The organism is Cupriavidus sp. 05L310 (genome assembly GCF_056398185.1).
Genome location: NZ_JBFTOX010000008.1, coordinates 56584 through 163988 on the forward strand (window position 1 = coordinate 56584; position 107405 = coordinate 163988).

A 107405-nucleotide genomic window follows, 5' to 3' on the forward strand; every position below is an offset into this window, starting at 1 on the left:
CCATCACCGCCACCGGATTGCCCGGCAGGCCGAACAGCAACGCCTCGCGGCCATGGGAGACGATGCGGCCGAAGGCCATCGGCCGGCCTGGGCGCATGGCGATCTTCCAGAAGGTCACATCACCCAGCTGGGCCATGATCTGCTTGGTGTAGTCGGCTTCGCCCACCGACACGCCGCCGGACGTAATGACCGCATCGGCGTTTTCGCAAGCGGAGCGAAACGCCGCCTCGAGGGCTTCGGGGTCGTCCCGTACCACGCCCATGTCGATCAGGTCCACGTTGAGCCGCCGCAGCATGCCATGCAGCGTATAGCGGTTGGAGTCGTAGACGCAGCCGGCGTCGAGCGGCTCGCCGATCGAGCGCAACTCGTCTCCGGTGGAGAAGAAGGCCACGCGCAGGCGGCGGCACACCTTGACCTCGGCAACGCCCAGCGAAGCCAGCAGCCCGAGGTCCGCCGGTTGCAGGATGCGTCCGGCGGCCAGCGCCGGCTGGCCGATGGCGAGGTCTTCGCCTCGCAGGCGGCGGTTGTCGCCGGCACGCACCGCGCGGGCGTCAAAGCGAACCTGTTCGCCATGCGCCTCGACGAATTCCTGGGGAATCACGGTATCGCAGCCGGCCGGCATGATGGCGCCCGTCATGATGCGTACCGCCTGCCCGCGCGCGACCGGCTGCTCGCATGCTGTGCCGGCGAAGGCGCTGCCGACCACCGTCAGCGTGATATCGCCGCCGGCGGCAAGATCGCCGCTGGCAAACGCATAACCGTCCATGGCGGAGTTATCGTGCGCCGGGACGTCCAGCGTGGAGATGATGTCCTCGGCGAGCACGCGGTCGAGCGCCGAGCGGATGGCGAGCTGCTCGGTCCCACGTACGGGCTCGACCACCTCGCCGATGATCTGGTTGGCCTGCGCCACCGGCAACGCGCCGGGATCGTAGTCGGACAGGCAGGAAATGACGGAATGTAGTGATGGCATGGACCGTTCCCGGGGCAGCGGCCTGGCTTGGTTGTTCAGCGCGCTTCCAGCGTGCGCAACTCGTCCAGGGTATTGATATTGGCGAAGGCGCCGGCGTCGTCGAACAGGACTTCGGCCAGGCGATGAGAGGCGGCCCAGGTTTCGATCTTGCGGCCGCCGCCGTTGAGGAAAGCCAGCAGGCTATCGTGCGCGGTGACCGGCATCAGGCAAAACACCGGCTGGGCTTGCCGGCGGCCGTCCGCGTCGATGGTAACCGGGATGGCCATCTCCGCGCCTTGCTCGTCGATCGCGCTCGCCAGGCGCGCAGCCAGGTCGCTCGGCAGGAAAGGCGAATCGCAGGGGGCGCTCAGCATCCAGCCCGTCTGGCATTGCTCCAGCCCGGCCAGCATGCCGGCCAGGGGACCGGCGAAGTCCGGCACCGAATCGGTGACCACGGGCACGCCGAAGGACTCATACGCGGCCAGATTGCGGTTAGCGTTGATCAGCATGCCGCCCGTCTGCGGCGACAGGCGCATCAGCGTATGCATCGCCATGGGCGCGCCGCGGAAGGGCTGCAGGCCCTTGTCGGTGCCGGCCATGCGGCTGCCCCTGCCGCCGGCCAGGATCAGGCCGGTAATGTCGTCGCGTGAAATCATCGGAATACGGAATAGGTTGGTGGTTTGGCCGGCGCGGCTGCGGGGCGGTTGTGGTCAACCGCCGATATAAGACATTTCGATCTTGTTCTCGGCACGTGCCTGCCGCACCGCGGGATCGCTGCGCAGCTCGGAGTAACGATCGGTGCGCGCCTGCCAGACCCCGGCGATGGCATTGGAGATTTCCAGGTCGCTGTGGCCGCCGCGCAGCAGCGCGCGCAGGTCGTAGCCTTCGGTGGCGAACAGGCACAGGTAGAGCCGGCCTTCGGTCGACAGGCGGATACGGCTGCAGTCCCCGCAGAAGGCGTGGGTCACGCTGGAGATCACGCCGATCTCGCCGGCGCCGTCGCGGTAACGCCAGCGCTCGGCAGTCTCGCCGCTGTAGTTGGCGGGGATGGCTTCGAGTGCGAAGGCTTCATCGATGCGGCGCACCACCTCGGCGGAGGGCAGCACCTCATTCATCTGCCAATGGTTGCTGGCACCCACGTCCATGAATTCGATAAAGCGCACGATGATGCCGCTGCCGCGGAAATGCGCGGCCATCGGCACGATCTCGGCGTCGTTGGTGCCGCGCTTGACTACCATATTGACCTTGAGCGGCGCCAGGCCGACAGCCTGGGCGGTCTCGATGCCGTCCAGCACGTCGCGTACCGCGAAGTCGACATCGTTCATGCGGCGGAAGGTGGCGTCGTCGATGGCGTCCAGGCTCACGCTCACGCGCGACAGGCCCGCGTCGCGCAACGAGCGCGCCTTGCGGGCAAGCAGCGAAGCATTGGTGGTGAGGGTGAGGTCGAGCGGCTTGCCCGAAACCGTCTCGATGCGCGCGAGCATCTCCACCAGCTTCTCGATGTTCTTGCGCAACAGCGGCTCTCCGCCCGTCAGGCGGATCTTCTCCACGCCGTGCGCAACGAACAGGCGGGCGGCTCGCTCGATCTCCTCGAAGCTCAGCAACTCGGAATGCGGCAGGAAGGTGTAGTCCTTGTCGAACACTTCCTTGGGCATGCAATACACGCAACGGAAATTGCAGCGGTCCGTGACCGAGATGCGCAAATCGTGCAGCGGCCTGCCGCGGGTGTCGGCAACCAGTCCGGACGGGGCGGCGAGCTCGTCCGGGATGCTGGGCGTCATCGAACGGTAGCGATGGTCGCGCAGATCGAAAATGGGAATGACGGATTCGGTCATGGCCTGGGACGTGGCAATGCGGTGACGGGCGGCTTTGGCGCGGTCGCGTGGGGGCAAGCAGCGCCCGTTCGGGGCACCATCGTGGCGGTGCCATCTAATTGTCATTCTAGCCGAGCCGGGCATGGTAGCGCCGGCGTCACCATGCGCAGGACCTGGAAATACGCGGGCGAGCCTCGCCGATCCGGCGCGGACACGAAAAAAGGGACGGCTGCGCCGTCCCTTTCCCTGGTACCCGCGAGGGTGCCGTTTACTTCTGTTGCGTCGCAGCCGCGTTATCGCCGGCGGTCTCGACCAGAATCATCGGACCTTCCGGCAGCGGCGGCAGGGGCTTGCGCTCCCGCACGACGCGCGGTGCCGGGGGGATGCTGGCGGCCGCTTCCTGCGCGGCGCGCAGCTTGCTGACGTCGGTGTTGACCCACTCGAGACCGGCCGAAGCCAGCATCGGTTGCAGGCTTTCCACGGCCACCGGCGCGGCGGCTGCCGCTACGACGGGGGCTGCAGCCGGTACCGGGGCCGGAGCTGCGGCGGGTGCGACCACCGGCACTTCGACAGCGGGTGCCACGACAGCAGGCGCCGGTGCGGCGGGTTCCGCCACGGCGGGTGCGGGTTCGTAGGCGACCGGGCTGGCAACAGCCGCTTCGACCACCGGTTCAGGTACCGTTTCGATGACCGGTTCAGCGACCGGCGCCGATACAGGTGTTGCAACAGGCGCGACCGGCTCCGGCATCACCACCGCAGCCTCGACAGGCTGGTAGGCCGGGACGCTGGGAGCGGATTCGGCGACCACCACGGTGGTGGCTTCCACCACGACAGCTTCAGCGACAACGGCCGGTGCGGCGATTTCACGGACTTCGCCCGAGTCTTCGCTTTCACCGCTTTCGTTGGCCTGGGCGCTATCGTCACGCTCGCGGCGGTAGCGATTGCGGCCACGGCGATTGCGGCGGCGGCGTTCTTCGCCTTCGCCATTCTCGCTGCCTTCAGTAGCATCCTGCAGGTCGGTGCGAACGTTTTCGGCGTCGTCGTGCGAGGCAACCGGCGCCGCTACGGCGGGGGCTGCCACGGCGGCGGCTACCGCTGCGGTGCCAAGGGCTTCGGCCGCCAGGCTTTCGCTGGCTTCGCCTTCGCGCGGTGCGTCGCCGCGCTCACGCTGGCGGTCGCGCTGGCGCTCGCGGCGTTCCTGGTTACGGTCACGGCGGCCTTCGCCACGGCCTTCCGTACGCTCGGCAGGTGTGCCCTCGGGCTGGCGGGCCGGCTGGACTTCCAGTGCAGCCTGGCGCGGGGCGCGGCTACTACGTTCACCGCGTTCACCGCGTTCGCCTCGCTCGCCACGTTCACCTCGCGCCTCGGCGCGTTCGCCCCGTTCGGTGCGCTGTTCACCACGTTCCGCGCCGCGTTCGGCGCGCTCACCACGTTCCTGGGGTGCGCGCTGGCCGCGGCCTTGGCGCTCGCCGCGTTCGCCACCGCGTTCGCCGCGCTGGCCACGCTCGCCGCGGCCTTCGCCGCGTTCACCACGCTGGCCGCGCTCGCGACGGCTCTCCGCGCTGCGTTGTTCCGCGTCCACCGGCTTGGCCGGTTCGGCGGCGGGCGCTGCCGGCTTGGCGCCGAACAGGCTCTTGAGCCAGCCCATGAAGCCGCCGCCGACCACCGGCTGGGTGGCCGGTGCCGGACGTGCGGGAGCGGCTTCCGGGCGCGGCGCGCGCTCGGCGCGCGGTACCGAAACCGGCGCTGGCTGTTCTGGGGTAATGCCCTTGACCGCAGCTTCCTGGCGCGGCTTGGCATCTTCCTTCTTGCGGCTGCTGTAGCTGGTGTCGGCTTCCAGTTCCTTGGCGGCAGCCTCGGCCATCTTGTAGCTGGCGGTGCTGTCTTCCAGGCGCGGGTCGTCGTGACGCAGGCGCTCCAGCTTGTAGTGCGGGGTCTCGAGGTGCTTGTTGGGGATCAGCAGCACATTGACCTTGAACCGCATTTCGATCAGGTTGATGTCCTGGCGCTTCTCGTTGAGCAGGAACGCTGCCACTTCCACCGGTACCTGGCAGTGGATGGCGGCGGTGTTTTCCTTCATCCCTTCTTCCTGGATGATGCGCAGGACCTGCAGGGCGGAAGATTCGGTATCGCGGATATGGCCGGTGCCGTTGCAGCGCGGGCAAGTGATGTGCGAGCCTTCCGACAGCGACGGGCGCAGGCGCTGGCGCGACAGTTCCATCAGGCCGAAGCGGCTGATCTTGCCCATCTGCACGCGGGCGCGGTCATGGCGCAGGGCATCCTTCAGGCGCGTTTCCACGTCCTTCTGCGCCTTGCTGGCTTCCATGTCGATAAAGTCGATCACGATCAGGCCGCCCAGGTCGCGCAGGCGCAACTGGCGAGCGATTTCGTCGGCGGCTTCGAGGTTGGTGCGCAGCGCGGTTTCCTCGATGTCGGCGCCCTTGGTGGCGCGGGCCGAGTTCACGTCCACCGATACCAATGCCTCGGTATGGTCGATCACGATGGCGCCGCCCGAGGGCAACATCACCATGCGCGAGTACGCCGATTCGATCTGGTGCTCGATCTGGAAACGCGAGAAGAGGGGGACATCGTCCCGGTACTTCTTCACGCGGTTCATATTGTCGGGCATGACCACGCTCATGAAGGCGCGGGCCTGCTCGTAGATTTCGTCGGTGTCGATCAGGATCTCGCCGATATCCGGCTGGAAGTAATCGCGGATGGCGCGGATCACCAGGCTGGATTCGAGATAGATCAGCAGCGGGGCCTTGTTGTCGCCGGCGGCGCCGTCGATGGCCTTCCACAGTTGCAGCAGGTAGTTCAGGTCCCACTGGAGCTCTTCGGCCGAGCGGCCGATGCCGGCGGTGCGGGCAATGATGCTCATGCCCTCGGGCACGGTCAGCTGGCCCATGGTCTCGCGCAGTTCCTGGCGGTCCTCGCCCTCGATGCGGCGCGATACACCACCGCCGCGCGGGTTGTTGGGCATCAGTACCAGGTAGCGGCCGGCCAGCGAGATAAAGGTGGTCAGCGCCGCGCCCTTGTTGCCGCGCTCTTCCTTTTCCACCTGGACGATCAGTTCCTGACCTTCGTGCAGCGCGTCCTGGATGCGTGCGTTGCGCACGTCCACGCCTTCCTTGAAGAAGGCGCGGGCCACTTCCTTGAAGGGCAGGAAGCCATGGCGTTCTTCGCCGTAGTTGACGAAGCAGGCCTCCAGCGACGGTTCGATACGGGTGATGACACCCTTGTAGATGTTGCCCTTGCGCTGTTCGCGCCCGGCAGCTTCGATGTCGATATCGATCAGTTTCTGACCGTCGACGATGGCGACGCGCAATTCTTCCTGCTGCGTCGCGTTAAAAAGCATGCGTTTCATCGCATTACCTCACTCAATGCCGAGGATTGCACCGGCATGCGGTGCCCGCGGCGTTCCGTGGAGCACGCGAGGGAGCGAGTGAGGGCGCGAGAATTGCCGAAAGCGCCGGCGCGCAAATGGGCGCGGCCGGCTGGGCGCGGGTGAAAGAGAGGTAACGACGTCGAAAGCGCCGTCCGCATGGTCGGAGAGAACGCCGGCAAGCTGCTCTTCGCAGCGATCCGGCGGGTTTCCGGCTGGCATGGCGGCAACGCGGGCGCAAAGGGGCGCCGTCGCATCGCGGCCGGCCGCGGAAGGCCTAGACGCGTCAAAGAGCAAGTTTGTCGTCACGGCAATGCTGCTTCGCTACCTGACATCTCCTGGCGGGCGCACCTACTACTTCTTGGAGTTCTGCGACCGGGCGCCGGTATAACTAGTCAGGCGGCGTTGGAAGCATGCCGGCGGCACCGTTTCCCGGTGCGGGCGGGACTTCTCTCACCAGAGTGGATGCCGGGAGGGCATCCACTATCAAATTCTGTTCTACCTGAACACTACATTCCCACGTGACCGCCGTCAGCGCCGAAGTTGCCTTTGGGCGACTTCCTGCGCGGGCGATACCGTGCGTGCTGCGTTTTTGCTGCCATTCACCAGCCCGGGGCTCGCGTTGTACGCAAAGAAGCCGGAGGCTGGCAGGGCTGGCGGCAACCCGAAGTGTAAAATACGACGAATCGCCTACACCTGACTTGCGCTGCCGGTCTTTGGCCGGAACAGCGAGGAAATTATATTGAAAATGAATGAGTTACGCCATCAAATTGAAAAAGAGGTGCGGCCCGCCGCGGCCGGGCCCCAGGTGGCGTACGTAACAATCGGCGACGAGGCCGATGGCCAGCGGATCGACAACTTCCTGCTGAAGCTCTCGAAAGGGGTGCCGAAGAGTCATGTCTACCGCATCCTGAGGTCGGGGGAAGTGCGGGTCAACAAGGGGCGGGTCGATGCGACTTATCGCCTGCAGCTTGGCGATGTCGTGCGGATTCCGCCCATGCGGGTCGCGACTCCGGCACCTGATGGCGGCAAATTCGTGCCGCCGGCCAGTTTCCCGGTTGTCTTCGAGGATGATTACCTGCTGGTGATCAACAAGCCTGCCGGCGTGGCCGTGCACGGCGGGTCCGGCGTGGCGTTTGGCGTGATCGAGCAGTTGCGGCGGGCGCGCCCGCAGGCCAAGTTCCTTGAACTCGTGCACCGCCTCGATCGCGAGACCTCCGGCCTGCTGGTGCTGGCGAAGAAGCGCTCGGCGCTGGTCAACCTCCATGAACAGATGCGCGGCAGCGCGCTGGACAAGCGATACTTCGCGTGCGTGGCAGGGCACTTCGAGAATGCCCGGCAGCACGTGAAGCTGCCACTATTTAAATACACCACCGCCGAGGGAGAGCGCCGGGTACGCGTGCAGGACGACGGGATTGCCTCGCATACCGTGTTCAACCGGCTTGAAGTCATGCCGGGCTTCACCCTGCTCGAGGCCGAGCTGAAGACGGGGCGGACGCACCAGATCCGGGTCCACCTGGCGCATTCCGGCTTCCCTATCCTCGGCGACGAAAAATACGGCGATTTCGCCCTGAACAAGGCGCTGGCCCGCAGCGGTGCCAATCCCGGGCTCAAGCGCATGTTCCTGCACGCGCATAGCCTGACCTTTACACATCCGGTAAGTGGTGAAATCATCACTGTCGTTGCACCCATGCCGCCGGAGTGCGAAACCTTCCTGCAGCAAGCACGTAACCAGCGCGCCCGCGACTAAGGCGCCCATGAGGAAATCAATGGCCAGGCAACGCTTCGACCTGATCGTGTTCGACTGGGATGGAACCCTGATGGATTCCACCCCGACCATCGCCAAGTGCATCCAGCTAGCCAGCCGCGACCTTGGCCTGCCGGTACCCGACGACAGCGCGGCCAGCCATGTGATCGGGCTGGGGCTCAAGGATGCGCTGTCCTATGCGGTGCCCACGCTCGATCCCGCTGACTATCCCAAGCTGGCAGAGCGCTATCGCTTCCACTTCCTGACCCGCGACGCGGAACTGGTGCTGTTCGATGGGGTTCGCGAGATGCTGGAGGCATTGCACGCAGAGCACTATTTTCTTGGCGTGGCAACGGGCAAGACCCGCGTTGGCCTGCAGCGCGCCCTGGAGGCTACCGGCCTGGTCCGTCTGTTCGACGGTACGCGCTGCGCGGACGAAACCTTTTCCAAGCCTCACCCGGCCATGCTGCAAGAGCTGGCCAGGGAACTGGGGCAGGATATGGAGCGCACGGTCATGATTGGCGATACTACCCATGACCTGCAGATGGCGGCCAATGCCGGCGCGGCAGGGATCGGTGTCGGCTATGGTGCCCACCCGGCGGACGCCTTGCGTGCAATGGCGCCGCTGCATTGCGCATCCTCGATCGCCGATCTGCAAGACTGGCTGTTGACACATGCCTGACGCGGCGGTTGCCGGCATGTCCGGGCAGCGCCGCTTATGCGCAACTGAAGACCTGGCTGAAGGCGGCGCCGGGGTGCGCTTCATGGTCGAAATGGGTGGCCGTCCTGTTGGCGCGTTTGTCGTGCGCTTCGGGGGCGGTGTCCATGGCTACCTGAACCAGTGCGCCCACGTGCCGATGGAGCTCGATTGGCAGGAGGGACAGTTTTTCGAGTCCTCGGGCCTATACTTGATGTGCGCGACACATGGCGCGATTTATGCGCCGGACAGTGGCTTGTGCCTGGGTGGGCCTTGCCGGGGCGCTTCGTTGTCGAAGCTGCGCGTCGAGGAACATGACGGCAATGTGTACTGGTTCCCGGAAAGCCCATACGAAGTCCCCGCTGGCTAGCCGGCAAGCAGACGCCGACCTATTCCTAATCAAGAGCCAACTGCATGACTGAACAGCAAAAACCGCCTCAGGACGAGTCTGGCAAGACGCCGGATCCGGCTGCTCCTACCAGCGCCGGGGCGGAGGATCGGCTGGAGACCGCTTCCCAGGCTGATTTTCCGTTGGAGCAAGACTTGCGCGCCGGGGATGCGGCCACACAAAAAGAAGCCAGCCAGCGCAAGGAGCGCCTGGCCGGCCGCGAAGTCGGGCCAGTCCCGACTGGCACGGGCTGGGAGCGGGATGTGCTGGAAAAGGTGCTGATGGCGACCTTGCGCGAGCAGCGTGCCGCGCGTCGGTGGCGGATCTTTTTCCGTTTTGTCGGGTTAGCCCTGCTGGCGCTGCTCTTCTTCACCATTTTCGACTTCAAGGGCGACGGCGGCATCGCCACTAGTGGCCGCCATACGGCAATGGTGTCGCTCGACGGCGAGATCGCCGCCGGTACGCCAGCCAGCGCTGAATCGATCAACGCCGCCTTGCAGGCTGCATTCGCCGACACCAATGCCGCGGGCATCATCCTGAAGATCAATTCTCCGGGCGGCTCACCGGTACAGGCCGGCATGATCAACGATGAAATCCGCCGCCTGCGGACCCTCTATCCGTCCAAGCCGTTTTACGTAGTGGTGGAGGAAATCTGCGCCTCGGGCGGTTACTACGTGGCGGCGGCGGCGGACAAGATTTATGTCGACAAGGCCAGCATCGTGGGTTCGATCGGCGTGCTGATGGATGGTTTCGGCTTCACCGGCCTGATGGACAAGCTTGGCGTGGAACGCCGGCTTTACACCTCCGGCGCCAACAAGGGCATGCTCGATCCCTTCTCGCCGCAAGTGCCGAGGCAGAAACAATTTGCCGAGACCATGCTCAAGCAGATCCATCAGCAGTTCATCGATGTGGTCAAGGAAGGTCGTGGCGATCGCCTGAAGGAGGACCCGGATCTTTTCTCCGGCTTGTTCTGGTCCGGCGAGCGCAGTGTCGAGTTGGGCCTGGCCGACGGGCTGGGCAACGCCGACTACGTGGCGCGGGATCTGTTCAAGGCCGAGGACATTGTGGACTACACCGTCAAGGAGAACATCGCGGAGCGGGTAGCCAAGCGCTTCGGCGCGGCGATGGGTACGGCGGCGATGAAGACCATGTTGTTTGGCTCGCACGTGCAAGCCATTCGCTAATCGGACCTACCGCAAGAAATGTGGGGCGCTTGCGCCCCACATTTCGTTTCTCCGCCTTGTCTTCAGGCCGCCAGCAGCGAGAAGATGGCCGGCCGTCTGTTCAGTTCCAGCCGCTCAGGACGCCAATCGGAAATCGGCAGGGTTACGATCGTTTCGCTCGGCAAGGTCAGGTCCACCGCGATCGACAGCAGGCTGGTGCCGGCGCAATGCTGGCGCATGGCTTCAAGCAGGGGGCCATTGCGGTAGGGTGTCTCGATCCAGACCTGGGTCTGGTGTGCCTTGCGTGAAAGCTGCTCCAGTTCGCGCAGCCGCCTGGCGCGTTCGCCAGCGTCCACCGGCAGGTAGCCGTTGAAGGCAAAGCTCTGGCCGTTCAGGCCGGACGCCATCACGGCCAGCAGGATCGAGCTCGGCCCAACCAGCGGCCGTACGCGCACACCTTTGGCATGGGCCAGCCGCACCAGGTTGGCGCCGGGATCGGCCACCGCCGGCACGCCGGCTTCGGATAGCAGGCCACCGTCGCGGCCCGCGCGGATCGGGGCCAGCAGGTCGGCCAGGGCGCCGTCGCGCGTGTTGACGTTGAGTTCGCGAATCTCGATCTGCTGGATCGGCCTGGCCAGCGGGCAGGTCTCGCCCAGCTTCTTCAGAAAAGCGCGAGCTGTCTTGGCGTTTTCCGCCACCAGGTAATCCAGCCCCGCGGCGATTTGCTGAACGCCCGCCGGAATCACGTCCGGCAGGGGATCCGTCTCGTCGCGCTTTCCCAGGGTGTTGGGGATCAAATATAGGATGCCGCTCATGCTTGGGTTCTCGTGTTTCGTCTGTGTTGTCGGCGCGCGCCGGCTGAGAGCTTAGTCCAGGAAAAAGGGGTAGCCGGCCTGGCGCAGCATGGTCGTCAGTGCAATTAGCGGCAAGCCTACCAGCGCGGTGGGATCGTCCGATTCCATGTGCGAGAGCAGGGCGATGCCCAGGCCTTCGGATTTTGCGCTGCCCGCCACGTCGTAGGGGCGCTCGATGCGTAGGTAGGCGTCCAGTTCGTGGTCGGGAAGCTCACGGAAGGTGGCGCGGGTCTGGACATCCGCTAGCTGGGCTTCACCGTTGCGGCCGTCAAGCAGGCACAGTGCGGAATGGAAAGTGACGGTACGGCCTCGCATCAACTGCAATTGTGCCAGTGCCTGCGCGTGCGAACCGGGTTTGCCGATTTGCCTGCCATCCAGCGTGGCCACTTGATCGGAGCCAATGACCAGCGCGCCTGGATGCCGTTCGGCAATGGCCTGGGCCTTGCCGCGAGAGAGCCGCAGGGCCGTGGCTTCCGGGCTTTCGCCGGTCAGCGGGCTTTCGTCGATGTCCGGCGTCGCTACCTCGAAAGGGATGCGCAGGCGCTGCAGCAATTCGCGCCGATACGGCGAACTGGAGCCTAGGATCAGGGTGGGGCGGGAGGATTGCGACATAAGTAGTTGAGCGAAAAGGGAAAGCGGCGTATGGCCGTCTTCCAAAATTTTGACCGCGGCAGAAAAATCGACGTATAATCTCGCGTTTAGCCAAGCAAGTCCGGCGCAAATCCGTGTGTATACCGGTTTTGTGCGGCGCCCGGGTCACGTTTCGATGGTGTATGCGTCGAAACAGCGGTCGAAACCGCGATGCCCGGGATGCCCCGGCAAGACGGCACGATAAGACATGACCCAGCCGATTGACCCGCGCGCGCTCGATCTCTTCGCATTTTGCCGCGCTGGTGGCGAAGCCACCGGCGAAGTCGCGGCGCGCGATTTGCCGCGCATCATAGCCGAGACCGCCGCGCATGCGCCAGTGTCGGCGCCGGACGAGGTCTTCAGCTACTCGCTCACCGGCTTTGTCGAGGAAGAAGCGAGCGAACCCGGTACGCCGGCAACGCAGCACCTTTACGTCGACCTGACCGTGAATGGCCAGGTGTGGCTGGATTGCCAGCGTTGCCTGGGGATCTATGCCCAGGCGATCGCCACGGACATGTGCTTCGAGGTGGTCGCCAGCGAGGAAGATGCCGACGCGGCACCCATGGACGACGACGAGATTGATGTGATCGTCGGTTCCCGGCGCTTCGACCTGCTGACGCTGATTGAAGATGAAGTGCTGCTGGCCTTGCCGGTAGCTCCCAAGCATGACGTTTGCCCCACGGTTCACGAAAGCCTTGTGACCGGGGTGGACGGACAGGCGGAACCTGAAGCCGAGGTCCCGCTGGAAGAAGAAAAACGGCCTTCGCCCTTTGCGGCGCTGGCCGGCCTGAAAACGAAGCACTGAAGCCGGTTCGCCGGCATCGGGCAGCGAGTTCAAGGCACCAGGATCAGCATCCGGCCGGGCCCGGCTACGCCTCGTGCGGGATGCGTGTGTTACCATTGAAAAATTCTCGAAGGAGTCATCATGGCAGTTCAACAGAACAAGAAGTCGCCCTCCAAGCGCGGCATGCATCGCTCGCACGACCATCTGACGGCGGCAGCGCTGGCAGTGGAGCCGACCACGGGCGAGACCCACCTGCGTCACCACGTGAGCCCGAACGGCTACTATCGTGGCCGCAAGGTCATCAAGACCAAGAACGACTGACAGATCGTTCGGCGTGACTTTGCGTCTCGTACGCGCACGTTGGTAGGTCAAAAACAAAAAAGCGGCAAAATCGTTGCCGCTTTTTTGTTGCGCGCTCGCAGCGCAAGCCGTAGCGCAGGCTTCCACCAGGCCGACTTGCGCCGCTTGCTCAAGCCGAGTGCCTGGCCGAGGCCATGTACGGCGGCCGGAGGGGCGTCAGATCTCGCCCGCCGTCGAGCGCTCCGGGAGGCGGTCGGGTTGCCGCCGGCCGGTCAGGGCGATGCCTCCGGCCAGGGAGCCAGGTCTTAACGTCACGCCGACAAGCGCTTCTGCACCAGGAAACAATGACGATCAAACTAGCTATCGACTGCATGGGTGGCGATCACGGTGTCTCTGTGACGGTACCAGCGGCGATCAGTTTTCTCTCCAGCCATAGCGACGCCGAAGTGGTGCTGGTCGGCTTGCGGGAAAGCATCGAGCCTCAGCTAAAGAAGTTGCACGCGCTTGATCACCCCCGTGTGCGCATCGTGACCGCGACTGAGGTCATCACCATGGATGACCCGGTCGAGGTGGCGCTGCGCAGGAAGAAAGACTCTTCCATGCGCGTGGCCGTGACCCAGGTGAAAGAGGGCCTGGCGGGCGCCTGCATCTCGGCGGGCAATACCGGAGCGCTGATGGCGGTGTCGCGCTATGTGCTCAAGACGCTCGAGGGCATCGAGCGTCCGGCGATTGCCACCACCATTCCCAATGAGCAGGGCTGGGGCACCACGGTGCTCGATCTCGGTGCCAACGCCGATTGCGAGCCCGAGCACCTGCTGCAATTCGCGCGCATGGCAGAGGCCATGGTTGCCGTGGTGGATCATAAGGAACGTCCCAGCGTCGGCCTGCTGAACATTGGCGAGGAAGTGATCAAGGGCAACGATGTGGTGAAGCGTGCCGGCGAACTGCTGCGCGCTTCGGAACTCAACTTCTACGGCAACGTGGAAGGCAACGACATCTTCAAGGGCACCACCGATATCGTCGTGTGCGATGGCTTCGTCGGCAACGTCGCGCTGAAGAGCAGCGAAGGGCTGGCCAAGATGATCGCCAACATGATCAAGGAAGAATTCACGCGTTCGTGGTTCACCAAGCTGCTGGCGGTCCTGGCTTTGCCGGTGCTCAAGCGGTTGTCCCGGCGCCTGGACCCGGCGCGCTACAACGGCGCTTCCCTGCTCGGTCTGCGCGGGCTGGTCATCAAAAGTCATGGTTCCGCCGACGCGCACGCTTTTGAGTGGGCTATCAAACGCGGGTATGATGCGGCCAGGAATGGTGTGATCGAACGCACCATTCAGGCTTTCGCCAACAAGTCAGGTAACAGCACTCCGGCTACCGGCCCGCAGTCAGGCGCCGAGGATTCCAGTCCAAGCCCGCACGCCGCCTGAGGTCTTGATGTAGATGCCGCGGGCGACGACCCGCGGCCAGACGATCGATCCGACATTACATGACAAGCTACGCAAAAATCATCGGGACCGGGAGCTATTTGCCTCCGCGGCGCGTCACTAACCAAGATATCGCGGCGCAACTGGCTGAGAAGGGCATCGAGACCAGCGACGAATGGATCTTTTCGCGCAGTGGCATCTCGGCCCGCCATTGGGCCGAGCCGGATGTCACCAGCAGCGACCTCGCCGTCAAGGCGGCGGAGCGTGCGCTGGAAGCTGCCGGCATCGATCGCCAGAGCATCGACCTGATCATCGTTGCCACTTCCACACCCGATTTCGTCTTCCCCAGCACCGCCTGCCTGGTGCAGCAGAAGCTTGGCATCACCAACAACTGCGCGGCGTTCGACCTGCAGGCGGTGTGCTCCGGTTTTGTCTATGCGCTGGCCACCGCCGAAAAATTCATCCGTAGCGGTTCGCACCGCAATGCGCTGGTGATTGGCTCGGAAGTGTTCTCGCGCATTCTAGACTTTAACGACCGCACCACCTGCGTGCTGTTCGGCGACGGCGCCGGCGCGGTCGTGCTGTCGGCTTCCGAGGAGCCCGGCATCCTGTCTTCGGCAATGCACTCCGACGGTAGCCACGTGGACATCCTCTGCGTGCCGGGCAATGTCTCGGGCGGCAATATCACCGGCAACCCGTTCCTGCATATGGACGGCCAGGCAGTGTTCAAGCTCGCGGTCACGGTGCTCGACAAGGTGGCGCGCGAAGCGCTCGCCGGCGCGCAGTTCCCGGCCGAAAAAGTAGACTGGCTGATCCCGCACCAGGCCAATATCCGCATCATGCAAAGCACCGCCAGGAAGCTTGGCCTGCCGGCCGAGCGCATGGTGGCGACGGTGCACGAGCACGGCAATACGTCGGCCGCCTCGATCCCCCTGGCACTCGATGTGGCGGTGCGCGATGGCCGCATCGGCGCGGGACACCACGTGCTGATGGAAGGCGTGGGCGGGGGCTTCACCTGGGGCGCGGTACTGCTGCGCATGTAAAATCCGGGCCGGCGCCGCGATGTTGCTTCGTCGCGCCGGTCCTGCGGTATCCATCTTTACGATTCGATTGCGATGAAATTCTCCTTTGTATTCCCAGGGCAGGGCTCGCAGGCAGTCGGGATGCTCAATGCATTCGCCGACAATGCGGTAGTCCGAGCCACTCTGGACGAGGCGTCCGCGGCACTCGGCCAGGACCTGGGCCACCTGATCGCCGAGGGCCCGGCCGAGGAACTTAACCTCACGACCAACACGCAGCCGGTCATGTTGACCGCCGCGGTGGCCATTTACCGTGCCTGGCTCGACGCTGGCGGTGCAGCGCCTGCCCTGGTCGCCGGCCATAGCCTGGGTGAATACTCCGCACTGGTGGCTGCCGGGGTGATTTCCTTTGCCGATGCGGTGCCGTTGGTGCGTTTTCGCGCGCAGGCCATGCAGGAAGCCGTGCCGGTGGGCGAGGGCGGCATGGCAGCCATCCTTGGTCTGTCCGACGACGACGTGCGCGCGGCCTGCGCCGAGGCGTCGGCTGCAGGAGCCGGCGTGGTCGAGGCGGTGAACTTCAACGCGCCTTCGCAGGTGGTGATCGCCGGCAACAAGGCCGCTGTGGAAAAGGCCTGTGAAATGGCCAAGGCGCGCGGCGCCAAGCGTGCGCTGCCGCTGCCGGTTTCGGCGCCGTTCCATTCTTCGCTGCTCAAGCCTGCTTCGGACCGCCTGCGTGAGCGCATGGCGGGCATGACGTTCGCCGCACCGTCCATTCCGCTGGTCAACAACGTTGACGTGGCCATCGTCAATGATCCGGAAGCCATCAAGGACGCGCTGGTTCGCCAGGCGGCAGCTCCGGTGCGCTGGGTCGAATGCGTGCAGAAGATTGCAGCCGAGGGCGTGACCCACGTGATCGAGTGCGGTCCGGGCAAAGTGCTGGCGGGCATGACCAAGCGCATCGACGGCAACCTGGTGGGCGGGGCGATCTTCGATCCGGCCTCCCTGCAGGACACGCTGGCGCTGCTGAAGTAAATAAGGACCAAGGCAATGACGAAATTTCTGGAAAACCAGGTCGCGCTGGTGACCGGCGCATCGCGCGGAATCGGCCGCGCCATCGCGCTGGAGCTGGCCGCCCAGGGCGCCACGGTGGTCGGTACCGCCACCAGCGAGGCGGGGGCCGCCGCGATCAGCGAATACCTGGCGGCAGCCGGCGGCAAGGGCCGCGGAGCCGTGCTCAACGTCAATGATGCGGCGGCTTCCGAAGCGCTGATCGACGAACTCGTCAAGACGCATGGCAGCCTCGGTATTCTGGTGAACAACGCCGGTATTACCCAGGACCAACTCGCCATGCGCATGAAAGACGACGACTGGAGCGCGGTTGTCGAGACCAACATGACGGCGGTGTTCCGCTTGTCGCGCGCCGTGCTGCGCCCGATGATGAAGGCGCGCGGCGGCCGTATCATCAATATCACCTCGGTGGTCGGCTCGACAGGCAACCCCGGGCAAATGAACTATGCGGCCGCCAAGGCCGGCGTCGAAGGCATGAGCCGCGCACTGGCGCGCGAAATCGGCAGCCGGAACGTGACTGTGAACTGCGTGGCGCCTGGCTTTATCGACACCGACATGACCAAGGTCCTGTCGGATGAGCAGCATGCGGCACTGAAGACCCAGATTCCCCTGGGCCGTCTCGGGCAGCCGGAAGATATCGCGCATGCGGTCGCCTTCCTGGCGGGCCCTCAAGCGGCCTACATTACAGGTACGACGCTCCATGTGAATGGTGGCATGTACATGAATTGATCGCCTTGCGTGGTGTCGGGTTCGAAGGAGAAGCCGACAAAAGCCGCGCGAAGTGGTTATTTTTAAAACTGATCGGGCGCTGTTCTTGCAATAGACGGCAGGGGGCATTTTTGTGGCCCAAACCTGCTAAAATGCGCCCACTTTTTGTCGAACTTCCCTGGAGGGTTACATGGACAATATCGAACAACGCGTCAAGAAAATCGTGGCAGAACAACTCGGCGTCGCCGAGGCAGACATCAAGAACGAATCCTCGTTCGTGAACGACCTGGGCGCGGATTCGCTCGACACGGTTGAACTCGTGATGGCGTTGGAAGATGAATTCGGCATGGAAATTCCCGATGAGGAAGCCGAAAAGATCACGACCGTGCAACAGGCAATCGATTACGCCACCGCACACGTCAAGGCCTGAGCCTGTCGTATCTGAATTCCGAGCCACAGAAGGCAGGCGCGAGGCCCATGGGCTCACCGCGCTGTTTTCTGTGGCTTTCGTTTGTTCGAAGAAGCACAATTGGTACGGCTACGCCGGCATCGGCGTAGCCCGGCGCCGGCCGTTGGCCAGTTCCGATTCATTTTCCAGTTCTGCTTCACGTACCCGTAGGAAATCATAGTGAGCCGTCGTCGCGTCGTCGTCACTGGGCTTGGCCTTGTGTCTCCGGTCGGAAACACGGTTGCCGAAGGCTGGGCCAACCTGGTTGCCGGCAAGTCTGGCATCGCCACCGTTACCAAATTCGATCATTCCGCGCTTGCCGTGCATTTTGCCGGCGAAGTGAAGGGCTTCAATGCCGAGGATTACATCCCGGCCAAGGAAGCCCGCCATATGGATACGTTCATCCACTATGGCATCGCAGCGGGCTCGCAGGCGCTGAAGGATAGCGGCTACGAAGTGACCGAAGCCAATGCAGAGCGCATCGGCGTGCTCGTTGGCTCGGGCATCGGCGGCCTGCCGATGATCGAGGACACCCACGCCGAGCTGACCAATCGTGGTCCGCGCCGGATCTCCCCGTTCTTCGTGCCAGGCTCGATCATCAACATGATCTCGGGCCACCTGTCCATCATCCATGGACTGAAGGGCCCCAACCTGGCCGCGGTAACGGCTTGCACCACCGGCCTGCACAGCATCGGCCTGGCGGCCCGGCTGATCCAGGCGGGCGATGCGGACGTCATGCTGGCCGGCGGCGCGGAATCCACGGTGTCGCCGCTCGGCATCGGCGGTTTCGCCGCGGCACGCGCGCTGTCGACCCGCAACGACGACCCCGCTGCCGCGTCCCGCCCGTGGGACAAGGATCGCGATGGCTTCGTGCTGGGCGAGGGTGCCGGTGTGGTCATGCTCGAAGAGTATGAGTCGGCCAAGGCACGTGGCGCCAAGATCTATGCCGAGCTGATTGGCTTCGGCATGAGTGGCGACGCTTACCACATGACGGCACCCAATATGGATGGCCCGCGCCGCTGCATGGTCAACGCCCTCAAGGACGCTGGCGTCAATGCGGACGAAGTCGGTTATCTGAATGCGCACGGTACCTCGACTCCGTTGGGCGACAAGAACGAGAGCGAAGCCATCAAGCTTGCCCTTGGCGATCACGCTTACAAGGTGGCGGTCAATTCAACGAAGTCGATGACCGGCCACCTGTTGGGCGGCGCCGGCGGCCTCGAGTCGGTGTTCACCGTACTGGCGCTGCACCACCAGGTGTCGCCGCCGACCATCAATATCTTCAACCAGGATCCCGAGTGCGACCTGGATTACGTGGCTAACACGGCACGCGACCTGAAGATCGATGTGGCGGTGAAGAATAACTTCGGCTTCGGCGGCACCAACGGCACGCTTGTCTTCCGGCGCGCCTGAACCCGGCGTGCGCCGGGTGGCGACACCATGGAGTTCAGTCAAGGCCCATCCTTTGCGGTGGGTTTTGGCGCTGTTTCTTGCCTGCGAGCTCACAACGTTCGCGTTGCTTGCCCGGCAAGGGATGCACGAACTGGGGCGGTCTGCGCAAGGCTGGAGTTTGCCGCAATGGCTGGCGCTGCTCGGCATCGCTGCGTTGTGCGGTTGGCTCACATGGCACTGGCACGCACTTTGGTGCGGCGCCGCGTGTACCTACGACGGCCTGGCGCAAGGACGGGATCGCACGGGCCGGCCAGGCATCCTTGTTGGCTTGCCGGATGGCCGCCGCGCGGTGGCGCGTGTCGAGTCCAGTTGGGAATTGGGCGAGTTGGCCCTGGTGCTCGCCCTGGAACCGGTGACCGGACATCCCCCTCGGGTGCTGGTGGTCAGCCGTGTGCTCGTGGACACCGGCGCCTTGCGGGCGCTCAGACGTACTCTCCGCGTTGCGCAGCGTGACTGCCAGGCGACAGGCGAGGCCAGTTGATGCGCGGCTGTTTCGAGCATCCATCACAATATGCGTTGCACCGCACTGACCGTGCGCCGAGCTACGTAGGTAAAATACAACGTTTGTCGTGAAGACGATACCAAGAGATACACTGCAGGTGAAATATTCGTGAGCGAACGCGAAGCCGATCAGCTCCTCGTTGAGCGCGTCCAGCAAGGCGATAAGCGGGCCTTTGAATTGTTGGTGGTGAAATACCACCGCAAGATCATCAGGCTCATTTCGCGTTTGGTGCGGGATTCGGCCGAAGTGGAGGATGTGGCACAGGACGCCTTTATCAAGGCGTATCGTGCCTTGCCCCAGTTTCGCGGCGAGTCGGCGTTCTACACCTGGTTGTACCGGATTGCGGTGAACACCGCGAAGAACTATCTGGCGACCCAGGGGCGCCGGCCGGAGGCCTCCAGTGATATCGATGCCGAAGAGGCTGAAACTTTTGCGGACGGTGAGCAACTAAGAGATATCAATACGCCGGAGTCGATGCTCCATACCCGCCAGGTGGCCGAGACGGTCAACCGCGCGATGGAAGCACTGCCCGAGGAATTGCGCACCGCCATCACCCTTCGCGAGATCGAAGGCCTCAGCTACGAGGAGATCGCGGAAGCCATGGGGTGCCCGATCGGCACCGTCCGGTCGCGCATCTTCCGGGCGCGCGAGGCGATTGCCGAGAAATTGCGTCCGCTGCTGGGAACGGCAGAGGGCAAACGATGGTAGTAGTCAGCCGTCGTCAGTGGTAAAGAAAATGTCGTGCGGCCAGCGTTGCAGCCTATTCCTGCATCGATAAACGACAAGGCAGTAGACGGGATTGTCGGTGTTCAATGGTTTTTCTAGGGGTGGGAAATGGGTCAGGCTCACAAGCAGTCGGTTCATGTAGTGGAAGCGGCGGAGCAGATTTCCGTGCTGATGGATGGCGAGCTGGCGCCGCACGAAGTAAGCGCTGTGTTGGATCTCGTGAAGAGCGGGGCGGGCATGGCGAGCTGGACCTCCTATCAACTGATTGGCGATGCCCTGCGTTCGGAAGAACTGACGCATGCCGGCTCGACCGATGATTTTCTCTCCCGGTTTTCCGCCCGTCTCGACAGCGAACCGCATGTGCTGGTGCCCGCGGTCGCGAAGGCGTCGGGAGCACATCGCATGCTCTTCAAGCCGTCGTGGGTGCGCCGCGTGATGCCGGGTACGGCCATCGCTGCCGCGGTGGCGGCCGTCAGCTGGGTGGTGGTGCCGCAGATGCGCGGTTCCGCCGACCTCGGTACGCCGGATGCCGTGGTGGCACGCGTAGAGCAACCCGCCGTGCCCAAGGCCGGCGGCATCGTGACCGTGTCCGCGGACAGCGCGCAAATGATCCGCGATCCGCGTCTGGACGAATATCTGCGTGCCCACCGCGTATCGGTTGCAACTGATGCGGTAGTGCCCACGATGCGCACCGTTGCCAACAGCGCAAACTTCTCTCAGGACAATTCGCAGGAATAATGCCGGACATGCATAAAGGATGGTCGCCCGCCAACGTAGCGGGCGCACACAGAATTAGGGCCCTTCGCAGGTCCTTTTTTCTGGCCTTGTGTCTGACTGCGGCTGCAGCAACTGCGCAGCCGCCGGACAATACGCTGGCCCGTCGCGACGCAACGGCCTGGCTCAACAAGATCCACCGCGCGGCCCAGCGCGAGAATTATGTTGGCACGCTGATCTATCAGCGCGGCAGCGTGATGCATGCGTCGCGCATTCAGCACTATAGCGATCTCGTCAACAACGAGTACGAACGGCTTGAGACACTCGACGGCAAGCCGCGCGAGGTGCTGCGCCAGAACGATATCGTGCACAGCCTGATTCCCGAGGCCAAACTGGTGGTGGTGGAAAAGCAGGAAGCCAAGGATCGTTTTCCGGCGCTCCTGGCCACCAACAAGAGCGATGTGCTGGATATCTACGATATGCGCAAGCTTCCCGGCGAGCGCGTGGCCGGCGTTGAGTGCGAAGTGTTCTCGCTAGAGCCGCATGACGCCGCGCGCTATGCCGTGCGTCTTTGGGCCGAGAAGAATTCCGGCCTGCTGATGCGCGCCCAGACCCTGGGCGAGGGCGGCAAGGTGCTGGAGCAGGTGGCTTTCTCGCAAGTCGAGATCGGAGTGCCTTCCGAAAAGCAGCGCATCCTCACTGCCATCAAGAATTCCGGCGCCTGGAACCACTATGAGGTGACCAACCAGCCTGCCAATATTGCCGACGAGGGCTGGAGCATCGGGATCCCGGTCAAAGGGTTCATGAAGATCCGCGAGGTTCGCCGGCCACTTGGGGAGTTGCGCGCACCACAGGCCAACCCGCGCGGGAACGTCTTCGAAGTGCTCCAGATCGTCTACAGCGATGGCTTGACCGGTTTGTCCGTATTTATCGAGCCGGTTTCCGAGCAGCGCGTGCGCCGCGAAGGCGTGGCTTCACTTGGTGCTACCCAGGTCGTGGTGCGCCGTGTGGCCGATTTCTGGATCACAGTAGTGGGCGAAGTCCCGCCGGCCACAGTGAGGCTGTTTGCCTCGGCGGTAGAATACAAACCACCGAAGGGCCACTAAGCCGGATTGCTGCGTGGAGGGGCGGCGTGAACGCTGCCCTGCATCCGCCGCCAGTCCGCTGCGCACGCTGCCCAAGCTTTTTTCCTCGTTTCGCTGATCTCCCGGGAGTCGACGATGTCACCAAGATCTCCAGCCTTGGCTCGGACCGTGCTCATGGCTGCCATTCTCGCTTTTGCGCCATTTGTCGCCGAGCTGAGCCATGCGCAGGCGGCCGCGCCGTCCTATAACCTGCCCGATTTCACCGATCTGGTGGAAAAAGCCGGCCCGGCCGTCGTGAATATCCGCACCACCGAGCGCGTTCGCGCGCGCGGTACTCCCGGCAGCGAAGACGACGAGATGGCAGAGTTCTTCCGCCGTTTCTTTGGTGTGCCCATGCCGGGCGCGCCCACGCCTCCGGGCACCCCGCGCCGCGGCCAGCCGCCGCAAGGGCCGCAGGGGCCGCAGGGCGAGGAGCAGAGCCGTGGCGTGGGGTCCGGGTTTGTCATCAGCCAGGATGGCTATGTGATGACAAATGCTCATGTTGTGGCGGATGCGGAAACCATCTATGTCACGCTGCCCGACAAGCGGGAGTTCAAGGCGAAGCTGATCGGCTCGGACAAGCGTACCGACGTAGCGTTGCTCAAGGTCGACGCGACCGGCTTGCCCAAGCTCACGCTCGGCGATTCGGACAAGGTCCGCGCCGGCGAATGGGTGCTGGCGATCGGCTCGCCATTTGGCCTCGACAACACCGTGACGGCCGGCATTGTGTCGGCCAAGGGGCGCGATACCGGAGACTACCTGCCGTTCATCCAGACCGATGTGGCGGTAAATCCAGGTAACTCGGGTGGCCCGCTGATCAACCTGCGCGGCGAGGTCATCGGCATCAATTCCCAGATCTATAGCCGCAGCGGGGGCTATATGGGCATCTCCTTCGCCATCCCGATCGACGAGGCCATGCGTGTCACCGAGCAGCTCAAGGCGACCGGCAAGGTGACGCGCGGGCGTATCGCGGTTGCGATCGGCGATGTCACCAAGGAAGTCGCCGACTCGCTCGGCCTGGGCCGAGCCCGGGGCGCGCTGGTGGGTAGCGTCGAACCCGGAGGCCCTGCCGAGAAGGCGGGGATCGAAGCCGGTGACATCATCCTCAAGTTCAACGGCCGTGACATCGAGAAGGCGTCCGACCTGCCGCGCATGGTCGGCGATATCAAGCCGGGCACGCGCGTACCGCTGCAGCTGTGGCGCAAGGGCGCGACGCGGGAAGTTTCGATCACCGTGGCCGAACTCGACGCCGATGCCAAGGTGCGCACCCGTGGCGGCAATACACCGCGCGACGACGGCGCCGCGCCGGCGGCCAAGCCCAATGCACTCGGCCTGATCGTCAACGAAATTCCCGATGCAAAGCTGAAGGAACTCAAGATCAAGTCGGGCGTGGAGGTCGAGCAGTCCGACGGGCCGGCGATGCGTGCCGGCATTCGCCCGGGCGACATCATCCTGCGGCTGGGCGATAACGACGTGACCAGCCCGCGCCAGTTCAATGAACTGGTCAAGGGGCTGGACAAGGCGAAGATTGCCGCTGTGTTCGTCCGCCGCGGCGATGCCACCCAGGTGCTGACCTTGCGTCCGGGCGCAACGTCCTCGCGCTGATCGGCTCGCCATGGCCGATCTCACACTGTATGGCAGGGGGTATTGCCATCTGTGCGAAGACATGAAAATCGCGCTGGAACCGCTCCGGCGCGATTTTTCCTTTGTCCTGCACGAGGTGGACGTGGATACCGATCCCGCGACCGAAGCGCGCTTCGGCGAACTTGTGCCTGTGCTGATGGTTGGGGCCCCGGCTACCCCTGGCGAGGAACTGTGCCACTACTTTCTCGACGAAAGTCGGGTGAAAGCGTGGTTCGCCGCACATGCGGCCCCGCGAGTGGACGAACGGCCGGTCGAAGGCGCGCAAGTGCGCCCTGCGGGGCATGGCGTGGTGTGATGGCTTGATCCGCCGCCCATTTCGCAATACGGAAGTCCTTGAAAATACGGTAAAATTGCAGTTTGGCGCAAAGTCCGCGTCACCAACCTGCGACCGGAGCGGGGCCCGCCCGACAAGGCGCCAGTTCCAGGTCGTTCATAATTGCTGCGCCGCCAGGCGTGCCCATGCGGGCACCTCCTGGCCCGAACTGGCGCACCCCTGAACATCAGATGGACCATATCCGCAACTTCTCGATCATCGCCCACATCGACCACGGTAAATCGACCCTGGCCGACCGCATCATTCAACTCTGCGGAGGCCTGTCCGATCGCGAGATGGAGGCGCAGGTGCTCGACTCGATGGACATCGAGAAGGAGCGCGGCATCACCATCAAGGCCCAGACCGCGGCGCTCAGCTACAAGGCGCGCGACGGCAAGATCTACAACCTCAACCTGATCGACACGCCGGGGCACGTCGACTTCAGCTATGAAGTGAGCCGCTCGCTGTCCGCCTGCGAAGGCGCGCTGCTGGTGGTCGATGCTTCCCAGGGCGTGGAGGCGCAGACTGTCGCCAACTGTTACACCGCGATCGAACTCGGCGTGGAAGTGGTGCCGGTGCTCAACAAGATCGACCTGCCGTCGGCCGACCCGGAAAACGCGATCCGCGAGATCGAGGAAGTGATCGGGATCGACGCCCAGGATGCCACGCCGTGCTCGGCCAAGACCGGCCTGGGCGTGCAGGACGTGATCGAGGCGATGATCGCCCGCGTGCCGCCGCCCAAGGGCGACGCGGGCGCACCCTTGCAGGCCCTGATCATCGACTCGTGGTTCGACAACTACGTTGGCGTGGTGATGCTGGTGCGCGTGGTCAACGGCACCCTCAAGCCCAAGGACAAGGTACTGCTGATGGCCACCGGCTCGCAGCACCTGGTCGAGCAGGTCGGCGTGTTCTCGCCCAAGTCGCTGCCGCGCGAGTCGCTGTCGGCAGGGCAGGTGGGTTTCGTGATCGCGGGCATCAAGGAACTGAAGGCGGCCAAGGTGGGTGACACCATCACCACCGTGGCGCGCAAGGCGGCCGAGCCGCTGCCGGGCTTCAAGGAGGTCAAGCCGCAGGTGTTCGCGGGCCTGTATCCGGTGGAATCCAACCAGTACGAAGCACTGCGCGAATCCCTGGAAAAGCTCAAGCTCAACGACGCATCGTTGCAGTACGAGCCTGAAGTGTCTCAGGCACTCGGCTTCGGCTTCCGCTGCGGCTTCCTGGGCCTGTTGCACATGGAAATCGTGCAGGAGCGCCTGGAACGCGAGTTCGACATGGACCTCATCACCACCGCGCCGACGGTGGTGTACCAGGTGCAGATGCGTGACGGCACCATGCTGACGGTGGAAAACCCCGCCAAGATGCCGGATCCGAGCCGTATCGAGAATATCCTCGAGCCCATCGTCACCGTCAACCTGTACATGCCGCAGGACTACGTCGGCTCCGTGATCACGCTGTGCACGCAAAAGCGCGGCACGCAGATCAACATGAGCTACCACGGCAAGCAGGTGCAGCTCACGTATGAGATTCCGATGGCGGAAATCGTCATGGATTTCTTCGACCGCCTGAAATCGGTGTCGCGCGGCTATGCCTCGATGGATTACGAGTTCAAGGAATATCGCGCCGCCGACGTGGTCAAGGTGGACATCCTGATCAACGGTGACAAGGTCGACGCGCTGTCGGTGATCGTCCACCGCAGCAATTCGCAGTACCGTGGCCGCGAAGTGGTATCGAAGATGCGCGAGATCATCCCGCGCCAGATGTATGACGTAGCCATCCAGGCCACGATCGGCGCCAACATTATCGCGCGCGAGAACGTCAAGGCGCTGCGCAAGAACGTGCTCGCCAAGTGCTACGGCGGCGATATCTCGCGCAAGAAGAAGCTGCTCGAGAAGCAAAAAGCAGGTAAGAAGCGCATGAAGCAGGTGGGTACGGTCGAGATCCCCCAGGAGGCTTTCCTGGCGATCCTGCAGGTAGGCGACAAGTAAGCTGGCGGAGGCCGGCTCTCGCCGGCTGGCGAAGCGGACTCTAACAAAACAACACGAAGATCTAGCCGTCATGAATTTTGCACTGATCCTTTTTGTGCTGGTGGTTATCACGGGCGTTGCCTGGGTGGCCGACAAACTGGTGTTCGAGAAGCAACGGCGGCTTTCCGCACAGTCCGCGCTGGCGGAGTTCGATGCGCGCCGTACCGATCTGCAGGGGCGCTATGGCGCTGGCGAGGTCGATACCTCGCGTAGCCGCCTGGCGGAGGAAAAGCTGCGCCAGCCATGGTGGCTGGAATATTCGGCAAGTTTCTTCCCGGTGATCCTGGCCGTGTTCGTGCTGCGCTCCTTCGTGGTCGAGCCGTTCAAGATCCCGTCTGGCTCGATGATCCCGACGCTGCTGATCGGCGACTTCATCCTGGTCAACAAGTACGACTACGGCATCCGCCTGCCGGTGGTGAACAAGAAGATCATCTCGGTCGGCGACCCCCAGCGCGGCGACGTGATGGTGTTCCGCTACCCGAAGGACCAGTCGCTCGATTACATCAAGCGTGTGATCGGAGTGCCGGGCGATGTGGTGAGCTACCAGAACAAGCGCCTGACCATCAATGGCAAGCCAGCGGAGTACAGCCCGCTGCCTGACTACCTGGACGAAGAACGGCTTTCGTATTCGAAGCACTTCCGCGAGAAGCTGCCCGACGGCCCGGAGCACGGTGTCCTCAATGATGCCGACAGGCCAGCCTATATTTCCGGCATGGATCCGGATTTCCCGTTCCACGAAAACTGCACTTACAATCAGCAAGGCGTAACGTGCAAAGTGCCGCAAGGCCACTATTTTGTGATGGGCGATAACCGGGATAACAGCCTGGATTCACGTTACTGGGGCTTCGTGCCCGATCAGAATATTGTCGGCAGGGCATTCCTGATCTGGATGAACCTCGGCAATATCGGACGCGTGGGGGCGTTCAAGTAAGCCTCCCGCGATGCGTATAAATCACTCCAGTCAAGCGAGGGAAAGCGCAACATGGGTCAATCGGGTCGAGTGGTTGGGGCAGCCAGGGGGCGGGCACGTTTGTCGGGACGCAGCAAGCCGCGTGGATTCTCCCTCGGCAGCTTGCTGATCGTCATACTGGTCGTGGGGGGTATCGTAATCCCGGCGGTCAGGGCGATCCCAAGCCTGCTGGAGTATTTCTCGGTCAAGCGCGCCATCAGTTATGCCAAGCAACAGGCATCCAGCAAGCGCGAAGTGGCCGATTATTTCAACAAGCAGGCGCAGATCGACCGTATCACCGCTGTGCGCAGCGACGATCTGGATATCAATGAAGATGACAATGGCGGGATCCGGTCGGTGGGGTTTTCCTACCGTAACGAAGTGCCGTTATACGGTCCTCTGAGCCTTTTGATTACCTATTCGGGAACGCAGTACTGACATGAACCTCGACGCCTTGCAGCAACGCCTCGGCTACCGCTTCAGCAAGCCAGAATTGCTGCAGCAGGCGCTGACGCACCGCAGCCACAGTGCCTTGCACAACGAACGCCTGGAATTCCTCGGCGATTCGGTGCTGAACTGTGCCGTGGCCGACATGCTGTACGGCATGTTCAGCAAGCTCGACGAAGGCGACCTGTCCCGCGTGCGCGCCAACCTGGTCAAGCAGCAGGCGCTGTATGAAATTGCGCAGATGCTGCAATTGTCCGAGGCGCTGCGCCTGGGCGAGGGGGAACTGAAGAGCGGCGGTTTCCGCCGCCCGTCGATCCTGGCCGATGCGCTGGAAGCGATCGTCGGCGCCGTCTTCCTCGATGCCGGCTTCGAGGGGGCGCGCACGCTGATCCGCAAGCTTTATATCCCCATCCTCGAGCAGGTCGATCCGCGCACGCTGGGCAAGGATGCCAAAACGCTGCTGCAGGAGTACCTGCAAGGCCACAAGATAGCCCTGCCGCAATATAACGTGATCGCCACACATGGCGCCGCGCATAACCAGCAGTTTGAAGTCGAGTGCACCGTGCCTAAACTGGAAGTGCGGGTGTTCGGTACCGGCGCGTCGCGCCGTGCCGCCGAACAGGCCGCCGCCAAGCTGGCGCTCGACGAGGTGCAGAAGCTCGTGCCCCAGTTGCTCAAGCGCAGCCGGGCCGAGCGCACCGGCAAGACGCGCAAGCAACCGGTGCCACCCGATCCCCAGTTGTCTCTCAGGTTGAAGGAATGACCGAATCTACCGATCCGCGGCAAGCCGCCGCGGGTACCCCATCCGCGGCGTTCCGCTGCGGCACCGTGGCCATTGTCGGGCGTCCCAACGTCGGCAAGTCCACCCTGATGAATGCGCTGGTTGGTCAGAAGATCAGCATCACCTCGCGCAAGGCACAGACCACGCGCCATCGCATTGTCGGCATTCAGACTACCGAGGATGCCCAGTATGTGTTCGTCGATACGCCGGGCTTCCAGACGCGCCATGCCAGCGCGCTGAACCGCTCGCTGAACCGCGCGGTCACCTCGACGCTGTCGTCGGTGGACCTGGTGCTGTTCGTCGTGGAAGCCGGCTACTACGGCGCCGACGACGAGAAGGTGCTTTCGCTGTTGCCGAAGAAGGTGCCGGTGCTGCTGGTCACCAACAAACTCGATCGCCTTGGCGCGGACCGGGCCGAGGTGATGATGCCCTTCCTGGAAAAGATGGGCCACCAGTTCCAGTTCGCGGAAGTGGTGCCGATGTCGGCCAAGACGCAAGACCACATCGAGCGTCTGCTGGCGATCATCCGGCCGTACCTGCCGGAAGGCGAGCCGATGTATGACGCCGACTCCATGACCGATCGCAGCGAGCGCTTCATGGCCTCCGAGATCATCCGCGAGAAGGTGTTCCGCTGGACCGGCGATGAATTGCCGTACACCAGCACGGTCATCATCGAAAAGTTCGAGACGGAAGGCAGGCTGCGGCGCATCTTCGCCACCATCCTCGTCGAGCGCGACGGGCACAAGGCCATGATCATCGGCAACAAGGGTGCCAAGCTCAAGACCATTTCCACCGAAGCCCGCATCGACATGGAGAAGCTGTTCGACGGCAAGGTTTACCTGGAAATGTTTATCAAGGTAAAGAGCGGCTGGGCCGACAACGAAGCTGGATTGCGCGCCTACGGCTATGAGTGACAGAGCTGGCGGGCCTGCCTTGAAGGCCCGCCGCACAGACCCGGTGGTGGAAGAAGCGGCCGAACTGCTGGACAGCCATGCCGTGCCCGGCATGGAAGTGGCCGAGCAGCGCGCGATGATGGATCGCGCGCTGCGCATCGTGCCGGCGCGCACCGAACTGCGCGTGGCCAACCAGCCCGGCTTCGTGCTGCACGCCTGGCCCTACCGCGAGACCAGCCTGATCCTCGACGTGTTCACGCGCGATTACGGCCGCGTGGCCATGGTGGCCAAGGGCGCCAAGCGGCCGCATTCGGCGCTGCGCCCGGTGCTTCAGCATTTTCAGCCGATCTCGCTGTCCTGGAGCGGCCGTGGCGAAGTCAAGACACTGACGCGCGCGGAGTGGGTCGGCGGCATGCTGCCGCTGGCCAGCGACGCCTTGCTCTCGGGGTTCTATCTCAACGAACTGCTGCTGCGTTTCTGCGCCCGCGAAGATGCGCACGTTGCCCTGTTCCGCCAGTACATGGCCACGCTGACCCGGCTTTCGCATGGCGAGCAGGCCGGCCTGGTGCTGCGCGGCTTCGAGCGCGTGCTGCTGCAGGAAACCGGCTTTGCGGTGGCCTTCGATGAATGCGCCAATTCGGGCGAGACGGTCGAGCCGGGGCAGGACTATGTCTACCAGCCAGAGCGTGGCGTACGCCGCGCGCAGGCCAGCGATCCGTCCTCGTGGCCGGTGGTTTCCGGGCAGACGCTGCTCGACATGTCGCAGGACGACTATCGACGGACACAAACTGTCACGCAAAGTCGTGCGCTGATGCGCTTCCTGCTGCATTATTATCTGCAAGGCGCGCCGTTGAAGACGCGCCAGATCCTGATCGATTTGCACTATCTCTGAGAATATCTCCGAGCCTTTCGAGCCCTCCCGCATGATTTTCCACGCGCATCCCGGCGTCATCGACCTTGGCGTCAATATCGACCACGTGGCCACGCTGCGCAATGCGCGCGGCACGGTCTATCCCGATCCGATCCAGGCAGCACTGCAGGCCGAGCAGGCCGGGGCCGACCTGATCACCCTGCACTTGCGCGAAGACCGCCGCCATATCCGCGACGCCGACGTGCATGCGCTGCGGCCGCTGCTGGCCACGCGCATGAACCTGGAGTGCGCGATCACCCAGGAAATGCTCGACATCGCCTGCACGATCCGTCCGCAGGATGTCTGCCTGGTGCCCGAGCGGCGCGAGGAAGTCACCACCGAGGGCGGGTTGGACGTAGCCGGGCGTTTCGAGCAGGTCAAGGCTGCCTGCCGCCAGCTTGCCGATGCGGGCATCCGCGTTTCGCTCTTCATCGATGCGCAGGCTGACCAGATCGAAGCGGCCGCCGCGTGTGGCGCGCCGGTGGTGGAACTGCACACCGGCCGCTATGCCGACGCGCATTCCGCCGGGGAGCAGGCCGCCGAGCTTCGCCGCGTCGCCGAAGGCGTCGACGCGGGCGTGCGGCTCGGGCTGGTGGTCAATGCCGGCCACGGCCTGCACTACACGAATGTGCAGCCGGTCGCGGCACTGCACGGCATCAAGGAGTTGAATATTGGCCACGCCATCGTTGCCCACGCGGTCTTTGTCGGCTGGCAGAACGCTGTGCGCGAGATGAAAGCCATCATGGTGGCGGCGCGCCTGGGCACCACCTATCCCCGTCCGGACGCCGCGGCGTGATCTACGGCCTCGGTACCGACATCATCCAGATCGACCGCGTGCAGGGCGTGATGGAGCGCACGCGCGGACGTTTTGCGGAAAAGGTGCTCGGGCCGCAGGAACTCCAGAAGTACCATGCACGCAAGGCGCGCTCCGAAAAGCGCGGGCTCGCGTTCCTGGCGACGCGCTTTGCCGCCAAGGAGGCCTTCTCCAAGGCCATCGGCCTGGGCATGCGCTGGCCGATGACCTGGCGTGCCATGGAACTGCTGAACCTGCCTTCCGGCGAGCCCTATGCGCATTGCCATGGCGAGCTCGACACCTGGTTGCGGGAACGCGGCCTCGTGGTCCGGGTCAGCGTCAGCGACGAACACGATTATGCGGTCGCCTTTGCGATCGCCGAGCCCGGCGGTGCCGACGTCCGCGCCGGCCTGCCGCTCGCCCCCAAGCCTAGCGAAGATTTCAAATGATCAAGAAGATTTCCGGCAGACGGCCGGGCCCGGTTGTACTCGATGTCAAAGGCAAGCACCTCGATGCGGACGATATCCGCCGCATTTCCCACCCGCTGACCGGTGGCGTGATCCTGTTTGCGCGCAACTTCGAGTCGCGCTCGCAATTGCAGGCGCTGACGCGCGAGATCCGTGGCGTGCGCGATGACGTGCTGATCTGCATCGATCATGAGGGCGGCCGGGTGCAGCGCTGCAAGACCGACGGCTTCACGCATCTGCCCGCGATGGCCCGGCTGGGCGCGCTGTGGGACCGCGACGTGCTCGCGGCAACCAAGGCTGCCGTCAGCTGCGGCTACGTGCTGGCAGCAGAGTTGCGGGCTTGCGATATCGACCTGAGCTTCACCCCGGTGCTTGACCTGGACTACGGGCTCAGCGCTGTGATCGGCGACCGCGCCTTCCACGCCGACCCGCGCGTGGTGACGATGCTCGCCAACCACCTGACCCATGGCCTGCTGCTGGCCGGCATGGCCAATTGCGGCAAGCACTTCCCCGGCCACGGCTTTGTTGCCGCCGATTCGCATGTGGCGGTGCCGGTGGACGAGCGCGGTCTCGACGAGATCCTCGGGCAGGATGCGCGTCCTTACGAGTGGATGGGGATGGCGCTGTCCTCTGTGATGCCGGCGCATGTGATCTATCCCAAGGTGGATCCGCATCCTGCCGGTTTTTCGCGCTACTGGCTGCAGGACGTGCTACGCACCCAGCTTGGCTTCGAGGGCGTGATCTTCAGCGACGACCTGAGCATGGAAGGCGCAAGCGTCGCGGGCACGGTGACCGAAGCCGCGCGCGCGGCCCTTGGCGCCGGCTGCGACATGGTGCTGATCTGCAACCATCCTGAGCGTGCGGACCAGTTGCTCGGCGAGCTCGATGTACGCATCGGCAAGGATTCGCAACGACGCATCCGCCGCTTGTTCGGACGCCGCAAGCCGCTGGACTGGAACAAGCTGATGCAGGAGCCGGAGTACGCCGCGGCACTGCGCGTGCTCAAGTCGCACGACCTGATCGCCTGATCCGCAAAAGGGGCAAAAGAATAAAAAAAGGGCAGCCTGGGCTGCCCTTTTTCGTTGCCATCCGCGTGGGGATGGCGGCGAACAAGCTGCGCTTAGTTGGCGCGGCTGCGGTATTCGCCGGTACGGGTGTCGATTTCGATCTTGTCGCCGATATTGCAGAACAGCGGCACTTGCAGTTCGAAGCCGGTATTGATCTTGGCACCCTTGAGCACCTTGCCCGACGAGGTATCGCCCTTGACGGCCGGTTCCGTGTAGATGATTTCGCGCACCAGCGTGGTGGGCATGTCCACCGAGATGGCCTTGTCGTTGTAGAACACCACTTCGACGTTCATGCCGTCTTCGAGGTAGTTCAGCGCGTCGCCCATGCTGTCCTGCTCGACTTCATACTGGTTGAAGTCGGTATCCATGAACACGTACATCGGGTCGGCGAAGTACGAGTAGGTGCATTCGCGGCGCTCGAGCATCACGACTTCGAACTTGTCGTCGGCCTTGAAGACGGCTTCGCCCGGGGCTTCCGTCAACAGGTTCTTGTACTTCATCTTGACCACGGCGGAGTTGCGGCCCGACTTGTTGTACTCAGCCTTCTGCACGACCATCGGGTCGGTGCCGATCATGAATACGTTGCCGACGCGGAGTTCTTGTGCGGTTTTCATCTGAACTAATTTCCTGAAAAAGAATGTCTCGGAATTCGGTATGGCGAAGGCGCGCTGCCGACGCACGGCGCTAGCGGTGTCCGTGCGCGCGACCCGTGCCCTTTACGCTAAGGCCCCGCGCCGCTCTTACCGTGGCGCATGCCAGGGCCGATCGCTTGCACAGGACGCATCCGTCTTCCGGCCCGGTCGCCATTAAATCAACCCGCTATTTTACCCGATTTTCGCAAAACGCCACCAGATTTGCCGCCAGGTCGCCAAGGTGCAGCAGGCTGCGCTGCCATTGCTCGGCGGCACGGGCGAGCAATGGCAGATGCGCGTGCAGTCCGGGCCAGTCGGGTGATTCATCGTCCTTATTCCAGCTGTGCCAGAAGTTCGCAAGTGCAGCGGCCGCCTCCGGTTGGCCACTGCGTTCCATCCGTTGCACGATTAGCGTGAGGAAGGCATCGAGCTTGACCATATGCGCCGCGTCGGATTGCGGGTAGATCTGCCAGACAAAAGGCCGGCCAGCCCATTGCGCGCGCACGAATGAGTCCTCGCCTCGCACGAAGTTAAGGTCGCATAGCCACAGGAGTTCGTCGTAGTGCTCCTGGCGCAGGAAGGGCACGACTTGCACGGTCAGGCGGCCACTCCTGAAAACGGTGCCAGGCGCGCAATCGGCCTCGCCGAACCATTCGCTGGCCTGCCGCGCGGCCAGGCCCGCCGGCACCAGGCACTGGACCGGCTCCGAGCCATCGCGCCATTGGGTCAGCAGTGCGGGCAGGGCGGCATTGCGGTAGGCGAACAGGCTGACCTTCAGGGCGCCTTCGATGGGCTCGAAGCCAAGGCGGTGCCATAGCGAAGCCTGTGCGGCGGGGCTGGCGCGAAAGTGTTCCCGCTGCATGCCCAGCATGGTTTCGCGCAGCACTCCACCCGTGCCGGGCTCGAAGCCCGGGAAGAAGAAGTGCTTGACCAGCGGCAGGCGTGGATGCGGCGAGGCCATGCCGTGGTGTTCTCTCACCCAGGGCTCGGCGCTGAGGTATTCGAGGTTGAGCCATGCCGGCTTAGGCGCGCGCGCGGCCATGGCGGCAAGGAATGGCTCGGGCAGGTCGCATGCGAAGGCTTCGATGACCGCATCGTGCGGCGTGACGCCCGCAAAGCGGGCCGTGCTCTCCTGCGCGCTTTCCTGGTCCGGTCGCCGCCAGGGAAGGATCGTCACGCCGGCAAGCTCCTGCCGGGGCGCGCCTGTATCGAGGCCGGGGGCAAGGCGTGCAAAGCTGGCGAGATCATCCACCCAAAGGCGTACGGCGTGGCCATGCTCCTGTGCCAGTTGGCGCGCCAGCCGCCAGCAGACGCCGATATCGCCGAAATTGTCGATAACGGTACAGAAGATGTCCCAGGAACGGATGGCACGGTCGGGTTGGACAGGCATGGCGGCGTGAGTTGGCAAGGATTTGCTCTAAACTTGCGATTTTAGAGCCTGTTGCGCATGGCCCCGCTGGCCACGTGCGAAACGGGCCCCTCACGGCCAACTCCCTCCCGATGTCGCAGCAGGAACCCGAAACTCACGATCAAGGCGCGCCCGCCGCCGGTCAGCCCGAAGGACTGCCCGCGGCGCCGGGCGAAGCGACGCCCGAACCCGCACCCGAGGCGCTGGCGGAGGCGCCGTTCGATGCCAAGGCGGTGATCGCGCAATTGCCTGGCTTGCCAGGCGTCTATCGCTACTTCGACGCGAACGGCAATGTCCTTTACGTAGGCAAGGCACGCGACCTGAAGAAGCGTGTCGCCAGCTATTTCAACAAGACGCTGTTGTCGCCGCGCATCGCCATGATGGTGGCCAGGATCGTGCGCATCGAGACCACGGTAGTGCGCACCGAGGCCGAGGCGCTGCTGCTGGAAAACAACCTCATCAAGGCGCTGGCGCCGCGCTATAACATCCTGTTCCGCGACGACAAGTCGTATCCGTTCGTCAAGCTGACCAGCCATCGCTTCCCGCGCATGGCCTATTACCGCGGCGCCACCGACCGCAAGCACCAATACTTCGGACCATTCCCGAGCGCCCATGCGGTACGGGAGAGCATGCAGATCCTGCAGCGGGTGTTCCAGTTGCGCACCTGCGAGGATACGGTCTTCACCAACCGCACGCGGCCGTGCCTGCTGCACCAGATTCATCGCTGCACCGGCCCATGCGTGGGCGCCATCAGCGAGGCGGATTACGCCCGCGACGTCAGCAACGCGGCGCGCTTCCTGCAGGGGCGGCAGAACGAGGTGCTCGAGGGCTTGCAGGCGAAAATGGAAGAGCATGCAGGGCGCCTGGAATTCGAGCAGGCGGCTGCGGTGCGGGACCAGATCGGTGCATTGTCCACCGTGCTCAAGCGGCAGGCGGTGGAGGAGGTCGGGCAGGCCAGCGACATCGACGTGCTTGCGGTAGCGGTGGAGGGCGGCCGCGCCTGCGTCAACCTGGCGATGATCCGCGGGGGGCGGCACCTGGGTGACAAGGCTTACTTCCCGGCGCACGTCGAGGAAGGCGCGATGATCGTCGAGGATGAGGACGAAGCCGCCGCGGGCGCAGCGGCCGAGGCTGGCGAAGAAAACGCGCCGGCGGCGGCCGGTCCCGCCGGTATTCCGGTCGAGCGCATTGCCGCCGAGGTGTTGTCCGCCTTCATGGCGCAGCACTATCTGGACCAGGCCGTGCCGCCGATCCTGGTGGTCAGTCACCTGCCGCCGGGCAAGGCACTGCTGGAGGCGCTGTCGATGCAGGCCGGGCGCAAGGTCACACTGGTCCGCCAGCCGCAGGGGCAGCGCCGGGCCTGGCTGGAGATGGCCCAGAAAGGTGCGGAACTGGCGCTATCCCGCCGCCTGGCGGAGCAGGGCAGCCAGCAAGCCCGTACGCGCGCGCTGGCGGACACGATCGGCATCGACATGGAGGACCTGGCGCTGCTGCGCGTTGAGTGTTTCGACATCAGCCATACCGCGGGCGAGGCGACGCAGGCTTCTTGCGTGGTCTTCCACCATCACGAGATGCAGAACGCCGAATACCGCCGCTATAACATCCAGGACATCACGCCCGGAGACGACTACGCCGCCATGCGCCAGGTGCTGACGCGGCGCTACCAGAAGCTGGTGGAGCTGATGGAGCAGGCGCAGCAGGGCGTCCCCGAAGGTCGGCAGGGCGACATGCCCGACGCGGCGGGCACGCCTGCCGCGTCGACGCTGATGCCCACTGTGGTCCTGATCGATGGCGGCAAGGGCCAGGTGGAGGTCGCGCGCCAGGTATTCGAAGAACTCGGCCTGGATATCGGCCTGCTGGTGGGCGTGGCCAAGGGCGAAGGCCGCAAGGTCGGACTGGAGACGCTGATATTTGCCGACGGCCGTCCGTCGCTGGAACTGGGGCAGGGGAGCGCTGCCCTGATGCTGGTGGCGCAGATCCGCGACGAGGCGCACCGCTTTGCCATCACCGGCATGCGTGCGCGCCGCGCCAAGGTGCGCACCACCTCGCGGCTGGAGGAGATCGAAGGCGTCGGCGCCCGCCGCAGGCAAAAGCTGCTCACCCGCTTCGGCGGCCTGCGAGGCGTCATTGCGGCTAGCATCGACGAACTGGCCAGCGTCGACGGCATTTCACATGCGCTAGCCGAGGAAATCTATCGGCAGCTGCATTGATTCGGTCAAATCCGAGGGCCGTGTGGCAGGAAATGCTCGGTTCCCGTTGAAATAGGCGACAATCTCAGGGTTGCCCATTGCCGTTGTCTCGTTTCGAGCCCCCATGCCGCTGAATATACCGATCCTGCTGACCTGGCTCCGTGTTGCCATGATTCCCCTCGTGGTGGGTGTCTACTACCTGCCCGAGGCATGGCTGCCAATGCATGCCAAGAACATGACGGCAGCAGGTTTCTTCATCATTGCAGCGGTCACCGACTGGCTGGACGGCTTCCTGGCAAGGCGCTGGAACCAGACATCGTCCTTTGGCGCTTTCCTGGATCCGGTCGCCGACAAGCTGATGGTGGCCGCGGCATTGCTGTCCCTGCTTGCACTGGGCCGGGTCGCCGACCTGATCGCGCTGGTGATCATCGGCCGCGAGATCACCATCTCGGCGCTGCGCGAATGGATGGCGCAGATCGGGGCCTCCAAGAGCGTCGCGGTGAATTTTCTCGGTAAGCTCAAGACCACTTTCCAGATGATCGCGATACCGCTGCTGCTCTTCAACGACAGCCTGCTGGGTATCGTCGATGCCTCGGTGCTGGGCGCGTGGATGATCTATGTGGCGGCTGTGCTGACCCTGTGGTCGATGTTTTATTACATGAAGCTGGCGTGGCCGCAGATTCGCGAGCGCAGTGGCCTGAGTGGAGAAGCCACCGCACAAAAATGAAGATCCGGTGAAAAATATGCTTGACGAATGCTGCGGCGATTTGCAATAATCCTGTTCTCGCTTCTGACGAAACAAACCGAACGAAGCGAAAAGCAGCAAGAACGCAGCGTGAAGTGAGTAGAATCGGCGCAGAAGTTGCGTTTAATGTAAGAAGTCAGCAGGATCCTGCGGGAGTAGCTCAGTTGGTAGAGCGCAACCTTGCCAAGGTTGAGGTCGCGAGTTCGAGCCTCGTCTCCCGCTCCAGGTTTCCGTTGCATCTGGAAATCGCGGTGCATACCGTAGGGTTCCAGATTGGCACGCAGAGTAGTAAATGCGGGAGTAGCTCAGTTGGTAGAGCGCAACCTTGCCAAGGTTGAGGTCGCGAGTTCGAGCCTCGTCTCCCGCTCCAATCCCAAAGGGAAGCAGCGCTTCCCTTTTTGTTTGCGATGGTGGTGCGCAGGCGCGGCCCGGCAGGGTCAGGCGAATGCGGCTACAATCCCAGCAGCCGTCACCCGGCGGGGTGGCAGAGTGGTCATGCAGCGGCCTGCAAAGCCGTGTACGCCGGTTCGATTCCGACCCCCGCCTCCATACTAAAGCCCTGATTTATCAGGGCTTTTTCTTTTTCGACCTACCTTTTTGTTTGCTCGAAAACAGTCTGAAATCCCCTCAAAACACCCTGTGCCACCCAAAAAAGGTGGCAATGCCACCCTGAATCGGCTAGGTTTGGGCGTGTACGCGAGATGTTGGTCGTGTACGCGAGTTCACCAAAACCGATCGAAGGGATAGCAAATGGCCATGGTTCGCGCCCGCGGCGCCAAGTTCGAATTGAGGGTGAAGCAGCGACTTCTGCCGAAGCCATACACGGCCACATTCGAGACAGAGGCCGAGGCGCGCGAGTATGGCAACCGTCTAGAGTCGATGCTTGCCCAGGGGGTGGTGCCCCGCGAGGCCGTGGCGCTGCCAAAGCGGCCCGGGACTGTGACCATTGGACGCTTGATCCGGGAGTATCTCGATGCGGTCTCCGTGAGCGCTATGGACCGCGACCTTCTCGACCTGCTGACCATGTGGATAGGGGCAAAGCGTCTCGATGACGTCCTGCAGTACAAATGGGCCGAAGAGTGGGTGCGCTCCCTGAAGATTGAGCGGAATCTCGCGCCAGGCACCATCCGCAAGCGCGTGGGTTGCCTGGCCCGGATGCTCGACTGGCACCTGAAGCGGGAGGCTGAGCATGGTGGTCAACCGCTGGCAAATCCCTTCCGCTTACTTCCCAAGAACTACTCGACCTACAACGAGCGCGAGCGCCAGTTGTTGCATGGCGACAAGAAGAAGGTGGTGAAAACGGATGTGGAGCGTGATCGACGTCTCCTCGACGGTGAGGAGGCCCAGATTCTGGCCGCCATGCGTGGCGTGAAGCGAGAGGGGCGGGAGAGACCACTGCTGATGCCGGAGCGGGAGGCGATGATCGACCTCTTTCAACTGATTCTGAGCACTGGGCTTCGGCTACGGGAGGCGTATCGCCTGCGAGAGAGCCATGTGCGCCTGGACCTGCGCACCATCCACGTAGCTCAGAGCAAGACGGGTGCAGCCCGCGATGTGCCTATCGTTCCCGAGATCTACGACATGCTGGAGCGGCGACGCAAGGCGGCCCGCCTTCAGGGGCCCGCCACGCTCCTGTTTCCGTGGTGGTCTGGGCTGGACGACAGTGACGCGGAACTGAACCAGGTCACGAGCCGGCTAAGCCGCGCCTTTGGCCGGATCTTCAAGTATGCGGGTTGTGAAAACTTGACCGAGCACGACATGCGGCACGAGGCTACCTGCCGATGGGTGCTGATGCGAGATGGTGCCGGCGGGTGGATGTTCCGCGGCGAAGAGGTGATGCGTATCACGGGTCACAAGGACCCGCGAGTGTTCATGCGCTATGTGAGCCTGCGGGGCTCAGACCTTGCCGACCGGCTGTGGCTTAGTCCACAACCCGCACAGTCTGCGTGAGATCCATTGGCGGCTTTCGCCGGCCGCGGCCCTTCTGGGCGGGCTTCGTTGTCGGGATGTCCTCGTACGACTTGGGTGCAACGTTCTGCATTGCGCGTTGAGCGAGATACTCCCTCAGCGCGGAGACCGGGAAGCGCCATGAGCGGCCGTATTTGACGCCAGGTAGCTTGCCTGCAGCTGCCAGATCATTGACGTGCTGAGGCTCGCACCCGAGTGCCTCGGCCACCTGGTCGGCGGTTAGCGCCTCGATGAAGTCGATGCATGCAGTCATGGGCAGCCTCTCTGGCCCATCGCGCGGATCAGCGCCGCGCAGTGTGCTGGATAGTTCTTGTTGTTGACCACGGCATCCGAATCCCACTCGACAGCCTGTTCGTCGCACAGACGCGCGGCAGTCTCGATGGCCTCGGCCGTAATGGGGACGTCGTCGAAGACCATTGGCATCCCTCCGGCCCGCACGTGGACGGGGCCACTGCTTTTACCTGCCGTGCCGGTGATCTCGTCGAAGAGGCTTGGACGCTGGGCAGCGTTGATCGCGGCATGCCCGTCGTGATCGCTGCCGACCACGGCGGCGAGCTCGGCATAGGTGGGCAGGCCGCGAGTGCCGGCGCGGTACTCTTCCAGCATGGTACCCAGTGTTTGCTGTTGGGTTTGACGGTTCACTTTGCACCTCCACGCAGGTACGCCTTGATCGCGGTTTCGAGGCGGCGCTTGGCGTTGTGGGCGCCTCTCTTGGTGTGACCGACGGCCGCAAACTCGTTCTTAGTCGCGGCCATCGTTGCATCCCACGCTGGCGAGTCTCGCTCGATGCCAAAACCATTTTCCCGCTTATGCGTGAGGTATGCCTCGTCGAGCGTGCGCTTAGCCTCGCGGACGTCATTCTCGAAGCCGTGCAGTTCGATTGCTTTGTCGGCGATAAGCAGAAGCGCTGAGATCTGGGCAGGGGTAATCATGCTGTCCTCCGATTCGGGAAGTCGATAACGGTGCTGGCTGCGCGCGGGCGTGCGAGTAGATCGATGCGGCCGACGACCAGGTCGAGCGCCTCCAGGGCGATGCGCGGATCCTCCGCATACCTGCCGACTAGGCGCACGCTATGCGTGCCGTCAGCATTCAAGGTGATGGTGATGCGATCGGGCTCCGTGCTGCCGGCTTCAGCCTCCGGCCAGGGCAGGGCGATGATCTTTGCTGTTTTCATGTCAGGCCCCAAGGAAGCGCCAGAAGGCGGCCACCAGGCGGCGCGCGGCTGCGCGGCGGCGGTTGTAATAGCGGGAGGCCACGAAGCCGCCCAAGGCGCTGCGGCGGATGTGCGGACGGATCATGGCTTGGCTCCGGCAAGAACGTTGGAGGCCTCGATGGCGGCCGAGTAGGCGTTGTCTGCCAGTTCGTCCAGTAGAGCGATCAACTCGGTCTGGATGCGATCGTCGAGGGCCTGGAAGTCACCCAGAAACATCAGGTTCGCCATACCAGTGACCCGTGCAACGCGGGCGCGAAGCCGGGCCGCCAGCTGCTCCTGCGCAATGGGTTTGCGCTCTTCTTCGCGGGGCAGAATGTAATTGGCAGTCATCGCGCACCTCCGGACTTCGGCTTGGTTGTGGGGTCGGGGCTGCTGCCTTCGCTCGATTGGGCCAGCAGATAACCCGCCTCTGAGCCAACGAAGACCATCGCGGCTGCATTCCGTGTGAGATTGGCGGCCGAGAACAGAAGACTGCTCACTGTGTCATCGTCGATGCCATGCGCGCCGCAGAGTCCCACGCGCGCGCCGGCGTCTGACAACAGGTCAGCGAAGCTGCGCAGCTCCACCTCGGCCTTCTCGCTCAGTCCGGTGAGCCATTGGAGATCTTCCTGACACAAACGCTTGCCTGAGACCATCCAGAGGTGGGTCAGCGCTTCCGAGCAATCAACCGCTTTGCGAGGCGTGCTCATTGCTTGCCACCCTTCCTTGCGTCGGACCCGAGGGTCATCAGTTCGAGCGCCAGCGGTTCCGTCAGGCTCAGGACGTGCGAGAGAAGGCAGCGAGTTGGTAGCTCGGCTTCATCCGCATCGTCGGGCAAAGCCACATGCAGAGTGGCGAGGATGTTATGGATTGCCCAGGCCTGCTCGGCTAGGTCGATAGTGGGTTTGCATTCAGCCATGGCAGACATCCCCGTCAAGATCAAAAAGGCCGGGGCAGGTCTCGCCCAAATTCTTGGCTGCCATATCCGGCGTGACACCCATGCGCGGAGCGACATGGAGGAAGGTGAGGGGATGGGTCGACGCTTGGCTGACTGCTTTTGCCTCTGTGCTATTCTTCATTGCGAGTGTTCCTTCTCAGGGGTTCACTTATTCGTCCGACGCCTCAACGGTTGCCGCCGTTGAGGCGTTTCCTTGTTTTGCTTACGGCTCGCGTGGCTCACTTGGCGCAAGCATTTGCCGCCTCTTGGAGGCTGATGCCTTCCTCGATCAAGCTGCATAGGACGCTGCCAATAGCAGCAACGTCACGCTCTTCGATACTCTGCATTTCTTTGACCTGAGCCATGAACTGCGTGATGCTGCGTGCGTGGCTGAACCGTGCGGCTGCTTCGTCGCTCAGGCGCTGGAAGCCTGCATCAGTGTTTATGCAAACCGCTGGACTTTGGTTGAGGGGAATGGCGGTTTGTGCTGCCATGTGTTTCGCTCCGAAGTGGTGAGGTCGACGCGCTCAGTATAAACAAGAGTTTATTTGTGTCAACTATTGTTTATGTTTGTTTGTGTGTTGCCCTCGAAGGTCAGTAGGATTTCGGCAGTAAAAAGTGGAAGCTGCCGCGGCTGGGAGGGCAATCTGGTACCGCGCGCTTCCAGACGCCGGAGATCGTCCCGCGTGAGCGCGCCTTTCAGCGCGTGCTGGACGAACTCGACGCCAACGCGAACCGAGCTCTTCTTTGTCTTGGCGAAGCTCGGGCTACCGGTTGCGGCGTTAATGAATGCATAAGCCCGGGGAGGTGACATGCGGCACGTCACCATCAACTCGATCGCGCCGTGGTAGAGCGGACGACGATCGGCGACCGTGGAGAGGGCCTCATTATCGGTCGGCATGGCCGACTCGCGCGGGACGAAGTAGGCATCCTCCAGGCGCTCGAACACGTGCCAAGCCTGATCCGTCTCCAGCATCTTGGCGTGGCGAGCCGCGCCGCGCTCGGTCCAGAGGATTAGCTGTCGCGTATGCTTCGGAACTAGCCCGTTTATTTCGGGGTAGTTCTTGAACTTGCGCAGATCTTCGCCCTCAAGCCTGAAGAAATGCTTCCCCGCTCCAAAGCGCTCGGCGTTGTTCTGGTAGTTATCGTTGATCTGTTTCGGCGTCGCCCCATACAGCTTCGCCAGCAGTTCCGTCGTGATGACGCGTTGCCGCTCCCACACGATGGGGGCCAGAGTTTCCGGCGTGACAGCCGTGGTGGGGGTGGTCACGCTGCTTCCTCTGCAGCCTTGGCCTTGTATCCGGCCGGGTCTGCGAGGAACGCGTCAATGTCGCCGCGGCGCCAGCCCACTGCACGCGGGCCGAGCTGGACGGCCGGCGGGAAGGTCTTCAGCTTGATGCGCAGGTAGATCGTGCTGCGGCTCAGCCCGGTTTCTTGTTCCACCTGCTTGCGGCGCAGGATGGCGAGTGCTGCTTGGATTTGTTTGGCCATGTTTCACCCTCATTGAGGCGTCCGGGCCTATCCCGGAACATGGCCAAGCCTAAGAATGGCAACAAAGCGCAAGCAACGCGCAACCCGTATTCCCAATGCTGGTGCGGGTTAGCGGGCTATTGCCGCAAGTTGCGCGAGATGTTGCGGCAAGTTTCGGCAACTCATGGGTGCCAAGTAGAGGAGGGCTTCTTCCTTGCGCGCTTCGCTTTGTTTAGCAATCGTCCGACGTTCTGCCGTGTACAACCTAGCTCAGCGGCCAAGGCCTCGTGAGTCGCGCCAGACTCGACTCTGGCAAGCAGTACAAGCAGATCTTTGTCTGACCAGGATCTCTTGCCTCGTGTCCCCAATGCAACGTTCGGGGTGGTGGTGCCTTCCCCACTTGCTTGGATGCTAATTTGGCCTTTGGGAGGCTGGGCGGCAAGCATCCCGCTTCGTGCAATTGCCAGTTGCTCTTCAAGCCTTTCTTGCGCCCCTGCCGCCAGTGTGGCGTTGCGAACAATGGCGCGCTCGAGTCTAGCGATCTCCTGGTTTTTCCCGACAAGGCGTGAGGAAAGTCGCGTGAACTCCTGATTCGCTTCATCCAACTGCTTTTTGTGCGAATCAGCCTGCTCCAGCCACCGAACAAGCCTGTTGCTGGCCTCGATGGCGCGTTGCGTGAGTTCGTGTCTTAAAGCATCTCGCTCGGCTTTGATGTCGCGCAGCGCGTCTCTCTCGGCTTCTGCTTCACGCAGCCTAGTTAGGAGTTCTGAATTGCTAGCAGGCGTCGATGTGGGGGCAGGTATTGGCCAATGGTAGCCATGCCTTTTGCACCAGGTCCGAATATCACATTGGAACAGGTCTAGCTTCTCTTCCTCGAGTACTCGGTGCCAGGGCCGTACGGTACTTACCCACGCTTCATCGCAAATTGCGTCTTTGCTTCGAATGGAGCCGATTGTTTGACCGTACACATACCGTCGAATCGATCGGCGGAGGATGTTGCGTCGCTGATTGATGGGAACGCGCTCATCGCCGCCCCAGCGATAGGTGTCGGCGGGGGAAAAGCCCGCCAATATTGCTGCCGCATCGCCTAGCGAAATCCATTCCCGCTCGATATATGACGCCGCCCATTCCGGTGTACTGGCTTCTGCCGCCGCCGGTAAAGTTGATGCGCTCCGTTCTTCCGTTACGTCATTCTTGGCTTCGGGCACTGCCAAGCCATCCAGGCTGGGGAGATGCGCAGCCTCAAGAGCGACACAAAAACGGTCACGCATCCATCCGCACATATCGGACAAGCCGTCACCATCGCCGCTAGCGGTAGGCTCAACTTGTCCGGTCTCAATAGTCTTATTGAGTAGTATTTCCAGCAAATCGGAACAATCGACGGCGTGCACTCGGCGTTCAACACCCCTAAGGTGAGCTGTATCGTTCTTGTGAATGCGGTGCAGTTTCAGGACTGTTGCTACGTCAGCCAACGCATCACCAGAGATGGATGCAAGCTTCGTCACTGCCTCCCGATAGCTGATGAACTCTGCGCGCATCACGCTCGCAATAGCGGCAAACGATTGGCGATTAGTATCGCCCATAGCACACCCTTACGTGCAGTCCCTTGTGTGGAAGCCGCGCCAGCGAGTAAGGAAACGAACCCATTCTTAAGCGGTCCCCTTTTCCTTTGCTACGAGGTACTCGGCGAAACGCAGAAGCTCCAGTTGTCCGGGAGGACTCAAGGCTTCAAAAGCTGAGGTCAGCTGCCCTAGTTCTGCGTTTGCGCTCACGTGCTCCGTGACCAGCGGGCTATTCACTCCGGCACCGATCTCTTCTGCGGAGAGCGATGTGAGATCGTCGCCAAGCAAGGACTCAAGACTGACTTGGAAGAGCTTGGCGAGCGCTGGAGCCAAGTTGGACCGCTTGCTGTCCCTCTTCTCCAGTGCGTAGATCGGCTGATCGTCCTCTAGGCCGATAGCGCGCGCGACGGCGCCCCTGCTCATCGAGCGAAGGTTGCGGAGGTGTTCGACGTTCTTTCCGAGTGCCATGGGGGTCCACTGTATAAACATTTGTGTTCCAACACTATAAACAATGGTTTGATTTGGTGAAAACTATTGTTTATGATTGGCGTATGGAACCGAACCAAGACACCTCGCTGCAAACGCTCCTGCTCGCCATCAGCCTGAGCGCCACTAAGGCCGAATTCGCCCGAAAGATTGAGCGGCGTCCCCAGGAAGTATGGAACTGGGTGAATCGTGACAAGCGAGCGCCCGTTGACGCTTGCCCGTTCATCGTCGCAGTGTGCCGTCACCCAGAAGTGACGCTTGATCTTCTGCGCCCCGACTACAAGGGTTGGGCTTTGCTGGCGAGCGCGTCGTTATGACCACCGCCACGTGCCTCGCTACGACCTTCGGCGTCGGTCCTGACTTGTTGTCATGGCTCGCTCTATTTGCCATCTGCGGGTTTGTGCTCTCACTCCTCGCTGTCCTAATCCTCTTGGCCTGGCTGCGCTGGCGTTCCCCGAGCGGCACGACCATTGTCTTGCCACTCCGCCGGCGCCTGCGCGCGCAAGACCTCCGCGCCGATCCCCGCTACGACCCCAAGCAGTTCAGGAGTAAGCGATGAAATCCGCCCTGAAGCGCCTGATCATGTGCGCCTACTGCCACGGCCTGATCTCTCAGGCCACCGTCCTGCGTCTCTTTTCCCGCTTTGATCTGTGGAACGCCTGATGCGTGAGATCCGCCTGCACCCACTTTGCACGCTGTTCCCGCGCATGTCCGGTGCGGACTTCGATGCGCTGAAGGCCGACATCGCGCAGCATGGCGTGCGCCAGCCCATCGTGATGCACGATGGGCTGATCCTTGACGGCGGCAACCGGTACCGCGCCTGTATGGAGCTGGGCATGGAGCCCCGCTTCGAGGAATTCGAGGGCGATGGCATCGTGGCGTTCGTCCTCTCCGCCAATCTGCACCGCCGGCACATGACGCCTGGCCAGCAGGCGGCGATTGTGGCCAGTGCGCAGGATTGGGCCCAGGCCCACGTTCCGGGCGGTGACGGCCGCAATCAGCACGAGGGTGCGGCAACGTTGCCGGGGCCTCCGCTGGTAAGCGTCGCAGACCGCGCCGCCCAATCCGGCGCGAGCGAACGCACCCAGCGTATGGCCGACAAGGTCGCCAGAGAGGCGCCCGAGCTCGCAAAGAAGGTCGCGCAAGGTGAGGTGAGTCTGCCCGCCGCAGTGAAGCAACTCGCCCAGACGACGGCCGCCGCGGAGGCTAGCGATCCCGCGCCGTCGGTAGCACCGAAGCCAGCCGCCAAGACGGCGACGAAGCCGCCGGCACGCACGCCGGAGCTTGCCGCTAACGACGCCCAGCCCGATCCGAATGCCAACCGCTTGCAGCAGTTGGAAGAGCTGCTGGCGGAAACCATGTCCGAGAACGCGAAGTTGCTTTCTGAGGTGGTAACGCTGCGCGCGGTGATCGCAGCCGACGACAGGGTAGCGGCATCGCTGGCCGAGCTGCAGGCGGCGCGCGCGGAGGCGGCCGCGAGCATCGAGCAGAAGGAAGCCGAGATTACCGCGCTGCGGGAGCGCAACAACGGGCTGATGAACGAGAAGAACGAGGCGGTGCGCATCGCAAAAGCCCTCCAACGCAAGCAAGGGAGGGCGGCGGCATGAACCACGGCCTGTTCGAAGACACCCCGACCTATTCCAACGCCAAGTTTCCGGAGGCGCGGGCCTTTCAGACCGTGGCCCATGAGCGGCTTCGCGAGGGCCGGCGCGCCGGGCACAAGAATCAGCTGATCATGGCGCCCACCGGCGCCGGCAATACCTATCTCGGCCTGCGCATCGCGCACGAGGCGCTGATCAAGGGCAAGCGCGCGATCTTTGTATGTGATCGGACCACCCTGATCAACCAGACGAGTGAGGCGGCGGACCGCTACGGCCTCAGCGCGCATGGCGTGATCCAGGCCGCGCACTGGCGCTACGCACCGGACATGCCCTTTCAGATTGCCAGTGCTCAGACCCTGGCGCGGCGTGAGTGGCCGGATGCCGATGTGATCATCGTCGACGAAGCGCATACCCAGCTGAAGGCATGGACGGAGCATATCCCGACCTGCCGCGCGTCGGTTATCGGCCTCTCGGCTACGCCGTTCTCCAAGGGGTTGGCGAAGCTGTTCTCCAACCTGGTCAACGCCACCACGATGCATCAACTGACCGAGTCGGGCGTGCTGGTGCCCATGCGCGTGTTCAGCTGCAAAAAGGCGAACATGGCTGGCGCGGCCACGGTGGGCGGCGAGTGGACCGATGCCGCGGCTGAACAGCGCGGCATGGAGATTGTGGGTGACGTCGTCACTGAGTGGGTGAAGTTTGGGCAAGGCCGCAAGACGATCGTCTTCGGCGCGACGATCAATCACTGCGAGGAGATCTGCCGCCAGTTCATCGACGCCGGCGTAATGGCCGCGGTCTTCACGTCGGACACGACGCCGGCCGAGCGCCAGATGCTGCTGGCCGAATACCAGAAGCCGGATTCCTCGCTGCGCGTGCTGATTAGCGTGGAGGCGCTCGCTAAGGGGTTTGACGTGCCGGACGTGGGCTGTGTCGTCGACTGCCGGCCGCTGCGCAAATCGTTGAGCACCGCAATCCAGATGTGGGGGCGCGGCCTGCGCTCGTCGCCGGAGACCGGCAAGGAAGACTGCCTGCTGCTGGACCACAGCGGCAACATCCAGCGCTTTCTGGACGACTACACCGACATTTTCTACAACGGCCTGGACGCACTGGATGCTGGCGAGAAGCTGGATAAGGCAGTCAGGGACGAGCGCGAAGAGAAGGAAATCGTGGCCTGCCCGTCGTGCGGATACAAGCCATTTGGGCGTCGATGCATGGCGTGCGGGTTTGAGCCGAAGTCTGCTTCGCTGATCGAAGCGCTGCCCGGGGCGATGGAGGAGGTCGTACTGGGCAAGAAAAAACTGGCGGATAACAAGCAGCACCTGTACGCGCAGTTGGTCACGTACGCGCGCTCGCACAGCCTGCCGGAAAAGCAAAAGGGGCGGGCGGCGAACCTCTTCAAGGACATCACTGGCGAGTGGCCGCCGAGCAACTTCAACTTCGATCGGACCGTCAACGTGCCCATCGAACGGAACACGGCCAACAAGATCGCGTCCCTGAAGCTGGCATTCATCAAGGGCCGGGCCAAGGGGCACGCCCATGCTTAGATTCAGTGACTTCGCAGAGGCGCACGGCGTGCTGGTCGGCGACCTGTACGCCAGCGACCGGATCCGGCGTTGCGCGACCGAGCTGCATCCGCGCAAGAAGAACGGCGCCTATTTCTGGGACGGCCACCGCGGCTGGGTGCAGGCATGGGACGGCGATGGCGTAGTGCGCTGGTTCAACGATCCCGATGCCAAGCCCTGGACCGATGCCGAGAAACGCGCCTGGGCGGAGAAGCGTGAAGCCGAGCGCGCGCGCCTGGTGCGCCGCCAGCAGGAAGCCGCCCGGCGTGCCGCCGAGATGGTTGCCAGTGCGACGCCAGGCCGGCATGGCTACCTCGATCTCAAAGGGCTGCACGCGTGCACGGGACTGGTGCTTCCAGATGAATCCCTGATCGTGCCGATGCGCAATCTCGCGACGAACGCGCTGCAGGGCGCACAAATCATCCGATGGCTGGCCGAGGAGCGCGCATGGGAAAAGAAGATGCTGCCGGGCACTGTGGCTAAGGGCGCGGTGCTGCGGCTCGGCCCGGCGCGAGCCCTGGAGACGATTCTCTGCGAGGGGTACGCCACAGGCCTATCGATCGACGCGGCGGCGCGCCAGATGCGCCTCAATGCCACCGTGCTGGTGTGCTTTTCCGATTCGAACATGGTTCACGTCGCGCCGTCGGTGAAGGGCCGCAAGGTCACGTTCGCCGACAACGACGCTTCTGGTGCTGGCGAGCTCGCAGCGAAGGCGATCGCGGTGCCGTACTGCATGAGCGACCGCGTAGGTGAGGATGCCAATGACCTGCATGCTCGTGCTGGCCTGATGGCCGTCTGCAGGCTTCTGATGGCCGTGCGCCGGGAGGCTCCGCCGGCATAGCGCGCCAGGCAGTTCAGCACCTCGCTGGTCGGAGTTGGCTTAACGGCAGCGGCGAGGGAAGACCCCCTACTGTGGGAACAGACAAGGAAGCAGGGGTAAGGGTGGCGAAGCTAGCGCCCGATTGTCGAACGGCTGGCGGGTCATGTTACGCCGATGGAGCAGCGACATGTGAAGGCCGGGCCAGGAAGGGCTAGGTCTGTCCACCTCAAGAGCAGGTAGTAGGTAGTGGTGTTGTTCTACTGAGTATCTAGAGGGTACGCGAGGCTCCGGCGGCCGGGAGGAAGGGGATGAATGCGACAACGGCGCGGCCAGCGCCATCAGACGGGCAATTCAAGGTGCCGCGGCAGTTCGCGGCCGACTTCGCATATCTGGCGGAGCGGTACCGCTGGGATGCGGACGAGATCGCAGAGATCAAAGACCACGTGCGGCGCCACGGCGCGCCAATGCTGCGCTACTGGACCGTGCTGGCGGCGGCGCACCGGGCCGGATACGAGGTAACGACTCCTGGCGGGTTTGAAACCCTTGAGCATTTCTGCCTGCGCACCGGGCGGCCTGGCCCGGCGCTGCCGACCGTGACGGTCGAGGTGGCCCATGTCTGAGCCGCAACAGTTCAGGCTCGTGCACGACGCGGCGCGCGCGGGCGCTCGGAGTGCGGTTGATGCGGCGCCGGCCGGCTTCGTGGTCACGGTCAGCCCGCCGAAGCGCTCCGCTGAGCAGAACGCCAAGTTCCATGCCATTTGCTCGGACGTTGCCCGGCAAGCGCGTTTCATGGGCCGCAAGCTGACCCCGCTGCAGTGGAAGACGCTGTTTGTCTCCGGGCACACGATCGCCACCGAGGGCCACGCGGACATGGTGCCGGGCCTGGAAGGCGAGTTCGTCAACATCCGGGAGAGCACGAGCGAGATGACGGTGCCCCGCAAGGCCAGCCTGATCGAATACACGATGGCTTGGTGCGCCGGCAATGGCATCCAGCTGCGCGAAGTTGCTGCGCGGGGCTACGAGGAGCTGGCGCCGGTGGCGAGGGGCCAGAAATGACCTTTGGCCGCAAGACACCCATGAAGCGCGGCGCACCGCTGCAGCGCCGCTCGTCTTTGCGCTCGAGCGGCTGGCTGAAGCAGACCGCCGGGCTGGTGCCGAGCACATTCAAGCGCAAGACGCCCGCCCGTCGGCCGCTGGCCCAGCGACGGCTCGCGCTGGCCTGCAAGGGCGAACCCTGCTACCTGCTGCTGCCCGGCGCGCCGCGCCACGATCCGGCGACGGTGGTGCCGGCTCACTCGAACCAGCAGGCGCACGGGAAGGGCATGGGCATCAAGGCTGACGAGAATTTCACGGTTCCGGGCTGTGCCTGGTGCCATAGCGAGCTGGACAGCGGCACGTCGCTCACGAAGGGGCAGCGGCGGGCGTACTGGGATGACGCCTATCGCCGCTGGCTGCCGGTGCGCACGCTGAAGCTGGCCGGCGGCGAGCAGCAAAACACAGAAGAAGGAGAAGGGCAGTGACGGAACACCACATCGAGGCCGAGCAGGCCATGTTCATGGATGCTGGCCAGGCCATCCAGTTTGCCTTCCTGATGGAAGAATACGAGAGCTCGCCCGAGTGCATGACCTGGCAGGCGATCCGCAAGGTGCTGCAGATGCTCGGCCTGCGGAAGCGTCTGGAGGAGATGACGGGCCGCACTGGCACCGTCAACTTCAAGGGCCTGCAGCCCCTGGAGATCCGTGGGCAGTGCCAGATGATCCGCTCGAGCATCGCGCATCGACTCCATCCCGCCGAGGCTGCTGTGCTGATCGCGCGGCACACGCATAACGCGCTGGCGAAGGCCAAGGCGATCACGTACCTAAGCGATTACGTGTTCCCCGCGGCGGCGGGCACAAACGGCGGCCAGCGGCTGGCGTTCGATTTCTTCGTGCTGCGCTGCTTTCCCACGCGCAACATGGAGGCGGGGGAGCGCGCCGACATTGCCGAGCGCCTGGGCCTGAAGCCGAAATCCGCCGCCGCCTATGTGCGCACGGCGCGCCGCCGCATCAAGGAGCTGGGCGAGCGCGCCGATCAGCGTATGCAGGCAATCTTCGTCGAGGAGGGCCTGGTCGATGCGCAAGCCTAAGATCGCCGCCGGTGGGCTCCTGTGGCGCGTGGATCCTTCCCGGCGGGAGGCCGGCCCGGCAGACACCGCCAACGAGTCGGACGCGGCGTTTCTCGTGGGGCGGATGGTGGAGAAGGGCGTTGCCAAGCGGGCGCCGTTGAAGCGCCGGCGCGTCGCGCAGTACGCCAGCAAGCGGGCCGAGCGCGATCGGCAGGAAGCCGAAGAGGCAGCGCGCAACGTCATGCGGCACCGAGTGGCTGCCAACGAGAAGCGCTACCCCGAAATCATGGCCCAGGTGCGCACCGCCGAGTTCCTGGCCTGGTACGAGCGCGCGGCAGGCGAGCGGTGGGATCCGAACTTCGAGGCGGATGTGGAAGAGATCCGTTTCCGCGTGCTGTTGGCTCAGCAACGGGAATCATCGCAACGGGTTTGACACAGCGAAGAAATTTGTGCAATATTGATTCCGTCCGAAAGTCCGTTAAGCGACTTCCGAAGAGGGCCCGCTCGGTGCAAGCCGCGCGGGCTTTTGTTTTTGTATGAGCGAACGATGGCAGGCTGATAGAATCAGTGTGTCTCTACATATCAGCGCAAACCGCGCATTTTGCGATGGCCGGCTTTTACCCACCCGAGTTCTCACCTAATAGAGTACGAAACGCGGGAAAAAGCATCGCCGCAAATACTGCCACGGTTGACGACTGGTACGTCATGCTGAACTGGCGGAACAGTCACGCCTATGTTCTAAACACGTTTCAGAACAATCTGCGCCGGCACATCGGTACGCGTCCTGTTACGCTCGCTCAGCGTTTGAAGCGAAAGAACACGATCATCGACAAGCTTCGCACGGGCCGCGCGCGAGATCTGTCCACCATGCATGACTTAGCGGGGTGTCGTCTGATCTTTGATTCAGTCGACGCACTCAACGATTTCCGGCGAGTGGTGCATGGCTCGCGTTCTCAGCACAAGTACGTCAGCGAAGGACGGTACGATTATTTGGATGCACCGAAAGCGACCGGCTATCGAGGTCGTCATGATGTCTTCTCATACCAAGTGGAGTCGGAAAAGGGGAGGATCTACAACGGGTTGCGCGTTGAGGTTCAGTATCGAACTAAGGTGCAACACGCTTGGGCAACTGCAGTAGAGATCAGTGACTTCATTGAAAACGCTAGAGTTAAGTTCGACCAAGGCGTCGACGTGGAGCGGGAGCGGTTCTTTGTCCTGGCCAGCGAGATTCTGGCTCGCCAGTATGAAAATATGCGCGGTCCTTGCCCAGATCTAACCGACAACGAACTGCGCGAAGAGCTCCTTGCGATTGAAGACAATACACGCCTGCTGCACCGACTTGCCGTAGTGGATATGGAGAAGGTGGCGATCCCAGGTGGGAAGAATGTTGTGTTGCATTTCGCTCATGACCGTCTCGTCGCCGAGTCATTCCGGTCGACGATGCAGGCGCTGAATCGTCGCGATGAGATCGAGGCAGATCATCCCGACGATGACGTGGTCTACGTTCGCGCATCGACCACCTGGGAAGTCTCTACGGCCTTCAAGAACTATTTTAAGGACACGAAGGAATTTGTTGACTTGATGGTAGGTGCTGGCATCGTGGCGTGATTTTCCGGCGTGTTATTGAGGTAGGGGAGGCCCCGCCATGCGCGGGCCTTTTATTTTCAGCTTGCCTTACGCATAAAGTTAGAATGGATCTCCTACATTTGAGGGGAGGTCGTTTTGAACATCTATGAAACGGTATGCCAGGGATTGGCAACCTCGGTGAATGCCGCGGAGACAACTGCTGAGCAGTTGCGCAGACGTGCATTGGAGCTTCACGATGGAGTTATCCAGGCACTTGAGTGCGACCCCGAATGCGTCTGGTTAGCTAATGGCATGGATAGCGGCCGCTACGAGCCTGTTGAGCAGCCAGTCGGACTGGACGGATTTTCCGGTGAAGGAAGACTCAAGTTTGGACTGCTTGTTCGTATGCAGACTGGGTCTGGCTTGTTGGATGTCGTCGTTAGATGCACGGTCACGGCCGAGCGCGGCAATTACTCCGGCGAGGCGGGCGGAGCCGAATATATCGTACCGAGCCAAAAAGAGCACCTCGCCGCTCACATTGCGCGGGTCATCGGCCATAAGCTCCGTACCTGGCGCCCATCCCTGGGCGAGGTCGTTAGCGGCGAATTCAAGCAGGTTCTGCTGTAGCACGGCTTCTGGCTGCTCCGCCAGGGAAGCTGTATCGACCCCGCCTCGGCGGGGTTTTTTGTTGCGGCAGGCTTATCGGCGTATCCGAAGCGCGGCCTTCCACGTCTCCTCGGCCTTCCGGCCGATTCGCCCGCCATGCGTGGGCTCTTCTTTTTCAGGGATCTCCATGGCTAACGTGATGACAGTGCCGGGCCCGTTTGCGCTCGCCTTGATGAAGGCGTTGGGTTTGCCCGCCCGCACCAGGTCGTTCGAACTGCGCTGTGCCGTCAACGAAGTGGTGACGGTCAAGTGCGAGTACCACCCGGATGAAAGCACTGCCGCCGGGTTTGACCCGCAGCCGCTCTTGGCCGAGTACCGTCTTGTCTCCAAGGCCGATGGCGCTTGCGAGGCTGTGGGCCAGTCTGCTGGCGTAGCGGTCCCTAACGTCACGAAGATGGATCTCGCCCCTGGTGACACGGTGGTGCTGAAGGTGAAGGACCACCTCAGCATCGAGCAGAAGCAGCGGGTGCACCAATACGTTGCATCATGCCTGCCGGTTCCGGTGAGTGTGGTGGTCATTGATGGCGGCGCGGACATCACCGTCCTGTCGCCGCAATCGCTATGAACGCGGGAAAGAGGCGCATCCCAATGCTGGGTGCGCGGGTGCCCATGGCTAAGGCCAGGGCTACCACGATGGCGCCGACCCTCAGTGAAGCCCGGATGGCAGGCCGTGCGCTACAGGCGCGCCGGCTGCGCATCTGGACGAAGAGCCCGACCTGTGCGGTGTGCGGCCGGCTGACCAGCTATCCCTCGGGCTTCGAGCTGGACCACCGGGTGCCGTTGCATCAGGGTGGGCCGGACGCGGACGAGAACTGCCAGGTGCTGTGCAGTGGGGATGACGGCTGCCACCGCAAGAAGACAGCGCAGGACTTGGGGCACCGACCGAAGCGAGGAGCGTGACATGCCGAAGGCAAACAGCACCGCTGCCAACCTCGTGACATTCGAGGTAGCTGTGAGCATCTGGGGTGACCCAGACGTGAGCCTGGCCAACGACACCACGCGTGCCTGCTTCTTCGCCGTGTGGGCCATGGCAATCGCCGAGATGGACGAGGCGTTGGACCACGAGAGGGCAAGTCGGGCCAAGGACAGGCGCGCCGGGCTGGTGCGTCGCGTGCTCAGCCGGCTGCGTGGTGGGCAGAAGCGATAGGAGGGCCGTGGCTGCGTCCACCCGGTCGAGGTCATCAGTGCCCCGCGCGCAGCGAGATCGTGGCGTGGCGGCCCGCTGGCACCGGGGGGGAGGGTGAATCTTCGGGGGTCGACCGGCCGGAAACCACACGTTCCCTCACGCGCAGAATTTTTCCCCATTTCGGAGGTTTGTTAATGGCTTTAACAGGCAAGAAGCGGTTGTTTGCCGACGCCGTTATTGCCGGCAAATCCAACAGGGACGCGGCAATCGCAGCGGGGTACAGCGCAAAGACGGCATCGGCGGCAGGGTCTCGCCTTGTTAAAGACCCCAAGGTGGTCGAGTACCTGAAGGATCGCCGGAAAGATGGGCGGAAAGGGCCGCTTGCCGCTGCATCGCCGGCACCGAAGCCGCCGCCTTCGTTTGACCTGGGCGCCGCCCTTGCGCATAGCGACCCCAAGACATTTCTCATGGCGGCAATGAATGACCTGGAGCTCGATCCGCGCCAGCGCATCGACGCCGCCAAGGCGCTGATGCCGTTCGTGCACCAGAAGTTGGGCGAGGGCGGCAAGAAGGATCAGCAGAACGAGGCGGCAAAGAAAGTGGCGAGCCGGTTTTCGCCGGCTGCGCCTCCGAGATTGGCGGCGGCTGGTGGTAGGAAGGTATGACCATGGCATGGACGACATCCTGCATCGACTGGGAAAGTCGGCTGGTGGAAGGACGGTCGATCATCCCGCCGCCGATCTTCCCAGACCAGGCAGAACAGGCCGTCGCCATCTTCAAGGAGTTGCGCGTTGTCGACCTGCCGGGCAAGCCGACGTTCGGCGAGTGCAGTGAGCAGTGGGTGTTCGACTTCGTGGCCGCCATCTTCGGGGCCTATGACGCAGAGACCGGCAAGCAGCTCATCCGCGAGTACTTCCTGCTGATCAGCAAGAAGAACACGAAGTCGACGATTGCTGCAGGCATCATGCTGACCGCGGTGATCCTGTGCTGGCGCGAGGAAGAGGAGCATCTGATCCTGGCGCCGACGAAGGAAGTGGCAGACAACAGCTTCAAGCCGGCGGCCGGGATGATTCGGGCGGACGAGGAGCTGGCGGCTCTGTTCCATATCCAGGACCACATTCGGACGATCACGCACCGGGTTACGCGCGCCTCGCTGAAGGTGGTGGCCGCCGACACGGACACCGTATCCGGTAAGAAGTCGGGCCGCATCCTCGTGGACGAGCACTGGTTATTCGGTAGCCGGGCCAACGCCGAAGGCATGTTCATGGAAGCCACCGGCGGCCAGGTATCGCGGGATGAGGGATGGGTGATCTACCTCACCACGCAGAGCGATGAGCCGCCGGCCGGGGTTTTCAAGGAGAAGCTGAGCTATTACCGAGACGTTCGCGACGGGAAGATCGAGGACCGCAAGTCCCTCGGGGTGATCTACGAACTCCCGCCAGCCATGATCGAATCCAAGGCCTACCTGGATCCGGCGAATTTCTACATCACGAACCCGAACATCGGGCGCTCGGTAAGCGCTGAATGGCTAGAGGACCAGCTCCGGAAGAATCGGACCAAGACAGACGGCGCGTTCCAGCAATTCCTGGCGAAGCACCTGAACGTCGAGATCGGCCTAAATCTCCGGTCTGATCGCTGGGCCGGCGCCGACTTTTGGTTGGCACGGGGGAATCGGTGTCTGACGCTGGAGGAACTCCTAGCCCGGTGCGAGGTGGTCGACATCGGTATCGACGGAGGCGGGCTGGACGACTGGCTTGGCTCTGCCGTAGTGGGGCGCGAGCGCGGCACTGGCCGCTGGTTGCACTGGGGCCGTGCGTGGGCCCATCCGTCGGTGCTGGAGCGCCGGAAGTCCGAAGCGCCGCGGTTCCTCGACTTCGCAAAGGACGGCGACCTGGTCATCGTCGAGAACATCGGCGACGACGTAGAGCAACTGACCGCAATCGTGGTGCAGGTCTACGCCTCCGGCCTGCTGGACAAGATCGGTGTCGATCCAAGCGGGGTCAATTTTGACGACGATCTGGTCACGGCTGGCATTCCCGAGGACATGATCCTCGGCGTTTCGCAGGGCTGGAAGCTGGGCGGCACCATCAAGACGGTGGAACGCAAGCTGGCGGAGGGTACCTTTGAACACGGTGACCGGCCAATGATGGCCTGGTGCATCGGCAACGCCAGGGTGGAACAACGCGCCAACAGCATCCTGATTACCAAGCAGGCCAGCGGAACGGCCAAGATCGACCCGCTCATGGCTTTGCTCAATGCGGCCCACCTGATGAGCCTGAACCCTGGGCCCAGGGGGCGCTCTTTCTGGGATGAACCCGAATGAACCGACTCACCGAATTTCTGAAAGCGGCAGTAGCTCGGGTTGCTACGCGCGCCCCCGCCTTGAAGGCGGCTGCCGCGCTGATCGCTTCGTGGCTTCCCGACTCGCTGATGGCGTTCGGCGCATGGTCGATCGCGCACGGGGCCTGGATGATTTATGCGCCGGCCGGGCACATCGTTGGCGGCACGCTGGCGATTGCCGGTGGCGTGCTGCTGGCTCGAGGAGCGCGGTAATGGGGATCCTTTCCAGGGGTCTCGAGCGGCGCGCAACGGAGCTGACCTACGACCAGGTCGCTGATTTCATTGATGGCGTGAGTGGCGGGAAAGTCGCGGGCGTGTCGGTGAACGAGAAGACAGCGCTGCAGGTGGCGACCGTCCTCGGATGCGTCAAGGCGATCGCGGACGGCTGCGCCACGCCGAATCTGCACGTCTACCGCGAGACCGAGGACGGCGGCCGGAAGAAGGCCACCAACATCCCGGAATACCGGCTGCTGGCGCGCAGGCCCAATGAGTGGCAGACCTCGTTCGAGTGGCGCCGGCAGATGACCATCCACGCCGCGCTTACTGGCGCGGCACTGTCGATCAAGGTGCGGGGGAACAATCGCCGCGTGCAGGAGCTGATCCCGATCCAGCCGGGCCAGTGGGACGTCCGCCGGGTGTCGCGGTACGAGGTTATGTACCGCTGCTGGGACGAGTTTGGGATGATCGGCGAGTTCGGGCCTGATGACGTCTTCGTCCTCAACGGCCTGCAGTGGGACTGGGTCAAGAGCATGAACGCCGTGATGCTGGCGCGCTCGGCGATTGGCCTTGCCATCGCCACCGAGAAGAGCCAGGCGGCGATGCACGCAAACGGTCTGCGCCCCAGCGGCACGTACACGGTGGAAGGCACGTTGGACCCGGATCAGCACGCGCGGCTGACCGCTTGGATCAAGAAGCAGGGCGGTCCGGAGAACGTTGGCAATCCGATGATCCTCGATCGCGACGCCAAGTGGTACAGCACGGCCATCTCTGGCGTGGACGCGCAGCACGTCGAGACGCGCCGGCTGCAAGTGGAAGAGATCTGCCGCGGCTATGGCGTTTTTCCGATCATCGTTGGCCACGCGGACAAGACCGCGACCTTCGCCAGCTCCGAGGCGTTCTTCGCTGCGCACGTCAAACACACGCTGGCGCCCTGGCACCGAGCCTGGACGCAGCGCATGGACGAGATGCTGCTCGATGGCTCGGGCCCGCTGTATGCGGAGTTCGATACGCGCTACCTGATGGCTGGATCGATGAAGGACCGTGCCGTGTGGGCGCGGACCATGGCCGAGATGGGCATTTACACGCGCAACGAGATTCGCGACGAAGACGGCAAGGAGCCGCTGCCGGGCCTCGATAAGCCGCTCACGCCGATGAACATGAACAGCGGCACCCAGCAAGGAAAAACCAATGAAGACACGGGCAACGCTTGAACGCCGCAGCGCGGCCGGTGGGCGCCAGGTCCGTTCCTATGCCTTCGAGATCAAGGCTGTCAGCGACGACGGCACGATCGAGGGCTACGGTTCGGTCTTTGGCGTGCGCGACAACTATGACGATGTCGTCGCGGCTGGCGCATTTGCAGCGTCACTCAAGGCTCACAAGTCCGCCAGCACCATGCCGGCCATGTTGTGGCAGCACGACGCCAACGAGCCAATCGGCGTCTGGACCGAGATGGTCGAGGATGCGACGGGCTTGCGCATCAAGGGCCAGCTGGCCCTCGACACCACCCGCGGCAAAGAGGCACATGCCCTGCTGAAGCTGCGCGCCCTGAACGGGCTGTCCATCGGCTTCATCTCCAAGCAGTGGGCGTACGACCGGGAAACCGACGTCCGCACGCTGACAGAAATCGACCTGTGGGAAGTTTCCCTGGTCACCTTCCCCGCCAACGAGAAGGCGCGGGTAACTGATGTCAAGGCCGACGCCGACGATCTGGCGGCCCCCAAAGATGCTGAGCGAATCCTGCGTGATGCCGGATTCAGCAAGGCCGACGCAACGGCATTCGTGTCGCGCGTCATGCGGATGGGAGAAGAACGGAGTGATTCCGTGGATTCGACCGCGCAGGCACTGAAGGCAGCCGATCGGCTGCTGTCCTCCCTGAACTCCTGACCACAGGTAAAACATGAACCAAATGCACCGCGATTTCAGCGCCTTCCGCGCCAAGCTGCTCGCCATGGCCGCAATCGGCCTGGTAGGCGCCCTCGAGCTCCGCGAGGATCCCTCGATCAAGTCGGTGGCCGAGGCCATTGACAAGATCGCCACGGCCTTCGACGAGTACAAGAAGACCAACGACCAGCGCATCGAGGCCATCAAGAAGGGCCAGTCGACCGAAGCCCTGGACGCCAAGCTCGCCAAGATGGACGAGCACATGAACGGCCTGTCCGAGCAGAAGAGCCGCCTCGAGAAGATCGAACTGAAACTGGCCCGCCCCGGCGCCATGAGTGGCGGAGGGCGCCAGGATCAAGATGAGACGGCCGAAGTGGCCGAGTACCGCCAGGCACTGGGGGACTGGATTCGCAAGTCGAATGACTTCGATCGCGAGGGAAAACTGAAGGACGCGGCCGGCTCGATCGTCGCCAAGTCGAATGCCGGCCCGCGCGAGCGCCGCGCGGCCCAGGTCATCACCTCGACGGGATCCGCCGGCGGCTTCGCGCTGCCCGAGATCATCGAGCGCCAGATCACGCGCCTGACGATTGACATTTCGCCGATCCGCCAGCTCGCCACCGTTCGCACGGTGGGCAGCCCGGACTACAAGGAGCTGATCGACATCGGCGGCGCCGCGTTCGAATGGCTGGGCGAAGGCGACACCCGGAACCAGACCAACACGCCCGACCTCTACGAGGTTGCGCCGACCTTCGGTATGGCGTCGGCCAAGCCGCAGGCCTCCGAGGAATCCCTCGACGACCTGTTCTTCGATGTCGAGGGCTGGCTGGTCGACTCTGCCAGCGAAGCTATCGGCGGCGGGGAGGGCGCGGCCTTCATCAACGGCAACGGCGTGAAGAAGCCTACCGGTATCCTGGCTGGTCCGGCGCCGCTGGCGACCGCGGACGCTTCGCGCGCATTCGGCACGCTGCAATACGTGGCATCGGGTCAGGCGGCAGCCATGCCGACCAGCGCCGACCTGTTCTACGACCTGGTGTATTCGCTGCGCGCGCGGTACCGCGCCAACGCGAACTGGCTGACCAGCAAGCTAGTACTGGCCGCCATGCGCAAGTACAAGGACTCGACCGGCCAGTACCTGTGGCAGCCGTCTGTTGCCGCCGGGCAACCGTCGCTCTTCATGGGCTACGGTGTGACCGAGGCCGAAGACATGCCGGCCGTTGCCGCGAATGCCTTCCCTTGCGCCTTCGGCGACTTCAAGGAGGGTTACCTGATCGTCGATCGCGTGGGCATGCGCATCACCCGTGACGAGATCACCACGCCCGGCTTCGTGAAGTTCTACGTGCGCAAGCGCGTGGGCGGCAAGCTGCGCAACACCCAGGCGATCAAGCTGCTGAAGATCGCGGCTTCCTGATCCGGCGTAACCCTACAGACGGCGGCTCTCTGGGCCGCCGTCTTGCATTGGAGATGACATGCTACTAATCGTACTGATTGCGTTTTCCTGGGCTCATCGCGGGTGCATTGTTGAGGCGTTCGAGGTGGGTCAGGTAATCAAAACCGAGGACGAGGACCTGATTCGCGTTTCGCTCGCCGAGGGCTGGACCGAAGACGGCAACGCCAAGGCGCGCGCCGAAGCGGAGGCTCACGAGCGCGCCGCAGCGGAAGAGCAGGCCCGGCAGGATGCGGAAGTCGCCGCTGCAGCTGAGGCGCAGGCCAAGGCGGATGCGGATGCGGAGGCCCGCACCGCTGCCGAGGCCGCGGCCAACGAGGCCGCGAAGACCGAAGAGCAGAAGGCCGCGAAGACCGCCGAGAACAAGGCCAGAAAGGCCGCGCCGGAAAACAAGTAAGCCATGGGCCTGCGACGCACCACACAACCAGCGGGCGAGCCGGTCTCGCTGGAAGAGGCAAAGCTGCACTTGCGCGTCGACACCACCGATGAGGACGATCTGATCACCGGGTTGATTGGCACTGCGCGGATGGATGCGGAGAAACGCATGCGTCGCACGCTGATGCAATCCGGCTGGACGTTCACGCTCGACGGCTTCGCGGGGCTATACGAGTTGCCCATGGCCCCGCTGATTGCCGTCGGAAGCATCGCGTACGTGGACACAGACGGCGCGAGCCAAGTGCTCTCACCCGCGGCTTACAAGGTCGACGCGACGGGCGAGCCTGGCCGCGTGATTCCGGTGGGTGGCTGGCCGGCGACTGCGGTGCAGCCGGCGGCCGTGACGGTCGTTTTCACTGCAGGCTACGCGACCGCCGCCGACGTCCCGCGGCCGATCCGGAATTGGATGCTGCTCATGATCGGCGAGATGTACAAGGACCGAGAGACGTCGCCGGATGTGCCAACTGGTCTCCTGGATCCGTACAAGGTATGGGGGTGACGATGGAAGCCGGAACATTGAATAGGCGGGTGCAGATCCTGCGCGCCTCGAAGCAGCGAGAACCCGGCGGTCAGGAGGTCAAATCCTGGGTGCCGCTGGTTAGCCTCTGGGCTTCGATTCGCCACAAGGGCGGCCTCGAGACCATCCGGGCTGAAGCGGAAGCATCCATCGTCCAAGCCAGCATCCGGATCCGATACCGTGAGGACATCGACGCGACCATGCGCGTCCAGCATGGCGCCAAGGTCTATGAGATCCGCGCGGTGCTGCCGGACGAGGTGCGCCGCGAGTACGTTGACCTAGTGTGTGAGCTGGGGGCTAGCCGTGGCTAAGGTCCAGATCCGTGGCATCCGGGCAGCGCAGGAGCGTCTGAAGACATTGCCCGACGATGTGGCTGAGCATGCATTGCGGTCATCGGCGTACGCAGGTGCAGACCTGCTGAAGGACGAGGTGGTTGCGCGGGCGCCACGCAAGTCCGGGCGCCTGAAGCGCTCGATCTACACGAAGCACCTGGACGAGCACTCCGGCCGCGACAAGCAGGCTTACCGGGTGGGTGTTCGGCGCGGGCGCAAGCGCAAATCCGACAAGGACGATGGCCCGGACGATACGGCCTTCTATGCGGCCTGGGTTGAGTACGGGCATTGGCGCATTCCTCCGAAGCCGGACGGCGTCTCTTGGAAAGAGCATAGAAAACAGCATATCGGCAAAAAATGGGTGCCGGCGCGGCAGTTTATCCGACCTGCCTTCGAGGCGAAGCGGGCGGAGGCGGTGCGCGCCATGAAGGAGCGGCTGAAGCTGCGCCTGAACGAGATCCTCTCGGGTAAAAAATGATCAATGCTGACATCGACAATGCGCTATCGCCGCTGGTGGGCGGGCGCGTCTTCCCCGACACAGCGGACCTTGGCACGCCGTTCCCGTACATCACTTATCAGCAGGGAGGCGGCCGGGATGCCAGCACGCTGGACGGCCCCGCCGAACTGAAGAACGGCCGCTTCCAGATCAATGTCTGGGCGGCCACCCGCAACGAGGCCGACGACCTGATGAACCAGGTTATCGATGCGCTCGCGGCGGCCCCTCTGCTCGGCGTGCCGATCGGCGCACCGGTCAGCGACTACGAGTCCAGCCTGGACCTGCGCGGTTCCATGCTCGATTTTTCCATCTGGTACAAGCCATAACAGGAGCACCATATGTCTACCGCAATCAGCGCCCAGGGCTCGAAGCTGGAGATCTCCAGCACGGCGGGCGCAGCCAAGACCATCACGGCCATCGCACTCGGCTTCCCGACCATCCTGACCATGGCCGCACATGGCATGTCCAACGGCGATGTCGTGACGCTGGCCGGCCTGACTGGTGCTGACGCCGCACTACTGAACGGCCAGACGGCCGTAGTCAAGAACAAGACAACCAACACCATCGCCGTCGACATCGATACCACCGGTAAGACTGTCACCGCAGCCGGTAATGCTACGCCGCTGACGTGGGTCAAGATCAAGAATCTGATCAGCTTCAGCGGCTTCGATGGCCAGGCCGGCGAGTTGGACGTCACCGACATGGACAGCACGGCAAAGGAATTCCTGCTTGGCCTGCAGGACTTCGGCACGTTCAGCTTCGACGTGAACAAGGACTTCACCGATGCCGGCCAAGTCGCTCTGGACGCAGCGAAGCAGGCGAGCAGCGTCAAGTCGTTCAAGCTGACGCTGCCCAATGGCCGCACGGCGACGTTCAGCGCGTACCCGAAGAATAGCCCGCTGTCCGGCGGCGTCGACGCGGTCCTGAAATCCAGCGGCATCCAGCTGCGCATCACTGGAGGCGTGACCTTCGCATGAGCCTGCTCACCAAAGACGCGATCTTCGGCGCGTCAGACATCGTTTCCGAAGACGTGCCGGTGCCGGAGTGGGGCGGTTCGGTGCGCGTTTGTGTCATGTCGGGCCTTGCGCGGGACGTATTTGTCAGCGGCGGGGGCAAGTCGGATGCTGGGTTCAGCGATTTCCAGGCGCGCTTGCTGGTGGCCACGGCGGTGGACGCCGCCGGCGACCGGATCTTCGAGCCGGCCGACGTGGAGCGGCTGCAGGCCAAGTCCCGCACGGTGCTGGACCGTTTGACCGCCGCTGCCATGCGCCTGAATGGCATCGGCCACCAGGCGCAGGAAGACATCGCAAAAAACTCCGACGCCGCCCTGAGCGGCGACACTGGCTCCGCCTCTCCCTCGATCTCGGAATCCCCGTCCGGCGACTCCAGCAAGAGCTGACCAGCTACGAGTTCGCCGAGTATGTGGCGATCTACGAGTTGGACCGCCGCGGCGGGCATTACGACGACCTACGCGCCGGTGCGATCGTGTCAATGATCGGGAATGTGAATCGGGACGCCAAGGCCCATCCCGAGCCGTTCGGACCACTGGACTTCATCCCATGGAACGAACACCACGGCTCCATCGCCGAACCGGTCTTGCTCGAGGACGCCGAGGAGCAGTCGGCGCTGATCGTGCGCACCATGTTCCCCGGCATGGTAGGTACAGACTGCGGCTCGCAATAGGGCGGGCGACGCATGGTGCAAGGCAACCTCCGGGCTGCCTTTTTCTTGGGCGGAAGAAATGAGCGAAGTACTGAACGCGGACCGGATCTCCCTGGTGGTGGAGGCAGATTCCGAGAAATTCCGCGCCGATATGGGAAAAGCCGCGCAGGCGGTCCAGCAGTTCGGCACCCAAGCAGCGACGGCGGCAGGTAAGGCGGAGAAGGACCTGACGTCGATGGGCGACGCCGCGACACGAACGTCGGCCGCCAACGAAGCCGCCGCGGCACGCTTCCTGGCTTCGCTCGAGCGTCAGGCGGCCACCATTGGCCGCTCTAAGTCCGAGATCGCGGCGTGGCGCGCAGAGCAGCTCAACGTGGCCCAGGCGGCGGCCCCGTGGATCGACCGCATGAAGCAAGCTGAGTCTGCTTTGAATGGTGTCGGCGTGTCATCGCGCCAGACGGCCGCAGCGATGCGCCAGGTTCCGGCCCAAATGACCGACATCGTGACCCAGCTCGCTGGCGGCCAGAATCCGCTCCTGATCCTCACGCAACAGGGCGGTCAGCTGAAGGATATGTTCGGTGGCATCGGGCCGGCCGCAAAAGCGATGGGCACCTACGTCCTTGGCCTAGTCAATCCGTTCACGATTGCGGCCGCTGCCGCGGGCGTGATGGCCCTGGCCTTCTATCAGGGATCGGAAGAGGCATCCGAGCTGAACAAGAGCTTGGTGCTCACCGGCAACTATGCCGGCCTGACCGCGAACCTGTTCGACAACACCGCGCGCGCCATTGCGGATGCGACGGGGCGAGGCATCGGGCCGGCGCGCGAGGCGCTGCAGGCGCTGGCTGCTTCCGGCCGGCTGAGTGGCGAGGCGCTGTCGGTTCTTGGCGAGGACATGCTGAAGATGGCGGCGCTGTCTGGCAAGTCGCTCGACGACATCGCAGCGGACTACGCCAGGATGCCAGACGGTGTTGCCAAGTGGGCCGAAGAGCACAACAAGAGCATGCATTACATGACTCTTGCACAGTACGAGAATATCAAGGCGCTCGAGGACGCCGGCAGGACGCAGGAAGCGGTGCTGGAGAACGCGAAGCTCCTGCATGCCCACCTTCAGACGAAGGGCGTGGAGAGCCTGGGTTATCTCGAGCGCGCGTGGCGTGGCGTTAAGAACTCGATCAGCGAGGCCTGGGATGCCATGAAGGCGTTCGGCCGCGAGTCCACCGCTGGCGGCCAGGCCGATGAGCTGAACAAGAACATGGCGTTCGTTCAGCAGCAGATCGACTCCCGCAAAGCCAAGGGTCTGAACACGGACCGGCTTGATGCGGCCATGGCGCGGATGCGTGGCGAGGCAGAGTCTCTGCAGCGCATGCAAATCGAGCAGAATCGGCTTGCGGAAGCCGGTGCGCGGTTCCAGCGCGAGCAGACCGCCGCCATCGAGGCATCCGGAAAGCTCGACAAGATCGACGAGCAGACCGACAAGCGAAAGGCGCTGAACAAGGCGCTGGAGGAAAACAAGCGCCTGGAAGCGGACATCCGCAAGGCCAACCCAAACGATGAGCGCGTTAGCGCGGCCGCGATCGCCGCGCGCGAGGCTGCGACCCGGAAGAAGCACCAAGAGAAGGGCGGTGGCAATGCCGCGCAGAATGGGCTGGGCGGGGATCTGGAGATGCTTCGCGGACTCGCCAAAGAGCGCGAACTGATGCAGAAGCAGGAGCAGTCGACGCTGGAGAAGCTCCGCGCGATGGATTTCTTCTCGCAGGAGGAATACATCCATCGCAGCTATGAGGCGAAGCGTGCGGGCCTGGAGGACCAGCTGAAGCTGGCTGAGAAGGAGGCGGATGCCGCCGGCGGGCGGAAGTCGCTTGCGGAGCGTCAGCGCTACGCGAACCAAGTGAGGGAGTTGCAGCAGCAGATCAGCAACACCTTCGCCGAGGAGGCGGCCGACGTCGAGAAGTACCAGGAGAAGATCCGTGGCGCCGTATCGTCCACCGAGCTGAAGATCAAGAACTACAGCGCTACCAGGGAGTTGCAGACCCAGCGCCAGTTCAGCGTGGTTGGGATGGGCGACAACGCGCGCCAGTTGGTCGACCAGCTCAACCAGGTGCAGGACCAATTCCGGCGCATGCAGGACGAGTTCACCGAAAGCGTGAAGAAGGCCGGTGGCGCCAACGCGCTGGACTCGGACGCCTATCGAGCAGAGATCAACCGTATCAATGGCCTGATGAACACCCAGATGGAGCAGGAGCGTGCGTGGCAGGCCGAGAGGTTGACCATGCAGGGCGACTGGACCAACGGCGCGAATCGTGCCCTGCAGAACTATCGCGATAGTGCGGCCAACGTGGCGGACCAGACGGCGGGCATGTTCTCCGGCGCCTTCAAGGGTATGGAGGATGGGATCACCAATTTCGCGATGACAGGCCAGATTCGCTTCGGGGATATGGCTAAGTCAATTATTGCGGACCTGATCCGCATTCAGGTGCGCGCGCAGCTTTCCGGGTTGTTCCAAATGGGGATGAGTGCCTTGAGGGGGGCCGTAGGGGGTGGGGCTATGCAGTCTTCATTCGGAGGAATCCAAGGCAGCACAGATATGGCGGGTATCCCTGTCGACATGAGCAACCCGGTAGGTATCACGATGCACGCCAATGGCGGCGCCGCTTACTCCGGGACTCCATACATCGTCGGTGAGCGCGGGCCAGAGTTGTTTGTGCCAAGTGGATCCGGAACTGTAGTGCCGAACAATGCCTTGAGGCCGGCGAGCGCTGGTTCATTCGAGGTCAGTATCCCGCAGACGATCCATATCGACAGCCGCTCGGACCAAGCTTCGATCATGCAGGCCATGGCGGCGGCGAAGAATGCGGCGATTGCGGAGATCAAGGCCAACCTGATGCGCGGTGGCGATATGACTAAGCTGGTGGGGAGGTAGTAATGGCAATACTCGACTGGCCCATTGATGTTGTGCCTGCCAAGGCGACATGGGGACTCCAGTCCAACACGGAGACCTTTACGTCGCCATTGAATCGCGCAGTGCAGACTGTGGAGCGCCCTGGCGCCAGGTGGAGGGTCACGCTGGAATTCCCACCAATGAACGAAGTGAACCGTGGACGCCTGGAAGGGTTTCTAGCCGCTCTGGGAGGTATGGCCGGGCGCTTCACATTGTGGCCGCATCAGCGCCCTGCAGCAGCCATCCTGGCTATGCCGAGGGATGCATCACTGGTTTTGGACTTTTTGGCTCAGTCGTATCAGGTCGACGGCCTGCCGGTGGTGAATGGCGCCTTGTCGAACTTCAAGCTCCTGCCGACGAAGTTCTGGCCGGCAAACACACTAGTGCTGCGCGCGGGGGAATTTCTGTCCGCAGGTGGGGAGTTGAAGATGGTGACAACCGACGTTACCAGCGACGCTGCTGGTCTTGCCTCGGTGCCGGTGGCTCCAGCCTTCCGCAATGCTCCGGCGGATGGGTCTGCTATCACGCTTGACAAGCCAAAGACGACCATGATGCTGTCAAGCGACGAGTACTCGGTGTCGGTGATGCCCGGCCGGATTTCGGAGGTGGTTGTCATCAGTGCTGTGGAGATGTTCTAGATGGCGCGCAATCTTGACGGGGGCACTGTAGCGGCGGTTACTGCCGGGCATGTCCCTTACCTATTTTTTGTGCAGCTCGACTTTTCCCAACCACTGCGCGTATGCAGCGCCGGGTACAGCATTGATTGGAACGGGGCGACGTGGCTTGGGATTGGGACGCTGGGCAACATCGAGCCGATTCAGGAGCAGGCGAGCCTGGAAGCGACAGGAGTACGCCTGACCCTCTCTGGCGTGCCGTCCGATCTGGTTGCCATCTCTCTTGCAGAGCAGTACCAGGGGCGCCCATGCCAGATTTGGTTTGCGCCACTGCGCGAGGATCTGCAACTCGCGGTTCAGCCAATCCGCCTCTTCTCCGGGCGTATGGACACCATGGCAACGGAGGTCGGTGACACGGCGACGATCACTGTATCCGCAGAATCCCGCATGGTTACCTGGGATCGCGCAAAGGTGCGTCGCTACAACAACGAGGACCAGCAGAGCCGATACCAGGGCGACCGGGGTTTCGAGTTCGTGCCGCAGATGGTCGAGCGAAATTTACAGTGGGGGCGCTGATGCAGCGTTTGGAAGATTGGCCGACTCGCCTTGCCGAGTTCATCGAAGCCCGCCACGAGCGGGTTTTTTCATGGGGAGATTCAGATTGCTCGCTGTTTGTCTGCGACGCTATCGAAGCCATGACGGGCGCCGACCCGGGGGCGCGCTGGCGCGGTCTCTATTCGAGCGAGAAGGGTGCACGGCGTGTGCTGCGCGACAACGGAGGTGTCTCTGGAATCGCGTCGCTTGTACTGGGCTCGCCGGTGCCGGTAGCGCTGGCTGGACGGGGCGATGTGGTGCTAGTCGACACCCCGCACGGCGAGGCATTGGCGCTGTGCTTGGGTGGCCTTATCGCTGCGCAGGGGCAGGAAGGGATCGAGTTTCACCCCATGACGGCGGCGAAAGCCGCATGGAAGGTATAGGAGAGCGATATGCCAGCAATACCAGCAGCGGCATTAGCTTCAGCAGCCTTCGCAGCCGCAGGCGGCGTAGCAGCCGGCACCGCAGCTGTCGTTGCGGCCACGATCGCATACGGTGTCGCGTACGCAGTCGTTTCCTTGGCAGTCTCGTTCGCCATCGGTTCCTTGATGGGCGCTGTCTTCAAGCCGCGCACCCAGAACGGGTTCGCCGCCGAAGCCCAAGGCCGCACGCAGATCGTCCGCTCCAACGTCCAGCCGCGCAACATGATCTACGGGCGGGCGATGACGTCTGGCCCGCTCGTGTTCGCGGCCAGCACCAACGGAAGCGACAAGGCCAACCAGTTCATGCACCTGGTGATCGCGCTGGCCGACCACGAGTGCGATGCCATCGAGGAGGTGTATCTCGGCGAGGACGCTGTTGGCGTTCTGGACGGGTTCGGCTACGCAATAGGCGGCAAGTTCAGTAAGTCTTGGGGGGAATCGAGAACCAAGGGCTTCCCAGTTGATCCTCATGCGACATCGATGACGGTGTCAGTCGGGGAGGCAGTCCGCAGCATATCGTCCGTCGTGGTTGGGGTCTCGAATGGGGAGTTTGAGAACCGGTACACGGTCAGTGACGTGTCGTGGAGCCAGGGCAGCGACGTCGTGACCGTGCGCGGGCTACCGGACGGCGCAACGGGTATCTCGATCACCTTCGAGGCGCTGCGATCGAGGGCTTATGTCCGGATCAAGAAGCATCTCGGTGCGACCAATCAGGATGCCGATAGCGACCTGGTGAACGAGGTGCCCGGTTGGACCTATCACCACCGCCTTCTCGGGGTCTGCTACCTCTATGTGCGGCTGGAGTATGACGCCGACATGTTCCCCAATGGTTTGCCGAACATTAAGGCCGTAGTGCGCGGCAAGCGCGTGCTGGACCCGCGGGATGGCACGGTGTCCTGGTCGAATAACTGGGCGTTATGCGTCTACGACTACTTGCGGGATGAGCGTGGCTTTGGCTGCACGGACGCGGACATCGATGTGGCATCGGTGATCAACGCAGTTGGTGTCAGCAACGAGAGCGTGGCGGTCGCCGGCGGGTACCAGTTACGGTACCGCTGCGATGGCATTGTGATGAGCGACAAGTCTCCGCGCGACAACCTGACCGAGATGACGACGGCGGGCGCTGGCGCGGTGGTGATTTCCGGCGGGGTGTTCCGTGTGTTCGCTGGCGCATACGACATCCCGACGGTCACGCTGACGGAATCGGACCTGCGCGGCTCGATCAAGGTGCAGCCGCGCATCTCGCGCAAGGACCTCTTCAATCGGGTCAAGGGAACCTTCGTGGACCCGTCGAAATACTGGCAGCCGGGCGACTTCCCGGCTGTGGGCAATTCATTGTATTCGGCGCAAGACGGCGAGGTGATCGATCGCGACATCGAGCTGCCATACACCACCGACAGCGTCGCGGCCCAGCGGCTGGCGAAGATCATCCTGGAGCGATCTCGTCAGGGCATCGTGGTCGAGTTCCCGGCCAAGCTGACAGCCTTCCAGCTCACGGCCTACAGCACCGTCAAGCTCACGCTCGCGAAGTTCGGCTGGGCCAACAAGGTCTTCCGGGTGATGTCCTGGAAGATGAGCGCCGACGGCGGCATCGACCTGGTGCTGAACGAGGAAGCCGCGGCAGTCTATGACTGGAACATGGGTAACGCCACGACGGTCGACCCAGCGCCGGATACCAACCTGCCGAACCCGTTTCTCGTGGAGAACCTCGGTCAGATCCGCATGGATTCGGGCGAGGAACAGTTGATCGTCAGCCAGAGCGGTGTGGTGACGTCGCGCATCCTGGTGTCGTGGCCGGCTGTGCAGGAAGCGTCGCTGGCGCAGTCCGGCCGCATCGAGTTGCAGTACAAGCGCGCAGACCAAGCCGACTGGATGATGCTGGCCCCGCTGACGGCGGATACCACCAGTACTTACCTTTCGCCGGTCGAGGACGGCATGCCATACCAGGTGCGAGGCCGGCTGGTCTCGGCGATCGGCGTACGCAGCAGGGAATGGGCCTACTCGCCAGTGCATACGGTGGTAGGCAAGCTGGCACCGCCGGCGGATCTGACCGGCCTGTCGCTGACTGTGCTGAACGGTTTCGCCAATCTGACGTGGGACGTGGCGCCCAACCTGGATGTGCGCAACGGGGGGCAAGCGCGGATCCGACACACCACGGACCTGGTGCAGGCGAGCTGGGGCAGTGCGATCGATATTGGCGGCTACATCTCCGGCGCGGCGAACTCTGCGCAGTTGCCTTTGCTGGAAGGGGTCTATCTCGCCAAGTGGATCGATTCCACCGGGCATGAGTCGCCGACAGCCGCTGCTGTTATCACCACCGCGCCCTCTCTGCTTGACCTGAACGTGGTGGCCACGATCATGGAGCACCCGGCGTTCTCTGGGGCGAAGAGCGGGGTGGTATTCGACCCGGCGGCAAACGGCATCAAGTTGGTCGGGCTCGGGCTCATTGACGATCAGGGGCTGATCGATGCCGGCGGGCAGTGGGACACGCAACCCGCGATTGATGGGCTCGGCCTGATCGATGACGTAGTCGGAAATGGTGGGTGGGGGCTGATCGACTCGCTGGGGGGTATCGCGAACAGCGGCACCTATGCGTTCGCGGGATCGCTGGATCTCGGCGTCGTCGAGAAATCCAGGCTGACGGCCACCATCGATTCGGTGTCCTTCGATACAGATGACCAGATCGACTCGCGGCTGAATCTGATCGACACGTGGGGGTCAGTAGACGGGGATCGCATCAACGATACCGCAGTGTCGCTGTATGTGCGGACCACGTCGGATGACCCTGGCGCGTCGCCGATCTGGTCCGAGTGGCAGCGCTTCTCGATGGGAGACTACGAGGCCCGGGCGTTCCAGTGGAAGGTGATTCTGGAAAGCCAGTCGTCGACGCACAACGTGGCTGTCACAAGCCTGACGGTTGGGGTCGATATGCCAGATCGCATCGAACATGGCCATGACGTCATTTCAGCGGCAGGGCCGCAGGCGATCGTGTTCAGCAAGCCGTTCCGGATCGTGCCGTCCATTGGCATAACGGCACAGAACGGTGTGCAGGGTGACTACTTCAACATCACCAGCAAGTCCGAAGCGGGCTTCACCGTCAACTTCTTCACCAGCGCGGGCACGCCAGTCTCCAGGCGGTTCGACTGGGATGCCAAAGCCTACTAACTCCGAGAGGTAAGCATGTCTCAACACGACCTGGTTCTCGACAACCAGACGGGGGCGCTTTTTCGCGCGGACCTGAACGCCGCACTGAAGGCGATTGCAGAAAACCAGGGCGGCTCCGTTGCGCCGACCACGACCTATGCGTATCAGTTCTGGGCTGACGCGGGGGCGGGCCTGCTCCGAATGCGGAACGCTGCCAATACCGCATGGGTCACTATCGGGCTGTTGGGTGTGCCGAATTTCGGCCACATCCTGCCAGGCGCCGTCTTTTACCACGGCAAGAGTGCAGCGCCATCGGGCTACCTGAAGTGCAATGGCGCGGCAGTATCGCGTACGACCTATGCAGACTTGTACGCGGAGATCGGCACCACCTTCGGCGCGGGTGATGGCTCGACGACGTTCAACCTTCCCGAGCTGCGCGGCGAGTTCCCGCGCGGCTGGGACGACAGCCGTGGCGTCGACGCTAGCCGGGTCTTCGGTAGCGCACAGGCGCAGGGCGAGCGCGCTCACTACCACACGATCCAATACAACGTGTATGGGCTTGGTGGCGGCGGCTCGAATATCACCATCGTGAACACGAACACGGACGGCGCCACGATTACCGGCGGAGAAACGCGACCTCGCAACGTCGCGCTGCTGGCCGTGATCAAATACTGAGGACCGATATGAACATCCACAACTATCACCCGATCACTGGCGAGTTCCTTGGCGCCGGCCTGGCCGACGAAAACCCGCTCAAGCCGGAGGATCCGATCGTGCCGGGTTATGCCACGCCGCATGCACCGCCGGCCGCCGGCGCGCGCCGCGTCGCGCTGTACCTGGGCGCGGACCTGCGGCCACCGCAGAACTGGCCGGACGGTGCCTGGACACTTGCGCCCGACTACCGGGACGAGCCGCTATTCCGCACGGCCGACGGCTCGCCGTTCGTGCTCGGGGCCGAGTACTCCGGCCTGGGCGACCTGCCGGCATTCCTGACCGACGAGCCGCGCCCGTCGCCCGCGCACAAGTGGGCCGACGAGGAATGGACGTTGGACGTGGCGCTGGAGACCGAGCAGCTCGCTGCTTCTGTGCGTGCGAGACGTGACGCGTTGCTGGCCGAGGCAGACCGGCTGATCGCGCCCCTGATGGACGGCTTCGTGCTGGGCGAGCTGGATCCGGCTGACGAGGTTCTGCTGAAGGCTATGAGCCAGTACCGCAAGGCCCTGCGCGCGGTCACGAGCCAGGCAGGATTCCCGCGCACCATCGACTGGCCGGTCAAGCCGGCGTAAAGCCGCACCAACATCGCATAGAGCCGCCTCCGGGCGGCTTCATTGTTTCTGGAGATCTCCATGCCGCCGAACGACAAGTTTGCGAGCAGCGCCAAGGCCATTACCGGGCCGTCCGAAACCTATTTCGCGATCACCCCAAGCGACACAGTCGACTTTGCCGAGATCGCCAACAGCATCCGCGTCGGCACCGGTGGCGACGTCGTCGCAGTGCGCCCGGACGGGACTTCGGTCACTTTCAAGAATTGCGCGGCCGGTGAGGTCCTGCCGATCCGGGCACGGCGCGTCAATGCGAGCGGCACCACCGCACTCGACCTGGTGGGGCTATGAGACTCGGGCTCGGCCTCGCACTCACAGGCAATCGGCGCGGCAAATATGACGCTGACGACCTGTCAAAGGGAACGCTGCAGCTCGACTTCATTTCGGTCAATGAGCCGACGATGCAGTTCGACTTCGTGGTCAACGTGTACCGCGCATGGATCGATGACCCGACGTGGCCGTACGGAATCGTCGGCGTCTTCAAAGGGAAAGCATAACTATGCTGGTGAGCAAGAATCTTGGTGACATTGTCACCGTTGCCCGCGCGTCGGGGGCATGGGGTTACAGTTCGGGCGGCTTGGTGGTCCCGTTTTCGGCCAATGCCCCGCGTCTTGACTATGACCCGCTAACGCTGGCCGCTCGGGGGCTGCTGGTTGAGGGGGCGCAGACAAACCTGTTGTGGCCGAGTATGTATGGCACCGCTAGCGCGCCCACCTACTACACGATCACGAATGCCGCTTCCCTGGTGTCGGGGCAGCAGGCAATTCGCTTCGTTATGAAGGGCGTGGGCGGTCCTAATTCGCCGACGACGGGCGGCACTCAGTTCACCGCTACCGGCGCAATGTGCCAATGGTCGATTGTTGAGGCTGACCTAGCCTCGGTGGCTGGCGCTGTCACGAGGCTGGTGTTCTACAAGACGTCTGGAACCCCTGGCATTTGGGGTGGGGTCAACCTGGATCTCACGACTGGTGTAGCGACACTCGCCAGCGGGACTGGAACGGTCACGTACGGCGTCACCAAAATGTCGAACGCGGGCCCAAACGGTGGGGCTCTCTACCTGCTTTGGACTGCCACCACCAATGCCGGAGGGGAGACGCTGAATGCGTACCCGTACACGATTACCGACGGCTCTGCCTCTGGAACAGGGAAGTCTGTAATCGTGCATCACTTCCAGATGGAGGCGGGAAGTCTACCGTCATCTCCGATCGTGACGACGACGGCGCAAGTCACTCGTGCTGCCGACAGCGCGGTCGTCACCGACCTGAGCAAGATTGGCTTCAACCCGAGCGAGGGCACCGTCGTCCTTCAGCTGCTGGTTCCTCCCACTCCAAGTTCGACGAGATCGCTGCTTGAGATTGGGGATGGCACGCTCAACAACCGCTTCTATCTTGGAGCGAGTTCGGGAAATGGTGTGCTTACCACGTCCTCTGTTGGTGGTGTGGTTGGTGCGACGGCATCCGATACATGGAGGGGATCGGCCGTAGGCGCGGTAGCAAAGATCGCTCTGGCATATAGCACCGCTGGCCTCACCATGAGCGTGAACGGTGCGGCAGCGGTCACGGCTGCACTGCCAGTTGTTCCAACAGTCACCAAGCTGGGCATTGGGTGCACGGCGGGCGGCGTCAATCCCCCGAACACCTGGATTCAAGGGGTACGGTACTTGCCTCGTCGCGCAGCCGCCGCCGAACTCCAAACTCTTTCCGCTTGAGGTGACCATGTTCCACGACTACTACCTTCGCGGCCCCGACCGCGACACCACGCGCGCTGCGCTGCTGGCCGCCGGCCTGACGGTCGAATACACCGAGGACGGCGAGATGCAGCGCGTGCCCGCCGAGGGCGTCAACCTCTCGACCATCGGCACGATCTACGAGGGCGGCGAGTGGGATGCCGACGGCAACGTGATCATGCCGCCGACGGCTGTGCCTGGGTGGCATGTGAACCTGCGGCTGGAGCGCGAGCTGACCGCCGGCGAGGCGGCGGCGCTGGGGAGCATCGTCGTCGCACCGGAGCCAGGCACACCGTATCGTGTGTGGGCATGAAGGAGAGAGCTATGGACGATCAAGACTTGTCACACGCTCAGCGCCTGCTACTGCAACTGTGGATCCCTGTATCGGAGCGCCTGCCGGAAGAGGGGCAGGCCGTGCTCGCCGTGGGGCCGGTCCATGACACGTATAGCGACTATGGCGGTTGGGGGCAGGTGGAGGTGATGCCGGTCAGGTACAAGACCGATAAGCGAGACGGCCAGGCTCGCTTCTTCTTTCTGTATCGTCGCGATTATGTCTGGGACGTATGCGATGCAACCCACTGGATGCCGCTTGCGGTGCCGACTGAGGACGCCGCCGAAAGCATCAAAAAGGCGTTGGCGTAGCCATAGGAGGTAGCACAGTGAGTCTGCAAAAAAAGACCGGCTGAGACGGGAAATCGTTGCCGGTCTTGCACAGAAGTCAATGCACAAAAGGAGCGCAGCAGGCGCCGCGCGGCACGAATTAGATCAAAATAGTATTTGATATACAACATTTAATTTGTAAGAGTTGCGTGACTAAGTGTCCCTAAATGCAGTCAATGCCCGCCGCGTGCGGGCTTTTCCTTTTCTGGAGTCCGCATGGACCAACAAGCTTTCCAGGCCGCCGCGGGCCTGTCGCCGGCGCTCGCCGCGCGCTGGTGGCCACACATCGAGCCGGCGCTCTTCGAGTTCGGGATCCTGTCGCCGGCGCGTGTGGCCGCGTGGATCGCGCAGACCGGCCACGAGTCACTGGGCTTCTCGCTCACGCGCGAGCTCTGGGGCCCGACGCCGGCGCAGATGCGCTACGAGCGCGACCTGTCGGCGCCGTGGCCGCCGGCGGATCGGGCCAGCCGCAACCAGAAGCCGTTCGAGCTGGGCAACAGCCAACCGGGCGACGGCAAGCGTTTCATGGGCCGGGGCCTTATCCAGATCACCGGGCGCGCGAACTACCGCACGTGCGGCGCTGCGCTCGGCTTCGACCTGCAGGCCACACCAGCCATGCTCGAGGGCGATGCGCTGGCCGCGCGCTCGGCGTGCTGGTTCTGGCATTCGAGGGGACTGAACGCGCTGGCGGATGCAGGGGCGTTCGAAACCCTGACCCGACGGATCAATGGTGGCATCAACGGGCTTGCCGACCGCCAAGAGCGCTGGGCGCGCGCAAAGCAATTCACCAAGGGATAACGGGGAGGGTTAAATGCAAGAGCACGAAAAGAGCCTGGCAATGCTGGTCGTTTTGGGCGCGATGATCGCCCTGGGGAAGCTGCTCGTGAGCGATGAACACCTGACATTCCGGCTGATCATCGGCCGTGCGGTGCTGGGCGCGGCCACGTCGATGATTGCCGGCGTGGGCCTGATTCAGTTTCCGGAACTGCCGCCGCTGGCGCTCTATGGCATCGGCAGTGGCTTGGGCATTGTCGGCTCGCAGTACATCGAGGTATGGCTCAAGCGCAGGCTGCGCCGGGGGGCAGGGAAGTGAGCGCGCTATCGAAAGTCCTGCGGCGGCCCGCAGCCGGCTGCCTGGCCTTCTGGTGCCCGGGCTGCGGCATGTCCCACACGATTCAGCACGGCGCTGGGCCCGGCCCGCGCTGGGGTTGGAACGGTGATGTCGAGCGGCCGATCTTCACGCCCAGCGTGCTCGTGACCGGCACGGATTTCACCGAGGCAGGCGAGGCCGAGTACGAGCAATGGATGGCCGCAGGGTGTCCGCCGCTCGACGGGCACCGGTTCGACAGTCGCGCGATCGTCTGCCATTCGTTCGTTGGCTGCAACGGAGCGCAGCCCGGCGAGATCGTCTTCCTGGGCGACTGCACGCACGCGCTGGCGGGCCAGGCCGTGCCACTGGCCAAGTTTCCGGAGGGGTGGGGATGCTGATGCTGGCGATTCCATGGCGCTCCTGTGGCGTGGCTGCCCTGCTTGGTGCCGTGGTGGCGGTGGTGCTGGCCTACCTGCTGTATTTCGAGCCGCGGGCAGAGGCCGCCAGCCAGGCGCTGCAGGCGGCCGCGGAACGCGCGGGCCGCGTGCTGGACGCCAACGAGCGGTGCGCCGCCGACGTGGATAAGGCTAACGGCGCCGTCGCGGCGCTGAAGGCTGCGGCGGCCGAGCGTGCGAGCCAGGCAGCCGCGGCGCTGGCCCAGGCCGAGAGCCGCGCCGCCGCGGCGGAGGGTAAGGGCACCGAACTGGCGCGCCGGCCGCCGGGCAAGCCGGCCGACCTGTGCGGCTCGCTCGACGAGCTGCTGACCGAGGCGATCAAGGAACGGAGGGCCGGGCGATGAAGAGCATTCTGGTGCTGGGCACGCTGCTGGCCGGCTGCGCTGGCGCGCCGCAGGTGATCACGCAGACGAAGACGGTGGAGGTGCCGGTGGCGGTGCCGTGCAAGGTTCCGCAGGTCGCACGGCCGGCCTGGGCACTCGATCAGGTGGACCCGGATGCCGACGTGTTCACGAAGGGGCGGGCGGCACTGGTGGAGGTGCGGCAGCGGGCGGCCTATGAGGTGAGGCTGGAGGCGGCGGTGGCTGCCTGCCAGTGACGTAGTCGCAGACCTGCGCGCTACTCTGGTTTTTCACGGGTGGCGAGTATGGTGCGAATGTCCTGCTCATACCTACCTGCGACGCGGGCACTCAACCAACGAAGGGCAAAGAAAGTGGCAACGGTTAGGGCAAATGCAAGCCCAAGCCCGGTTGATTGTGCTACGGGCAGAGGGACCGACGCAGTCCATGGAATGAGCGAAGTGTATTGCACCGAAAAAGCAACCACGATAAGGCAGCCCCCAAATACGTAGTCTGCCTTTTGTGCAGCTAGAGCCTTGGTCATATGGGGGTTCCAACCCCAGTAGGTGCCAGATAGTTCTGCCATGTTGGCTGGGCTCTGCTTGACAACGCCCACGGCGAAAAATATAGAACCAAGTATGCCGATGCATGCGGACAGAATTTGTAGCGCAAAAGAGAGCGTCATATGGGCTATGGTCCTATTTTTCCGTCGTGGTACGTGATGCCCTCGGAGCTGGCGCGCCATCCATCAACTCTGCGGGATATGGTCGCATGAAGCTGCGCGCCCGCTCCTGATCCCGGCAGGTCAGCCAGTCGTCCCATTCCGCCGTGGGCACGATCACGATCATGCGCTTTTCCTTGCCCGGAGCGTGGAAGCGGTTCATCAGCGGGTGCTTGTCCGAATTCATGGTCAGCATGGTGAGATCAGGGCAACCTCGGCTTCCCTGCACAGGACCAAACCACGCAGCACGCGCCCGCCGCCCCTGACGCACTTTCTGAACTCCACAGGCGCATCGTCCCACCGCCCCACGTTGACCCGCTTGCGCAGCGTGCGCATGCTGCCGGCGCCGAGGTACCCGGCCTAGCGTTGTGGGGTGGGGGAGGAAATCGAAGCTGGTAAAATCTGATGTGAATGCGCCTTAATGCGCATGCCAGGATTCGTCATGGGCACTGACAAGATTTGTCACGATGCGCCTGATACATCGAGTTACAACTGACACACTTTGTCATAATGATGCGGTTTTCGACCAGATTTGGCCTGGCACGAGGGTTGCGTATAAGGTTTGCGCAGCAAATTGCTGCCTACAAATAATTGGGGGTCAATCTTATGAAAAAAGCACGGATGGGAATCAAGCGGGTACAAAAGGGCTTCACGCTGATCGAACTGATGATCGTGGTCGCGATCATTGGTATCTTGGCGGCGATCGCGATTCCGCAGTATCAGGACTACGTGACGAAGTCTAAATGGCAGAACAACATTGCCGATCTGGCCGCTCTCAAGACTGCAGTTTCCCAATGCCTTCAGGTCAATGCTGGTGATGGATCGTTGTGTGATACTGCTGCGGAGCTGAATATTAATTCTCTGCCGACGCCCAAGTACGCGACCGGCGCTGTTGCTCTGACTGGCACGGCAGCCACTGCCGGCCCTCCCGCAGTTCCGGGTAAGGTGAATGTTAAATTCACCGGAAAATCTGAGGTAGGCAGCTATATCTACGAGGCAGATTGGGCTCCGGACGCAACCGGAACCCAAGTTTCGTTCAGTAAGATCGGTACTGACAGCATTCCTACGAATATTATGCCGGCTACCAACCGCTAATCACACCTGAGTATTGGCTTGTGAGCGCCTTCGGGCGCTTTTTTCATTTCCGGAGAAGTATGTTGTCCTTGCCCACTACGACTGAGATGATCGCGTCGCTCGATGCAGAACTGGTGGATTTCCTTGGCGAGCGCATGAGGCTCGCTGCAACGCTGGCGGCTGCGCGCACGCCGGACGAGATTGAGCAAGAAGTGCAACGGATGCGTACCCTGGCCACGATCTACGGTGCGCCCCTCGGCCTTGTGGAGCAGGTTGCTCGCTTGCTCTTCGCGGCAGAGGCGCCAGCGGACAAGGGCTGAATGTAAAAAGGCCCGCTATTGCTTCATGAACCATTGGGGGTCGTGTTCCGCGGCGCGCCTGCCGACGAATTGGCACTGAAGTATCTTAAAACAAGGGAAAGCGAGCAAGACACAAAAGGTCGATTGTGGCGTGGCGCACACAGCCAGCTCACGCGGGGCGCGCTACGGGGCGCATTGCGGTAAATCATTGATTTATAAAACGACGGGCGGCCTGCAAAGCCGTGTTCGCCAGTTCAACTCTGATCGCCGCTTAGATCGTTAAGCACTTAGCGCTGCCCTAATCGGTGGCGCTTTTGCTTTTTAGCGAACCAAGTGGCGGCACTCGCTGGTAAATAGGGCGAAGTCTCCCCGGGGTTCCTGTGCTCCTAAAGGGACAAGCTTGTCTGGCCGCGTGAACTCGTCCTCCTGCTCCCTCTTTTCGCCCCATCGACTGTCTGGCAAATTCCGTCTTGCTCGTTCCTGTTCCCCCTCCCCGCGCTGCTCGTCCCGCATGCCAGCACCGTTGCCTGGGCTCTAGCGGCACCTCCTGGCGCTGTCAGTTCATTGCTTCCTTTTGTCGCCTATCATTCGCTATTTTTAGGACTTATCCTATTATCGTCGTTTATTTTCTGTTTTCTGGCATTTTTGCTTCAGCAAATGCCACCGGATGCCGTAAAGACGGAGGTAAGACCCGTTCAAAAGACGGTTCGCCGGATCTGAAGTCTTCGCAAGCGCGCTTCGAAAGTAGATTTGTCTGGGCTTGTGGGTGGTTTGGCGCGGCAGGAGCCGTGCACGCGACCCGTGGGCGTCATTTCAATATCCTCCTTTCCAGGAATCGGTGCCCGCCCTGTGGCGGGCGCCGGCTATGCGTAATGAATATCACTCAACGCCTGCTGGCCACCTTGTCGCTGGCCTTGTTCGCCATACTTGCCCTCGGTGTCGGCGGCATCTGGCAACTCCGCGCATCGCAGGAGCGCTTTTCCTACTTCAACGACAACACGCTGGTCAGCGTACGCACGCTGGATGACCTCTGGGCCAATGTCAACGGCATGCGCGTATCGCTCTACGCCTATGCCCTGTCGGACGAGGCGAGCGGGCGCGCGGAAGCCGTGGCGGCTTTAGCGAAGGCTGACCAGGCTTTCGATACGATTGTTGCCACCTACGAACGCAACGACATCTCGGATGAGAAGGACCGGGCGCTGCTGGAAGCCGACCGGGCCGCGGTGAAGCGGTACCGGGTGGAGCGGGAGCGTTTCCTGGAGAAGTCTGCGGAGGGCGATGCCGAGGCGGCGCGGGGCATGTTGCTGGGTGGCTCGCTCTTCAAGGCCGCGACGGCGCTGGGCACGGCCATCAACGAACACGTTGCCTACAACGCCGCCTTGGGCAAGCAGGTGGCCGAGAACAACCGCAAGGCGTACGAACTGGCGCTGACGGTGTTCTGCGCGATTATCGGGGCCGCCTTCGTGATCACCGGCGCGATGGGTTTTTCGCTCTATCGCCGAATCCACGGCAGCCTGGCGGAGATCGAGCAGACCTTGCACTACGTCAGCGAGTCGCTTGACCTTGGGCGGCGCGCATCGGTGCGGCACAACGATGAGATCGGGCGGACGGCGATTGCCTTCAACGAATTGATCGAGCACGTCGCCTCGGCGCTGTCGGAGGTGCGCATGTCGACCGATTCGGTGAGCACGGCGGCCCATCAGATCGCCGCCGGCAATGCGGACCTTTCCTCGCGCACGGAACAGCAGGCGGCAGCGCTGGAGCAGTCCGCGGCGAGCATGGAGGAGCTGGCGGTGACCGTGCGGCAGAATGCCGAAAACGCGCGCCAGGCCAGCGGCCTGGCGGACAATGCCGCCGACGTGGCGGTGCGCGGCAGCACGGCGGTGCAGCAGATGGTGGATACCATGGGTGTGATCAGCACGAGTTCCACCCGCATCGCCGAAATTACCTCGCTGATCGAAGGCATTGCCTTCCAGACCAATATCCTGGCGCTCAATGCTGCCGTGGAAGCGGCGCGTGCCGGCGAACAGGGGCGCGGTTTCGCGGTGGTGGCGGGCGAGGTGCGGAGCCTGGCGCAGCGCTCATCCAGCGCGGCCAGGGAGATCAAGGACCTGATCGATACGGCGGTCAACACGGTAAGCACCGGCTCGGCGCAGGCGGAAGATGCCGGGCGAACCATGAATGAGATCCGCGTGGCCGTGAAAAGAGTGTCGGACATCATCGGCGAGATTGCCGCGGCTTCCAGCGAACAGAGCACCGGGATCGAGCAGGTCAACCAGGCTGTCGGGCAGATGGACCAGGTGACGCAGCAGAACGCCGCCCTGGTGGAGCAGGCGGCCGCGGCTGCGCAGTCGCTGGATGAGCAGGCCCACAAGCTGCGCGATACGGTGGCGACGTTCCGGCTGGCTGCTAACTAGCAAAGGGAGGGCCAGGCCCGGTAGTGCCGGACGCTATGTCCGGCCGGTTTCCGGGCCTGGCACGCGGTCCCGCTGACTTCCTTCCGGGTGGTGACCACAGCGGACCGCTCCTTCGACACGAGTCCATTCGGTGCCGTGTGCATAAGCCGGAACATTAAAGGGCCACATCCGGCCCGATTCCCCGCTTTGCCGCAGTGATGATCGTGTTACATTCCATATCGTAGTCTTCGCGGGGCGTTCGGGGGATATCTGGCCTGAACTGTGCGCCATTGTCCGGATGGACCACTGCCACGCGATTGCCCCCGGGCCCTGTAAGACTCCCGTTCCCGTTTTCCCTCAATCAGCGCGGTACCTCCTGGCCACTGCGCGGCGCTCGACGCCGCAAGGAAGGCAAGGGGTTGCTTTGTGGTCCCCGCCGGGCTCTTGCCGGGGAGGGCGGGCGAGGTCATCCAGTCAACGCCGTCATGGCCACCTACGAGGAACCCAGAACGCATGCATCACGCTACCCCGCTCATCAGCACCATCGTCGGCGGCCTCGTCCTGGCGTTTATTCTTGGCGCGCTGGCCAACCGGCTCAAGCTGCCACCGCTGATCGGCTACCTGTGCGCGGGGATAGTGGTTGGACCGCATACGCCGGGCTATACCGCTGACCAGGCGCTGGCTCCCCAGCTGGCGGAGCTAGGGGTGATCCTGCTGATGTTCGGCGTTGGGCTGCATTTTTCGCTCAAGGACCTGATGGCGGTGAAGAAGATCGCCATTCCTGGCGCTGTGGTGCAGATCGCCATCGCCACCATGCTTGGCATGTGCGCGGCCTGGGGCTTTGGGTGGGAGTGGGGGCCTGGCCTGGTCTTTGGGCTGGCGCTTTCAGTGGCGAGCACCGTGGTGCTGCTCAAGGCGCTGCAGGAGCGCGAACTGGTTGAGTCGCCGCAGGGCCGGATTGCGGTCGGGTGGCTGATCGTGGAAGACCTGGCCATGGTGCTGACGCTGGTTCTGCTGCCGGCACTTGCAGGATTGCTGATGCCGTCTGGCGATGTGGCGGGCCAGGATGCCGCCGTGCCAGGCTCGGGCGAGATCTTGTTCACCGTGCTTGCCACCCTGGGCAAGGTGGCCGCCTTCGTCGCCGTCATGCTGGTGATCGGCCGACGCTTTATTCCGTGGATGCTGGAACGCATCGTCTGGACCGGCAGCCGTGAACTGTTCCGGCTCGCGGTGCTGGCTACCGCGCTTGGCGTGGCCTTCGGCGCCTATTCACTGTTTGGCGTGTCGTTCGCGCTTGGCGCGTTCTTTGCCGGCATGGTGCTGGCGGAGTCCGAGTTCAGCCATCGCGCGGCCGAGGAGTCGCTGCCGCTGCGCGATGCGTTCTCGGTGCTGTTCTTCGTTTCGGTCGGCATGTTGTTCAACCCCATGGTGCTGATCACCGATCCCTGGGGCGTACTGGCCACGCTGTTTATCATCGTGGTGGGTAAATCGCTCGCCGCGCTTTGCATCGTGCGGGTGTTCGGGCATTCCACCCACACCGGCATGACCATCGCGGTCAGCCTGGCTCAGATCGGCGAGTTCTCCTTTATCCTTGCCGGCCTTGGCGTCTACCTGAAGATCCTGCCCGAGCGCGGGCAGGCGCTCATCCTGGCTGGCGCGCTGCTGTCCATCGTGCTCAATCCATTGTTGTTCCACCTGCTCGACCGCTACAACGCCAGGCAAGCGGGCGAGGGTGATCCGCAGGCGGCCTGAGCGCGGGAGCGCGGCCGTTCAGTGGCCGCCGGCAGCGTCGCGGCGGAGATACTCGGTGAAGGCCAGCAGGCCCTGCGTCGGGTATTTGTCCTGGTGGACCACCAGATGCAACGGTCTCACTACCTCGGGCAAGCCTTCGCGCAGCGCTACCAGGGTACCCCGCTGCAATTCGTCCTCCACGACTTGCAGTGACAGGCAGCTCACACCGTAGCCGCTCATCACGGCGCGTTTGATGGCCTCGGAATTGCCCAGTTCCAGGGCAAAACGCAGTTCGCCCAAGAGCGGGGCCAGGCGTTGCTCGATGATCTCGCGTGTCCCCGAGCCGGGTTCGCGCACAATCCAGTCCGCATCGCGCAAGGCTTCAAGGTCGCCCTGCCGGCTTGCCAGCGGGTGTGCGGGACTGACCACTACCACCATCACATCGTCGCGCCAATGGGCGCTGCGCAAGTCTCGCTCGTGGCAGGTGCCTTCGATCAGCCCGATATCCGCTTCGAACTGGAGCAGCGCCTGCAGCACTTCGCGGGTGTTGCCGATGCGCATGTCGAGCGCGCAAGGCCCGCTCTGCGCGTGCCGAAAGCCCGCGAGCAAGCCGGGCAGGATATAGCTGCCGATGGTATTGCTGGCGGCAATGCGCAGTTGTACGCCGGGCTGGACGGTGAAGCGCTCGAGTTCATGGGCCTGATCCAGCAGCGAAAGCGCACGTGGGAAAAACAGGCGGCCGGTCTCATTGATGCTGAGGCGGCGCGCAACCCGGTCAAACAATGCGCCGCCCAGCGCGCTCTCCAGATCTGCCAGTGCCGCGCTCACGGCGGATTGAGACATCGCCAGCGCGTCGGCCGCCGCGACAGTGCTGCCGTGCTGCGCAACCGCGACAAAGACGGAGAGCTGGCGCAGGGTCAGGCGGAGAGGGCGCTGGTTCATATCTGAAATTCAGGTAACGTATAGCGATATTACCTGTTTTACAGGTTTTCGCCAGCTAAGTAGGCTTGGGACATGCTTAATTCGCGCCCCGAAGCCCTCCGGCTGCAGGGGTAAGGGATCCCGCCATGTCCACCACCTCTTCGACCGCAGTTGCCAGTCTTGGCGCCCAGCCGCCATCATGGCCGACAAGGATCCTGACCCTGGTGCCGTTGGGTTTCATCGCCTGGCTGGCCATGGTCTTCTCGGCCCACCCGGCCTTCTCGCACCTCGGCTTGAGCGCGCTGACGCTAGCCATGTTTGCCGGCATGGTGGCCGGAAATACCTTGCCGCAACGCTGGCTGACCCCGCTGGGGCCCGGCATGCAACTGGCGCGACAGCAGTTGCTGCGGCTCGGCGTGGCGCTGTACGGCCTGCGGCTGACCTTCGGCGCCATCGCCGACCTTGGCCTTGCCGGCGTGCTGGTACCTTTGGCCATGCTGGTGTCGACCATGCTGTTGGGCGTCTGGATCGGTTCCGCGCTGCTTGGACTGACCCGCCGGGAAGCGATCCTAGTCAGCGCGGGCAGCGCGGTCTGTGGAGCCGCTGCGGCCATCGCGGTCGCGTCGGTCGTGCGCACCGACGACCGTCAGACGGCTGTCGCCGTGGCCACCGTGGTGTTGTTTGGCACGGCGGGCATGCTGCTGTATCCCTATCTGTTTGAACTGGCCACGCAGCACTGGCACCTGGCAATCAGTGAGCGCACGTTCGGTATCTATACTGGCGCCACCCTGCACGAGGTGGCTCAGGTAATCGCGTCGGGCAAGATGGTCAGCGATGCCACCGCGGACGCCGCGGTAGTCACGAAGATGGTGCGCGTACTGGCGCTGGGGCCGTTGCTGCTGGTGCTCGCGCTGTGGCCGAAGGGTGCCCCCGGGGCCGAGGGTGAAAGGGCAACCGGCGCGCGGCCTTGGGGCGCGATCCTGAAGGCCGTGCCATGGTTCGCCGTGGGCTTCGTGGCGGTCATGGCGGTGCATTCCGCCGGCCTTGTGCCCGAGGACTGGAAGCCCACCCTGCTGGCGTTCGATAACTGGCTGCTCGCTTGCGCGATGCTGGCGATTGGCCTGCACACCCGCATCGGCACCTTGCTGCGCGCCGGACGCAAGCCACTTGTGCTGGCTGGCCTGCTGTTTGTATTTCTGGTGGTGGGAGGGGCGCTGCTGTGCGCGGTGGTGGCCTGATCGGGCCAATGGCGTCGCGGGTTGGATGCGTTGGGCTGGCCTGGCGAGGTGGATGCTGGTGCGGCCGACGGGGGTCGAACCCGTAAGCCCGTAAAGGCGGCAGATTTTAAGTCTGCTGAGTCTACCAATTTCTCCACGGCCGCACGGCAAGCCCGATATTGTGGTCGGTTGGGCGCGGTGATGCAAGCTCCGCGCGGGTGTCTGCCGGGATTGGTGCCAAGTGCAGGGGCGGAACGCGGCTAAGTGTCCTAAGTGTCTATTGTTACGCCTGGTAACAATGTAGCGTCCTCGGTTTCACCTGGAAATTTCCAGGATCCTACAATACGCCTTATCGAATAACGACTTGCAAGAGGCAAGGATCATGAAACGTTGGTTGCTCGCAGGACTCGCTTTGCTTGGAGCGCTGGCATCGGGTGCGGCAATGGCTCACGTGAGCGTTGGCGTGGCGATCGGTGTGCCCGGCGTGGTCGTGGGTGGCCCGGCTTATTATCCGCCGCCTGCCTATGTCGCCGGGCCGCCCGTGGTCATGGCACCGGCGCCGGTCTACTACGGACCGCCCCCGGTCGTGGTGCGTCCGGCCCCCGTCTATTACGGCCCTGCCTACTACGGTCCGCGCTACTATGGCCGAGGCTATTACGGACGAGGCTACTATGGCCCACCGGGGCATGGGCATGGGCATGACCACCGCCACTGGCGATAAGCATGAATGACCTGCGCCACGCAGGTTGTTAAAAGGGGCCCTCCGGGGCCCTTTTGTATTTCGGGTGCAGCTTGGAAAGGCAAACTGGGCGCGGCTAGACGGCTAAGGTTCCATAGTCGGGAGTGGGGTCAAAAAATTTGAAGAGTCAGATCAAACCGTTGCTCATATCTTTATTAGGGTTTCCACCTATACTGCTGCTGTGACACCGTGATGAAAAGATTCCGCAAGCTATCGCATCCGGTGCCCTTCCAGCCAGCACGATTCCCAAGAGGACCCGCCCATGAAAATCAAGAACACCCTGGTGGCGATTGCAGCACTGACCGCCCTCACCGCACTCTCCGCATCCGCTTTTGCCGCAGGCGTCAACAAGCGTGACCCGTACACCGATGGCGCCAAGATTGGCAAGGTCGATGCCTACACCGATGGCGCCAAGATGGGCAAGGTCGATCCTTTCACCGACGGCGCTCGCAAGGTGGATCCGTTCACCGACGGCGCCAAGGTAGGCGATCGCCGCGACCAGTTCAGCGACGGAGCCTGAGTTCGTGGGACGCAAGTCCGTGGCGCCTGAGGGCCACGGCAGTCCGCACACGGCAACCGTAGTAATGCAAAAGACCCGCCAGGCGCGGGTCTTTTGCTTTTTACGGGCTTGGCGCGGACCGCCGGGCCCATGGTCATGCCAAGGGCCGTGGCGCTATACTTCCGGCTCATTGAAACGATTTTCGAGGAGAGTGGTATGCAGCAAAAAACCGTGCTGACGGCAGATGATGTGAAGAAGGTGCTGGCCGCAGCCGAGCTCGAGGCCAAGAATCACCACTGGGCGGTGTCGATCGCCATCGTGGACGACGGCGGCCACCTGCTGGCGCTGCAACGCCTGGATGGCGCTGCGCCGATCTCGAGCTATATCGCTACCGAGAAGGCACGTACGTCGTCGCTGGGCCGTCGCGAGTCGAAGGTCTACGAAGACATGATCAACAACGGCCGCCACTCGTTCATGACCGCGCCTGTGATGCAAGGCATGCTGGAGGGTGGTGTGCCTATCGTGGTTAATGACCAGGTCGTGGGTGCGGTTGGCGTGTCGGGCGTGAAGTCGACCGAAGACGCGCAGATCGCGCGCGCGGGTATCGCCGCCCTGGGCGTCTGAGACTCGTCTGCGAGCCAGAGCAGAGTGTAGTGCCGACAGTGAGCCAGGCTCACTGTCGCGGCATCCGCCTCTCGTTGCGGACGAAAGTCCTTGTCTTTCCCGATGCTGAAGCCTGTCGACGGGTTTCGCTGCCAGGCGCCGGTTCCGGTAGCCAGACTCCCCTCATCGCATCATTCCATCGTCGCATCGTCTACCTGCTGCATGGCCGTTGCCAGGGCGGCTGGGAACGCTTGCGCAGGGCGCGTCGCCGTGCGACTACTTGGTCAGAATCAGCTTGCCGTAACGGGTGATGCGCAGCGTGTAGACCTCGCCGTTATGCAGGATGGGCAGCAGGTTGTTACCGCGCATCAGCGTCTCCAGTGGCACCGCATCGCCCGCCGGCGCCGCGGAGAGGCTATCGCGCACCAGGGCTTCGAGCCGGGCGGGCAGGCCGGCTACGGCAGATTTCATCGATTCGATCGCCGCGCTGGCCGGGTTCTCGCGGCGCGCTTGTGCAGGCTTGCTGGGGGTGACTTCAACCCGGCGCAGGGAAAGGCGGCGGCGGGTGACTTCATGCGGTTGCGACAGCGGCAGGGTCAGGGTGCTCATCGGTGGGCTCCGGTCCGGTGGTCCGTGGTGTCAACGCGGGACTGCGTATTGCCACGACCGGGTTCAAGGTCGCTCAATCTTAAATGAGAATTGTTATCATTACAATAGAGATTTTTGATTGCGGATGGCCTCGGCCGAACCTGCATTCCGGCGCCGCTATAAGTGGCATAAGGCGCATTTTCCAGGCAAACAAAAAGGGCACTTCATGGAGTGCCCTTTTTGTGCCTGTTGCGCTGCCGCTCCAGCGGATGCGGCGCGTTCAAGCCGTCAGTGCTTGGGTTCGGTGATGAACCCGATCTTGCCGAGTCCGCCGTGCTGCGCGGCGGCCATGACTTCCGCCACGCGCTCGTAGCGCACATCGCGATCGGCGCGCAGGTGCAGCTCCGGCTGCGGCTGCTGCTGCGCGGCCTGGGCGATGTTGGCCTCAAGCGTCGGCTCGTCTACTTCCGCCTGGTTCCAGAAGACCTTGCCGTTGGCATCGATTGACAGGTTGATGTTCTGCGGCTTGGGATCGTTGGGCGTGTTGGTCGCCCGCGGGAGGTCGATCTTGACCGCGTGGTTGATCACGGGAATGGTGATGATGAAGATGATCAGCAGCACCAGCATGACGTCGACCAGCGGCGTCATGTTGATTTCGCTCATTACTTCGTCATCGTCCGAATCGAGGGTGCCGAATGCCATGATGACTTCCTTGTTGCCTTGCTACGGCCTTACTGGTTCTTGACTGCGAGGCGCACGCTATTGTCGTCGGGGCGGGCGCTGGTCGGACGCACACGGGCACCGGTGACGAAATAGGCGTGCAGGTCGTGGGCGAAGCGATTGAGCTTCGAGATCACGCCCTTGTTGCCGCGGGTCAGTGCGTTGTAGCCGAGCACGGCGGGGATCGCAACGGCCAGGCCGAAGGCGGTCATGATCAGTGCCTCGCCCACCGGGCCCGCCACCTTGTCGATGGTCGGCACGCCGGAGGCGCCGATGTTGATCAGCGCGTGATAGATGCCCCACACGGTGCCGAACAGGCCAACGAACGGGGCCGTGGAACCGACCGAAGCCAGCACAGCCAGGCCCGATTGCATGCGCGCGACGGCGTCGTCGATGGCGCTCTTGAGCGAGCGGGTGATCCAGTCCGAGATGTCCATCACATCGTGCAACTGGGGCTGGCTGGCGCGGTGGTGCTGCGCGGCCTCCTTGCCGGTCATGGCGAGCGAACGGAATGGGTTGGCGTCGCTGCTGCCGAGCGTTTCGAGGGCGTGATCGAAATCGTCGGAGTGCCAGAATTGCTTTTCGGCGCCGTGCGCCATTTTCTTCAGCCGGAAGAGATCCCACGCCTTCGTGAGAATCACGATCCACGAAGCCAGCGACATGATGAGCAGAATGATGGCGGTGGCACGCATGACGAAATCGCCTTGCGTCCAGAGGTGGGAGAGTCCGAGGTCCTGCATGTTGGTTCCTGGTGAGGTCGGTATTGAAATCAGTTGAGTTCGAACCCGATCGGCTGCTGGGCGGTAACCGCCACGGCACGACCGTTGTCCAGATATGGCTTGCAGCGCATGCGTTGCACCGCGTCCACGGCAGCCTGGTCCAGGCGGGAAGATCCGCTTGAGCTCACGACAGCAGTCTTGACCACCTTGCCGGTCTCGTCCGTGGTCAGACGAACCACGGCCTTGCCGGTTTCACCCATGCGGCGCGATTGCGACGGATAGGTGGGTTGCGGCGGGCTGCACTGGATTTCGCCGATGCCAACCGCGCGTGGCGCCGCCGACACCGGAGCGGGAGGCTCGGGGGCGGGCGCCGGAGGGGCCGGGGGGGCAGGTGGCGCGGGCGGCGCTTCCACGGCATTGGGTGTCGGCGGCAGCGAAGCCACCGGCGTCGGCGTGGGGCGCGGTTGCGGCGGAGTGGGCTTGGGCGTGGTGACCTTCACTTGCTTGGGTGGGGTCTCCGGCTTGGGCTTGGGTGTTTCGACGGCAGGTTTCTGAGGCGGCTCGAGCGGGATGATGCGGGCGACGATTTCCGGAGAGATCACGGCCTCCGTGATTTTACGGCCCAGCCCGCTCTGGATCAGGTAAAGCAGTCCGGCGTGGAACAGCAGGACGGCGAGCGTGATCTTGAAAAAACGTTGATCGAACATGAGAAAACAGCAGATGTCGGCGAATTGGCGCGGCGCCGGCTTTATTAGCGATAGGGCCTATTTGCGATAGAACAGGATCAGCGAGATGCCACAACCGACCAGCAAGCTAAGCAGCAATTCCATGATAAACGCTCCTTCAACAGTGATGCCGGTGGGAGCGCCGCTCTTGAGGCAGCGTGTCAGGCGATGAGTATAAACGATAATGATTCTTATTTGTTGGCGTTTTTGTGCATCGCATTCTTGCGCTGCCGCGCAGCCGTCTTTATACGCCGATTTGGCCGTGCACTACCGGCGCCGCGACAAAATGCGTGTTCTCGTACGGCACAGGGTTGCCGGCAATGCCCGATCTGCCACAAAGCGCGCTAGCATAGGAAAAGAAGAGCAATTCGCCGCGCCGGTGACGGCGCTCCCCCGTGCGAGAGGACCAGGCCATGGACTTCACCCGTTTCGCCGAAGACGACCGCTCGACACTCCTGCGCGCCGCTGCCGGCGCGCCGTGTACTTCCGCGCTTGACTGGATGTGTGCCCAGTTCGCCTTGCGTGTCGTGTGCTCGCTGGGACCAAGATTCAACCTGCGCAGCAATATCAACGACATCCTGACTGTCAGCGCCCAGGAGATGGTGTGGCCTTATGGCGTGGTGCTGCGCGTGCAGCGTTTCCTCGCCGCGCGCTGCGCCGACATGCCTGCCTGGAAGGGCGCTGCGCGCCTGACGCCGGAAGAGTTCCTGGAGCGGCACGGACAATGGAACAGCGCCTTTGATGAAAGCGCGCTGTTTTATTACCTGGACGAGTACGTCAAGCACCACGCCAAGGATATGTTTGCCGTTTTCGACGCGTCGGCGGCGGCGCTGGCCGCGCGGCTGGACGGCGAGCGCGTGCTGCTGGTACGCAATATCGACATGCTCAGCCATGTGCTGGATTTGCCCGAGCACGAGCGCAAGCTGCTGCTCTACGCGGCGCTGGCCAAATACAAGCGCGATCTGCGCGCCGTGATGGTGGATTGCAAGGTGGCGCACAGCCAGGAGGCTTTCCAGATCCTGGCGGGACTGACCGGTGCCAGCCCTGCCGCGGTGGCCGCTTCGCTGCGGCCTGGTTCGCGCCTGGAGACGCTCAACCTGATCGAGCAGCCACTGCCCGAGAACAGTGTGACCGATCTCGGCGACCTCATGCGTTTGTCGGATCGCTTGTTGCACGTGCTGCTCGGCAATTACGCCAATGAAGCCGAGATGATGGCGGTGTTCACGCGTCCGGCGGCCGCGCCCACGCTCGGCACCGGCGACTATCCGCACGTCGAGACCGATGCGCGCTACCTCTCCGCCTTGCTCGCGAACGCCACGCGGCAGCACGCCTGCGGCGTGAACGTGCTGATCTACGGCCCGCCTGGCACCGGCAAGACCGAGTTCGCGCGGCTGCTCGCGCGCGAGGCAGGGTGTGAGCTGTATGAAGTGGACTGCCTGGACCGTGACGGCAACAGCCTGTCGGGCAAGGACCGTTACCGCTCGCTGCAGGTGTCGCAGGCATTCCTGCGTGGCCGTCCGCGCACGGCACTGCTGTTCGACGAAGTCGAGGATGTGTTCCCGGGCAGCGCGCGCGAGCTGACCAGCCTGTTCGGCCAGGAGGACACGCGTGGCTCCGTGAACGGCAAGGCGTGGGTCAACCAGACCCTGGAGCAAAATCCGGTGCCGGTGATCTGGATCTCCAACTCGATTCGCCAGATCGATCCGGCTTACCTGCGCCGCTTCCAGTTTCATCTGGAGCTGAAGATCCCGCCGCCGCTGGTGCGCGAGAACATTATCCGCAAGCACCTCGGCACGCTGGACGTGAGCGATGCCTTTATCGCTTCGCTGGCGGCGCGCAAGACCCTGACGCCGGCACAGGTGCAGTCGGCGGCGCGCTTCGTGCAACTGGCGGGGCCCGGCGTTGCCGAACCGGTGGAGGCGCTGATACTGCGGCAACTGGACCACGCCGACCGCGCCATGGGTTTGCGCCCGGAAGTGGAAGGGCGCCCGGTGGTGACGCACTATCGCCTGGATTACCTCAACCTGGAGACGCGCTACGAAGTCGGCAAGATCGTGCAGGCGCTCAAGGCCAGGCAGCGCGGCACGTTGTGCTTCTACGGACCGCCGGGCACGGGCAAGACCGCGCTTGCGGAGCATATCGCGGCCGCGCTTGAACAGCCGCTGATGATCCGGCGCGCCTCCGACCTGATGAGTAAATACGTGGGGGAAACCGAGCAGCAGATCGCCGCGATGTTCGCTCGTGCCGAGGAGGACGGCGCGGTGCTGCTGCTGGATGAGGCCGACAGCTTCATGCAAAGCCGGCAAAACGCGGTGCGCAACTACGAGGTGTCGGAGGTCAACGAGATGCTGCAGGGCATGGAACGCTTCAACGGCATCTTCGTCTGCACGACCAACCTGTTCGAGCGCATCGACGAGGCGGCGCTGCGGCGTTTCTCGTTCAAGATCCGCTTCCTGCCGCTCAAGGCGGACCAGCGTACCGCGATGTTCATCGAGGAGGCGCTCGATACCGATGCCGGCCGCCTGGACCCGGCCATGCGCGCGGAGCTCGCGAAGATGGATTGCCTGACGCCGGGCGACTTCGCCACGGTAAAGCGTCAGTGCGTGTTGCTCGGGGAAACGTTGACCCCCGATGAATTCCTGGCGCAGTTGCGCCAGGAACATGCGGTCAAGCCCGATGTGCGGCAGCGCCGGCCGCTGGGCTTCCTGCAGTAGCCGGATGGGACGGCGCGGGCCTCAGTCGACTGCGGGCGCGGGCTCGATCACCAGCGTTTCCGCCAGCGTGTCCACATGCAGCAGCGCCGCTGCCATGGCGCGCAGGTGGGCGGCGTCCTTGGTGGAGGTATAGCGGTCGACGGGCACGGCACCGGCATCGGCGGTCATGCCGTGCTCGGCCAACTTGCGGCGCAGTTGCCGTGCGATGGCGTCGCCGGTATCGACCAGCGTCAGGCGGTCTCCCACCAGTTCGCGCACGGTGTCGGACAGGAAGGGGTAGTGGGTACAGCCGAGCACCAGCGTATCGGCGCCGGCCTCGAGCATCGGCGACAGGTAGGCGGTCAGTTTCTCGCGCACGGCCGGCCCGTCCACATTGCCTTGCTCGATCAGCGGCACCAGCCCGACACCGGCCTCGCAGAGGAACCGGCTCTCGCCTTCCAGTGAGGCGAGCAGGCGGCCGAACTTCGCGCTTTTCAAGGTGTTGCCCGTGGCCAGCACGCCAACGACTTTGCTGCGGCTCGCGGCGGCAGCCGGTTTCAGGCCGGGTTCGACGCCGATGATGGGCAGCGTCAGCCGTTCGCGCAGCGTGTGGATCGCGTGCATGGTGGCGGTGTTGCAGGCGATCACCAGCGCTTTGCAGCCCTGCGACACCAGCCATTCGCAAACCTGCAGCGTGCGCGCTTCGACAAAACGCTCGGGCTTTTCGCCATAGGGCGCGTACTTCGAGTCGGCCACGTAGATCAGCGATTCATGCGGCAGCAGGGCGCGGATCTCGCGCAATACCGACAGGCCGCCGAGGCCGGAATCGAAAATGCCGATGGGTGCGTTGTTCACGGGAAGGGAAGAAGGCAAATCAGGCAATCAAGAAGTCAGGTAGCAAAAAGCCGGGTCGGATGACCCGGCTTTCGCTGACAGCATGGCTATCACGGCGAGGCTTGAATGACAACGCCGGATTTACAGCGCCGCCACCGGGATCTTGCCGATCTTGGCCTGCCATTCGGCGGGGCCGGTCTTGTGCACCGAAGTGCCTGCGCTGTCCACGGCCACCGTCACGGGCATGTCCTTGACGTCGAACTCGTAGATGGCTTCCATGCCGAGGTCTTCGAAGCCGACCACCTTGGCCTCCTTGATGGCCTTTGCCACCAGGTAGGCTGCGCCGCCGACCGCCATCAGGTAGGCCGACTTGTGCTTCTTGATGGCCTCGATCGCCACCGGGCCGCGCTCGGCCTTGCCGATCATCGAGATCAGGCCGGTTTCGGCCAGCATCATCTCGGTGAACTTGTCCATGCGGGTAGCGGTGGTGGGGCCTGCCGGGCCAACGGCTTCGTCGCGCACCGGGTCGACCGGACCCACGTAGTAGATCACGCGGTTCTTGAAGTCCACCGGCAGCTTTTCGCCCTTGGCCAGCATGTCGGCGATGCGCTTGTGGGCAGCGTCGCGGCCAGTCAGCATCTTGCCGTTGAGCAGCAGGGTCTGGCCCGGCTTCCACGAAGCGACTTCTTCCGGCGTCAGCGTGTTCAGGTCCACGCGCTTGGAAGTCTCGGTGTTCGGTGCCCACTCGACCTTCGGCCAGGCCGACAGGTCAGGCGCTTCGAGCTTGGCCGGGCCGCTGCCGTCCAGCGTGAAGTGCACGTGGCGGGTAGCCGCGCAGTTCGGGATCATCGCCACCGGCTTGGAAGCCGCGTGGGTCGGATAGCCCATGATCTTGACGTCCAGCACGGTGGCCAGGCCGCCCAGGCCTTGTGCGCCGATGCCCAGCGCATTGACCTTCTCGTACAGTTCGACGCGCAGTTCCTCGATCCAGTCCTGCGGGCCGCGGGCGATCACGTCCTGGATGTCGATCGGGTCCATCAGCGATTCCTTGGCCATGACCATGGCCTTCTCGGCGGTGCCACCGATGCCGATGCCCAGCATGCCCGGCGGGCACCAGCCGGCGCCCATGGTCGGCACGGTCTTGAGCACCCAGTCGACGATGGAGTCGGACGGGTTGAGCATGACGAACTTCGACTTGTTCTCCGAGCCGCCGCCCTTGGCCGCCACCTGGATGTCCACCGTGTTGCCTGGCACCACTTCATAGTGGATCACGGCGGGGGTGTTGTCCTTGGTGTTCTTGCGGCCGCCTTCGGGCGGGTTCACGATGGATGCGCGCAGCACGTTGTCCGGGTTGGTGTAGCCGCGGCGCACGCCTTCATTGATCATGTCCGACAGCCCCATGGTGGCGCCGTCCCAGCGCACGTCCATGCCCACCTTGACGAAGATCGTCACGATGCCGGTGTCCTGGCAGATCGGGCGCTTGCCTTCGGCGCACATGCGGCTGTTGGTCAGGATCTGCGCGATCGCATCCTTGGCCGCGGGACTCTGCTCCAGCTCATAGGCGCGGCCCAGGCTGGTGATGTAGTCCATCGGGTGGTAGTAGCTGATGTATTGCAGGGAGTCGGCGACGCTCTGGATGAGGTCTTCTTGTCTGATGACAGTCATTTTATGGGGAGGACAATCGAGGGGAAATTCAACCCGGAATCATACACCGAGGAGGGGGGGCCGCGCCGGGGCTGCATGCGCGTGTCGACATTGTCTCGGGTGATGCCGGGTGCACGCCGCGCGGCGAAAGCGGCACCCTGCGAGGCTGGTCTCAGTGCCGCGCCTCGTCCCGGTCCGCACGCCAGGCCCGGCGGGCCAGCGGCCCGGGCCAGCTTGCCAGCGCGATGCCGGCCAGCACGCAGCCAAGCGCCACGCCGTGCGGCCAGCCCGGCTTTTCCCCGAGGAAGACGATGCCGTACGTGGCGGCCGCGATCGGCAGCACCGCGGTGAACACGCCGGCCAGTTGCGCAGGCACGTGGCGCACGCCTTTCATCCACAGCCAGAACGAGAAGATGCTGGCCGACAGTGCGTACCACAGCAACATCAGCCAGATGGTCGTCGGGGCCGAGGCCATATCGAAACTCAGCAGCGGCACCAGCCCCAGCGGCAGCATCAGCAGCCCGCCGATCAGGTGCGTATAGGCGCAGATCTCGATGGCGGCCAGGGTTTGCGCGAGGCGCCGCGAGAGGATCACGTAGATCGACTCGCAGATCACCGCGCCCATGATCATCAGGTTGCCGACCAGGGCGTTCTCGCCGCCGCTGCCGCCACCGTGATCCGTGCCCCGCGCCACGTTCAATACCGCGATGCCGGCCACCGCAAGCAGCACAGAGAACACCGTGCGCCGCGACAGCCGCTCGCGCAGGATCAGCCAGGAGAGCAGGGCCACCGTGGCCGGGATGGTACTGGTGATCACGCCGGCGGCCATGGCGCTGGTCAGGCGCACGCCGCCCAGCATCAGCAGCGTGAACAGAAACGTCCCGAAGAAGGCTTGCAGGAAGAGATTGAGCCACTCGCCGCGCGACACTGCGCGCATGCGCGACGGACGGTACCAGGGCGCCAGGCAGACAATGGCGATGGCGAAGCGCAGCAGCGCGAACAGCAGGATCGGCACGTAAGCCACGATGGCCTTGCCCAATCCGACATTGCTGCCGACAAGGGCCATGGCGGCAATCAGGAAGAGGGCGTGGATGGGCACGAGGTTTGGGGTGGAACTGCGCTTCTACGGTGATTTGGGGTGCGCCCCCCGATGGATCGCGATGGCGCGCATGGGAGAGGGCGATCCGGTAGCCGTGCACATGGCGTGCAAGGCGCATCCCTGCAAGCGGAGTCCGCAATGCCGCAGCGCCATGTTCGGAATAGGACTCGCGGCATTATAGCTGTGCTAGCCTAATGGAGAGGGCTGCACTTCCTTGCCCGCAGGTCTTGTCACGTACCGCGCCGGAATACCCGGCGGCGATCCATGTTGCGATGCAGCAGGCGGCACATCGGTGCGGACAGGCGCGCGGGCCGCTTTTGCAGCGTCAGGTTTAAGTAAGCCGTCGAGCGTAACTTGCAGCCAGGCTGCCACGCTATATCAGGAGACAAACAAATGTCCGCCATCGAGTCGGTGATGCAGGAGCATCGCATTTTCAATCCCCCCGAATCCTTCGCCAAGCAAGCCGCGATCCCCAGCATGGAGGCTTACCAGGCGCTATGCGATGAAGCCGACCGCGACTACGAGGGGTTCTGGGCGCGCCACGCCCGCGAGCAACTGCATTGGACCAAACCCTTCACCAAGGTGCTCGACGAGAGCAATGCACCGTTCTACAAGTGGTTCGAGGACGGCGAGCTCAATGCCTCCTATAACTGCCTGGACCGCAATCTGGATAACGGCAATGCGGAGAAGGCGGCCATCGTCTTCGAGGCCGACGACGGCACCGTCAGCAAGGTGACGTACCGCGAGCTGCATGCCAAGGTCTGCCAGTTCGCCAACGGTCTGAAAGCGCTCGGCGTCAGGAAAGGCGACCGCGTCGTCATCTACATACCTATGTCCATCGAGGGCGTGGTGGCGATGCAGGCCTGCGCCCGCCTTGGGGCGACCCATTCCGTGGTGTTCGGCGGCTTCTCCGCCAAGTCGCTGCAGGAGCGGCTGGTCGACGTGGGCGCGGTGGCACTGATTACCGCCGACGAGCAGATGCGCGGCGGCAAGGCGCTGCCGCTCAAGGCCATCGCTGACGAAGCACTGGCGCTGGGCGGCTGCGAAGCCGTGAAGAATGTGATCGTGTACCGCCGCACAGGTGGCAAGGTCAACTGGAACGAAGGCCGCGACCGCTGGATGGACGAAGTCGCAGCCGGCCAGCCGGAGACCTGCGAAGCGGAACCCGTCAGCGCCGAGCATCCGCTGTTCGTGCTCTATACGTCTGGCTCCACCGGCAAGCCCAAGGGCGTGCAGCACAGCACCGGCGGCTACCTGCTGTGGGCGCTGATGACGATGAAGTGGAGCTTCGACATCAAGCCCGACGACATGTTCTGGTGTACCGCCGATATCGGCTGGGTCACCGGGCACACCTATATCGCCTACGGTCCGTTGGCCGCCGGCGCTACCCAGGTGGTGTTCGAAGGCGTGCCCACCTATCCCAACGCCGGCCGCTTCTGGGAGATGATCGCGCGCCACAAGGTCAGCATCTTCTACACCGCGCCGACCGCGATCCGCTCGCTGATCAAGGCCGCCGAGGCCGACGAGAAGATCCATCCCAGGCAATACGATCTGTCCAGCCTGCGCCTGCTGGGCACGGTGGGCGAACCCATCAACCCCGAAGCCTGGATGTGGTACTACCGCAATATCGGCGGCGAGCGCTGCCCGATCGTCGATACCTTCTGGCAGACCGAGACCGGTGGCCACATGATCACGCCGCTGCCGGGCGCCACGCCGCTGGTGCCGGGTTCCTGCACCTTGCCGCTGCCAGGCATCATCGCGGCAATCGTCGATGAAACCGGGCAGGACGTACCCAATGGCAGTGGCGGCATCCTGGTGGTCAAGCGCCCGTGGCCTTCGATGATCCGTACCATCTGGGGCGACCCGGAACGCTTCAAGAAGAGCTACTTCCCGGAAGAACTCGGTGGCAAGCATTATCTCGCCGGCGACGGTTCGATCCGCGACAAGGATACCGGCTACTTCACCATCATGGGCCGCATCGACGACGTGCTCAATGTCTCGGGTCACCGCATGGGCACGATGGAGATCGAGTCCGCGCTGGTGTCCAACCCGATCGTGGCCGAAGCCGCGGTGGTTGGCCGTCCGGACGACATGACCGGCGAGGCCATCTGCGCCTTCGTGGTGCTCAAGCGTTCCCGTCCGAACGAGGAAGAGGCCAAGCAGATCGCCGCCGAGTTGCGCAACTGGGTGGGCAAGGAGATCGGCCCGATCGCCAAGCCCAAGGACATCCGCTTCGGCGATAACCTGCCCAAGACGCGCTCCGGCAAGATCATGCGGCGCCTGTTGCGCTCGCTCGCGAAGAACGAAGAAATCACCCAGGACACGTCCACCCTGGAAAACCCCGCCATCCTGGACCAGCTCAAGCAGGCACAATAACGGGGTTCCCGGCCAACCTGCCGGCGCGCCATGCGCGTGCCGGCAGGTTTCCTCCGCATCCACCCCGCCTGTTTAACCACTGCTCTCATGCCCGACGAACAGTCGCGCTTTCGCCGACGGCTGCTGCTGTACTACGGCTTGTTCACGATCGGCCTGTTTGTCTTTATCGGCATGATGGGCCTGCTGGAGCGCTCCAGCGGCGATGCACTCTGGCTCGGTTACGTCTTCCTGTTCGTCACCATCGCCATCTATGCGTGCATCGGGCTGATCTGCCGTACCTCTGACCTCAATGAATACTATGTAGCCGGACGGCGCGTCCCCGCGCTGTTCAACGGCATGGCGATCGCCGCCGACTGGATGAGCGCGGCGTCCTTCATCGGCCTGGCCGGCATCCTGTTCGCGTCGGGCTACGAAGGCCTGGCCTATGTGATGGGCTGGACCGGCGGCTATTGCCTGGTTGCCTTCCTGCTTGCGCCCTATCTGCGCAAGTATGGCGGCTACACCATCCCCGACTTCCTGGCCGCGCGCTATGGCAACGGCAAGCCCGGCGGCAACATGCCGGTGCGCGCGATCGCCGTGATGGCGGCGTCGCTGTGTTCCTTCGTCTACCTGGTAGCGCAGATCCAGGGGGTAGGGCTGATCGTCACCCGCTTTATCGGCGTGGAGTTTGCCGTCGGTGTGTTCTTCGGCCTGGCGGGGATACTGGTCTGCTCATTCCTCGGCGGCATGCGCGCGGTGACGTGGACCCAGGTCGCGCAATACATCATGCTGATCGTGGCCTTCCTGGTGACGGTCTCGATGATTGCCTGGAAGCATCATCACGAAGTGATGCCGCAATTGAGCTACGGCACGCTGCTGCAGCAGATCGACACACGCGAGCGCAGCATAGAGCGCGACCCGGCCGAGCAGGCCGTGCGCGAACACTATCGCCAGCAGGCCATCCAGATGCAGGAGCGCATCGCCAGGTTGCCGCAATCGTTCGACGACGAACGCAACGCGTTGTCCGCGCGCCTGCAGGAACTGCGCTTGCGCAACGCGCCGCTGCGCGAGATCAAGACGGTCGAGCGCGAACGGATCGAATTTCCGCGCGATGTCGCCACAGCCCATCAGCAATGGAACCAGCAGCGCGAGGAGGCCCTGGCGCGCAGCCAACCCTCCATTCCGTCGACCGAACCGTACCCGTCGCCCTCGGAGGAAGAGCGCAAGACCAAGCGGCTGAATTTCGTGTTGCTGGTGTTCTGCCTGATGCTTGGCACGGCCAGCCTGCCGCATATCCTGACCCGGCTCTACACCACGCCTTCAGTGAAGGAGTCTCGCAACTCGGTGGCCTGGGCAGTGTTTTTCATCGCGCTGCTGTACGTCTCCGCGCCGGCGCTCGCGGCGCTGGTCAAGTACGAATTCTTCCAGCACCTGGTTGGCACGCCGTACGCGGAGTTGCCGCAGTGGGTGGTGCAGTGGCGCAAGGTCGACCCGCCCGTCTTCGGTATTCGCGATGTCAATGGCGACGGCATCGTGCAGTGGGCGGAGATCCTGATCCAGCCGGACATGATCGTGCTGGCCGCGCCGGAGATCGCCGGCTTGCCCTATGTGGTCTCGGGGCTGGTTGCCGCCGGTGCGCTGGCGGCGGCGTTGTCCACCGCGGACGGCCTGCTGCTCACCATCGCCAATGCGCTCTCGCACGACGTTTTCTATCACATGATCGACCGCACCGCGAGCCACCAGCGCCGCGTCACCACCGCCAAGATCGTGCTGCTCGGGGTGGCGCTGTTTGCCTCCTACGTCACGTCGCTGCGGCCCGGCAATATCCTTTTCCTGGTCGGCGCGGCATTCTCGCTGGCGGCCTCCAGTTTCTTCCCGGTGCTGGTGCTGGCGATCTTCTGGCGCCGCACCACAGCCGCGGGGGCGGTCGCCGGGATGGTGGCGGGGCTGAGCGTGTCGATCTACTATATTTTCGTCAACTATCCGTTCTTTACCCGGATGACGGGCATCTTCGGCAACCGCTGGTTCGGCGTGGACCCGATCGCCTCCGGCGCATTCGGCGTGCCAGCCGGGTTTGCCGTGGCGATCCTGGTCAGCCTCCTGACACCACGCAACGCCCCGGTGATCGACCGGCTGGTGACGTACCTGCGGCGTGGTTAGGCCGGCGGAGCAGGAAACACTAGATTTTCCGGATAACCCTCTGATATACTCGTGGACTTGCTGGAGAGATGGATGAGCGGTTTAAGTCGCACGCCTGGAAAGCGTGTATAGGTTAATAGCCTATCCGGGGTTCGAATCCCCGTCTCTCCGCCACTTATACTGTAAGGCTTTGCGGGTTAGCGCTTCTTAACCCGTGGGTCATGGATCAAGGGCTGGGTCATTGGAAACGATGGCCCAGCCCTTTTTCTTTGTCTGTCTGCGGCGTTGCAATGCGTTCGGGTTTGCGCCGGTAGCTCCGCTTCGTTGTGCTCCGCCGGCCAGCGAAAGCGGGGCCTGGGTCTGCAGTCCGTTCCCAAGGTTCGCTCCGGGCAATAAAAAAGCACCTCGTGGAGGTGCTTGTTGTTTCCCGCAACTGCGGGGGGATCCGAACCGGGTCGGCAAACTCACTGGGATCCGGTTCGGACTTGCATGCCTATCTGGCACGCTTGATCTCACTGCCATATTGGCCAGGGGGATCATTCTGCCGCTTACCTTCGCATTGCTACTGCGTGTCTCAGCCGGCAGGTTTTCAGTATAGGTCAGCAAATGGCGGGGTCAACCTGCTTTTGCGCGATAGCATCCCGGGCGCTTGTGCTCCCTGGCGCACGCGGCGATCGTCTGGAAATCGACTCGCAATCCCGGCGCCGCCGGGGCGAACGCCCCGTGCTACGATCCTCAAAAACCGGGAAGAGACATTCAGTGAGCCATGACATCGCACCGCGTTTCAACGCGGAGTTTGCCCCGCGAATCGCCGAGACGATAGCGAATCTGTTCAAGCAGCGTATCCGCGTGGAGGTCATACCAGACGAGACGTCCGACTGCCCCGCGCGGGTCCATCTCTGCGGCGAACCGTTCGATGAACCGCGGCGGTTCGCGCACCAGTTGAACGTCTACCTGTCGTGGGACAGTCTCGAGGTCGAGGCGTTGTTCGCTGCCGGCGGCGCGGAGAAGTTCGAGCACTATCTCGCGGCCCTGGCGGGCAAGATGCGCGCGTGGCAGACGCCGCGGCAGATCGATTTCGGGACGCGTTCGCAAGCGGATCCCACGGTGCTGCTTGGTGGGCTCGATTTCGAGCATTGAGTCCGGTGTCCGGCATCCTGTATCGAACCCGCGCACTCACCGCATCCCCAGCAAGTCCTCCACGCTACGCACCAGGGTCAGCAGCCCCGGTGCGACTTCGCGTTCGCGCATGGCAAACGACCCTGCCTGTGCCGACACGCCACAGTTGAAGACCAGCCATTGGGAATCCACCGGCCTGAATAACGGCACCGCAAAGGCATACACATCGCCGCGCCATTCACCGCGATTCACGCAGTAGCCCTTGGCTTCGAAGTCCTGGCGCAAGTTCGCTAGCTGTGGATGGAATCGAATGAAGGCTTCCGGGTCTTGCAGGCGCAGGCGGTTGAGCACGCTGTCGCGCTCCGCCGCGGGCGCCTTGCACAACCAGGCTTTGCCGATGGCCGTGGTGAGCATTGGCAGCGCTGCGCCAATGTCCGGCGTGACGACAAGACTGTCGGTGGAGCGGGCGGTTTCGACATAGATCATTTGCGTGCGGTCACGCATGCCGAGCGAGACCGCGCCGCCAATGCGATCAGCGAGTTCCTTCATCAGCGGCCGCGCGAGCTGGCGGATATGCATGCTGGCCAGCAGCGGATAGCCGAGCGAGAGCACCGGCGCGCCCAGCCGGTACTTGGCCTGGGTGGCGTCACGGCGCAGGTAGCCGAGCACGGTCAGCGTGTGCGTGAGCCTGGCCACGGCCGATCGCGACTGGCCGGTGCGTTGCGCGAAATCCTTGTTGCCGAGCAGGGACTCGCCGGCACGGTAGGACAGCAGGATATCGATGCCGTGCGCTAGCGTGGTGGCGAACTGGCGGTCGGCGGCATTGTCCTGGTCCGCTGCGGGTGCAATCTGGGAAGGCGTCGCTGCCATCACGATGTCCCCAGTTCCTTTTCCACGCGCCGGACCAGCCGCAGCAGGCGCGGCCCCATCTCGCGTTCGAGCTTGCGCGGTGTCATCCTGGCGCCGGGCACGCCGCAATTGAAGACCAGCGTCTCGCCATCGATTTCGGCGCGCATCGGCACGGCCACTGCATGCACGTCGCGCTGCCATTCCCCGCGCGAGAGGCAGAATCCGAGCGTGGCAAGATCATGCGCCGCGGCGTCCAGCGCGGGCGCGTGAGCCTGCCATTGCCCTGCATCGGCCACGCGTAGTGCCGCCAGCACCGGCTCCCGTTCCACCGGGGACGCCTGGCACAGCCATGCCCGCCCCATGGCGGTGGCGAGCATGGGCAGGGATGCGCCGATATCGGGCCGGAAGGCGATGGCGTCGTGGCCGCGGCTGGTTTCCACATAGACCATCTGCAGCCGGTCGCGCAGGCCCAGCGAGACCGAGCCGCCGACCTGGTCGGCGAGTGCCTTCATCAGCGGCCGCGCGAGCTGCCTGACCTTGAGGCTGGCCAGCAGCGGGTAGCCCAGCGAGAGCGCGGTGGAACCCAGCCGGTAGCGGCGCAGCTCCGTGTCGTAGAGCAGCAACCCGCGTGCCGCCAGCGTGTAGGTCAGGCGGCTGATCGTGGCCTTGGACAGCCCGGTGCGTTCCACCAGTTGCTTGTTGCTCATGACCGGCTCGCCCACTCGGAAGCACTCCAGCAGCGCCAGGCCGTGGGCCAGCGTGGTGGCGAAGGCGGGGTCGGGGTGATGGGGACGGGGCGGCATGATTTGGGGGGGCGGAAACGGCGGAGGGCGCGGGCAGGCCGCATGGGCGTGGCATGCATCCATCATAGCCATTGATGCGCCCGGCGCGCATGGCCTGCGTTCAAGATAGCAAAACATCGATCCGCTTTCCAGGCACGGATTGCTACGCTGGTTTGCATGCGGCCGATCCCGGCGGCAATGACCGGATGGAGCAAGACAGATGATCAGGGAACCGGATGCCTTCCAAGCCTTCCTGGCCGAATTGCGGCGTTTCGTGCGCGAGCGGCTGGTGCCGCGTGAGGCCGAAGTCGCCAGGCTGGACGATGTGCCCGAGCCGCTGGTGCGGGAAATGGCCGGGATGGGCCTGTTCGGATTTTCGATTCCCGAGGAGTACGGCGGCGCCGGCATGACGACCGAGGAGCTGGTGCTGGCGGCGCTGGAGCTGTCGCAATGCTCGGTGGCCTTCCGTGCGCGGGTGGGCACCAATACCGGCATTGGCTCCGAGGCGCTGGTGGCGGACGGCACGGCGGCGCAGAAGCGCCGCTACCTGCCTTTGCTGGCCAGCGGGGAGCTGACCGGCTCCTTCGCGCTGACCGAGCCGGAGGCCGGCTCGGACGCCACGGCGCTGACGACTTCCGCGCGGCGCGAAGGCGATCATTACGTGATCAACGGCACCAAGTGTTTCATCACCAATGCGCCCATCGCCGGCTTGTTCACGGTCATGGCGCGCACCGATCCCGCGCGCGCCGGCGCGGCCGGCATCTCGGCGTTCATCGTCGAACGCGGCACGCCGGGACTGAGTACCGGGCAGCCCTACCGCAAGATGGGGCAGGAGGGCTCGCCGGTGTCCGAAGTGCATTTCAGCGACTGCCGCGTGCCGGCCTCCAACCTCATCGGCGGCGAGGAAGGGCAGGGCTTTCGCACCGCGATGAAGGTGCTCAACAAGCAGCGCATCCACCTGGCCGCGCTGTGCACCGGGCCGGCCATCCGCATGCTCGACGAGGCGATCCGGTTCGTTGCCGGGCGCCAGCAGTTCGGCCAGCCGCTGGCGGAATTCCAGCTGGTGCAGGCGATGATTGCCGACTGCCAGACCGAGATCCACGCGGCGCGCGCGCTGATCATGGAAACGGCGCGTCAGCGCGATCGCGGCGAGGACGTCACCATGCAGGCTTCGATCTGCAAGTACTTCGCTTCCGAGATGTGCGGGCGCGTGGCCGACCGCTGCGTGCAGATGTTTGGCGGCTACGGTTATATCGCCGATTTCGGCATCGAACGCTTCTATCGCGACGTGCGCCTGTTCCGGCTGTACGAAGGCACCAGCCAGATCCACCAACTCAATATCGCCAAACGCACGCTCGCGCTGGCTGCTGCCGCGAGCGCGTCGTAATCGTTCGGTTTCGTCAAGAAAGAGCAGCCGCCGGCGGTCGCGCCAGGTGGCGTCATACCGTCAAGGAGACACCATGTTGAAAACCATGCTTGCGGCAGGCGCTGTCCTGCTGGCCACGCTTGGACTCGTGCAACCCGCGCTGGCCGAGGCGGCTTATCCCGCCAAGGTGATCCGGCTGGTCGTGCCGTTCCCGCCGGGCGGCTCCACCGATACGCTCGCGCGCTTGCTGGCCGAACAGTTGAAGGAGGAACTCGGGCAGTCCGTGGTCGTGGAGAACAAGGCCGGCGCGGGCGGCAATATCGGCGGCGATGCGGTGGCCAAGGCCCCGCCGGACGGCTACACGCTGCTGCTCGCTGCGGCGGGGGCCACCGTCATCAACCCCAGCCTTTACCCTCGCATGTCCTATGACCCGGTGCGCGATCTGGCGCCAGTCACGATGCTCGCGCGCGAACACAACCTGATGGTGGTCAACCCTTCGATTCCGGCGCGCAATCTCAAGGAGTTCATCGCCTACGCCAAGACCAGGCCCGGAACGCTCAGCTTTGGCTCGCCCGGAAACGGCTCGCCGGCGCAGCTTGCGGGCGAGTTGCTGAACCAGTCCGCGGGCATCAAGCTGCAGCACGTGCCGTACAAGGGCAGCGGCCCTGCGGTGGCCGACCTGATCGCCGGGCACATTACGATGATGATCGACAACATGCCCGCGCTGTTGCCGTATGTCCAGTCGGGCCGCCTGCGTGCCCTGGCGGTGGCGAGCGACAAACGCGCCAGTGCGCTCCCCGATGTGCCGACGATGGAGGAGGCCGGCCTGAAGGGCTACGTGGTGACGGCATGGAAGGGGCTGATGGCTCCGGCCGGCACGCCGCGCCCGATCATTGCCAGGCTGCATGACGCGACCGCAAAGATCCTGGCCAGGCCGCAGATGCGCAAGCGCCTGGTGGACCTGGGCGCGGAACCGGTCGGCAATACGCCCGAACAGTTCGCCGCGCAGATCCGTAGCGATACGGCATGGTGGGCTGCGCTGGTGAAGTCGACCGGCACCACGCTCGACTAAGCAGATATGCAGCAGGTATGCATAGCCAAGTTCAGGGTCCGGCCATGGCGGCCATGACGAAAACGCCCAGCGTTACGCCGCGCAATGCGATAGGTCCGGGCAGCGCTTGTGCGAGCTCCTGCTATTGCCCACCACACAAGACTCGTTCCCCCGACTCCATCATGAACCACACAGATCAAGACGCGGCTGCCGCGCATCAAGGCGGGCCGCTGGCCGGCGTGCGCATCCTCGACATGGCCACGGTTGTGGCCGCCCCGTTTGCCAGCACGCTGTGCGCCGACATGGGCGCGGAAGTCGTCAAGCTCGAGTTGCCCGACGGCACCGATCCGCTGCGTGGGCTGGCGCCGGTCAAGGATAAGCTGCCGCTTTACTGGAAGGTCACCAATCGCGGCAAGCGCGGCATCACGCTCGACGTGCGCAAACCGGAGGGCCGCGCACTGTTTCTCAAGATGCTGCCGCAGTTCGACGTGCTGGTGGAGAACTTCCGTACCGGCACGCTGGATCGCTGGGGCCTGGATGCCGGGACGCTGCACGCCGCCAACCCGCGCTTGACGATCCTGCGCCTGACCGGCTTCGGGCAGACCGGGCCGTATGCTGGTCGCGCGGGTTTTGCGCGCGTGTTCGAAGCGATGAGCGGCTTCACCAACCTGGTGGGCGATCCCTGCGGCCCGCCGTTGCACATGAACTATCCGATGGGCGATATGGTGGCGGGGCTGTTCGGTGCGTTTTCGATTGCGGCCGCCGTGGCCGACAGCCGGCGCGCGCAGGATCGTGGCAATGGCGTGCACGGCCGCGAGATCGACCTGTCGGCGACTGAGGCATTGTTCCGTTTGCTGGAGCCGCTCGCCGTGGAGTACGAGCAACTGGGGCAGGTGCGCCAGCGCGCCGGCAATCGTGCCACCTACACCGCGCCGTCCAATATGTACGCCACGGCGGATGGCCACTGGGTTTCGCTGGTAGCCTCGTCGGACCCGATCTTCCGCCGCCTTTGCCATGCCATCGGCGAGGCCGGCATGGCGGACGACCCGCGCTATGCCAGCAACCCGGAGCGCGTGCGCCATCTGGATGCGCTCGATGCCGTCATCAAGACATGGTTCGCCACGCATGACTACGCGGCAGTGGCGCAGGCGCTCGGCGCGCGCGAGATCCCGTTCAGCAAGATATTCACCATCGCCGATATCATGCGGGATCCGCATTTCCAGGCACGCGGCGCGATCGTCCGCTTGCCCGATCCCGATCTCGGCTCGATTCCCGCGCCTTGCATGGTGCCGCGGTTTTCCGGCCACCAGCCGCCGGCGCCCCGCAGCGGCCCGGCGGTGGGCGAGCACAACGACGCCTTCTACGGCGAACTGGGCCTGACGGCGGCCGATCTGGAGACGCTGCGCGGACAGCAAGTGGTCTGAGCGCGCCGTGAGCGTCGCGTGTCCCGGCCGAGGAGGCGTTGCAGCCGCCTCATGCGCAACTCGTGCTAAAGTGCCCTGATGCGATCCTCCGGAGGAGCATCATGGCTAAGGATTCCACGCCGCACCTGCAGGCTATTGTCCAGACAGCCCCCCAGGCGGGGCGCTATGTATGGGTAATCACCCTGGTCGATTTCTCTGCGCAGTTGCTCAAGCGCACCATTGTTTCGGACGATACCTTCACCACATCGGATGCTGCG

126 protein-coding genes and 5 tRNA genes (2 of these 131 only partly in view) are annotated in these 107405 nt (G+C 63.6%); 95 read left to right on the plus strand and 36 right to left on the minus strand.

From position 1 onward, the window contains the following. From moeA to AC1DS6_RS07450, 4 genes are all read right to left on the minus strand, one after another. Positions 1–970, minus strand: the 5' portion of a protein-coding gene (moeA, locus tag AC1DS6_RS07435; protein WP_477102355.1) for a molybdopterin molybdotransferase MoeA. The gene continues 308 nt to the left of window position 1, outside the view; the window shows 970 of its 1278 coding nt (coding positions 1–970); the start codon lies at positions 968–970; its stop codon lies off the left edge, out of view. Positions 971–1005: 35 nt separating this feature from the next. Then, entirely contained in the window at positions 1006–1605 is a 600-nt protein-coding gene (gene mobA / locus AC1DS6_RS07440) for a molybdenum cofactor guanylyltransferase MobA (protein ID WP_441634724.1), read from the minus strand. Between the two features lie 54 nt (positions 1606–1659). Further along, the gene (gene moaA, locus AC1DS6_RS07445) at positions 1660–2784 is read right to left on the minus strand and encodes a GTP 3',8-cyclase MoaA (protein WP_441634726.1); all 1125 of its coding nucleotides are present in this window, start codon (positions 2782–2784) and stop codon (positions 1660–1662) included. 247 nt (positions 2785–3031) lie between these two features. After that, entirely contained in the window at positions 3032–6130 is a 3099-nt protein-coding gene (locus AC1DS6_RS07450; RefSeq protein ID WP_477102356.1) for an Rne/Rng family ribonuclease, read from the minus strand. Between the two features lie 766 nt (positions 6131–6896). Here AC1DS6_RS07450 and AC1DS6_RS07455 point away from each other — a divergent pair. From AC1DS6_RS07455 to AC1DS6_RS07470, 4 genes are read left to right on the plus strand one after another with little or no spacing between them, the layout of a single operon-like run. Further along, positions 6897–7898, plus strand: a complete 1002-nt coding sequence (locus tag AC1DS6_RS07455) for an RluA family pseudouridine synthase (protein WP_441629792.1) — start codon at positions 6897–6899, stop codon at positions 7896–7898. Between the two features lie 19 nt (positions 7899–7917). Next, positions 7918–8577, plus strand: coding sequence for an HAD-IA family hydrolase (locus AC1DS6_RS07460; RefSeq protein ID WP_441629794.1), 660 nt, complete (start codon positions 7918–7920; stop codon positions 8575–8577). Further along, complete coding sequence (locus AC1DS6_RS07465; protein WP_276287877.1) at positions 8570–8962, plus strand: Rieske (2Fe-2S) protein; 393 nt, start codon at positions 8570–8572, stop codon at positions 8960–8962. The genes AC1DS6_RS07460 and AC1DS6_RS07465 overlap by 8 nt, the downstream gene beginning before the upstream one ends. A 44-nt stretch (positions 8963–9006) precedes the next feature. Continuing rightward, positions 9007–10164 (plus strand): S49 family peptidase, encoded by a 1158-nt coding sequence (locus AC1DS6_RS07470; RefSeq protein WP_428178781.1) that lies wholly within the window; start codon positions 9007–9009, stop codon positions 10162–10164. 62 nt (positions 10165–10226) lie between these two features. Here the strand turns inward: AC1DS6_RS07470 and AC1DS6_RS07475 are convergent, their stop codons facing one another. Both AC1DS6_RS07475 and AC1DS6_RS07480 read right to left on the minus strand, forming a co-directional pair. Continuing rightward, positions 10227–10958, minus strand: coding sequence for an SAM-dependent methyltransferase (locus tag AC1DS6_RS07475; RefSeq protein ID WP_477102357.1), 732 nt, complete (start codon positions 10956–10958; stop codon positions 10227–10229). Positions 10959–11009: 51 nt separating this feature from the next. Beyond that, positions 11010–11609 carry a Maf-like protein gene (locus AC1DS6_RS07480; protein ID WP_441629799.1) on the minus strand — a complete coding sequence of 200 codons (600 nt, stop codon included), beginning with the start codon at positions 11607–11609 and terminating at the stop codon, positions 11010–11012. Positions 11610–11835: 226 nt separating this feature from the next. Between AC1DS6_RS07480 and AC1DS6_RS07485 the strand changes: the two genes are divergently transcribed. The 23 genes from AC1DS6_RS07485 to nagZ all read left to right on the plus strand — a co-directional run bounded on the left by AC1DS6_RS07485 (position 11836) and on the right by nagZ (position 32139). Continuing rightward, on the plus strand, positions 11836–12432 hold the full coding sequence (locus AC1DS6_RS07485) for a YceD family protein (RefSeq protein WP_477102358.1): 597 nt from the start codon (positions 11836–11838) through the stop codon (positions 12430–12432). A gap of 120 nt (positions 12433–12552) precedes the next feature. Further along, positions 12553–12732, plus strand: a complete 180-nt coding sequence (rpmF, locus tag AC1DS6_RS07490) for a 50S ribosomal protein L32 (protein WP_045235589.1) — start codon at positions 12553–12555, stop codon at positions 12730–12732. A gap of 323 nt (positions 12733–13055) precedes the next feature. Then, entirely contained in the window at positions 13056–14132 is a 1077-nt protein-coding gene (plsX, locus tag AC1DS6_RS07495; RefSeq protein ID WP_045235588.1) for a phosphate acyltransferase PlsX, read from the plus strand. Between the two features lie 59 nt (positions 14133–14191). Then, positions 14192–15172, plus strand: a complete 981-nt coding sequence (locus AC1DS6_RS07500; protein WP_150983156.1) for a beta-ketoacyl-ACP synthase III — start codon at positions 14192–14194, stop codon at positions 15170–15172. A gap of 72 nt (positions 15173–15244) precedes the next feature. Next, positions 15245–16180, plus strand: coding sequence for an ACP S-malonyltransferase (fabD, locus tag AC1DS6_RS07505; RefSeq protein ID WP_441629808.1), 936 nt, complete (start codon positions 15245–15247; stop codon positions 16178–16180). Positions 16181–16195: 15 nt separating this feature from the next. After that, a complete protein-coding gene (gene fabG, locus AC1DS6_RS07510; RefSeq protein WP_441629810.1) occupies positions 16196–16945 on the plus strand; it encodes a 3-oxoacyl-ACP reductase FabG in 750 nt (249 codons plus the stop codon). A 169-nt stretch (positions 16946–17114) separates the two neighbouring features. Continuing rightward, positions 17115–17354 (plus strand): acyl carrier protein, encoded by a 240-nt coding sequence (gene acpP, locus AC1DS6_RS07515; protein WP_008644813.1) that lies wholly within the window; start codon positions 17115–17117, stop codon positions 17352–17354. Between the two features lie 198 nt (positions 17355–17552). Further along, positions 17553–18785, plus strand: coding sequence for a beta-ketoacyl-ACP synthase II (gene fabF, locus AC1DS6_RS07520; RefSeq protein ID WP_045235584.1), 1233 nt, complete (start codon positions 17553–17555; stop codon positions 18783–18785). A 64-nt stretch (positions 18786–18849) separates the two neighbouring features. Next, positions 18850–19305 carry a hypothetical protein gene (locus tag AC1DS6_RS07525; protein ID WP_477102359.1) on the plus strand — a complete coding sequence of 152 codons (456 nt, stop codon included), beginning with the start codon at positions 18850–18852 and terminating at the stop codon, positions 19303–19305. Positions 19306–19434: 129 nt separating this feature from the next. Beyond that, positions 19435–20034 (plus strand): RNA polymerase sigma factor RpoE, encoded by a 600-nt coding sequence (gene rpoE, locus AC1DS6_RS07530; protein WP_045235582.1) that lies wholly within the window; start codon positions 19435–19437, stop codon positions 20032–20034. Between the two features lie 126 nt (positions 20035–20160). Beyond that, positions 20161–20790, plus strand: a complete 630-nt coding sequence (locus AC1DS6_RS07535) for a sigma-E factor negative regulatory protein (RefSeq protein WP_477102360.1) — start codon at positions 20161–20163, stop codon at positions 20788–20790. An 8-nt stretch (positions 20791–20798) separates the two neighbouring features. After that, positions 20799–21872: a MucB/RseB C-terminal domain-containing protein gene (locus AC1DS6_RS07540; RefSeq protein ID WP_477102361.1), complete on the plus strand. Its 1074-nt coding sequence runs from the start codon at positions 20799–20801 to the stop codon at positions 21870–21872. 153 nt (positions 21873–22025) lie between these two features. Continuing rightward, on the plus strand, positions 22026–23495 hold the full coding sequence (locus AC1DS6_RS07545; protein WP_441629819.1) for a DegQ family serine endoprotease: 1470 nt from the start codon (positions 22026–22028) through the stop codon (positions 23493–23495). Between the two features lie 10 nt (positions 23496–23505). Beyond that, positions 23506–23829, plus strand: a complete 324-nt coding sequence (locus AC1DS6_RS07550) for a glutaredoxin family protein (RefSeq protein WP_441629821.1) — start codon at positions 23506–23508, stop codon at positions 23827–23829. 209 nt (positions 23830–24038) lie between these two features. Then, on the plus strand, positions 24039–25832 hold the full coding sequence (gene lepA, locus AC1DS6_RS07555; RefSeq protein WP_045235578.1) for a translation elongation factor 4: 1794 nt from the start codon (positions 24039–24041) through the stop codon (positions 25830–25832). Positions 25833–25902: 70 nt separating this feature from the next. Further along, the gene (gene lepB, locus AC1DS6_RS07560; RefSeq protein WP_477102362.1) at positions 25903–26802 is read left to right on the plus strand and encodes a signal peptidase I; all 900 of its coding nucleotides are present in this window, start codon (positions 25903–25905) and stop codon (positions 26800–26802) included. Between the two features lie 51 nt (positions 26803–26853). Then, positions 26854–27258 (plus strand): DUF4845 domain-containing protein, encoded by a 405-nt coding sequence (locus AC1DS6_RS07565; RefSeq protein ID WP_477102363.1) that lies wholly within the window; start codon positions 26854–26856, stop codon positions 27256–27258. 1 nt (position 27259) lies between these two features. Next, complete coding sequence (gene rnc, locus AC1DS6_RS07570) at positions 27260–28030, plus strand: ribonuclease III (protein ID WP_020205117.1); 771 nt, start codon at positions 27260–27262, stop codon at positions 28028–28030. Continuing rightward, the gene (era, locus tag AC1DS6_RS07575; protein WP_045235575.1) at positions 28027–28962 is read left to right on the plus strand and encodes a GTPase Era; all 936 of its coding nucleotides are present in this window, start codon (positions 28027–28029) and stop codon (positions 28960–28962) included. The genes rnc and era overlap by 4 nt, the downstream gene beginning before the upstream one ends. Next, positions 28955–29833, plus strand: coding sequence for a DNA repair protein RecO (recO, locus tag AC1DS6_RS07580; RefSeq protein ID WP_441629828.1), 879 nt, complete (start codon positions 28955–28957; stop codon positions 29831–29833). The genes era and recO overlap by 8 nt, the downstream gene beginning before the upstream one ends. 31 nt (positions 29834–29864) lie before the next feature. Continuing rightward, positions 29865–30647: a pyridoxine 5'-phosphate synthase gene (gene pdxJ, locus AC1DS6_RS07585; protein WP_045235573.1), complete on the plus strand. Its 783-nt coding sequence runs from the start codon at positions 29865–29867 to the stop codon at positions 30645–30647. Beyond that, positions 30644–31093 (plus strand): holo-ACP synthase, encoded by a 450-nt coding sequence (gene acpS, locus AC1DS6_RS07590; protein WP_441629832.1) that lies wholly within the window; start codon positions 30644–30646, stop codon positions 31091–31093. Before pdxJ ends, acpS begins: the two co-directional genes overlap by 4 nt. Continuing rightward, complete coding sequence (nagZ, locus tag AC1DS6_RS07595) at positions 31090–32139, plus strand: beta-N-acetylhexosaminidase (protein WP_477102364.1); 1050 nt, start codon at positions 31090–31092, stop codon at positions 32137–32139. The genes acpS and nagZ overlap by 4 nt, the downstream gene beginning before the upstream one ends. 92 nt (positions 32140–32231) lie before the next feature. Here the strand turns inward: nagZ and efp are convergent, their stop codons facing one another. Both efp and earP read right to left on the minus strand, forming a co-directional pair. Next, positions 32232–32792: an elongation factor P gene (gene efp, locus AC1DS6_RS07600; RefSeq protein WP_477102365.1), complete on the minus strand. Its 561-nt coding sequence runs from the start codon at positions 32790–32792 to the stop codon at positions 32232–32234. Positions 32793–32997: 205 nt separating this feature from the next. After that, entirely contained in the window at positions 32998–34200 is a 1203-nt protein-coding gene (gene earP, locus AC1DS6_RS07605) for an elongation factor P maturation arginine rhamnosyltransferase EarP (RefSeq protein WP_477102366.1), read from the minus strand. A 110-nt stretch (positions 34201–34310) separates the two neighbouring features. Between earP and uvrC the strand changes: the two genes are divergently transcribed. The 6 genes from uvrC to AC1DS6_RS07635 all read left to right on the plus strand — a co-directional run bounded on the left by uvrC (position 34311) and on the right by AC1DS6_RS07635 (position 39102). Next, positions 34311–36428, plus strand: coding sequence for an excinuclease ABC subunit UvrC (gene uvrC / locus AC1DS6_RS07610; RefSeq protein ID WP_441629839.1), 2118 nt, complete (start codon positions 34311–34313; stop codon positions 36426–36428). Positions 36429–36531: 103 nt separating this feature from the next. Beyond that, the gene (pgsA, locus tag AC1DS6_RS07615) at positions 36532–37134 is read left to right on the plus strand and encodes a CDP-diacylglycerol--glycerol-3-phosphate 3-phosphatidyltransferase (RefSeq protein ID WP_441629841.1); all 603 of its coding nucleotides are present in this window, start codon (positions 36532–36534) and stop codon (positions 37132–37134) included. A gap of 167 nt (positions 37135–37301) precedes the next feature. Then, positions 37302–37377 (plus strand) — tRNA-Gly (locus tag AC1DS6_RS07620). Between the two features lie 69 nt (positions 37378–37446). Then, positions 37447–37522: transfer RNA gene (locus AC1DS6_RS07625), tRNA-Gly, on the plus strand. Positions 37523–37627: 105 nt separating this feature from the next. After that, positions 37628–37701, plus strand: a tRNA-Cys gene (locus AC1DS6_RS07630). 207 nt (positions 37702–37908) lie between these two features. Beyond that, positions 37909–39102, plus strand: coding sequence for a site-specific integrase (locus AC1DS6_RS07635; RefSeq protein WP_441629843.1), 1194 nt, complete (start codon positions 37909–37911; stop codon positions 39100–39102). On the opposite strand, the gene AC1DS6_RS07640 is transcribed toward AC1DS6_RS07635, so the two are convergent. The 14 genes from AC1DS6_RS07640 to AC1DS6_RS07705 form a co-directional block, all read right to left on the minus strand. After that, positions 39074–39373 (minus strand): helix-turn-helix domain-containing protein, encoded by a 300-nt coding sequence (locus AC1DS6_RS07640; protein ID WP_441629845.1) that lies wholly within the window; start codon positions 39371–39373, stop codon positions 39074–39076. The two genes, AC1DS6_RS07635 and AC1DS6_RS07640, sit on opposite strands and share 29 nt — an antisense overlap. After that, positions 39370–39762, minus strand: coding sequence for a hypothetical protein (locus tag AC1DS6_RS07645; protein WP_441629847.1), 393 nt, complete (start codon positions 39760–39762; stop codon positions 39370–39372). Before AC1DS6_RS07645 ends, AC1DS6_RS07640 begins: the two co-directional genes overlap by 4 nt. Next, a complete protein-coding gene (locus AC1DS6_RS07650) occupies positions 39759–40052 on the minus strand; it encodes a hypothetical protein (protein ID WP_441629849.1) in 294 nt (97 codons plus the stop codon). Before AC1DS6_RS07650 ends, AC1DS6_RS07645 begins: the two co-directional genes overlap by 4 nt. Further along, positions 40049–40294 carry a hypothetical protein gene (locus AC1DS6_RS07655; protein WP_441629851.1) on the minus strand — a complete coding sequence of 82 codons (246 nt, stop codon included), beginning with the start codon at positions 40292–40294 and terminating at the stop codon, positions 40049–40051. Before AC1DS6_RS07655 ends, AC1DS6_RS07650 begins: the two co-directional genes overlap by 4 nt. Position 40295: 1 nt before the next feature. Beyond that, the gene (locus tag AC1DS6_RS07660) at positions 40296–40418 is read right to left on the minus strand and encodes a hypothetical protein (RefSeq protein WP_441629853.1); all 123 of its coding nucleotides are present in this window, start codon (positions 40416–40418) and stop codon (positions 40296–40298) included. Further along, complete coding sequence (locus AC1DS6_RS07665) at positions 40415–40663, minus strand: hypothetical protein (RefSeq protein ID WP_441629855.1); 249 nt, start codon at positions 40661–40663, stop codon at positions 40415–40417. Before AC1DS6_RS07665 ends, AC1DS6_RS07660 begins: the two co-directional genes overlap by 4 nt. Then, positions 40660–41022 (minus strand): hypothetical protein, encoded by a 363-nt coding sequence (locus AC1DS6_RS07670; protein ID WP_441629857.1) that lies wholly within the window; start codon positions 41020–41022, stop codon positions 40660–40662. Before AC1DS6_RS07670 ends, AC1DS6_RS07665 begins: the two co-directional genes overlap by 4 nt. Then, on the minus strand, positions 41019–41231 hold the full coding sequence (locus AC1DS6_RS07675) for a hypothetical protein (protein ID WP_441629859.1): 213 nt from the start codon (positions 41229–41231) through the stop codon (positions 41019–41021). The genes AC1DS6_RS07670 and AC1DS6_RS07675 overlap by 4 nt, the downstream gene beginning before the upstream one ends. Continuing rightward, positions 41224–41391, minus strand: coding sequence for a hypothetical protein (locus tag AC1DS6_RS07680; RefSeq protein WP_441629861.1), 168 nt, complete (start codon positions 41389–41391; stop codon positions 41224–41226). The genes AC1DS6_RS07675 and AC1DS6_RS07680 overlap by 8 nt, the downstream gene beginning before the upstream one ends. A 97-nt stretch (positions 41392–41488) precedes the next feature. Then, positions 41489–41743, minus strand: coding sequence for a hypothetical protein (locus AC1DS6_RS07685; RefSeq protein WP_441629863.1), 255 nt, complete (start codon positions 41741–41743; stop codon positions 41489–41491). Between the two features lie 59 nt (positions 41744–41802). Further along, entirely contained in the window at positions 41803–42519 is a 717-nt protein-coding gene (locus tag AC1DS6_RS07690; RefSeq protein ID WP_441629865.1) for an ORF6N domain-containing protein, read from the minus strand. Continuing rightward, complete coding sequence (locus tag AC1DS6_RS07695) at positions 42516–42740, minus strand: helix-turn-helix transcriptional regulator (RefSeq protein ID WP_441629867.1); 225 nt, start codon at positions 42738–42740, stop codon at positions 42516–42518. Before AC1DS6_RS07695 ends, AC1DS6_RS07690 begins: the two co-directional genes overlap by 4 nt. Positions 42741–42901: 161 nt before the next feature. Beyond that, a complete protein-coding gene (locus tag AC1DS6_RS07700; RefSeq protein WP_441629869.1) occupies positions 42902–44302 on the minus strand; it encodes a hypothetical protein in 1401 nt (466 codons plus the stop codon). Between the two features lie 66 nt (positions 44303–44368). Then, positions 44369–44749 carry a hypothetical protein gene (locus AC1DS6_RS07705; RefSeq protein WP_441629871.1) on the minus strand — a complete coding sequence of 127 codons (381 nt, stop codon included), beginning with the start codon at positions 44747–44749 and terminating at the stop codon, positions 44369–44371. An 83-nt stretch (positions 44750–44832) separates the two neighbouring features. On the opposite strand from AC1DS6_RS07705, the gene AC1DS6_RS07710 reads away from it, so the two are divergent. From AC1DS6_RS07710 to AC1DS6_RS07930, 45 genes are all read left to right on the plus strand, one after another. Beyond that, on the plus strand, positions 44833–45084 hold the full coding sequence (locus tag AC1DS6_RS07710) for a transcriptional regulator (RefSeq protein ID WP_441629873.1): 252 nt from the start codon (positions 44833–44835) through the stop codon (positions 45082–45084). Between the two features lie 345 nt (positions 45085–45429). Next, positions 45430–46374 carry a ParB/RepB/Spo0J family partition protein gene (locus AC1DS6_RS07715; protein ID WP_441629875.1) on the plus strand — a complete coding sequence of 315 codons (945 nt, stop codon included), beginning with the start codon at positions 45430–45432 and terminating at the stop codon, positions 46372–46374. Next, positions 46371–47912 (plus strand): DEAD/DEAH box helicase, encoded by a 1542-nt coding sequence (locus AC1DS6_RS07720; protein ID WP_477102367.1) that lies wholly within the window; start codon positions 46371–46373, stop codon positions 47910–47912. The genes AC1DS6_RS07715 and AC1DS6_RS07720 overlap by 4 nt, the downstream gene beginning before the upstream one ends. Before the next feature lie 28 nt (positions 47913–47940). Beyond that, positions 47941–48771, plus strand: coding sequence for a toprim domain-containing protein (locus AC1DS6_RS07725; protein ID WP_441629879.1), 831 nt, complete (start codon positions 47941–47943; stop codon positions 48769–48771). Positions 48772–49058: 287 nt separating this feature from the next. After that, positions 49059–49370, plus strand: a complete 312-nt coding sequence (locus AC1DS6_RS07730; protein ID WP_441629881.1) for a hypothetical protein — start codon at positions 49059–49061, stop codon at positions 49368–49370. Next, a complete protein-coding gene (locus AC1DS6_RS07735) occupies positions 49363–49806 on the plus strand; it encodes a recombination protein NinB (protein ID WP_441629883.1) in 444 nt (147 codons plus the stop codon). The genes AC1DS6_RS07730 and AC1DS6_RS07735 overlap by 8 nt, the downstream gene beginning before the upstream one ends. Beyond that, positions 49803–50270: a nuclease domain-containing protein gene (locus AC1DS6_RS07740; protein WP_441629885.1), complete on the plus strand. Its 468-nt coding sequence runs from the start codon at positions 49803–49805 to the stop codon at positions 50268–50270. Before AC1DS6_RS07735 ends, AC1DS6_RS07740 begins: the two co-directional genes overlap by 4 nt. Then, on the plus strand, positions 50267–50875 hold the full coding sequence (locus AC1DS6_RS07745) for a hypothetical protein (protein ID WP_441629887.1): 609 nt from the start codon (positions 50267–50269) through the stop codon (positions 50873–50875). Before AC1DS6_RS07740 ends, AC1DS6_RS07745 begins: the two co-directional genes overlap by 4 nt. After that, on the plus strand, positions 50862–51287 hold the full coding sequence (locus AC1DS6_RS07750) for a hypothetical protein (protein WP_441629889.1): 426 nt from the start codon (positions 50862–50864) through the stop codon (positions 51285–51287). The genes AC1DS6_RS07745 and AC1DS6_RS07750 overlap by 14 nt, the downstream gene beginning before the upstream one ends. Before the next feature lie 173 nt (positions 51288–51460). Further along, positions 51461–52462: a hypothetical protein gene (locus tag AC1DS6_RS07755; RefSeq protein WP_477102368.1), complete on the plus strand. Its 1002-nt coding sequence runs from the start codon at positions 51461–51463 to the stop codon at positions 52460–52462. A 114-nt stretch (positions 52463–52576) separates the two neighbouring features. After that, positions 52577–53047: a hypothetical protein gene (locus tag AC1DS6_RS07760; RefSeq protein WP_441629893.1), complete on the plus strand. Its 471-nt coding sequence runs from the start codon at positions 52577–52579 to the stop codon at positions 53045–53047. A gap of 166 nt (positions 53048–53213) precedes the next feature. Then, positions 53214–53651: a hypothetical protein gene (locus tag AC1DS6_RS07765; RefSeq protein ID WP_441629895.1), complete on the plus strand. Its 438-nt coding sequence runs from the start codon at positions 53214–53216 to the stop codon at positions 53649–53651. A 68-nt stretch (positions 53652–53719) separates the two neighbouring features. Continuing rightward, on the plus strand, positions 53720–53986 hold the full coding sequence (locus AC1DS6_RS07770) for an HNH endonuclease signature motif containing protein (protein WP_441629897.1): 267 nt from the start codon (positions 53720–53722) through the stop codon (positions 53984–53986). 1 nt (position 53987) lies between these two features. After that, positions 53988–54233: a hypothetical protein gene (locus AC1DS6_RS07775; RefSeq protein WP_441629899.1), complete on the plus strand. Its 246-nt coding sequence runs from the start codon at positions 53988–53990 to the stop codon at positions 54231–54233. A gap of 173 nt (positions 54234–54406) precedes the next feature. Next, the gene (locus tag AC1DS6_RS07780) at positions 54407–54877 is read left to right on the plus strand and encodes a terminase small subunit (RefSeq protein WP_441629901.1); all 471 of its coding nucleotides are present in this window, start codon (positions 54407–54409) and stop codon (positions 54875–54877) included. A 2-nt stretch (positions 54878–54879) separates the two neighbouring features. Next, the gene (locus tag AC1DS6_RS07785) at positions 54880–56535 is read left to right on the plus strand and encodes a terminase large subunit (RefSeq protein ID WP_441629904.1); all 1656 of its coding nucleotides are present in this window, start codon (positions 54880–54882) and stop codon (positions 56533–56535) included. Then, entirely contained in the window at positions 56532–56765 is a 234-nt protein-coding gene (locus AC1DS6_RS07790) for a hypothetical protein (protein WP_441629906.1), read from the plus strand. The genes AC1DS6_RS07785 and AC1DS6_RS07790 overlap by 4 nt, the downstream gene beginning before the upstream one ends. Next, positions 56765–57982 carry a phage portal protein gene (locus AC1DS6_RS07795; RefSeq protein ID WP_441629908.1) on the plus strand — a complete coding sequence of 406 codons (1218 nt, stop codon included), beginning with the start codon at positions 56765–56767 and terminating at the stop codon, positions 57980–57982. Before AC1DS6_RS07790 ends, AC1DS6_RS07795 begins: the two co-directional genes overlap by 1 nt. Continuing rightward, entirely contained in the window at positions 57960–58655 is a 696-nt protein-coding gene (locus tag AC1DS6_RS07800) for an HK97 family phage prohead protease (protein ID WP_441629910.1), read from the plus strand. Before AC1DS6_RS07795 ends, AC1DS6_RS07800 begins: the two co-directional genes overlap by 23 nt. 13 nt (positions 58656–58668) lie before the next feature. Then, positions 58669–60060 (plus strand): phage major capsid protein, encoded by a 1392-nt coding sequence (locus AC1DS6_RS07805; RefSeq protein WP_441629911.1) that lies wholly within the window; start codon positions 58669–58671, stop codon positions 60058–60060. Between the two features lie 124 nt (positions 60061–60184). Beyond that, complete coding sequence (locus tag AC1DS6_RS07810; protein WP_441629913.1) at positions 60185–60493, plus strand: hypothetical protein; 309 nt, start codon at positions 60185–60187, stop codon at positions 60491–60493. Positions 60494–60496: 3 nt separating this feature from the next. Continuing rightward, complete coding sequence (locus tag AC1DS6_RS07815) at positions 60497–61030, plus strand: head-tail connector protein (protein WP_441629915.1); 534 nt, start codon at positions 60497–60499, stop codon at positions 61028–61030. A 2-nt stretch (positions 61031–61032) separates the two neighbouring features. Further along, complete coding sequence (locus AC1DS6_RS07820) at positions 61033–61359, plus strand: phage head closure protein (protein ID WP_441629928.1); 327 nt, start codon at positions 61033–61035, stop codon at positions 61357–61359. Then, on the plus strand, positions 61352–61858 hold the full coding sequence (locus AC1DS6_RS07825) for an HK97-gp10 family putative phage morphogenesis protein (protein WP_441629917.1): 507 nt from the start codon (positions 61352–61354) through the stop codon (positions 61856–61858). Before AC1DS6_RS07820 ends, AC1DS6_RS07825 begins: the two co-directional genes overlap by 8 nt. Then, positions 61855–62202, plus strand: a complete 348-nt coding sequence (locus AC1DS6_RS07830) for a DUF3168 domain-containing protein (protein ID WP_441629919.1) — start codon at positions 61855–61857, stop codon at positions 62200–62202. The genes AC1DS6_RS07825 and AC1DS6_RS07830 overlap by 4 nt, the downstream gene beginning before the upstream one ends. A 12-nt stretch (positions 62203–62214) precedes the next feature. Next, the gene (locus AC1DS6_RS07835; protein WP_441629921.1) at positions 62215–62853 is read left to right on the plus strand and encodes a phage tail tube protein; all 639 of its coding nucleotides are present in this window, start codon (positions 62215–62217) and stop codon (positions 62851–62853) included. Next, a complete protein-coding gene (locus AC1DS6_RS07840; RefSeq protein ID WP_441629932.1) occupies positions 62850–63275 on the plus strand; it encodes a hypothetical protein in 426 nt (141 codons plus the stop codon). Before AC1DS6_RS07835 ends, AC1DS6_RS07840 begins: the two co-directional genes overlap by 4 nt. Continuing rightward, positions 63272–63559: a phage tail assembly protein T gene (locus AC1DS6_RS07845; RefSeq protein WP_441629930.1), complete on the plus strand. Its 288-nt coding sequence runs from the start codon at positions 63272–63274 to the stop codon at positions 63557–63559. Before AC1DS6_RS07840 ends, AC1DS6_RS07845 begins: the two co-directional genes overlap by 4 nt. 58 nt (positions 63560–63617) lie before the next feature. Further along, positions 63618–66458 (plus strand): phage tail tape measure protein, encoded by a 2841-nt coding sequence (locus AC1DS6_RS07850; RefSeq protein WP_441629923.1) that lies wholly within the window; start codon positions 63618–63620, stop codon positions 66456–66458. Positions 66459–66616: 158 nt separating this feature from the next. Next, positions 66617–67114, plus strand: coding sequence for a hypothetical protein (locus AC1DS6_RS07855; RefSeq protein WP_441629925.1), 498 nt, complete (start codon positions 66617–66619; stop codon positions 67112–67114). Next, positions 67115–67666 carry a hypothetical protein gene (locus tag AC1DS6_RS07860; protein WP_441636942.1) on the plus strand — a complete coding sequence of 184 codons (552 nt, stop codon included), beginning with the start codon at positions 67115–67117 and terminating at the stop codon, positions 67664–67666. Continuing rightward, complete coding sequence (locus AC1DS6_RS07865; RefSeq protein ID WP_441636940.1) at positions 67666–68067, plus strand: DUF6950 family protein; 402 nt, start codon at positions 67666–67668, stop codon at positions 68065–68067. Before AC1DS6_RS07860 ends, AC1DS6_RS07865 begins: the two co-directional genes overlap by 1 nt. A 9-nt stretch (positions 68068–68076) precedes the next feature. Next, positions 68077–71271: a phage tail protein gene (locus AC1DS6_RS07870; protein WP_477102369.1), complete on the plus strand. Its 3195-nt coding sequence runs from the start codon at positions 68077–68079 to the stop codon at positions 71269–71271. A 15-nt stretch (positions 71272–71286) separates the two neighbouring features. Beyond that, entirely contained in the window at positions 71287–71925 is a 639-nt protein-coding gene (locus AC1DS6_RS07875; protein ID WP_441636936.1) for a phage tail protein, read from the plus strand. An 8-nt stretch (positions 71926–71933) separates the two neighbouring features. Continuing rightward, positions 71934–72536 carry a phage tail assembly chaperone gene (locus tag AC1DS6_RS07880; protein ID WP_441636934.1) on the plus strand — a complete coding sequence of 201 codons (603 nt, stop codon included), beginning with the start codon at positions 71934–71936 and terminating at the stop codon, positions 72534–72536. Between the two features lie 60 nt (positions 72537–72596). Next, positions 72597–72863, plus strand: a complete 267-nt coding sequence (locus tag AC1DS6_RS07885) for a spike base protein, RCAP_Rcc01079 family (RefSeq protein WP_441636932.1) — start codon at positions 72597–72599, stop codon at positions 72861–72863. Further along, positions 72860–73069: a hypothetical protein gene (locus AC1DS6_RS07890; RefSeq protein ID WP_441636930.1), complete on the plus strand. Its 210-nt coding sequence runs from the start codon at positions 72860–72862 to the stop codon at positions 73067–73069. The genes AC1DS6_RS07885 and AC1DS6_RS07890 overlap by 4 nt, the downstream gene beginning before the upstream one ends. A gap of 2 nt (positions 73070–73071) precedes the next feature. Continuing rightward, on the plus strand, positions 73072–74280 hold the full coding sequence (locus tag AC1DS6_RS07895) for a phage head spike fiber domain-containing protein (RefSeq protein ID WP_441636928.1): 1209 nt from the start codon (positions 73072–73074) through the stop codon (positions 74278–74280). 7 nt (positions 74281–74287) lie between these two features. Then, complete coding sequence (locus AC1DS6_RS07900) at positions 74288–74611, plus strand: hypothetical protein (protein ID WP_477102370.1); 324 nt, start codon at positions 74288–74290, stop codon at positions 74609–74611. 11 nt (positions 74612–74622) lie between these two features. Next, positions 74623–74940: a DUF551 domain-containing protein gene (locus AC1DS6_RS07905; RefSeq protein WP_441636924.1), complete on the plus strand. Its 318-nt coding sequence runs from the start codon at positions 74623–74625 to the stop codon at positions 74938–74940. Positions 74941–75174: 234 nt separating this feature from the next. Next, a complete protein-coding gene (locus AC1DS6_RS07910; protein ID WP_441636922.1) occupies positions 75175–75756 on the plus strand; it encodes a glycoside hydrolase family 19 protein in 582 nt (193 codons plus the stop codon). 13 nt (positions 75757–75769) lie between these two features. Continuing rightward, positions 75770–76051, plus strand: coding sequence for a phage holin family protein (locus AC1DS6_RS07915; RefSeq protein WP_441636920.1), 282 nt, complete (start codon positions 75770–75772; stop codon positions 76049–76051). Further along, a complete protein-coding gene (locus AC1DS6_RS07920; RefSeq protein WP_441636919.1) occupies positions 76012–76446 on the plus strand; it encodes a ubiquitination-like system serine protease family protein in 435 nt (144 codons plus the stop codon). Before AC1DS6_RS07915 ends, AC1DS6_RS07920 begins: the two co-directional genes overlap by 40 nt. Continuing rightward, complete coding sequence (locus tag AC1DS6_RS07925) at positions 76446–76847, plus strand: hypothetical protein (RefSeq protein WP_441636917.1); 402 nt, start codon at positions 76446–76448, stop codon at positions 76845–76847. The genes AC1DS6_RS07920 and AC1DS6_RS07925 overlap by 1 nt, the downstream gene beginning before the upstream one ends. Next, entirely contained in the window at positions 76844–77101 is a 258-nt protein-coding gene (locus AC1DS6_RS07930) for a hypothetical protein (RefSeq protein WP_441636916.1), read from the plus strand. Before AC1DS6_RS07925 ends, AC1DS6_RS07930 begins: the two co-directional genes overlap by 4 nt. Positions 77102–77121: 20 nt before the next feature. Here AC1DS6_RS07930 and AC1DS6_RS07935 read toward each other — a convergent pair whose 3' ends face one another. From AC1DS6_RS07935 to AC1DS6_RS07945, 3 genes are read right to left on the minus strand one after another with little or no spacing between them, the layout of a single operon-like run. After that, positions 77122–77526 carry a hypothetical protein gene (locus AC1DS6_RS07935; RefSeq protein ID WP_441636914.1) on the minus strand — a complete coding sequence of 135 codons (405 nt, stop codon included), beginning with the start codon at positions 77524–77526 and terminating at the stop codon, positions 77122–77124. Between the two features lie 13 nt (positions 77527–77539). After that, entirely contained in the window at positions 77540–77758 is a 219-nt protein-coding gene (locus AC1DS6_RS07940) for an SOS response-associated peptidase family protein (RefSeq protein WP_441636913.1), read from the minus strand. Continuing rightward, complete coding sequence (locus AC1DS6_RS07945) at positions 77752–77898, minus strand: glycoside hydrolase family protein (RefSeq protein WP_441636911.1); 147 nt, start codon at positions 77896–77898, stop codon at positions 77752–77754. The genes AC1DS6_RS07940 and AC1DS6_RS07945 overlap by 7 nt, the downstream gene beginning before the upstream one ends. A 270-nt stretch (positions 77899–78168) precedes the next feature. On the opposite strand from AC1DS6_RS07945, the gene AC1DS6_RS07950 reads away from it, so the two are divergent. The 4 genes from AC1DS6_RS07950 to AC1DS6_RS07965 all read left to right on the plus strand — a co-directional run bounded on the left by AC1DS6_RS07950 (position 78169) and on the right by AC1DS6_RS07965 (position 83083). Then, positions 78169–78657 (plus strand): pilin, encoded by a 489-nt coding sequence (locus AC1DS6_RS07950; protein WP_477102371.1) that lies wholly within the window; start codon positions 78169–78171, stop codon positions 78655–78657. A gap of 68 nt (positions 78658–78725) precedes the next feature. After that, positions 78726–78956 carry a hypothetical protein gene (locus AC1DS6_RS07955; protein ID WP_441632561.1) on the plus strand — a complete coding sequence of 77 codons (231 nt, stop codon included), beginning with the start codon at positions 78726–78728 and terminating at the stop codon, positions 78954–78956. A gap of 851 nt (positions 78957–79807) precedes the next feature. Further along, a complete protein-coding gene (locus tag AC1DS6_RS07960) occupies positions 79808–81352 on the plus strand; it encodes a methyl-accepting chemotaxis protein (RefSeq protein WP_441632563.1) in 1545 nt (514 codons plus the stop codon). A gap of 492 nt (positions 81353–81844) precedes the next feature. Further along, positions 81845–83083, plus strand: a complete 1239-nt coding sequence (locus tag AC1DS6_RS07965) for a cation:proton antiporter domain-containing protein (protein WP_477102372.1) — start codon at positions 81845–81847, stop codon at positions 83081–83083. Positions 83084–83101: 18 nt separating this feature from the next. On the opposite strand, the gene AC1DS6_RS07970 is transcribed toward AC1DS6_RS07965, so the two are convergent. Further along, on the minus strand, positions 83102–84004 hold the full coding sequence (locus AC1DS6_RS07970) for a LysR family transcriptional regulator (RefSeq protein WP_045235563.1): 903 nt from the start codon (positions 84002–84004) through the stop codon (positions 83102–83104). Between the two features lie 125 nt (positions 84005–84129). On the opposite strand from AC1DS6_RS07970, the gene AC1DS6_RS07975 reads away from it, so the two are divergent. After that, complete coding sequence (locus AC1DS6_RS07975) at positions 84130–85221, plus strand: YeiH family protein (protein ID WP_441632569.1); 1092 nt, start codon at positions 84130–84132, stop codon at positions 85219–85221. Positions 85222–85277: 56 nt separating this feature from the next. Here the strand turns inward: AC1DS6_RS07975 and AC1DS6_RS07980 are convergent. After that, positions 85278–85364 (minus strand) — tRNA-Leu (locus tag AC1DS6_RS07980). 218 nt (positions 85365–85582) lie between these two features. Between AC1DS6_RS07980 and AC1DS6_RS07985 the strand changes: the two genes are divergently transcribed. From AC1DS6_RS07985 to AC1DS6_RS07995, 3 genes are all read left to right on the plus strand, one after another. Then, positions 85583–85921 carry a hypothetical protein gene (locus AC1DS6_RS07985; protein ID WP_477102373.1) on the plus strand — a complete coding sequence of 113 codons (339 nt, stop codon included), beginning with the start codon at positions 85583–85585 and terminating at the stop codon, positions 85919–85921. Between the two features lie 280 nt (positions 85922–86201). After that, positions 86202–86459 carry a hypothetical protein gene (locus tag AC1DS6_RS07990; RefSeq protein WP_276287391.1) on the plus strand — a complete coding sequence of 86 codons (258 nt, stop codon included), beginning with the start codon at positions 86202–86204 and terminating at the stop codon, positions 86457–86459. Between the two features lie 195 nt (positions 86460–86654). Continuing rightward, positions 86655–87062 carry a heme-binding protein gene (locus tag AC1DS6_RS07995; protein ID WP_276287392.1) on the plus strand — a complete coding sequence of 136 codons (408 nt, stop codon included), beginning with the start codon at positions 86655–86657 and terminating at the stop codon, positions 87060–87062. 255 nt (positions 87063–87317) lie between these two features. Here AC1DS6_RS07995 and AC1DS6_RS08000 read toward each other — a convergent pair whose 3' ends face one another. From AC1DS6_RS08000 to AC1DS6_RS08015, 4 genes are all read right to left on the minus strand, one after another. Beyond that, positions 87318–87650 carry a hemin uptake protein HemP gene (locus AC1DS6_RS08000; RefSeq protein ID WP_441632573.1) on the minus strand — a complete coding sequence of 111 codons (333 nt, stop codon included), beginning with the start codon at positions 87648–87650 and terminating at the stop codon, positions 87318–87320. A gap of 267 nt (positions 87651–87917) precedes the next feature. Continuing rightward, positions 87918–88331 (minus strand): ExbD/TolR family protein, encoded by a 414-nt coding sequence (locus AC1DS6_RS08005; RefSeq protein ID WP_441632575.1) that lies wholly within the window; start codon positions 88329–88331, stop codon positions 87918–87920. Positions 88332–88360: 29 nt separating this feature from the next. Further along, positions 88361–89089, minus strand: a complete 729-nt coding sequence (locus AC1DS6_RS08010; protein WP_441632576.1) for a MotA/TolQ/ExbB proton channel family protein — start codon at positions 89087–89089, stop codon at positions 88361–88363. Positions 89090–89118: 29 nt separating this feature from the next. Next, complete coding sequence (locus tag AC1DS6_RS08015) at positions 89119–89775, minus strand: energy transducer TonB (protein WP_441632578.1); 657 nt, start codon at positions 89773–89775, stop codon at positions 89119–89121. Between the two features lie 431 nt (positions 89776–90206). On the opposite strand from AC1DS6_RS08015, the gene AC1DS6_RS08020 reads away from it, so the two are divergent. Beyond that, positions 90207–92507, plus strand: a complete 2301-nt coding sequence (locus AC1DS6_RS08020) for an AAA family ATPase (RefSeq protein WP_441632580.1) — start codon at positions 90207–90209, stop codon at positions 92505–92507. Between the two features lie 21 nt (positions 92508–92528). Here the strand turns inward: AC1DS6_RS08020 and murI are convergent, their stop codons facing one another. The 3 genes from murI to AC1DS6_RS08035 form a co-directional block, all read right to left on the minus strand. Beyond that, positions 92529–93341, minus strand: a complete 813-nt coding sequence (murI, locus tag AC1DS6_RS08025) for a glutamate racemase (protein ID WP_441632582.1) — start codon at positions 93339–93341, stop codon at positions 92529–92531. Between the two features lie 120 nt (positions 93342–93461). Then, the gene (locus AC1DS6_RS08030; RefSeq protein WP_276287777.1) at positions 93462–94985 is read right to left on the minus strand and encodes a fumarate hydratase; all 1524 of its coding nucleotides are present in this window, start codon (positions 94983–94985) and stop codon (positions 93462–93464) included. A 151-nt stretch (positions 94986–95136) separates the two neighbouring features. Beyond that, positions 95137–96063, minus strand: coding sequence for a DMT family transporter (locus AC1DS6_RS08035; RefSeq protein WP_441632585.1), 927 nt, complete (start codon positions 96061–96063; stop codon positions 95137–95139). Between the two features lie 393 nt (positions 96064–96456). Between AC1DS6_RS08035 and acs the strand changes: the two genes are divergently transcribed. The 4 genes from acs (at position 96457) to AC1DS6_RS08055 (ending at position 101697) form a co-directional block, all read left to right on the plus strand. Next, complete coding sequence (gene acs, locus AC1DS6_RS08040) at positions 96457–98439, plus strand: acetate--CoA ligase (protein WP_477102374.1); 1983 nt, start codon at positions 96457–96459, stop codon at positions 98437–98439. 87 nt (positions 98440–98526) lie between these two features. Then, a complete protein-coding gene (locus AC1DS6_RS08045; RefSeq protein ID WP_477102375.1) occupies positions 98527–100578 on the plus strand; it encodes a sodium:solute symporter family protein in 2052 nt (683 codons plus the stop codon). Between the two features lie 62 nt (positions 100579–100640). Further along, positions 100641–100731: transfer RNA gene (locus tag AC1DS6_RS08050), tRNA-Ser, on the plus strand. Positions 100732–101316: 585 nt separating this feature from the next. After that, a complete protein-coding gene (locus AC1DS6_RS08055; protein WP_441632591.1) occupies positions 101317–101697 on the plus strand; it encodes a DUF5594 family protein in 381 nt (126 codons plus the stop codon). 36 nt (positions 101698–101733) lie between these two features. On the opposite strand, the gene AC1DS6_RS08060 is transcribed toward AC1DS6_RS08055, so the two are convergent. Continuing rightward, on the minus strand, positions 101734–102546 hold the full coding sequence (locus tag AC1DS6_RS08060; protein ID WP_441632593.1) for an IclR family transcriptional regulator: 813 nt from the start codon (positions 102544–102546) through the stop codon (positions 101734–101736). After that, positions 102546–103328 carry an IclR family transcriptional regulator gene (locus AC1DS6_RS08065; RefSeq protein ID WP_441632595.1) on the minus strand — a complete coding sequence of 261 codons (783 nt, stop codon included), beginning with the start codon at positions 103326–103328 and terminating at the stop codon, positions 102546–102548. The genes AC1DS6_RS08060 and AC1DS6_RS08065 overlap by 1 nt, the downstream gene beginning before the upstream one ends. Before the next feature lie 199 nt (positions 103329–103527). On the opposite strand from AC1DS6_RS08065, the gene AC1DS6_RS08070 reads away from it, so the two are divergent. The 4 genes from AC1DS6_RS08070 to AC1DS6_RS08085 form a co-directional block, all read left to right on the plus strand. Further along, the gene (locus tag AC1DS6_RS08070; protein ID WP_441632597.1) at positions 103528–104694 is read left to right on the plus strand and encodes an acyl-CoA dehydrogenase family protein; all 1167 of its coding nucleotides are present in this window, start codon (positions 103528–103530) and stop codon (positions 104692–104694) included. A 73-nt stretch (positions 104695–104767) separates the two neighbouring features. After that, entirely contained in the window at positions 104768–105745 is a 978-nt protein-coding gene (locus AC1DS6_RS08075) for a Bug family tripartite tricarboxylate transporter substrate binding protein (RefSeq protein WP_477102376.1), read from the plus strand. A 161-nt stretch (positions 105746–105906) separates the two neighbouring features. Beyond that, positions 105907–107148, plus strand: a complete 1242-nt coding sequence (locus AC1DS6_RS08080; protein WP_441632601.1) for a CaiB/BaiF CoA transferase family protein — start codon at positions 105907–105909, stop codon at positions 107146–107148. Positions 107149–107249: 101 nt separating this feature from the next. Beyond that, positions 107250–107405: the 5' portion of a hypothetical protein gene (locus AC1DS6_RS08085; RefSeq protein ID WP_276289354.1), read on the plus strand. It continues 48 nt past the right edge of the window; the window shows 156 of its 204 coding nt (coding positions 1–156); its start codon is at positions 107250–107252; its stop codon lies beyond the right edge, outside the window.

Bases quoted from the DNA above. Each gene is read 5' to 3' on its own strand.
- mobA (WP_441634724.1), bottom strand. From the start codon at position 1,605: ATGATTTCACGCGACGACATTACCGGCCTGATCCTGGCCGGCGGCAGG.
- moaA (WP_441634726.1), bottom strand. From the start codon at position 2,784: ATGACCGAATCCGTCATTCCCATTTTCGATCTGCGCGACCATCGCTAC.
- AC1DS6_RS07450 (WP_477102356.1), bottom strand. From the start codon at position 6,130: ATGAAACGCATGCTTTTTAACGCGACGCAGCAGGAAGAATTGCGCGTC.
- AC1DS6_RS07455 (WP_441629792.1), top strand. From the start codon at position 6,897: ATGAATGAGTTACGCCATCAAATTGAAAAAGAGGTGCGGCCCGCCGCG.
- AC1DS6_RS07460 (WP_441629794.1), top strand. From the start codon at position 7,918: ATGGCCAGGCAACGCTTCGACCTGATCGTGTTCGACTGGGATGGAACC.
- AC1DS6_RS07465 (WP_276287877.1), top strand. From the start codon at position 8,570: ATGCCTGACGCGGCGGTTGCCGGCATGTCCGGGCAGCGCCGCTTATGC.
- AC1DS6_RS07470 (WP_428178781.1), top strand. From the start codon at position 9,007: ATGACTGAACAGCAAAAACCGCCTCAGGACGAGTCTGGCAAGACGCCG.
- AC1DS6_RS07475 (WP_477102357.1), bottom strand. From the start codon at position 10,958: ATGAGCGGCATCCTATATTTGATCCCCAACACCCTGGGAAAGCGCGAC.
- AC1DS6_RS07480 (WP_441629799.1), bottom strand. From the start codon at position 11,609: ATGTCGCAATCCTCCCGCCCCACCCTGATCCTAGGCTCCAGTTCGCCG.
- AC1DS6_RS07485 (WP_477102358.1), top strand. From the start codon at position 11,836: ATGACCCAGCCGATTGACCCGCGCGCGCTCGATCTCTTCGCATTTTGC.
- rpmF (WP_045235589.1), top strand. From the start codon at position 12,553: ATGGCAGTTCAACAGAACAAGAAGTCGCCCTCCAAGCGCGGCATGCAT.
- plsX (WP_045235588.1), top strand. From the start codon at position 13,056: ATGACGATCAAACTAGCTATCGACTGCATGGGTGGCGATCACGGTGTC.
- AC1DS6_RS07500 (WP_150983156.1), top strand. From the start codon at position 14,192: ATGACAAGCTACGCAAAAATCATCGGGACCGGGAGCTATTTGCCTCCG.
- fabD (WP_441629808.1), top strand. From the start codon at position 15,245: ATGAAATTCTCCTTTGTATTCCCAGGGCAGGGCTCGCAGGCAGTCGGG.
- fabG (WP_441629810.1), top strand. From the start codon at position 16,196: ATGACGAAATTTCTGGAAAACCAGGTCGCGCTGGTGACCGGCGCATCG.
- acpP (WP_008644813.1), top strand. From the start codon at position 17,115: ATGGACAATATCGAACAACGCGTCAAGAAAATCGTGGCAGAACAACTC.
- AC1DS6_RS07535 (WP_477102360.1), top strand. From the start codon at position 20,161: ATGGGTCAGGCTCACAAGCAGTCGGTTCATGTAGTGGAAGCGGCGGAG.
- AC1DS6_RS07540 (WP_477102361.1), top strand. From the start codon at position 20,799: ATGCATAAAGGATGGTCGCCCGCCAACGTAGCGGGCGCACACAGAATT.
- AC1DS6_RS07545 (WP_441629819.1), top strand. From the start codon at position 22,026: ATGGCTGCCATTCTCGCTTTTGCGCCATTTGTCGCCGAGCTGAGCCAT.
- AC1DS6_RS07550 (WP_441629821.1), top strand. From the start codon at position 23,506: ATGGCCGATCTCACACTGTATGGCAGGGGGTATTGCCATCTGTGCGAA.
- lepA (WP_045235578.1), top strand. From the start codon at position 24,039: ATGGACCATATCCGCAACTTCTCGATCATCGCCCACATCGACCACGGT.
- lepB (WP_477102362.1), top strand. From the start codon at position 25,903: ATGAATTTTGCACTGATCCTTTTTGTGCTGGTGGTTATCACGGGCGTT.
- AC1DS6_RS07565 (WP_477102363.1), top strand. From the start codon at position 26,854: ATGGGTCAATCGGGTCGAGTGGTTGGGGCAGCCAGGGGGCGGGCACGT.
- rnc (WP_020205117.1), top strand. From the start codon at position 27,260: ATGAACCTCGACGCCTTGCAGCAACGCCTCGGCTACCGCTTCAGCAAG.
- era (WP_045235575.1), top strand. From the start codon at position 28,027: ATGACCGAATCTACCGATCCGCGGCAAGCCGCCGCGGGTACCCCATCC.
- recO (WP_441629828.1), top strand. From the start codon at position 28,955: ATGAGTGACAGAGCTGGCGGGCCTGCCTTGAAGGCCCGCCGCACAGAC.
- pdxJ (WP_045235573.1), top strand. From the start codon at position 29,865: ATGATTTTCCACGCGCATCCCGGCGTCATCGACCTTGGCGTCAATATC.
- nagZ (WP_477102364.1), top strand. From the start codon at position 31,090: ATGATCAAGAAGATTTCCGGCAGACGGCCGGGCCCGGTTGTACTCGAT.
- efp (WP_477102365.1), bottom strand. From the start codon at position 32,792: ATGAAAACCGCACAAGAACTCCGCGTCGGCAACGTATTCATGATCGGC.
- earP (WP_477102366.1), bottom strand. From the start codon at position 34,200: ATGCCTGTCCAACCCGACCGTGCCATCCGTTCCTGGGACATCTTCTGT.
- uvrC (WP_441629839.1), top strand. From the start codon at position 34,311: ATGTCGCAGCAGGAACCCGAAACTCACGATCAAGGCGCGCCCGCCGCC.
- pgsA (WP_441629841.1), top strand. From the start codon at position 36,532: ATGCCGCTGAATATACCGATCCTGCTGACCTGGCTCCGTGTTGCCATG.
- AC1DS6_RS07635 (WP_441629843.1), top strand. From the start codon at position 37,909: ATGGTTCGCGCCCGCGGCGCCAAGTTCGAATTGAGGGTGAAGCAGCGA.
- AC1DS6_RS07640 (WP_441629845.1), bottom strand. From the start codon at position 39,373: ATGACTGCATGCATCGACTTCATCGAGGCGCTAACCGCCGACCAGGTG.
- AC1DS6_RS07650 (WP_441629849.1), bottom strand. From the start codon at position 40,052: ATGATTACCCCTGCCCAGATCTCAGCGCTTCTGCTTATCGCCGACAAA.
- AC1DS6_RS07655 (WP_441629851.1), bottom strand. From the start codon at position 40,294: ATGAAAACAGCAAAGATCATCGCCCTGCCCTGGCCGGAGGCTGAAGCC.
- AC1DS6_RS07660 (WP_441629853.1), bottom strand. From the start codon at position 40,418: ATGATCCGTCCGCACATCCGCCGCAGCGCCTTGGGCGGCTTCGTGGCC.
- AC1DS6_RS07665 (WP_441629855.1), bottom strand. From the start codon at position 40,663: ATGACTGCCAATTACATTCTGCCCCGCGAAGAAGAGCGCAAACCCATT.
- AC1DS6_RS07670 (WP_441629857.1), bottom strand. From the start codon at position 41,022: ATGAGCACGCCTCGCAAAGCGGTTGATTGCTCGGAAGCGCTGACCCAC.
- AC1DS6_RS07675 (WP_441629859.1), bottom strand. From the start codon at position 41,231: ATGGCTGAATGCAAACCCACTATCGACCTAGCCGAGCAGGCCTGGGCA.
- AC1DS6_RS07680 (WP_441629861.1), bottom strand. From the start codon at position 41,391: ATGAAGAATAGCACAGAGGCAAAAGCAGTCAGCCAAGCGTCGACCCAT.
- AC1DS6_RS07685 (WP_441629863.1), bottom strand. From the start codon at position 41,743: ATGGCAGCACAAACCGCCATTCCCCTCAACCAAAGTCCAGCGGTTTGC.
- AC1DS6_RS07695 (WP_441629867.1), bottom strand. From the start codon at position 42,740: ATGGCCAAACAAATCCAAGCAGCACTCGCCATCCTGCGCCGCAAGCAG.
- AC1DS6_RS07700 (WP_441629869.1), bottom strand. From the start codon at position 44,302: ATGGGCGATACTAATCGCCAATCGTTTGCCGCTATTGCGAGCGTGATG.
- AC1DS6_RS07705 (WP_441629871.1), bottom strand. From the start codon at position 44,749: ATGGCACTCGGAAAGAACGTCGAACACCTCCGCAACCTTCGCTCGATG.
- AC1DS6_RS07710 (WP_441629873.1), top strand. From the start codon at position 44,833: ATGGAACCGAACCAAGACACCTCGCTGCAAACGCTCCTGCTCGCCATC.
- AC1DS6_RS07715 (WP_441629875.1), top strand. From the start codon at position 45,430: ATGCGTGAGATCCGCCTGCACCCACTTTGCACGCTGTTCCCGCGCATG.
- AC1DS6_RS07720 (WP_477102367.1), top strand. From the start codon at position 46,371: ATGAACCACGGCCTGTTCGAAGACACCCCGACCTATTCCAACGCCAAG.
- AC1DS6_RS07730 (WP_441629881.1), top strand. From the start codon at position 49,059: ATGAATGCGACAACGGCGCGGCCAGCGCCATCAGACGGGCAATTCAAG.
- AC1DS6_RS07735 (WP_441629883.1), top strand. From the start codon at position 49,363: ATGTCTGAGCCGCAACAGTTCAGGCTCGTGCACGACGCGGCGCGCGCG.
- AC1DS6_RS07740 (WP_441629885.1), top strand. From the start codon at position 49,803: ATGACCTTTGGCCGCAAGACACCCATGAAGCGCGGCGCACCGCTGCAG.
- AC1DS6_RS07750 (WP_441629889.1), top strand. From the start codon at position 50,862: ATGCGCAAGCCTAAGATCGCCGCCGGTGGGCTCCTGTGGCGCGTGGAT.
- AC1DS6_RS07755 (WP_477102368.1), top strand. From the start codon at position 51,461: ATGGCCGGCTTTTACCCACCCGAGTTCTCACCTAATAGAGTACGAAAC.
- AC1DS6_RS07765 (WP_441629895.1), top strand. From the start codon at position 53,214: ATGGCTAACGTGATGACAGTGCCGGGCCCGTTTGCGCTCGCCTTGATG.
- AC1DS6_RS07770 (WP_441629897.1), top strand. From the start codon at position 53,720: ATGGCGCCGACCCTCAGTGAAGCCCGGATGGCAGGCCGTGCGCTACAG.
- AC1DS6_RS07775 (WP_441629899.1), top strand. From the start codon at position 53,988: ATGCCGAAGGCAAACAGCACCGCTGCCAACCTCGTGACATTCGAGGTA.
- AC1DS6_RS07780 (WP_441629901.1), top strand. From the start codon at position 54,407: ATGGCTTTAACAGGCAAGAAGCGGTTGTTTGCCGACGCCGTTATTGCC.
- AC1DS6_RS07785 (WP_441629904.1), top strand. From the start codon at position 54,880: ATGGCATGGACGACATCCTGCATCGACTGGGAAAGTCGGCTGGTGGAA.
- AC1DS6_RS07790 (WP_441629906.1), top strand. From the start codon at position 56,532: ATGAACCGACTCACCGAATTTCTGAAAGCGGCAGTAGCTCGGGTTGCT.
- AC1DS6_RS07795 (WP_441629908.1), top strand. From the start codon at position 56,765: ATGGGGATCCTTTCCAGGGGTCTCGAGCGGCGCGCAACGGAGCTGACC.
- AC1DS6_RS07800 (WP_441629910.1), top strand. From the start codon at position 57,960: ATGAAGACACGGGCAACGCTTGAACGCCGCAGCGCGGCCGGTGGGCGC.
- AC1DS6_RS07805 (WP_441629911.1), top strand. From the start codon at position 58,669: ATGAACCAAATGCACCGCGATTTCAGCGCCTTCCGCGCCAAGCTGCTC.
- AC1DS6_RS07815 (WP_441629915.1), top strand. From the start codon at position 60,497: ATGGGCCTGCGACGCACCACACAACCAGCGGGCGAGCCGGTCTCGCTG.
- AC1DS6_RS07820 (WP_441629928.1), top strand. From the start codon at position 61,033: ATGGAAGCCGGAACATTGAATAGGCGGGTGCAGATCCTGCGCGCCTCG.
- AC1DS6_RS07830 (WP_441629919.1), top strand. From the start codon at position 61,855: ATGATCAATGCTGACATCGACAATGCGCTATCGCCGCTGGTGGGCGGG.
- AC1DS6_RS07835 (WP_441629921.1), top strand. From the start codon at position 62,215: ATGTCTACCGCAATCAGCGCCCAGGGCTCGAAGCTGGAGATCTCCAGC.
- AC1DS6_RS07840 (WP_441629932.1), top strand. From the start codon at position 62,850: ATGAGCCTGCTCACCAAAGACGCGATCTTCGGCGCGTCAGACATCGTT.
- AC1DS6_RS07850 (WP_441629923.1), top strand. From the start codon at position 63,618: ATGAGCGAAGTACTGAACGCGGACCGGATCTCCCTGGTGGTGGAGGCA.
- AC1DS6_RS07855 (WP_441629925.1), top strand. From the start codon at position 66,617: ATGAACGAAGTGAACCGTGGACGCCTGGAAGGGTTTCTAGCCGCTCTG.
- AC1DS6_RS07860 (WP_441636942.1), top strand. From the start codon at position 67,115: ATGGCGCGCAATCTTGACGGGGGCACTGTAGCGGCGGTTACTGCCGGG.
- AC1DS6_RS07865 (WP_441636940.1), top strand. From the start codon at position 67,666: ATGCAGCGTTTGGAAGATTGGCCGACTCGCCTTGCCGAGTTCATCGAA.
- AC1DS6_RS07870 (WP_477102369.1), top strand. From the start codon at position 68,077: ATGCCAGCAATACCAGCAGCGGCATTAGCTTCAGCAGCCTTCGCAGCC.
- AC1DS6_RS07875 (WP_441636936.1), top strand. From the start codon at position 71,287: ATGTCTCAACACGACCTGGTTCTCGACAACCAGACGGGGGCGCTTTTT.
- AC1DS6_RS07880 (WP_441636934.1), top strand. From the start codon at position 71,934: ATGAACATCCACAACTATCACCCGATCACTGGCGAGTTCCTTGGCGCC.
- AC1DS6_RS07885 (WP_441636932.1), top strand. From the start codon at position 72,597: ATGCCGCCGAACGACAAGTTTGCGAGCAGCGCCAAGGCCATTACCGGG.
- AC1DS6_RS07890 (WP_441636930.1), top strand. From the start codon at position 72,860: ATGAGACTCGGGCTCGGCCTCGCACTCACAGGCAATCGGCGCGGCAAA.
- AC1DS6_RS07895 (WP_441636928.1), top strand. From the start codon at position 73,072: ATGCTGGTGAGCAAGAATCTTGGTGACATTGTCACCGTTGCCCGCGCG.
- AC1DS6_RS07900 (WP_477102370.1), top strand. From the start codon at position 74,288: ATGTTCCACGACTACTACCTTCGCGGCCCCGACCGCGACACCACGCGC.
- AC1DS6_RS07905 (WP_441636924.1), top strand. From the start codon at position 74,623: ATGGACGATCAAGACTTGTCACACGCTCAGCGCCTGCTACTGCAACTG.
- AC1DS6_RS07910 (WP_441636922.1), top strand. From the start codon at position 75,175: ATGGACCAACAAGCTTTCCAGGCCGCCGCGGGCCTGTCGCCGGCGCTC.
- AC1DS6_RS07915 (WP_441636920.1), top strand. From the start codon at position 75,770: ATGCAAGAGCACGAAAAGAGCCTGGCAATGCTGGTCGTTTTGGGCGCG.
- AC1DS6_RS07920 (WP_441636919.1), top strand. From the start codon at position 76,012: ATGGCTCAAGCGCAGGCTGCGCCGGGGGGCAGGGAAGTGAGCGCGCTA.
- AC1DS6_RS07925 (WP_441636917.1), top strand. From the start codon at position 76,446: ATGCTGGCGATTCCATGGCGCTCCTGTGGCGTGGCTGCCCTGCTTGGT.
- AC1DS6_RS07930 (WP_441636916.1), top strand. From the start codon at position 76,844: ATGAAGAGCATTCTGGTGCTGGGCACGCTGCTGGCCGGCTGCGCTGGC.
- AC1DS6_RS07935 (WP_441636914.1), bottom strand. From the start codon at position 77,526: ATGACGCTCTCTTTTGCGCTACAAATTCTGTCCGCATGCATCGGCATA.
- AC1DS6_RS07940 (WP_441636913.1), bottom strand. From the start codon at position 77,758: ATGCTGACCATGAATTCGGACAAGCACCCGCTGATGAACCGCTTCCAC.
- AC1DS6_RS07945 (WP_441636911.1), bottom strand. From the start codon at position 77,898: ATGCGCACGCTGCGCAAGCGGGTCAACGTGGGGCGGTGGGACGATGCG.
- AC1DS6_RS07950 (WP_477102371.1), top strand. From the start codon at position 78,169: ATGAAAAAAGCACGGATGGGAATCAAGCGGGTACAAAAGGGCTTCACG.
- AC1DS6_RS07960 (WP_441632563.1), top strand. From the start codon at position 79,808: ATGAATATCACTCAACGCCTGCTGGCCACCTTGTCGCTGGCCTTGTTC.
- AC1DS6_RS07965 (WP_477102372.1), top strand. From the start codon at position 81,845: ATGCATCACGCTACCCCGCTCATCAGCACCATCGTCGGCGGCCTCGTC.
- AC1DS6_RS07970 (WP_045235563.1), bottom strand. From the start codon at position 84,004: ATGAACCAGCGCCCTCTCCGCCTGACCCTGCGCCAGCTCTCCGTCTTT.
- AC1DS6_RS07975 (WP_441632569.1), top strand. From the start codon at position 84,130: ATGTCCACCACCTCTTCGACCGCAGTTGCCAGTCTTGGCGCCCAGCCG.
- AC1DS6_RS07985 (WP_477102373.1), top strand. From the start codon at position 85,583: ATGAAACGTTGGTTGCTCGCAGGACTCGCTTTGCTTGGAGCGCTGGCA.
- AC1DS6_RS07990 (WP_276287391.1), top strand. From the start codon at position 86,202: ATGAAAATCAAGAACACCCTGGTGGCGATTGCAGCACTGACCGCCCTC.
- AC1DS6_RS07995 (WP_276287392.1), top strand. From the start codon at position 86,655: ATGCAGCAAAAAACCGTGCTGACGGCAGATGATGTGAAGAAGGTGCTG.
- AC1DS6_RS08000 (WP_441632573.1), bottom strand. From the start codon at position 87,650: ATGAGCACCCTGACCCTGCCGCTGTCGCAACCGCATGAAGTCACCCGC.
- AC1DS6_RS08005 (WP_441632575.1), bottom strand. From the start codon at position 88,331: ATGGCATTCGGCACCCTCGATTCGGACGATGACGAAGTAATGAGCGAA.
- AC1DS6_RS08010 (WP_441632576.1), bottom strand. From the start codon at position 89,089: ATGCAGGACCTCGGACTCTCCCACCTCTGGACGCAAGGCGATTTCGTC.
- AC1DS6_RS08015 (WP_441632578.1), bottom strand. From the start codon at position 89,775: ATGTTCGATCAACGTTTTTTCAAGATCACGCTCGCCGTCCTGCTGTTC.
- AC1DS6_RS08020 (WP_441632580.1), top strand. From the start codon at position 90,207: ATGGACTTCACCCGTTTCGCCGAAGACGACCGCTCGACACTCCTGCGC.
- AC1DS6_RS08030 (WP_276287777.1), bottom strand. From the start codon at position 94,985: ATGACTGTCATCAGACAAGAAGACCTCATCCAGAGCGTCGCCGACTCC.
- acs (WP_477102374.1), top strand. From the start codon at position 96,457: ATGTCCGCCATCGAGTCGGTGATGCAGGAGCATCGCATTTTCAATCCC.
- AC1DS6_RS08045 (WP_477102375.1), top strand. From the start codon at position 98,527: ATGCCCGACGAACAGTCGCGCTTTCGCCGACGGCTGCTGCTGTACTAC.
- AC1DS6_RS08060 (WP_441632593.1), bottom strand. From the start codon at position 102,546: ATGGCAGCGACGCCTTCCCAGATTGCACCCGCAGCGGACCAGGACAAT.
- AC1DS6_RS08065 (WP_441632595.1), bottom strand. From the start codon at position 103,328: ATGCCGCCCCGTCCCCATCACCCCGACCCCGCCTTCGCCACCACGCTG.
- AC1DS6_RS08070 (WP_441632597.1), top strand. From the start codon at position 103,528: ATGATCAGGGAACCGGATGCCTTCCAAGCCTTCCTGGCCGAATTGCGG.
- AC1DS6_RS08075 (WP_477102376.1), top strand. From the start codon at position 104,768: ATGTTGAAAACCATGCTTGCGGCAGGCGCTGTCCTGCTGGCCACGCTT.
- AC1DS6_RS08080 (WP_441632601.1), top strand. From the start codon at position 105,907: ATGAACCACACAGATCAAGACGCGGCTGCCGCGCATCAAGGCGGGCCG.